Origin of the sequence: Pseudogulbenkiania ferrooxidans 2002, assembly GCF_000174355.1 — a bacterium.
GTDB classification, from domain to species: domain Bacteria; phylum Pseudomonadota; class Gammaproteobacteria; order Burkholderiales; family Chromobacteriaceae; genus Pseudogulbenkiania; species Pseudogulbenkiania ferrooxidans.
Genome location: NZ_ACIS01000012.1, coordinates 1 through 84,794 on the forward strand (window position 1 = coordinate 1; position 84,794 = coordinate 84,794).

Sequence of the window (84,794 nt, forward strand, 5' to 3'; positions counted from 1 at the left end):
GGAGGCAGCGGGAAGCAGACGTTTAGCACGTGAGGTGGCAACTTAGGAACGGCCGCATGTCGCGAAGGAAAGGCAGCGATGGACGGCCTGATGAGTAGTGAAACGCCGAGGTTGACGTGGGGTGGCTGACAATTGCGAAAGCGCCACGATCATTATGGTATGAGGCTAAGGCTAAGACCGGTTAATCGTGGCTAATTCTGGCATTGAGCAATTAGCCAGATTAGCCGTTTTAGCCTTAGCCATACGCAAGACAAAACGTAACGGTTTTCGTAATTCACCACCAACCAAAGTGGCGCATGAACGCCTCACGCTTGACCTCGATAGCCTATAGACAGTCGGCCAACTCGACGATCTCCAGGCGACGTTCCAAATTTTCAACCTTGGCGATATAAGACTGCGGCCGTGCGAGCGCATTTACCAGCACAGCCTGCGTGATGCTCCGTTGCTCACGTTCGGCAACAAGCTGCCTGATCAAGGCTTGATAGCGGTCATCATGGATGGTCTTCATACACCGATAGCAACACTTGCCATAAATAACATCCAAATGGGATAATTTGTTTGGCATGTACATCACAAAAGCGAGTGACAGGGTCTTTCTGGCAAGAGATCGGCTAATCGGGGGGCGTGTGAGGGTTGATGGTAGCCGTCACATGCACTAAGTGGCCAGCAACAGAGATGCCGGGGGCACATCCAGCGCAATAGCAATGCGTTCGATGTTGTAAATCGTCACATTCTTTTCACCTCGCTCCAGCATTCCGACATATGTCCTGTGAACGCCGGCACGTTCGGCGAGTTCTTCCTGGGAGAGGCCGAGTTCAAGTCGCCTTTTGCGGACGTTAGCCGCGAAAACGCTGACGAGCTGGCATTGGTGGGGCTTGACGGACATCTGGCGAATGTCCGTCATTGCATACTACGATTCCACATACTACGATTAGCATTTCGAGCGCAGCACGAGGAGAGCGACGATGCCCCTAAGAACCAAAATCTTTCTAGCAGTCGCTGGCGTTCTGCTCATGGGGCTGTCCTTTGCGTTTCTTACCGGCTGGCTGAAGTACGCCCTGATGTTTGTGGGTTCCGTGATGATGCAGTTTTTGTGGCAAACCTATGCAGGCACACCTGCACCTCCGCAAGATGAGCCCCAACCACACTTACGTTTTGATGAAACTGATTATGTCGATTGGTCTAGAAACTGCGACTGGCCCTCGATGGATATCGGCCTAGGGGCTGGGCGCGACGACTCTTACAACATTTGAATGGGCAATCCAGTTAAAGGGGAATGAGATGCGCACAAGAATGCACGGACAATTGCGGACAAACTATGCGTCCAGCCAATGGGAGCGATACACCTTGGCCGGTTTGAGCATGGCACTATGGTCAGTGACTGCCGTCTCTGCAACGGCGACCCTCGCCAACTCTCCGTTCAAGATCTATGAAACGGTCAGGGACATTCAACCAGCCATCAATAGAACTGTCTATGTGATAGGAGCAAAACCCGGTGACAGCCTTGCGGCTACGCGCGGGGACAGCTTGCTGGTCCTGAACTATGGCCCCAAGACCGTAATGCCGAGCATTGAGGTAGTCAGCGATCTCTCCCTGACGACTGGCGATGCCACGCTGAATCTGAAAGCAGGCGATAAGGTCATTCCTGAGGCTCGCCTGCACGATGCTTCCGGCCATACTTTTTATCTCGTACTGACAGACCCAAAAACCAGCACGTTCCTCAAGAAGTACCGCTACTTTGCTCTAGCAGAGACCGGTGAGGTACTTGATCGGGTATTCAGCTCTTCATCAGATGGCTACCTCACACGGGAAGAGGTAAAGGAGGCTAGTGGCCGCTTTACCTTAAATCTCGAGGAGAAATCGGGCCAACCGCGATGCAGCATGTCGACCGTCTTCCTCGGGCAGTCCGAAGGGACGCTCAGGTTCAAGTTGATTCGTTCCGATGCCAGTGGAGCGGTGAATGCCGAACAAGTGCGTTCGTTTGCGGCCGGAGTGAGATCAGTTTCGTTGCCTGGCGCCCAGCTGACCATTACGAAGGTAGATGCTAAGTCCATCAAGGTGCATATCGACAGCCTGCCGCCGGTTGATTGCTTGGCAGGTCTTTAAGGTCAAAAACCAGGGGTAATGTAATGGGCAGGAACATACGGTTGTTGGTCCTTGCCGGTGCCAGCCTCGCGGCGTTCGCTCAGGCAGGGGAATTGAACGAAGCTGTTGTCACGGTAGCACGCACTCATCAAACCACCCTGGCCACCATCCACGGTCGTGAGGCCCACGTGATTTACGTTGGGCAATTCAACGATTGTGAAGCCGTATCCGTGCGCACCAGCGGACATGACCAACATTTTCGCATCTGCGACAGCAAAGTAATCGATCGCAACACTGTGGCGCCGAAGTGGCCGGCAGGCCCGGATAACAAACGGGTGCTTGCTGCCGTCGTCCAGAATGCAATCCTTTATGGACAGGCCAGCCAGAGCGACAACGATGGCTATCAGATCCGGGCGCAAACTCTGGGAACAGTTGGGGCGTCATGCAAGAACCTCGATGTGCTGATCAGCTTTGATGGCGACCTCGTCGATCATGCGTTGAAGAAGGTATGCGAATAACGCAAGCAGATTTACAGGAGCGGAAGTGGTGAGCAAGAAATTCCTAGTATTATGGTTGGTATGTTTCGTAAGCTCAGCCAGCTTTGCTGCGGACTCCTTTCATACGGATCTCGGGATGGTCCAGGTATTTTCATCGGAAATCGGCACCCACCCGACAATCTTGATGAAACTGTTCAACAGCAAGATCAGTGCTATGGATGAGCAGTATCCAGAGCTAGCCAAGGTGTTTTTGGAAGAAGTGGCTGCGGCTGGCTACCCGATCACAGTACCGCAAGAGAAATCCCAGTTTTATACGATCGAGGAAGTCTACGCCGGCAAGCCAGAAGACTATGTCTTTCCCAAAGAAAGCGAAACATCGGGATTACGGTTCCCTATCTTTCATTTGCTAGGCAATGGGTTGATGTGCGCGGCCTTTAGGGCATGCGACAACCTTGCCATCGCTGCCAATGCCACATTCGACACTGTCAACAGTGCCCAAGCTGAGGCGATACACAACACAAGCCCCGAGCTGCCTGAAGGTCAGAAAAAGGCCACGTTGATGGTGATTAGCAAGCTCTGCACCATGCAGGGAAGATCCTGTGCACTGTCCGTGGCATTGGCGTATGACCCCGTTGTCAGCATGGATCAACTTCGCCTAGCGAACGCCCGGGAGGGTTTCCCTCGGAGCATGTTGCTGAAGTAACGAGTTTCCCACGGCCGGGGCCGGTCTAGAATTAATCACGCCTCGACTCCTTATTCCATTGGAGAGTAGTCATGAATAAATTTCTAGCAGAGTTTCTGCGTGCGGCACGGCAGAGCCCGCGCTTGTATTTCGCACCGCTCATCGGTGCACTACACGGTGCGCGAATGGAATTGCAGGAAGCTCTGAACGATGCCGACCCGCAATGGCGCCGGAGCAATCGAGTTCCGATATCCACAAACAAAAGGCCGTAGGGCAAAAAAGTGGAGCGCCCAATGGGTCTCCGGACTAGGTGCCTACTCGCAGCGACTGGCTTGGCAAGTGCTTTGGCAGGAGTTTACTTCGGAGGTTCTGGCCATGTCTTTTGGCCATCTGTGGTGGGTGGCCTGCTAATTTCCCCCCCTTTGGACGATGCTGGAGTCTGGTTGGGACGAATTTTCTGAGACGCATCGTACCCTCATTGATGACACCTTCTTCGGCGACGAGTCTTCTTCTTTGTGGCGCAGTGCCGACCCAAATCATATTTCTAACGGCGGGCAAAATATCACCGGATGGCCCGACCTATAACACTTATAAATAATTGATTTTAAAAAACTTTCCACGATTCAACTCCCGTTATAAAATCATTCTGCGATCCGTGAAAGGGATGGCTGCCACTCACTCTGATTGTGATGGGGCTGCCAACCCCAAATCACACTCGCCCACATCGCCTTGAACGACTGCCAATCGTTTGAGGACTGCCGCTGTAGCGTGGTGCTCGTAATGGAGCTCGCCATGCTGCGATGGTGCGCTGGGGGGTGAAATTCCCTCCTTCGACCCAATCCATGCATAACTGATGGATATGAGACTGGGCGACACGGAAACGGCGCACGGAAGGAAATGACCGTGCGACCTGTCGCAGGGTGAAAGCAGGTGATCAGTCCTGCCTATGGCCGATACCGAAAGGGTTGGACATATGCCAGACACGTAGGCTACTGAGGGCGCAGTAATGCGTCAGGCCGCAGAGGGGAAACCTGGAAGCGGCGGCACCTCGGGAAACCGAGGGTCGTTGAATAGCTCAAGCGTGTAACGGCACCCTCGGTCATTGAATGACGCGAAGGGTGCTGTCTGGAGTGTTGTAGAGCTGCTATCCATGTTCAGCATGGACAGTCAGGGCGTGATGATACGTTTTCCCAGTAACCGACCAGCTTTGGAATCTCGTGGCGGTGAAAGCCGAAAGGCGGAGGCCCTCAGGGCTACGGGCAAATAGTGGAGCGCGGCAGCGCTACGGCATGTAGTAGCCGGCGACTAACGTGGGAATCACCTACTCCTCTAGATGCGGGGTGGCACCCGAGTAGGGAGAGGTGAGGGAGACTGGCTGAGTAGGAGATGCGAACGCATGTCGACCAGCAGGGCAGACCTGACGGATGTTCTGTTTGGTGAAAGGCCGGAGCGGCAAAAGATGTAGGGCGAGTGTGATTTGAAAACTGCGGGGGGCTTGGCCGCCCTCCTCTTTTTACGGAGAAACAATTATGTGCAATGCATGAATAACGGCCGGATGGCCACCGTCGCATCATATGGATGCGCAACCACCGCCGGGCTTTGCTCGGCGGTTTTTCTTTCGGACAAGCAAAAAAAGAGGAGGCCTTTTCGGAGGCCTCCTCTTGTCAGGTTAGGTTAGGCCCACATCGGCAATTCAAACCAATAGTCGACCGGTAGTTCCCCAGGAGTATGCCAAGCGACATTGGTCGTTCCAAGCCAATTCCAGGCCCAATGCTGATCATTGTCGTCCTCCGGCCGACGACGCCAGCATTGCGACTCATACTTTTCGAATATATGTGCTTGGCCAGTCCTCACCGGGTGGGAGTAGATCACTCCGATCTGGCCAACGTCTGGCACGCAGATCATCCGCGCCATGTTGAGCGTTACCCTTTCCCCATCGATCAAAAAAATCCCAGTCCAAGAATCCAGCCGCTCGAGCAGCGTTACATCGTACCGGCACAAGCAATTACACGAGCAGCTGCTTTGATTAGTATTCACGTTCATCCCCATCTCCATGGTTTGTCATAGCAATGGGTGATGGAGCACAGGAGCGTGTAATCACATATCCTCAGTGCTGAGTCCTGGGAAGGCCGCCCTGAACAGCGACCGCCTCTCCTCCATTGTGATAGTTGGAGGCGGGGGTAGGTCCGGCCGAGTGCGGTCCGGCAGGAATCGAATATACGGCAGGAAGATACGCTCAGATAGTTTTAATCCTCTTCCGGATCGTAGTCGCTTCCACTCCCCTCGCAACTCGGTAACCAGTCGCCCGACTTGGCGGCGCAGTAGTCTGAAACCCGGTTCGGCGTACAGTTGATCCAGGAGCTGCTCCGCATGCTTATCGCGCCGAATGCCATCGATCTCAATCTCCTGCTGTCGGCTGGGTGGTAAGGAGGCGATCGTGTGGATCTTTTGTTGATAGTGCCTGTAGGCGGCACTGCTCAGCTGCCATGACCACGTTTTGCCATCGTGGACGAGCTCATATTTTCCGTCCGCTGCGGTAAGGCGGCTGTCACGATTGCGCAGATCCAGCAGCTTTTCACGTTCGTGCACACGGCCGGCGCCGTCACTGGCGATTAGTACCCAAAAGATGGGGATCTTCCCGTCCTGGTCAGGGATGGTCGAGCGTCGGACAGCAAATAGGGAGGCGCTTGCCTCGCCCGCTCGCCGGCGTTTTTGCTTTGTCTGACGGGATAGCTCCGTTTCGTACCCTGCGGCAAACTTCTTTGCCATCCGGAGATAGCGTTCGAGGTCAGTATTACCACACGTATAGTGATAGTGCCCGTGGGTGGCTGCCATTTGCAGCCGCTGCAAGAAAATCAGAGTGTTGTCGTATAACATCCTCCACCTCGCTCGAATATGCACTGCGCAGCAGTGTATTACGCACTACTCAATGTGCACTGCACATTACACACTGCACATATCGCATTGCCCAGTGTGTAGTGTGTAGTGTTGGGGGTGAGATTAAATGCTGATGTAGCATAGGGGACAACATAAAGAGACATCATTAGCAAATCAAGGGCTTTAGAGATACAAAGGAGTCGTCGCAAAGCGACGACACAATTAGAGATTCCAAAATTTTCACTTTGCGAAAGACAAGCCACATAAACCACCCTCCACGTAGATTTAAACGCACAGCAAAGACATCCACTCAGACTAAATAGCCAAGCCCCAGCCAAACACACTGGAGCAATGCAAACGACAGATACCAAAAAGCCCGCCTAGCATGGCTAGCGGGCTTCGTGGTCGCAAGTTCAACCTTTCGGTTTTTCCCAAACGTTACAGGAGATCGGGATAGGTTGGCGGCTCTCGCTGCCTTGACATGATTAAACCAGAATCCGGAGCAGGATGCTCAATAATTACCCCGGGGTAAAAAAAGTAGCGCCCAAGGAAATCCAGGGGCTATATTGAAGGTTTACACAACGCTGTTTTTCATCTCCTTCCGCTAAGCGAATTCACGCTTGGCATTGTCACGTTCCTAGGAGATGAACATGCTAACTTATGAAGACATCTTGCCCTTGATTAAACAGGGGATTGCAGACATGACGGATGCAGAGCTGGTGCTGTTTGACTATCAGCAACTAGGACTTCTGATAATAAGTGAGATCCATACTGTTACCACCTGCCCTGACGTCTACGACCCAGATTGGAACGATCCTGTGATAAAGGTGTTCCGTGAGTCGACATTTGGCCCGTTCTACACCGTAGTTGGTTTGCCAGTGCAAATGCATGTTAAACCTGTCAATCCAGACCGGGCTGATCACGAAGTTCGGGCCCTGATTCACAACCCTGCCCGGCTTGCACCAGTCGCAAACGCCATCCGTCAGACACTGATGGAAAACGCAGAAAACGCGGCCAAGCTTACAGCAGAGGAAATTGCTCAAGGGCTGCAATGATCCAATCTCACCAACCGCCTAGCTTAGCCAGGCGGTTGTTACTGACTTTCCTCCGAGAAGTGACCTCTCCCCCCTCAGCCCGCACAGAGAAGTCTGGGAGAATCACAGGCATGAATGCAAAAAAGTGAAGCCCCCGAAACCAGGGGCCTTACTTTTTCAGAGGGTAATCAGGGAAGCAGTGGCAAACCTAGCTCTTTTAAAAACGCATTATGTTTTTCAGTAGCGGCTTTGATTTGCTTATCAAGACTCAACAATTGTTCATGTACGTTACCCAGAATGATCTCTTCTTCTGTCTCTGCCGTGCTCACGTATCGTGAGATATTGAGGTTGAAATCGTTCTTCTCGATCTCCTCCATGCTAACGCGCCGCGAGTAACGAGGCTCTTCCTTGCGGTACTGATAGGTGTCGATGATCTTTTCGATATGCCCGATCCCTCCGCTAGGCATCTCGTCGGTCCGGAGCAGCTGGTTCTGCCGCTTGCCCTTCTCGAAGTGCTCAGCCGCGTTGATGAACAGCACGTCGTCAGGCTTCTTGCATTTCTTCAGCACCAGGATGCACACCGGGATGCCGGTGGAGAAAAATAGGTTGGCGGGCAGGCCGATCACCGTGTCGATATGGCCATCATTTAGCAGCTTGGTGCGGATGCGCGCCTCGGCACCGCCACGGAACAGCACACCGTGGGGCAGGATGATAGCCATCACGCCGTCTTGCTTGAGGAAGTGGAAGCCGTGTAACAGGAATGCGAAGTCAGCGGCCGACTTCGGTGCCAGGCCATAGTTCTTAAAGCGGGTATCCTCGCCCAACGCCTCGCTCGGTTCCCAGCGGTAGCTGAATGGTGGGTTGGCCACAACGGCGTCGAACTTCGGCATCTTGGCCGGGTTGGTCTCACGCAGCATGTCCCACTCATTGAGCAGGGTATCTCCATGGAAAATATCGAATTCCGAGTCCTTCACCCCGTGCAGTAGCATGTTCATGCGTGCTAGGTTGTAGGTGGTAATGTTCTTTTCCTGCCCGTGAATCTTGCCGATGCCGTGAGGCCCCATGCGGTGGCGCACGTTCAACAGCAAGGAGCCAGAGCCGCAGGCGAAGTCGAGCACGCTGTCCAAATGTGAACGCTTGCCCGTGGCGGGCTCCTGGCTGTCCAGCGTGACGATGGCGGACAAGATGTCTGAAATACGCTGCGGTGTATAGAACTCGCCGGCCTTCTTACCCGAGCCTGCCGCGAACTGGCCAATCAGGTATTCATAGGCATCGCCCAAGGTGTCGCTGTCGGTAGAGAACTGGCCCAAGCCCTTGGCGATCTCAGCAATGATCTTGCACAAGCGCGCATTGCGCTCGGCATAGGTCTTGCCCAGCTTGTCCGAAGCTAGGTTGATCTCCGAAAACAATCCTCGGAAGGTGCTAGCGAAGGACTCTTCCTCGATGTACTTGAAGCCTGACTGCAAGGTGCTGAGCAGCTCATCGTCCTGGGTTCGCGCCATTTCCGCAATATTGCCCCACAGATACTGCGGCTCAATCACGTAATGGACCTTGCGACGCATCTGTTTCTCAAACTCAGGCACATCAACAGCGTTGTCGGCATACCAAAACGACAACGGACTTAGGCGATCTTCGGGTTCCAGTTCCGGGTAATCGGCCCCCAGCTCCTTCTTGGCCGCAGCTTCATAGTTGTCCGACAGATAGCGCAGAAATAGGAAAGCCAACATGTAATCACGGAAGTCATCCGCGTTCATGGCGCCGCGCAGTTGGTCGGCAATGGTCCAGAGGGTATTACCCAGTTTTTGCTTTTCGAAATCAGTCATGGAGTGCCTGCTATTGCCGCCTCAGGAGCCTGAGGGAACAAATCTGGATTGAATGGATAGCGATTCAGGAAGTCGTTCAGAATCTTCCTAAAGTAAGCCTTGTTCTCATCGAGCATCTGCTGCGGCTCATAAAGTGAATAGTTGCCGTGGCTCAGGATGTTGATCAGGCGCGTGTGCAGAATTCCGTCTGGGTCGTCGTCATCCTGCTTGATGCAAACCGAGAAATTCTTGTGCCCGTGAAAGCTTGCTGTCTTCTCCAAGATCGTGCGCAGCATATTGAAGTGGTGGGTGAACAACCGGTCTTCCTGCATAGCCTGGTATAGCTCGGCCAAGGCCGCAACATGGTGGAAGAAGGGTGTGTCGCCATCTTCTGGCCGCAGTAAATAACCGCCACTGGATGGCTGCTTGTTGACGACGTATTTACGGGCACTCTTCATCTCGTTGCACAACACATTGAAGAACAAGGTGTGGTGTGTCGAAATCACCGTCTTGAGCTTGTTGTCCTGCCGTTTGAGCAATTGTGCTAGGTGATTGGCCACGGCAATAGCGTTGTGCTCATCCAGCGAGGAAATTGGATCGTCGATGTAGACATACTTCACCCACTGATAAGCCTCAGCACCGTCCAGTGCCAGTTGGACAATCGCCAGGAAAAAGCACCAGATGAAGATATTTTCTTCGCCACGCGATACCTTGATATTGTCAACAGTATGTCCGTCAACCGAGCGCGAAAAGCGCACCGCCCAGTTCTCACGATCTATACGAAAATCAAAGTCAGCATAGCGCTGCAACAATGGTCGAATACGGTTGTCCATTTCGAGCTCAGCGGGACCATCAAAGAAATGCGAAGATGCATTAATAGTTAACTTGCGCTCGACATGGCCATTTAAGTCATTGTCCCAGTGAAATAGATCCTCTGTAAAAGCGTTGAAGTAAAGGGTGTCGCGCCTCTCATTCGCGCCTTCACTCTGCTTGCCAATGTCCTTGAAGGCCATAGACAGCCGCGTCTTGCCGGTGCCGTTATAGGCATAGAGCAGAATAGCTTTCTTGTTTTCCAACTCTCCGCGCAAATTATTGGCGAGAGCAGGTAAATCGACAAAGGTTAGTCCCGGATTCATGCCACCCCCTCACCGACAATGGGAAAAAGTTGCTGCCTCAGACCTTTTCTATGTATGTTGAGAGCTTCAATTTTCTGAGCTTGATCCGAGATCAGGCTATCGGCGAACGATAAGAAATCAGCTATTTTTTGTTGCTCGTCTGGATTTGGAACAAAAAACTTGTACTTTTTCAGTTGATTGCCGTTGATTGAGTTGATGGTGGCTCCGAGGTCGGCAGAAACCTGCCTTTCGTATGCGTCTGTGCGGAAAAGATGTATGAGGAACCTAGCCGATTCTGACCTAAATATCGTCATAAATGCGCCGTGAGTGCATGGTGGCATTTCTTTTGGGATAAGTGCACTTTTCCCAATCAGAGACTTGGATCCATTTCGGACACAAATCAAAATATCATCTGGCCTTGACGGGTTGGCCCCTTTTATATCTGATCGCACATAAACATTATCATCCAATGTAATTCTGCCATTCTGAATATTTGATGACCTTAAAACCAGCAGTCCGTCGACCCGTAGATCCTCAGGACTATACGTCAAGCCAGAGACCAGCTCCCCGAGCTGGCCAAGTTCTTTTTCCTCCCACCCCCCTGCATCCCGAAATTCCGGAAACCGTAGTCGTGGCACTGCTTCGCCTTCGCGAGGAAAAAGCTGTTGCATCAGACCCTTTTTGTGGGTCTTTAGGGCATTTAGTTTTCGGGTTTCTGCCGTAATCAGCTCGTCAAGAGAAGACAGACAGTCGGTGATTTTTTCTTGCTCATCTCGCCCAGAAACAGGAAGTGGCAGCCCCATGAAATCATCATTTGTGATGCTAATGCGATCATGTCGAGCGCCGGTGCTGGAAGCTTGGCGCATGTGTTGGTGCCAGTGCGTCGATTTGAAGTAATGGGCGTAAAAATCGTCTTGGTCGTTATTGAATTTGAATACCGTATACAACGGTGACATTACTCCAAGACCAACTCTATTCTTGGAAATAGGGCCGACTGGAGCCATTGCAGAAATACGAGGGTTATAGACATAGCTCCCTTCCTCAACAATGTAATAGCCTTCAAGATTTCCTTGATTGGCAATATCTTTATCGAAGAAATCGCGCTGATCAATTACGCCAAATTCAGCGGAGTTAGTCAAAACGCGGGTTACTTCGCAGTCAGTATTCTTGCGCGTTGAGCGTCTCGCCAGCTTCCCTAGCGGCTGAAAACTCCATGGCTTTTCATCCTGAAATTCAGGAAACCGCAACCGAGGCACCATCGGCAGTTTTTCATTTCTACTCATGCAGCGTGCTCCTGCGGTCGTGCAGCGATGGCCTTGAACAGGTTCCCAGCTTGGTCATCAATGAGTTCAATCTGTGGCCAGGCCCGCAAAGCGCGCAGCAGGCCGCTACCTAGTCCGCAATACGGCAGGAGCTTGGCGGCAAAGGACGCCAGGATGGTATTACGCATATTCGAGTTGCCGGCCTTGATGTTTTCGATTGTCAGGTTGTTGGGCAGGTGGCCAGGGCTGATGATCCCGACGCAACCTGCAAAGACAACGTCCACGACGGATAACTCCCGCACCGAACCGCCGTCATTCAAACCGATGAAGAAGCGTCCGCCAGCTGTGCTGCTGAAAGCGACGACCTCTGCCGCCAAGGCATCGGCATTGGTCATGTCCGTCTTGAACTTCTGTCGGCTATCCTCGCCCAGGCTGAGCAGGTTGATCAGCTCTGTGGTTTCCATAGGTTGTAGACCTCTTTGCGACGGTTGAAGGCTTCCTGGCCCCCTTCCATGATGTTGATGATGGCTTCCTGCACCGGGCGCGCGTCGATGCTGCCGCTTCGCGTGGCGACCTTCTCGTCCTGATATTGGCAGGCGTGCACCTGCTCCGCGTCACCCAGCACAGGGAAGTTGGCGTTGTGGGTGGCGAAGATGAATTGGGCGTGAGGCTTCATTTCGCGTAGCAGCTTGATCACGTCGTCGTAGATGGTCTGGTTGTCCAGATCGTCTTCCGGCTGGTCGATGATGATTACGTCGTTCTGGCGTTGGCTGAGCACGTACAGCAGCAGCGCCGAGGCACGCTGCCCGAGCGAGTGGTGCTTCAACTCTTTGCCGCGATAGCGGATGACGAATCGGTTGGGCACCTGCCAGGTGACGAACTCGGTCAGGTTCTGCATGAAGGTCTTTTCGAAGACCTCGGGGGTGCTGCCGGCCTTCGCCAAGGCTCCCGGCAGGGCACGCAGAAGGCCGCCAAAATCGGCATAGTCCTCCATCACCGCGCGCAGGGTGGTTTCACGGATGTTGCTGCCCTTGTAGAGCTGCTGCATGAAGCTGATGGCGGCTTCCTTATCGCCCTTGAAGTCGGCTTCGATCTGCAAGGCGGTGTGGCCAGCGTTCACGCGGTCCAGCTCCGCCTTGATGGTGTTGAACTCGCGCAGCCAGAGCTCATTGAGCTTGTCTATCTCTGCAAACAGTGCGTCGCGGATGCTGGTCTGCTGTGATTCCTGCTTGGCCAACGCCTCCAGCATTTGCTCCGCCTTGGTCTTGCGTTGCTGCTGGGTCAGGAAGTCGTCCGGCTGAATGGCTGTCATGCCGGTTTGCTTGAGTTCCTGAGCCAATTGGCGCTCGACTTGTGCGAACTCCTCCTGAAGGTTCTTGCTTGCGCCTTCAAACTCGTCCTGCTTGGCCTGGAGGCAACCCGCAATGGCTCGCGCGTCTTGCTCGATCTGCTTGAGCTGATCGACTTTGGTAACGAGCTTGGAGAACTCGGCGTAGTAGGCCGTGAAGAAATCCGGGTTCTGCTTGGACACGTAACTCGGCGCGTTGCGCAACTCGTCCTCATGCTCGGCAATCAATTGCCCCAGGGCGAGGAGGAAGCTGTCTGCCCGCTCCTTCATGCGCGCGAGCGCATTGGCGTCCTGCTGAAAGCCGAGGCGCTTTTGGAGCTTGTCGGCGACGCCGTGCTCCGCGAACTTGGTCAGACGGAAGTTGGCATCGTTGAGTTGGGTCTCGAAGTCGCGTTTGAGTTCGGCCGTGTTGCTGAGCTTGAGCCAGCGCTGAGCAGCGTCGCGTACGCGCTGGCGTTGTGCCTCAATTTCGTCACGCAGCACACGCAGCTTCTCGCCAACCAGTTTTTCCACTAGATCGGTCTCGAAGCCTTCGCCGGTGCTGGAAAGGTCCTTCTGGCCGAAGTAGATCGGGCGGCGCAGTACGGTCTCCCGGATCGACACGCCAGGCTGCAACTTGCCGCCCAGGTAGACGTTCGGGGCTTCGCGGAAGATACGGGAGATGGTGAACTCCTGTCCGTACACGTCGCAGGCTGTCAGCGTCACCTTGCCGCCGCTGCCAAGAGTGTGGCGGATCAACTCATCCTTGTACTTGGTGTCCTGGGCTTTCTCTCCTCGTGGAATATCGAGGGCGTAGCGCACCGCCTCCAGGATGGATGACTTGCCGCTGCCCCGGATGCCGATCAGCGTATTGAGTTCGGAAGAGAAGTGCAGCGTCTGCCCATCGAGGATGCCCCCGTCGAAGTGGATGCTACGGATGTGCGACGACTGATGCTTGGGAGGCTCCGTGGCGACCCGCGCAGCGGGGTCGCTCAAGGCAAACTTGACTGCCTCAAAGGACAGCTCGCCCAATTTCAGATAGCAGGCTTTGCCCTGACCAATATCCTCTATGCATTTGGCGTCACAGCCTTCGAGTTCGGCAGGGTACCAGTCCCCTAGATGCAGCTGCGCTTTGGTCCGGCAGGGCTTGTTCTTCTCTTGCTGCTTGTTGTACGTGCGTACCTTCTGGAAGCCCAGGGTGCGGCGGCGGAAGAACTCGTTCTGGCCTAGTTCGGCAAGACGCCCCCCGTCCAGCTCGGCCCAAAGCCCGCTCGGTGCTTCGACGTGGGCAAAGACAAGGAAAAAGTCGCGATGGTAGCTTTCCAGCTTCTTGATAGTTTCCAGCAGCGACAGAGAGGAACGCCCGTTTTCCTGCTCGTACTGAGCTGGGACTTTTCCTTCAAACGCAATGCCCAGGAAGGGGTTTATATGGTCATGACCATCGGCCAACCAGTCGTCGGAAAAGACAACAAGCGTATGAATACCATTGGCACCGTCATTGACCGACAGCTCGACACCGGGCAGCAGTGCGATGCTTTTTTTCAGGGCTGTCTTGCGTAATGCCTTGAATTCCTCGAAGTCGAACTTGTTGTGATTGGTGATGATTCCCAACTGGATGCCCGCGTTCTCCAGTGCATCCACATAGTTGCTGTTGTAGAAGTTGTCATCACCCGTGAACTTGAACTCGCGGTCTGCGCGGGTGTGCAGATGGAAGTCTGCGCGAATCCACTGTGCCCCTTGTGCAAAGACGGCCCCCATCATCGTCCCTCCTCATAAGCGGCCAGACCAGCGATATCTCGGCCTTGGGCGAGCTTGTGCAGCAGTGGAGTCAGCTCTTCCATCAAGGCCAACTCCTTCACACGCCGGCTCTTCCAGTTGAGTCCGAGTGGTTCTAGGAAGTCGGTGAGCTTCTCTCCGTCGAATATGCGGCGTCGCAGGATTTCATCGACAAAGCCTTGCAGTGCTTCAGGCTCAAGCCCATGGCGGTTGGCAATATCGGTCAGTTCCCGTGCTTTCTTCTCTGCCTTGAAGCGGTCGAATCCGTTACGGATTTGCTTTTCGTCTAACGCTTCGTTGACCGGTAGATCCCGGATGTACTCGGCAATGTCTTCGCGCTCGTCGATGAACTTGGCGTCGGACTGGATCAGACCAATGAGCTGCTCCCGGTTCATGGTGAGCTTGCCGGTCTTATGTGTCAGCTTCGCAATGAGGCCCATGATGTAGTCGTAGTCGATCACCGCCGACGCAAAGAGAACAAACTCGAAATCAAGCTGCTCTACTTCGGGCGGAGCCTGATCGCGGTCCTGTTGTTCCTTCAGGCGTTTGGCAGTCTCCAGGTACACCCCTTTGAACCCTTGCAGCTGATCGGGCGGCGCAATCTGGGTGATCTGCTCCTTCTGTTCTTCGGAAAGATCGGTGTATTGATCGAGCTGGGTCTTGAGGCGCTGCACTTCCTTGAACAGGTTGACGAATTGCGCCCGAGCTGCGTCGCCCTTTAGGTTGGCCACCTCTTCCGGCGCATTGGCCACGCCTTGTGACTGCATGAAGTCAGCCAGCTTCTGGGTGGCCGTCTGCAGGTTGTCGATGACCTTTGGCGCAGGGTCTACAAGCCAAATTTCGCGCGGGTTGTCGATCTTCTCGCCGGAGAAGAGCGCAATTGCCTCTTCGACCGGCTTCTGCTGCTGGCGGAAGTCGAGGATGTTTCCATAGGGTTTACTGTCGTTCAGCACGCGGTTAGTCCGCGAGAACGCTTGGATCAAGCCATGGTGCTTGAGGTTCTTGTCCACATACAGCGTGTTGAGGTACTTGGAGTCGAAACCGGTGAGCAGCATGTCCACGACAATGGTGATGTCGATCTTTTGCTCGGCTGGCAGATCGGTGTTCGGGTACTGCTGATCCTTGATGCGCTTCTGCACATCCTGGTAGTACAGGTCGAACTCGCCAATGCGGTGGTTCGTACCGAAGCGGGCGTTGTAGTCAACGACGATACGGGTGAGCGCTGCTTTTTTGCCTTCAGGGTCCTGCTGGTTATCTTCCTTTTCTTGCGGCAGGTCTTCCTGAATCTGCTGCACGTCCTTGTTACCCTCGGCGGGCGGGGAGAACACGCAGGCAATGTTCAGCGGGTGGAATTCGGGGTCTTGCTCCGCTCGCTGCTTCTGAACGTTGGCAAATAGTTCGAAGTACTCGATAGCATCATTGATGCTGGCAGTCGCTAGCACAGCGTTGAACTTGCGCCCATTGGTAGCGGCGTCGTGCTTGGCCAGGATGGTTTCAATGACCTTCAGTTTGGCAATACCTTCGCCGGGCTTAGGTGGGTTCTTGCCCTCGGGCTTGAAGTAGTCCACGTGGAAGCGCAGGACGTTGCGGTCCTCGATGGCGTGGGTGATGGTGTACTGGTGCAGGCAGCGCTGGAACAGATCGTCGGTGGTTCGGTAGCTGGCCTGCTGCCCCTCAATTTGTTGATAGCTGGCGTTCTTCTCAAAGATGGGCGTGCCCGTGAAGCCAAAGAGCTGAGCGTTGGGGAAGAACTCTTTGATGGTTTTATGGTTCTCGCCGAACTGCGAGCGGTGGCATTCGTCGAAAATGAACGTGATGCGAGCTTCGCGCAGCGCCCCCAAACGCTCTTTGTAGTTGCGCTTATTGGTGCCGTCCAGAGCCAGTCCCAGCTTCTGAATGGTGGTGACGATGACCTTGTCGGCGTAGTCATCCGACAGCAGGCGGCGTACCAGCGCTTCTGTGTTGGTGTTCTCTTCGACGCAGCCTTCCTGGAAGCGGTTGAATTCCTCGCGGGTCTGGCGATCCAGGTCTTTGCGGTCCACCACGAACAGGCACTTGTCGATGTCCGGGTTGTCCTTGAGCAGGGTGGACGCCTTGAACGAAGTGAGCGTCTTACCTGACCCGGTGGTGTGCCAGATGTAGCCGTTGCCGCAGTTCTGGTGGATGCACTCCACGATGGCTTTGACGGCATAGATTTGGTACGGCCGCATCATCAGCAGCTTCTGCTCGCTGGCCACAAGCACCATGTAGCGGCTGATCATCTGGCCCAAGGTGCACTTGGCCAGGAACTTCTCAGCAAAGCTATCGAGTTGCGTGATCTTCTTGTTGTCCTCGCTGGCGAACTGGTAAACCGGCAAGAAGCGCTCATCGGCGTTGAAGCTGAAGTGCCGCGCATTGTTGTTGGCGAAGTACCAGGTATCGGTGCGATTGCTGACGATGAAGAGCTGCAGGAAGCACAGCAGCGTTTTGCCGTAGCCATTGCCGGGATCGGTCTTGTAATCAACGATCTGCTGCATCGCCCGGCGTGGGCTGACGGCCAGGGTCTTCAACTCGATTTGCACCACCGGCACACCGTTGATGAGCAGCATCACGTCGTAGCGATGATGGCTGTTATCGGTGTTCATACGCAACTGGTTGACGACCTCGAAGTCGTTCTTGCACCAGTCCCTGATGTTCACTAGGGTGTAGTTCAGTGGCGTTCCGTCGTCTCGCTCAAAGCTGTTGATGTTGCGCAGCGTCTGGGCTGCGTTGTAAACATCGGGCGTGACGATGCCATCGAGGAGGCGCCGGAACTCGCTGTCGGTCAGATGTACCCGGTTGAGCGCTTCGAACTTGGCGCGGAAGTTGGCTTCCAAGGCTGCGCGGTCGCGGATGTCTTGGCGATAGGTGTACTTGAGGTCGGTCAGCTTCGCGATAAGATCGTCTTCGATTTGGCTTTCTCTCGTTATCATCGGTCTGACCCTGTTGGCTCACAAAGCAGTAATGATACAACGTTCCCCTGTAGAGCTTGGATATGGCGCTTGTGGAAGCGTGATGAGCTCACATGTTGGAACGGTGAAAAACCAGTCCCCTCCTAAAGTTGGCCAGCTCCGCTGTCGATCTAAAGACACCACTAGAATTGCAATCGCTCGCTGCTTGCCTCGTCCTATGCACAAGGGAATTGCACTTGAAATCGGAACATCCCGTTTCATCGCGTACCCAAGAGTGTACCCATTGATAAAACGTGAATAGTAAAAGCCTTATCTAAAAATATTATGCGCCTCATACTCATCAATCAGATCCAACATCGAATAAGCCATCGCACCGCTTCGGCCAACGTCTCGGAAAGCCCCGCCCGTCGGGGCTTTTTTCATGCCAGCGCGGCCACGCCGCTGCCATTTCCGGCAACTATTGATCCAAATCAAGGGCGCCCGGCCCGGTTGAGTGGAACATCCTGCCTGTGAACGGCTCTGAAGACGACAGGGCCCGCCTCCTCTCCCGCCCATCTGCACTGGACAGCAGTTATTGCGACGGCGAGTCATTCCCAGGGTCTCTCCCTGTCTAGCCCCGCTGGCGATTATTTCATCAGAATTTTGTAACAGTTTGTAACAGGGCCACACCCTCGTTTCGGACACATGCGAAATTCATAGAACCCTAATATATCTGGCGCTTGCGGCAACGCATCAAAACGGGACGCGCATCATCACCATCCGAACCGGGCCAATCCGGCCTCCAGCGCCGCGCCTGCGCTATTGAACAAGCATCAAAAATGGCTTTCAATACGACCCGTCCAGTTCAGATCCTAAGGATGGAATGACCACCCCATTCCATTCGCTTTTCCTTATCTAAAGCGAAGTAATCGACAAGCATCGCCGTGTCGTCAACGGCTCGCCAGTAGCGCGGCTACCCATCTCGCAAGAGGTCTTTCCGCCCGCTTCCAGGCTCGAGCCCGTGCAAGTCGAACAGTGAATTTCTGCTGTCACGCCATCTATCTGAACGATCGCCAAATCGTTCTTATCAAGTGATCACCGGGGCCATCGCGAAGTTGGAATAGCCGTTGCCGGCTACGTCGCGGCGTGCCGTTTTGACCGGAACTGCGGCGTTTGGCCAAGTCATTCCGCCTTGGGCGGAATGCGCGTTTTCTACCCGGCCAGATCGACAAGGCAGCGCGTGCTGTCGCGTCGGCCTGGAAGGGAATGACTACAAGCCACTTTCAATTCACTAAGGTCGTAGGATGATAAACAGTAAACACCCACGCATTTTACGAGGGCTTCCGCTGGCCGCCGCCGCCCTGCTCTCCGGCTGTCAGGGAGGTATTCTTGACCCGAAAGGCCAGATCGCCGCAGACGAGAAATCGCTGATCATCACGGCCACCGTGCTGATGCTGTTGGTGGTCGTCCCGGTGATTTTGATGACGCTCGGTTTCGCCTGGAAGTATCGCGCCGGCAACAAGAGCGCCGCCTACGACCCGAAATGGTCTCACTCCGGCAAGATCGAGGCCGTGGTCTGGATCATCCCGATCATCATCGTCTCCTTCCTCGCCGTCATCACCTGGAACAGCACCCACAAGCTCGACCCGTACCGCCCGCTCGACTCGGACAAGAAGCCGATCACCATCCAGGTCGTGTCGCTCGACTGGAAATGGCTGTTCATCTACCCCGAACTGAACATTGCCAGCGTCAACCAGTTGGCCTTCCCGGCCAACACCCCGGTGAACTTCAAGATCACCTCCGATGCCGCGATGAACTCCTTCTTCATCCCCCAGCTGGGCGGCCAGATCTACTCCATGGCCGGCATGCAGACCAAGCTGCACCTGATCGCCAACGAACCGGGCAGCTACGACGGCATGTCAGCCAACTACAGCGGCGCCGGTTTCTCGGGCATGAAGTTCAAGGCCATCGCCACCGCCTCCCCGGCCGAATTCGACGCCTGGGTGAAGCAGGTCCGCAGCGGCAAACCGCTGGACCCCACCAGTTACGCACAACTGCTGAACCCGAGTGAAAACAACCCGGTGCAGCATTTCTCGTCCGTCACCCCGGGCCTGTTCTACGGCGTACTGAACAAGTACATGGCCGGCCATCAGACCGCCATGGAAGCCGGACTCAGCCCCATCCAGCTTGCCGCGCTCACCAAGAGCCTGTGCAAGACGCCGGTCGTTAAGGAGTAAATACAGAAATGTTGTTAGGTAAACTGACGCTGGACGCCATACCGTTCCACGAGCCGATCATCATGGGAGCGCTCTCGGGCGCCGGCCTGATGGGGCTCGCGGTCATTGCCGCCATCACCAAGTTCGGCAAGTGGGGCTACCTCTGGAAAGAATGGCTGACTTCGGTCGACCACAAGAAAATCGGCGTGATGTACATCATCGTCGCGCTGGTGATGTTGCTGCGCGGCTTTGCCGACGCCGCCATGATGCGGACCCAGCTCGCCATGGCCACCAACGGCCACCTCGGCATCTTTCCGCCCGAACACTACGACCAGATCTTCACTGCCCACGGCGTGATCATGATCATCTTCATGGCCATGCCGTTCATGACCGGCCTGATGAACATCGTGGTGCCGCTGCAGATCGGCGCCCGCGACGTCGCCTTCCCGTTCCTGAACTCGCTGAGCTTCTGGCTGCTGGTGGCGGCTGCGGCACTGGTGAACCTCTCGCTCGGGGTGGGTGAATTCGCCCGTACCGGCTGGGTGGCCTACCCGCCGCTGTCCGAGCTGGCCTACAGCCCGGGCGTGGGGGTGGATTACTACATCTGGGCCCTGCAGATATCCGGGATCGGAACGACACTGACAGCGATCAACTTCCTGGTGACCATCCTCAAGATGCGCACCCCGGGCATGAAGCTGATGCAGATGCCGATCTTCACCTGGACCTGCACCTGGGCCAACGTGCTGATCGTGACCTCGTTCCCGATCCTGACCGGCGCGCTCGCCATGCTGACGCTGGACCGCTACCTGGACTTCCACTTCTTCACCAGCGAAGCCGGCGGCAACCCGATGATGTACCTCAACCTGTTCTGGGCCTGGGGTCATCCGGAGGTATACATCCTGGTCCTGCCGGCCTTCGGCATCTTCTCGGAAGTGGTCTCCACCTTTGCCGGCAAGCGCCTGTTCGGCCACACCTCGATGATCATCGCCTCCGGCGTGATCTCGGTGCTGGGCTTCATGGTGTGGCTGCACCACTTCTTCACCATGGGCTCCGGCGCCAACGTCAACGCCTTCTTCGGCATCGCCACCATGGTGATTTCGGTGCCGACCGGCGTGAAGCTGTTCAACTGGCTGTTCACCATCTACCGCGGCCGCCTGCGCTTCACCTCGCCGGTACTGTGGACCCTGGGCTTCATGGTCACCTTCTCCATCGGCGGCATGACCGGCGTGCTGATGGCGGTGCCGGGTGCCGACTTCGTGCTGCATAACAGCCTGTTCCTGATTGCCCACTTCCACAACACCATCATCGGTGGCGCGGTATTCGGCTACCTGGCCGGCTTCGTGTTCTGGTTCCCGAAAGCCTTCGGCTTCAAGCTGGACGAGCGCCTGGGCAAGGCGGCGTTCTGGTTCTGGCAGACCGGCTTCTACTTCGCCTTCGTGCCGCTCTACATCCTGGGCTTCATGGGTATGACCCGTCGCCTGAACCACACCGACAACCCGCTGTGGACCCCGTGGCTGTACGCCGCCTGCATCGGTGCGGTACTGATCGCGCTGGGCATCGGCTGCCAGCTGCTGCAGATCGTGGTCAGCCTGCGCAACCGCAAGCAGCTGGCCGACGTGACCGGCGACCCGTGGAATGCCCACACCCTGGAGTGGTCCACCTCCTCGCCGCCGCCGTTCTACAACTTCGCCAAGCTGCCGCAGGTGCATGACATCGACGCCTTCACCGACATGAAGGAAAAAGGCGTGGCCTACCAGGTACCGCAGCAGTACGCACCGATCCACATGCCGAAGAACACCGCGGCCGGCGTCTACATCGGGGGCTTCACCCTGGTGTGCGGTTTCGCCCTGATCTGGCACATCTGGTGGCTCGCCATCGTTGGCCTGATCGGCATCATCGGCAGCATGCTGGCACGCGCCTACGACAACGATATCGACTACTACGTCCAGCCGGACGAGATCGAAGCGATCGAACGCGAACGCTTCGAGAAGATGGGTATCGACTTCGACCGCTATGACGAACGCGACCAAGGCACGGCCCGTCCGCGCCCGGCAAAAACTCTGGAGCAGGTGTAAACAGCCATGACTTCGCACGCAACCGCACTACACGACACGCACGCTCACGATCATGAGCATCACGACAGCGGCGCCAGCACCCAGCTGGGCTTCTGGCTCTACCTGATGACCGACTGCATCCTGTTTGCCAGCGCCTTCGCTGCCTACGCGGTGCTGTTCGGCAACGTCAACGGCGGCGTCGCCGGCAAGGAAATCTTCGAGCTCAAGTACGTGCTCGTGGAAACCTTCGCCCTGCTGTTCTCCAGCATCACCTACGGCTTTGCCATGATCAGCGGCCACAAGGGCAGCAAGGCCGGTCTCCTGGGCTGGCTGGCCGTCACCTTCCTGTTTGGTGCCGTGTTCATCGGCATGGAACTGCACGAGTTCGGCACGCTGATCGCCGAGGGCCACGGCCCTGACAAGAGCGCCTTCCTGTCCGGCTTCTTTGCCCTGGTCGGAATGCACGGCCTGCACGTGACCGCCGGCCTGATCTGGATGGCGGTGATGATGCTGGAAGTGATCAAGACCGGCCTGACCGGCCGCGCCATGACCCGCCTGAACTGCCTGAGCATGTTCTGGCACTTCCTCGACATCGTGTGGATCTGCGTCTTTACCGTCGTCTATCTGAAAGGGGCCATCTGATGAGCCAAGCTCACGATCACGCGGCCAGCCACGGCAGCGTCAAATCCTACCTGACGGGCTTCGTGCTGTCGGTCATCCTGACCGTGATCCCGTTCTGGCTGGTGATGAACGGCAACCTGAACCCGCACGACACCCTGCTGACCATCGCCGGCTTCGCCGTGGTGCAAATCCTGGTGCATCTGAAGTACTTCCTGCACCTTGATTTCACCACCGAGGGCCGCGTCAACACCCTCGCCTTCCTGTTCACCGCGCTGGTGATCGTGCTGCTGGTGGGGCTGTCGGTCTGGATCATCTTCAGCGCCGACGCGCTGATGATGCCCTGAGAGAGCCAGACGTGAAACTCAAGCGCTACCTGCAGGTCACCAAGCCGGGCATCATCTTCGGCAACCTGATCTCGACGGCGGGCGGTTTCCTGCTCGCCGCGCGAGGCCATGCCGACCTGGGGCTGCTCCTGGCCACGGTGATCGGGCTGTCGCTGGTGGTCGCCTCCGGTTGTTCCCTGAACAACTGCATCGACCGCGACATCGACTGCAAGATGGCACGCACCAAGAACCGCGTGCTGGTCACCGGCGCCATGTCGTTCAAGGCCGCCCTGATGCACGGCATGCTGCTGGGTCTCGCCGGGTTCTGGACGCTGTGGCACTGGACCAACCCGCTGGCCTTTGCCTGCGCGCTGTTCGGCTTCGTGATCTACGTCGGCGTTTATAGCCTGTACATGAAGCGCAAGTCGGTCTACGGCACGCTGGTGGGCAGCCTGTCCGGCGCGGTGCCGCCGGTGGCGGGCTACTGCGCGGTCAGCGGCCAGTTCGACATGGGCGCGGCCATCCTGCTCTTGATGTTCTGCCTGTGGCAGATGCCGCACTCGTACGCGATTGCGATCTTCCGCTTCAAGGACTACGAGGCCGCCAACATCCCGGTGCTGCCGGTGGTGAAGGGTATCTCGGCCGCCAAGCAGCAGATCGTGCTCTACATCCTGGCCTTCGCCGCCGCCACGGTGATGCTGGCCTTCGGCGGCTATGCCGGCTATGGCTACCTTGCTGTGGCCTGTGCCACCAGCCTGTGGTGGCTCAAGATGGCGCTGTCGGGCTACAAGAGCAGTACCGATGACCGGGCGTGGGCGCGTCAGGTGTTCTTCTTCTCCATCATCACGATTACCGCACTCTCGGTGATGATGGCGGTGGATTTCCAGATTCCCGAGCTGTGCTGCACCCCTGCCCCCGGCAGCGGCGTGCTGGCGGCCTTGAGCAAGCTGGTCGCCTGAGTCCCCTACGAAACAAACAGGGCCCCGCTTGGGGCCCTGTTTGTTTGTATCGAGCGTGTCGTCCGGCTCAGTTCTTTTCCCAGATCAGCCGGGCGATGGCCGAAGAATCCAGCTCGCCCTCCCCCTTCTCGACCAATTCGCCGATCAGGCCCGCCACCCGCTCCGCCTCCGGCAGTTTGATGCCCAGCTCGCGCGCGGTATCGAGTACGATGCCCATATCCTTGAGGTGCAGCTTGGCCTTGAAGCCCGGCGCATAGTTGTCGTCGATCATGCGCTGGCCATGAACATCCAGCACCCGACTCTGGGCGAAACCGCCGAGCAGCGCCTCGCGCACCGGTGCCGGATCCACGCCGCACGCCTTGGCCAACTTCATCACCTCGGCCACTGCCGCCACACCGACGCCGACGGCAATCTGGTTGCACGCCTTGGCTACCTGCCCCGCTCCTGACTCGCCGATATGGGTGATGGTCTTGCCCATCGCCTGCAGCGCCGGCCGTGCCTTCTCCAGCGCCTCGGCCTTGCCACCGACCATGATGGTCAGCGTGCCGTTGATGGCGCCGACCTCACCGCCCGACACCGGGCAATCGAGGAAGTCGATGCCCTTTTCGGCCAGGCTGGCCGCGATCTTGCGCGCACCTATTGGAGAAATCGTGCTCATGTCGGCGCACACCAGACCCGGCGTGGCCCCCAGCGCCACGCCGTTGTCACCAAGCAGCACCGCCTCCACGTCGGCAGTGTCGGACACATTGGTCACCACCAGCTCGACGCCCGCGGCCAGTTCGGCCGGGGAGTCGCACCAGCAGGCACCGGCAGCGAGCAGCGGCTCGGCCGATTCGCGCCGGCGCGCCCACACGCTGACCTGATGTCCCGCCTTGAGCAGATTGAGCACGCAAGGGCGGCCCATGATGCCCAGTCCGATATAGCCTACTTTCATCTATCCATCTCCGGCTGAAGCCCAGTTGATTGAACGGCTGACGCGTCACGACCGCGCATGACACGCCGATGGCGCCCTGCCGTCGATCACAGCGGGCTCAAGTTGCACACAAGGGGCAAGCATACGGAAAGCCGACCGTTCAAGCCAGCCGGGGGGGTATCAGTTTTCAGGCGGGGGGGGATGGGCGCTGCGCCAGCCACGCGTCGAACTCGAAATCACGGCCCGCCGCCTGGTGCTCCAGAAAATAGACAAAGGCCAGCACCTCGGCCACCGCCCGGTACAGCTCCGGAGGAATTTGCTGATCCAGATCGACCTGCATCAGCAAGGACACCAGCGCCGGCGAGTCATGCACGAATACGCCGGCCTCCTGGGCTCGTTCGATGATGCGTTCGGCCAACTCGCCGTAGCCCTTGGCCACCACCTTTGGCGCACGCGCACCGTCCTGGTAGCTCAGGGCGATGGCGGAGCGGCGCGCCGGATCAGCTGGCGGCTTCGTCATGGCTCACCGACAGTGTTGCAAGATTCAGTCCGGCAGCCCCCAGGCCCTCCTCGAGCCGCCGCGCATGGTCGCGGATCAACTGCTCCGTCGCCGCCTCCTCGGTGGCAAAAGACAGCTGCACCGTCCCGCCGACGATACGGATACGGGCAGACAGGCCACCGAGCACCGGAAGTTCCAGCGCCAGACGGGTAGACCAGGCCGCTACCGCTTCTGCACCGCCCGCCTCTCGCTCTCGCGTCTCGTCCTGCTGAATGCTCAGCTGCAACGGCTGCCCCGGCCAAGCCCACCCCTGCAGTTGAAGCTGGTGGTTCTCCAGGGTGTCGAGCTGCCGTTGCACCAGGTTACCCAGCTCCGCCAAGGCCGCTTTGCCATGGGGAGAGGGAGTCGTCTGCGCCGAATCAAGGCTTTGTCCAAGCCTGGCTTGCGGCTCGTCCTTGAGGCTCTCCAGCGACAAACGACCATCGACCCAAGCCTTGACGTGCGACTCGTAGAACAGCCCGCTCTTGTCGGCCCCCTGTTTCAGTGCTGCGGCCACATCCGCCGGATCCTGGCGCGAGGCATCCAGCTGCAGTCCCGCCTGCGTCGGCGCGCTCTTGGCACTGTGCAGCAGATCGGTCAGATAACGCGAGGCGGGGCTCAGCGAAACATCGGCCGAACCATTCGGCACCTCACTATCCGCAGCCTGCTCGACCAGCGCGAAGGTCAGTTTTGGCGACAAACTGGCCACTCGCAGCGTGAGCGCCTCGCCGTTGAGCTGCATGCCCTTGGGCAGATTCAACGTGAACAAACCATTCTTGATCAATGCGGCGAACTGCCCATTGTCCAGACGTTCAGCAACCCGGGCCGAAACTAGTTCGCCAATACTCAAGGACGGAGCCTTGGCCGGAAGGACCGAGGCTTCCAGCAGCAGCCGGCCGCCTTCGCCCAGCAGCCGGACACCGGAAACCGCCGCGGCGCCGAGTGCTTTGCCAGAAAGGGGGGAAATCATGAAGTGGAATTATTGCGGTACAGGGACACGATCAGCTCGGCCTCACTGCGGGAAATGCCACAGCGTTCGGCCACCTCCGCCGCCGACAAGCCATGTTTGACAAGCTCGATAGCCTGATTGTAAGGCGTAGAGGTCAAGTCCTCCCCCTTGCTCTGCGGCCTGGGCAGGGATTTGCTCTTGGCCAGATGCTCCATGTCACGCTGCAGCATGCTGAGTTGCTGCTGCAGGTGATCGAGGTGAAGAGCAGTCAGCCTTGCGCTGCTCTCTCCATCGCGTTTCGCGCGCCACCACAGGTACCCCAAAGCAATCAGGGTACCCACAGACACCGCCAAGGATACTATCGTCCAAATAGACACGTCAGGCCTCTACTCATAACATCTTGCTACTCTTAAGAGTACAGCAGGGTGCTCTGTGGCCCAAGCCCAACTTGCCGAGCCCTAACGATAAATTTTCTGGAGCTTCTGTTGCCGGTTAGTCAATGACAGCGAGTACTGCAACTCGGCACAGCGCTCGATCAGCAAGCTTTCTATCTCCCTGCTTTGGGTCACGACGGTATCGAGTACCTCTCGCAATTCAGGGCTGTTTGCTAGCGCAGGCGCATCGACCTCAAGGATGACTTGACGATAATGGGCATCTCGCTCGATATCGAGTTCGGTAAATCGCTCCCACTCGGCATTGCTGGCGGCTGCCAACATTGCTTCCGTGATATGGGCAAGCTTCATTACCTGAGAGCTCAATCCCACGTCCTCATCCATTCCGATTCCACTCCTTCATCAGAGTGATGCGCAGCATACGCTTGTCTTGATATCAGCCAACGGCAGAAACCGGAGCGCCCGAGTATTCCCGTTTATCCAGCTCAACCCATGCAGGCAGGAGGGTGTCAAGCAAGCTACGAACCTCCGCCAGGATGTCCTGGTCATTGCTTTTCCCTGCCAGAGCCAAGCGAGCCTTCATATAAAGATATAAATCATTCAAGTTTCGCGCAGCATCGCCCCCCTCTTCCAGATTCGTCATTTCACGCAAACCATCAAGAATATCGATGGCTTTGGAGATAAGACGGGCTTTTGAAGCATAGTCCTGCATATTGATGGCATTGCCTGCCTGAGCTATAGCGTTTGCTGCCCCTTTATACAAAAGGACAACAATACCAACAGGGCTTGCTCCATAGACTGCGGCAACCAACGCATCTTTCTCATAAGCCTGGTTAAGCTGCCTGAGCGCATGTTTGTTAAGCATCTCTATCCATACCCTCAAGATGACGATGATGACGAAAGCAAGTTTGCCAGGCTGCTAGTCGCAGACTGCATCTTGGCCAAGATCGCATTCAGATTTGTATATTGCTGGGTATACTGCGTTTTCAATCGATCGAGCTTCGATTGGAGACCTGTCTGGTAATTCGTCTCGAAGTCTATGCGACTGTTGATCGAACTCTTGCTCGACTCGATGATGCCATCGGGCCCCAACAATTGATTGATCACCGCATTGAAGCGATCGGCAAAACCGTCATTATTGCTATTGCCGAACAGATTTTTGACAGCAGCCGGATCCGCCGACAGGGCCGTATTGAACGCTGTCTTGTCCAGTTTCAGCGTGCCGTCCTTCTGGATCGAGATTCCTACCTGAGCCAGATAGGCATAAGAATTATAGGGGTTCGCCCCAGACACAGGCGTAGCGAGTATGGAGGTCATCTGCGACTCGATCGCCAGAACCGAAGCGTTTCCCTTCATGCTGTCGGTCCGCGCCGACTCTGCGGCTGAATGTACCTGATTGTAGGCATCGACGAACGCTTGCAAGGCCGTAGTGATGCCATCTGAATCTTGGACCACATTGATACTGGCCTCTCCAGTCTTGCTCAGATCGAGAGTCAGCCCAGCAATCGCATCGGTCAAGTGATTGCTGGCTGTAGACACACTGACACCATTGATAGTCAACGCGGCATTCTGAGCTGCGTGGGACTCGCTGATCGCACTAGCGGTACCCGTGCTCTGGGTCAAGCCACCCAATGACGCCGGCGAACTGGCATCAGCTGGCTCGGCCCCTCCGGCCGAAATCAAAAAGGCATTATCGCTCCCACTGTTGGTCGACGTAATAACCAACTTGTAGTTGCCGTTGTTATTGACGATATTGGCCGTCACGCCGACGCCGGCCTGGTTGATCCGGTCCCGCATGCTGTTTAACGTGACGGAATCTCCGGGATTGTCCCTCAGACTGATTGGGGTGGTGGCTTTTCCACCAACGGTAAAGGTCAGGCTGTCCGGAGCGGAAGCAATAACCGCAGTGGGGTCGGTGATGGCAGTACCATCGGCATACTTATCGAACACCAACTGCCGAGGCTGCGCCAAGCTCGTGATATTCAGGGCATAACTGCCCGCTACAGTGGCAGCAGAGGTCGCAACGCTGGCGATTGTCGAGTCACTTGAACTGGCCTTGTAAGACTGCAAAAACGAGCCCGAAGCCAAAGAGCGAATAGCTGTCTGTAAACTGGACAAGCCGGAACTGATCTTACCCACAGCACTGAGCTGCGTATTGAACTTTGAGACACGGCTCTGGCTCGCCGTCATCGGCTGCTGCTCGATCGTCATGAGTTGACTGACGATGCTCTGGACATCGAGAGCACCAACCGACGTCGTAATGGAAGCCATGATTCTTACCTTTCAAAGCCGTTAAGAACGGTAACGCACCCCCGCGCCGCCTTCATTGTCATCGCAATCGAGCAGGACAAGTACTAGGCATTATACCCAGCCCTATGCCTTATCCTTGATCAGCAAGCCTTTGAAGTCTTCAATAGCCTTTGAAATACTGATGGCCTCTTCGGAAGGAATCTGGCGAATGACTTTCTGGGTTTCCTTGTCCACCACCTTGACCACTGAAATATCGGTATCTTTGTCGACGGAAAACTCCAGTTCGCTATCGTAATGCTGGACAGCTTCATTCAGCTTGCGTAGTGCCGGCTGTAAGTCGGAGAGGGATACCGGCTTCTTGGTAGCGTCACGGCTATTCGACGTTTCCTTTTCTTTGTCTACGGCACTGACCGCCTGGCTCGAAACAGGCGAAACCGCCACCCCAGCCGTCTCGCCTGAAGAGGCCTGGGGAGGTGGCGCAACCGCCCGCGCCGAGCTCCCATCGGAGCGAGAAAGAGGACTTACCAATGGTGTGGAAATTTGCATCTCTTCACCTCCTTTCAAGGAACAAGAAATGGCCTGGTGGTGGAACCGAGGCCATCTCTTAACTCATCTGCGGCGAGTTGCCTTACTGGAGCAGCGACAGAGCGGACTGCGTCGTCGAGTTGGCCGTCTTCAGGATGGAGGTACCGGCCTGCTGCAGAATCTGGTTCTTGGTCAAGTTGGCCGTTTCCGCGGCAAAGTCGACGTCGACGATACGGCTGTTGGCACTGGACAAGTTCTCAACGTAGTTGGACAGGTTGGCGACCACTGCATCGAAACGGTTCTGTACGGCACCGAAGTCCGAACGGCTGGACGACACGGAAGAAAGGTCGGCATCCAGGCCAGAGAGGGCGGCGGAAGCCGCACCCTGGGTGGTCACGTCGATCGTAACCGTAGCACTCAGCGCCGTATTATAGCTGTGCAACGACGTCAGGTCGGAAGCGCTGATCGTCAGCTGGTTGTCAGCCGAGCCCGAGGAGCCGACCTGGAAGGTCAATGCGCTACCGCCCGACAGCAGGGAAGTGCCATTGAACTGGGTGGTCTGGGTGATGCGGGAAATTTCCTGGGTCAGCTGGTCCACTTCCTTCTGCAGCTGCGAACGGTTGGTGTCGCTGACCGAACCGTTGGAGGCCTGGACGGCGATTTCACGGATACGCTGCAGGTTGTTGGTGATCTGACCGAGAGCACCTTCCGCCGTCTGCCCCACCGACACACCGTCGTTGGCGTTACGGATGGCCTGGTTGTTACCGCGAATCGCCGAGGTCAGGGTCTGGGAGATCGCCAGACCGGCAGCATCGTCCTTGGCGCTGTTCACGCGCAGGCCGGAAGACAGGCGTTGCAGCGACTGGTTCAGCGAGCTGGTCGAGTTGTTCAGGTTGCGTTGGGCATTCAACGAGGCGATGTTGGTATTTACGGTCAGGGCCATGACAATTCTCCTTGGGTCGGTTGGCTCGGCAGTGCATCCGGCTTGTTCAAGTTATCGACCCGCCTCTCATAAACTTTAGCGTCTTTTTGCATTTTTCCTGCATATGACTAGCACAAGGCCCGTTGCCAATCGTGCAGATGCTCTTCCAGCATATAATGCTGTCGCACCCAGTCGCGCAACTGGTCCCCTGCGCGGTAGGCAGCCGGCAAATCGTGCACCCGCTGACGGATCGCCTCGACCCATCCGGAAACCTCATTGGCGACCCGGCATACCGGGGCCCCGCCAGTCTGATAGGGGTAGATATCGGTGCACACCACCGGCCAGCCCAGCACCCCATACTCTAGCAAGCGGAGGTTACTCTTGGCCTCGTTGAACGGGCTCACTTCCAGCGGAGCGATGGCCAGGTCCAGGTTCAGGCTGGCCATCTTTTCTGGATACAGGTCGAAAGCGACAAAGGGATGTACCTCTGCCACGTACGGACGCAGTTCGGCCAGACACATGCCCATGAACACCCAGTCCACTTCATCGGCAGTCTGCTTGACTACCTCGACGATCAGCTCGAGATCACCACGATGCTGGGCTGCCCCCACCCAGCCGACGCGGGGCTTCTTGCCCGTGCCACGGAGAGACGACAGTCCGTCCCAACGGCTCTTCTGCAAGCGATTGGGGATAACGACGATATCGTCGATCATGCCACGGCAGTGTTCCGCCAGCGGGTCAGTCGACACAATCAGGGTGTCACTCAAGGCCAGGGCCTTGCGCAACCGAGAGCGGGCATCCGGAAATACCTTCTTCCAATGGCGCGAAAACGAGCTTTTCTCAGGAATGGCACCGACCAGGTCGTCCATGCCGAAGACAATGCGCATCTCGGGCAGGAACTGGCGATAGTTCTTCATCGCCTCGACCAGGCCGTCGCCGATGGCGGTATGAAGCAGCAGGGTATCGGGGGCCTGGCGGGCCATTTCCACCACTGACAGCACATGCAGGCCGCTGCTGCCGCTCGGCTGCAGGATGTCGCCATCCAGACGGCCCGCCGCCTGCAACGCGTTGAGCGGCATGCAGACACGGTATTCGCCGCTGCCGCCGCTGACGGGCAGGCCGAGCACTCGCCGGCGGCCGGGGATGGCGGGGTCCCAGGATGCGGCACGGCTGGTTTCCAGCATCATCTTGCGGCTGTTCAGGGCCAAGTGACGGTTGTAGGCAGGATCGCGCGCCAGTTGCGGCAGCCAGCGCGCCATCATGGTGTTCAGTTCGTCGTACTCGCGTACCGCCGCTTCCAGCGCCACGCGAGGGTCGGACGTGCGGCGCCCGATGCTGCGGGCGTGATGGTGCACCATCACGGCAAAGGGGTTGTAGACATTGCGCAGGCCGGCGGCCTGGAGCTTGAGACAGAGGTCGACATCATTGAACAGCACGGTGAGTGCGGTATCGTCCATGCCGCCCACCGCTAGGTAGTGTTCCTTGGCCACCATCAGGCAGGCTGCCGTCACCGCCGAGTAGTTCTGGCCGGTGAGCAGCCGGTTCATGTAGCCCGGGGAGAAGATGTCTTCGCCCTCGAACACGTGATCGGCGACCGAACGCAGACCGCCGGGCAGGCCGAGCACGATGCCGGCATGCTGGATCAGGCCGACCTCCGGATAGGTCAGGCGGGCGCCGACCGCCCCCACGCCCGGTTGCTGCGCCCAGGCCAGCAAGCGCTCCAGCCAGGTGTCCAACACCACTTCGGTGTCGTTGTTGAGCAGCAGCACATAGCTGCCGCGGGCTTCCGCCACGCCCAGGTTGCACTGGGCGGAGAAGTTGAACGGCGCGTCGTAGGCCACGATGCGCACCCGATCCGGCCAACGTGAGCAAATGTCCCGATAGTACTCCCGGGTTTCCGGCTCTTCCGAACGGTTGTCGACGATGATCAGCTCGAAATTCTGGTAGCGGCTCCCCTCGAACAGGCTTTCGACGCACGGTTCCAGCACCTCGAGCTTGTCGCGGTTGGGCACGATCACGGACACCAGCGGTTCGCCCTGCACACGCAGGTTGAAGTGGAACGTTCCCTCCAGATAGCCGTCGCCCAATTCCACATCCAGTCCCAGGCGCCGGGTATGGTTCTCCAGCGCGACGCGTTGCGCCGGCAGAGTCAGGGGATGCGGCTTGACCGGAGGCAACGACAGCAGCATGTCGTCGACATGGCCGATGGACTGTGGTCCATGCTGCTCGAACAGCCACAGCAACAGGTCGAACCAGTAGGCCCCCGGGTAGGCTTCAAAACCGCCGCGCTCCAGCAATGCCGATGTCGCCACCGCCACGGCGTCGCCGATGTAATCCATCGAGCGCAGATATTCCGGCGCAAAGTCGGGACGGAAGCGGGGTTTGAAACGCTCGCCCATAGGGGAAACGATATCGCTGTCGCAGTACAAGGCCGACCATTCCGGATGCATGTGGATGGCCTCGCCGAAACGCACCAGGGCCTGCGGGACCAGGCGGAAGCCCACTGGCAACCACATCAGCCAATCGGCGGGCACTTCCGCCGCCACGCTGTTCACGGCCCGTGCCAACAGATCCGGATCGTCCAGCGTATCGAGCTGCAGCCAGCCCAGCTGCTCGTGCTCCTGGAAGGCCGGATCCGGCGCCTCCCAGTCCGCGAGCACGATCAGTCGCCAGTGGGGGTAGAGCTGCTGCTGCAAGGCGTCAACCGTGTCGGCCAAGCGGTTCTGCTCCTGCCTGCTCACGACCGTGACCAGATTGAACACCGGCCGCGACGACCAAGCCAGGACCATGCGTTCGGCCAACTGTTCGGCATGCACCTCGCGGAAATGGTGGTTTTGCAGCCATGTGCGGTACTGGCGCAATACCGTCAGATCGCCGCCGCCGACGCTGTCCAGCGGCGGCGTCGCCAACGACGGCGGCAGCACGATGCGCAACGCCTCCGGCAGCACCAGGTTCCAGGCCTGGACGAAATGGTCGATCTGCCCTTCCAGCAGGCGCCCGCGCAGCAGGTAGTCGCGTGCGCGGGTTGCCAGCGCACACCGCTTGGCGGCATTTTCCACCAAGTCCGCCAGGGCCTCGTACCAGGCATCCTCGTCATCCGGCGGCAGCACCACGCCCAGATCGAGCTCCTTGATGTGGCGGTAGGCCGGCACATCGCTCAGGACGGACACCGCCCCCACAGAGGAGTATTCCAGCCACTTGATGTCGGACTTGCCTGCGTTGAACTCGGACTCTTCCAACGCGGCAATGCCGATGTCGATCTTCAGGCTGCCCAGTTTCGGCAGATAGCCCTGGTACTCCACCCCCCCGTTCACGAAACGGACGTTGGGCACGCCTTCCATCTGCGGCGGGATGCTGCCCCAGAACACGAAGGACACCTTGCCGTCGTAATCGCGCGCCAGTCGAGCCAGGGCGCTGCCGATGCGGGCCAAATCTTGACGATGGGTGGCGGTGCCGGCAAAGCCGATGGTCACCGTGGCCGCCTGGTCGTCCAGCTGCGGCTCCACCAGACGCGCTGCGCTCAGGTAATTGGGCAAGACCGCGACGTTCGGGTTATAGGCCCTGACGATCTCGGCCAGTACCGGCGTACTCGCAGTCACCAGATGGAAGCGCGGCAGCATGTTCTTGATACGCGAGAAGCTGGGCTTGAACTCGGCGTATTGCGGGTGGCTCATAGGCAGCGACGGCAGCCAATCGTCCAGTTCGTACACCAGAGGCTTGCCGGATTGCAGCAGCCGTTGCACCAGTTCGTCGGTGGACGGATGCAGCGCCGAGCGCTGCACGATGAACATGTCCATGGCGTCGATGAAGTCCTGGTCGCTGGCGAACGGGAATTGCCCATCCACCATGACGCTGGCCGTGTACCGCCAGTAGTGGACCTCGATCGCATCGGCCAGCACGGCCAGCGGGTCGCCCAGACGCAGTCGGAAGCACGCGCTGTCGGGAGGGTCCTGGCTCAGCACGCCGATGCGCGGCTTGCGCTTCTCCACCTGGGTGGCGGACGCCATGCTCTGGCTAGGCGTGTTCCCCGCCTCCCGCACGTGCCCCTGCGTGGTCTCGATAAACGCCACCAGTTCCTCGCCGAACTGGGCCTGCGTCGCCTTGTATTGTTCCTGCACGCGATAAACGGTCGCCTTGGCTCGGGCGATCTCTTCCTCTCCTGCGCCCCATGCCACGCCGTCAGAGCCCAGGTAATTGTGCATGGGTTTTTCCAGCATGATCGGGTTGGGCAGATAGACGACCGGGCAGCCACATAGCAAGGCTTCGAAGCAGGCGGTGGAGTGCTCGTAGGTGAACAGCAATTCGGCGCCGCGATAGAGCGCGGCCAGCTCCGCCGGCGAACGGTTGGGAACACGGAACGAAATCTCGGTGGCCTCCGCCGTCAACGGCCACGGTTCGCCCCCCTTGTTCAGATAGCGGTTCAGCCAGACCAGATGGCCATGCCGCTCCCCATCATCCACTCCGTCGGCATGGTAGACGCGCGTGTCGACCAGCGGCACTTGCAGCAAGCCGGCCTGCCAACCCTCCGGCAGGACGTCGTAGCCGTGCACATAGAGCAGATCGTCGGCGGACCAGCCCAGGTCGCCCAGCGAGGTATTGGTGAGCGCGCCGGGCACGTTGAGCAGGTAGCGCACCACATGCCTGGCCCGCATCGGGTTGCCTTGAATGATTTCGGGGTAGATCACGATGGGTTCGCGGCCAGCACCGAGATGGGCCTGATAGATCTCGGGCGTCAGCTCGGGGGTAAGTAGCGTCGGCGAGGTATCGCCTTGCATGACGTAGGCTTCCTGTCCGCGCAGGTTCAGCTCATGGCACAGGTAGTGGAGCGCCCTCACCCCCCCGGAAGTCTCGCGATATGGCGGGGCATAAACGTAGTAGGGAGCGGATTGGCTCGGAGAGGAAGCGCTGGCTTGAGACATGATGGCCCGGTCAGGTAAGTTCAGTAAGGGGATGGCGATGCCGCATCAGCCGTGAAGAAGGCGCCGATTTCCTGGCACACACGGCGTACTTGTTCCACGGTCATTTCGGAGTACAGGGGCAAGCGCACCAGGCAGCGGGACACGCGCTCGGTCACCGGCAGGCCGCCCGCCGTCCTCCCGAAGCGCATGCCCGCAGGCGAATCATGCAGCGGCACGTAGTGGAACACCGCCGAAATGCCCTGGCTGCGCAGATGATCGATCAGGCCGTCGCGCTTCTCTTCGCTCCGGCAGACCAGGTAGAAGATATGGCCGTTCTCGGGATGCTCCCCCGGATTGATCGGCAACGCAAAATGCTCTTCCCGCACCAGCGGTGTCAGCAGGTCCATGTACCGGTCATACAGCGAGCGCCGATGCGCGTTGATGCGCCTGGCCTGCTCCAGCTGAGCGTAGAGGAAGGCAGCCGTCAGTTCGCTGGGCAGGAAGGAGGAGCCGATGTCGACCCAGGTGTATTTGTCGACCTCGCCACGGAAGAAGGCCTTGCGGTTGGTGCCTTTCTGCCAGATGACCTCGGCGCGGTCGATCAACTCGGGATCATTGATCAGCAGGGCCCCGCCCTCGCCGCTGATGATGTTCTTGGTTTCGTGAAAACTCAGGCACCCCAGGTCGCCGATCGTCCCCAGCGCCTGGCCGTCGGATTGGGCCAGGATGGCTTGCGCCGCATCCTCGATCAGCCGCAAACCGTGCTTGCGGCACAGCGCCTTGAGCGCCTCCATGGCGCAGGGCTGGCCGGCGTAGTGCACCGCCACGATCGCCTTGGTCTTCTCGGTGATGGCGGACTCGACCAGCCTCTCGTCGAGGTTGAGCGTGTCGAGGCGGATGTCGACGAAGACCGGAACGCCACCGCGCAGGACGAAGGCGTTGGCCGTCGACACGAAGGTGAACGAGGGCATGATCACCTCGTCACCGGGACCGATACCGGCCAGGATCGCCGCCATCTCCAGGGCGCCTGTGCACGAGTGGGTCAGCAGGACCTTGCGTGCCTTGAGGTGCTCCTCCAGCCATTGCTGGCACTTGCGGGTATAGGCGCCGTCGCCGGCGATCGAACTGCTCATCACCGCCTGGGCGATGTAGAACAACTCCTTGCCGACGATGAACGGTTTGCCGAAGGGGATGCGGGAAAGGTTCACGTCGCGACTTTCTGGAACAGGCCGAACAGTTTGTAGCCCAACATCCGGGTGTGCAATTGCTCGACTTGAAGGTCTCGGGGTTCGGCCAAGGTCTGTCCCGTCAGTTGCTCCCAGGCCGCCGCGACCTGCTCGTCCGGGTATGCCAGCACCCGGTCGAGCTCGCTGATGTAGGTTTCGAACCAGCGCATTTCGAAGCCGGCGCGCACCAGCAGGGCCGGCAAGGTTGCCGGCTCGAAATAGCTCCAGTGGCCGTGACAGATATTGTTGTTGCGCACGCCTTCGATGGTCAGCAGGAGGCTGCTGAAATTGGGCACCTGCACCACCAGCCAGCCGTCCGGCTTGAGATCCTGGCTGACGCGATCGAGGAAGGCCAGCGGATCGGCGACATGCTCCAGCACGTCCAGCAGCGCGATCGCATCGAACGGCCCCCACTCTGCCGGCAGGGCGCACGGGTATTCACCGCAAACGGCGGCCAACCCGGCCGCCTGGCAGGCCTGCACGGCGGCCGGATTGATCTCCATGCCGAAGGACTGCCACCCCGCCTCTTCCGCCGCGCGCAGCAAGGCGCCTGACGAGGAGCCGATATCCAGCAGACGACCAGGCCCCGCCAGCTCACTCAGCCGGCCGGCCACATAGGCCGCCTTGTCGCGCTCGAGCGCGGCATAGAACGGGTCGTGTTTGAGCTCGAGATTGGCCTGGCTCGCCGAACTGTCCTGATAGCGCTGCCGTTCGAAGTCGCGATCGATGACCTCCCGGCTGTACACCAGCCGGCATTCGGGGCAGCGCACCAGTTGCATGCCTTGAGCCCGCAGCAACTCAGCCGCCCGCTCGTGCGCGGTACCGCACTGCGGGCAATCGCGCCGGAAACTGGCGCCGGGGAGAAAGTCACCCCGCTCATCGAGCAGGCGGCCGAAAGTTTCAGCCTCGGCCCGTCGCAGCGCCTGGTTCGCGCCGGCGAGGGAGGCACGCACGCCAGGCCGCAATGCCGCGTCGAAGGTATTTTTATCCAGCATAAAACCATGCCTCATTCGAAAGGGGCCCGCCTCTCATGCGGAGCGATATCCCCCACTCCAGGCTCACACCAGAGCTTGTTGCGCCTCGATCCGGCGGGCGATTTCCTCGACGGTCAGTGTGCCGAGCGACTCCACCGGCAGAGAGGCAAAGCTGCTGAAGCGCTCGTCGCACGCCAGCAGAAAGCCGACCACGCTGAACGAGTCGATCTGTTCGAACAGGGGCTTGTCGGCTTCAATATCGCCGACGCCTTCGGACTGCAGGTAATCGAGAATCCAGGCTTTGATGGTTTCCATATTCCCTCGACAAAGCGCCCTCATGGCAGGCGCACAGATTTAATACCCATGCTGACGTAGCGGCCGCCATCGGGCAGCGTATCGTGCACCACGCAGCCGATGCCGACCGAGCAGTGCTTGCCGACCACGCTCCCCGGCAGGATCACGCACTGCGCACCGAAGATCGTGAAATCGCCGATCACGACGTCGCCGCAAACCTTGTCGCGCGGGCCGTCCGTCCTCTGCTGATAGTCGTCGCTCTTAGTAAAGACACTGACATGGGTGGAGAAGCCCACCCCGTCCCCCAGCCGTATCGTCCCGCCGGTGCCGCCCAGAAAGCAGAACGGCGATACGTGCACCTGCCGGCCGATTTCGATATGACCCGTCAGGATGGCGAAATCGTCGATACGCGCGCCATCCCCGATCACGCCGGAGATATCGTAAAACGTGGCGCTGCGCGAAACGCGCACCCCTTCACCGACGTGGCTGAAGCCCAGCGCCAGCAATTCTTCGCGGCTCAACGGTTCCATGGGGCTCCCGATCAGATGAACAGGTCGAAGTCCGGTACGGTGTCGACCACCTCGCCCGCCGCCATGCGCTCCAGCAGCAGGTTGGACTCGTGACGGATGCAGTGGAAGGTACAGTGCTTGGCCGGATCGACTCGGGTCATCACCTGGGCCCGGCGATCGCCCTTCCACAGCTCCTCCAGCGAGGTCTTGGCGACGTCGCCGATGCGCATGTTGAGGTTGCCGCGGTGGTACGGACACACGTAGGCGCCGCTCGGCGTGATCACCGTGCGCAGCTCGGCGGTCAGGCAGCGGTTGTAGGGCTTGATCTGGGTGCCCACGCCTTTCAGCGCCTCTTCCAGGGTGAACGGCGCGATGATCTTGAAGTTGTCGTCGGCCAGCTCGTGAATGGCCTTTAGGTTGCGGTTGACCATCTCGACCACCGACAGGTCTTGCTGCTGCAGGAAGTGCATCATGTCGAAGGCCGGCTTGACCTCGAAATAGTCGCAGCCGATGTCCTTGGCCAGGCGGGCGGCTTTTTCGATATCCACGGCGTTGCTGCGCAGCAGGCTGCCGTCGCTGTTGAACTTCGACAGCAGCAGGAAGGAATAGCCCAAGAGACCGGTCTTGCGTTCGGCCATCCGCCGCATATTGTCGATCACCAGGTTGAACTGGGACTTACCGCTGGCGTGCGGGCGGAAGTCGGCGAACACTTCTTCACTGCCTGCGTCTACCGACACCCGCAGCCAACTGGTCATGGTGATGCACTCGTCCATGTAGCGATGCATCAGCGTGCCGTTGGTGGTGACCCCGACCTTGATCCCGGACTGGTACAACGAGCTCACCAGCGCCCCGAACTTGGGGTGCGCCATCGGCTCGCCGCCGCCGATCAGCACTACAGCGCGCACCCCGCTCTCCGCAAACTCTTCGGCCAGGCGCAGCAGACGCTCGTTGTCTATCCCACCCTGGTTGAGCAGGTTGGCGCTGATGCAGTCATGGCACGCCAGGTTACAGGCGGTCGTCGGATCCAGTTCAACCACGAAAGGAGCGTTGTTGCTCTTGTTCCAGAGAAACCGGTTGATGAAATCCTGCACGGACTCCTGCTTCAGTTTTTCAACCAGAGAAAGCGGGCGGGAAATCTGGCCCATATGCACACTCCTAAGTGTTTGCCCGCACTGTCGTGGCGAGACAGGCCCGACAGGTGGAATTGCTCACGACCGAGGCCGTTCAATCAAAAAATGAGGACCGACTTGGGCAGGGAATACGTGTCCAGCGCCTTGGCCCCGCCTTCCCGCCCAACGCCCGAGGCGGCAAAACCGCCTACCGGCAGCTCCGGCAGCCAGAACTCGGGGTCCGCGTTGACCCAGATACGGCCGATCCGAACCTGCCTGATGGCGGCAAGGGCGGCCGACGTGGCGGCCGTCCACACATACACCGCCAAGCCATACTGGTTATCGGCCAGAATCGCCGGAAATTTATCGGCTTCGACGCGCGTCACGGTGACGACCGGTCCAAAAATTTCCTGCTGCCGCAGCGGAGAGTGCAAGGGTACCCGGTCCAGCACCACCGGCCCCAGAAAGTTGCCCGGCCCGTCCAGCAGCGATCCCGGCAAGGGCACGAAGCCGGCCGGCCGCGCCTGTTCGATCAAGGCCAGCAGGCGCTGCTTGTGCGCGGCGGAAATCATGGGCTGGATCGACGCGACCGTCCCCGCCTCTCCTACCGGGAAACGTTCGCGCAGCGCCTGCTCCAGGTGCGCCGCCCACTCGTCCGCGACACTGGGGTCCACCAGCACGTGCGTGCCGGCGATGCAGGCCTGTCCGCCGTTGCGAAAACCGCCGGCCACGACCGCCCGCGCCGCCCGAGGCAGATCGGCGTCGGGGTAGATCAACACGTGGTTGTTGCCGCCCAGTTCGGCCGACACCCGCTTGCCGGTGGCCGTGGCGGCCGATTCGATGGCCCGTCCCGTCGCCGTGGAGCCCACGAAGGCGATCATGTCGACGTCCGGATTGGCCACCAGCGCCCGGCCGACGGCATCGCCCTGGCCGAACAGCACCTGCACCACCCCAGTCGGGAACAAGGGGTTGTTCGCCATCGCCTCGACCAGCAACGCCAGGCTGCCGACCGCCAGTTCGCTCGGCTTGAGCACCACGCAGCAGCCGGCCGCCAAGGCGAAGGGCATACGCTCCGCAGCCGTGATCAGCGGGTAATTCCACGGCACGATCAACCCCACCACGCCCATCGGCTCGCGCAGGGTCAGGGCCAGCCCTTGGGTCGTGGCCGTGCTCAGGCACTCGCTGTGTTCGGTCCGGGCCAGCGCCGCCGCGTACTCCCACAGGCCCGCCGCACCGGCCACCTCGCCACGCGCCACATCCAGGGGCTTGCCGGTGTCGCGCGCTTCAGCGGCAGCAAACTCCTCAAGCCGGTCCCGCAGCAGTGCAGCCACGCTGAGCAGCGCCGTCGCACGCTCCGTCGACGGCACGGCCCGCCATTGATTAAAAAAGGCATCACGCGCTCGCCGGCAAATCTGGACGACCTGTTCCGGCGTAGCGCAGGGATACGATACCGCCGGTAGCCCGGTACGGGGGTCATGGGTGGTCAGCAATACGCTCACTGGGCGACCTCGTAGCTAATGAGCCGCTTGATCGGCTTGCCCGACGAGGTGCGCGGCACCTCGCTCACGGCATGAATCTGGTCCGGCCGTTGCGACTGCGGCAACGAGGCATTGAACAGGCGGCTCAGCTCGTCCTTGATCGCCTGCGCATTGCCTCCGGCCGGTGGCACAAAGAACACGTCGTAGGTTTCGCCCCAGAACAGGTCGGGCTTGCCGACCGCATAGCACTCTTCGCACAGCTGGGTGGCGTGAACCATGTCCTCGACCTCGGCGAGATTGATCATCTCGCCCCCCTTCTTGATGGAGTCCTTCTTGCGACCGGAAATATAAAGTTCGCCATCGCGGACATGGCCCAAGTCGCCCGTCCGGAACGGTTGCCGGCGGTCGAAATAGTCGATGCCACCGCCTTCCGCGAGGTAGCCCAGGGCCATATAGGGCGATTGCACCAACAACTCGCCATCAGCCTGATCGTCGATCTGCACGCCCACGTCCGCCATGACCTTCCCGACCGAGAACGGGCCACTATCGGCGTCACCGATGGTGAACGACCCGCCCAGCTCGGTGATGCCGAAGCACGGCAGGAGAGGCGCGCCCAGCACGCGCAGGAATTCTTCCTTGATGGCCGGGTACAGGATCGAACTGGTGGAAATGATGCGCGCGCGCTGGAGGGGCTCGAGATCCGCCGAGAAAAACCGGTACGTCTTGGCGAGCGTGGCCGCCATGGTCGGCGACAGGTAGAGAGAATCCGGCCGGAATCGTGCCAGGTCGGCCCAGAAATCGCCCAGGTTTTTGGCCGCAAAGCGTTTCCCCACCGCAATGACACCGCCTGAGAGCAAGGGGCAAGCAAACAGGTTGAACAAGCCCGCGTTGTAGAACATCGGCCAATTGTGCAGGGTCACCTGTCCGGGCTGCAGGCCGACCGCGCCGGCAAACGCCTTGGCGGCGGCGAAGAAATTCTCCAGCGACTGCACGATGCCTTTCGGCGCCCCGGTCGTGCCGGAGGAAAACACCACCAGGAACGGATCGGACATCCCGCCTTGGTGCACGCAGTCGGGAATGGAGGTGTCGAGCGCATAGGCGAGCTGGTCGTACGAGGTGATCGCCATGGTGGCATTGGCGACACGCTTGGCCTTGTCCAACTGGACCACGCTCACCGCCGGATCGACCGGGCAGGCCGTCATCCCGCCCAAGGCGAGGGCCAGGATCAGCTCGAGATATTCGGGGCGATTCTCCAGCCCGATGATGACCCGGTCGCCATGACGCGCGCCTTGCCGGACCAGATGGTTCAGCAGGCGGACGGCCCGCTCGAAAAACTCGCTGTAATGGATGGTTTTATCGCCATCGAGCAACAGGAACGGTGAATCCTCGCCATGCAGAAAAAGATTCGCAAAAAATTCATACCGTGTCGAAGGCATAGTGTTTTCTCCATGATGAGCCAGGGGTGGCGGGAGCCTGCACGCCATCGCGTCAGCACCTCTCCGGGCGATGGCACATCAGGGAAGGCGGGCATCCACGGCTATCGCCGCCCTCTGCCGCCGACCTCCCGATGAGGCTCATGCACCGCCCTCTCTTGAGCGGGGTACTAGCCACACCCTGTGCTTGCGCCGGCTAGCCGGTGCACCCCAGCAGCGTTTCCAACAGAACATCGATGCGGCTCTTGCACTGCTGCAGCACGCCGGGATCGAACACGATCTCATCGGCACCTGGCTGGAGCCCGGCCGCCTTGTTGACCACCATGCACACATGGGCGTAGGGAATGCCCATTTCCTTGGCCAGAGCCGCCTCTGGCATACCGGTCATGCCGACCATGGTGGCGCCGTCGCGCTCAAGGCGGCGGATCTCGGCCGGCGACTCCAAACGGGGGCCCTGGGCGACGGCGTAGACGCCACCGTCCACGATCGGCACCCCTGCCCCCTGGGCCGCGCCCAGCAGGCGGGCGCGCAAATGAGGGCAGTAGGGACGGGTGAAATCGACGTGCACCACCGGCTTGTCCGGCCCTTCGAAGAAGGTGTGCTTGCGTCCCCAGGTGTAATCGATGATGTCGTCCGGCACCACCAGCATGCCGGTTTCCAGGTTGACGGCGATGCCGCCCACCGAACCGATCGAGACGATGCCCCTGACACCCTGGTTGTGCAGGGCCCAGATATTGGCACGGGAATTGATCTCGTGGGGAGCGATGGAGTGGCCAAAACCGTGGCGCGCCAGGAAGACGACGTTTTCCTGTCCGATGCGGCCGAAGGTGAGTGCGCAAGAGGGGTCGCCAAAGGGTGTGCGCACCACTTGGCGATGGGTAATTTCGAGAATGGGCAGCGTGGCAAGCCCGCTGCCGCCGATGATGGCTAGCATGGCGGTTCCCCTTGGCAAGAGCGTGGCTGGCGAGCGCCGGCCACGCAAGGCTTATTGTGCCGCCATTATGGCTTAATAATGACGGCGGGAAAATGCGCCGGGGCTTACAGCTTGCTTATTTCAGCGCGTGGATGGCCGGCAGGTTGCGCCAGATGCCGCGCACGTCCATGCCGTAGCCGAACACGTAGCGGTCCGGGACGTCGAGGCCGACGAAATCGGCTGCGATCGGCTTTTCCTTGCTGATTAATTTGTTGGCGAATACCGCACTGTAGAAGCTCTTCGCGCCCATCTCCATCACCTTGTCGCGGATCGCCGCCATGGTCTGGCCTTCATCGAGGATGTCGTCGAGCACTAGCACCACGCGGTCGCGCACGTCTTCCTTCGGCGCCTGACGCCACACCAGTTCGCCGCCCTGGGTCTTGTCGCCGTAGCGCGAGACGTGCACGTAGTCGAAGTCGAGCGGGAAGATCAGGCGCGGCAGCAACTGGCCGGTGAACACCACGGCGCCCCCCATCACGGAGAGGATGAGCGGGTAGCTGTCGCCCAGTTTGGCGGTGATGTCGAGCGCCATGCGGTCGACGGCGGCATCGACCTCTTCGGCGGTAAACAGGATGTCCGAGCTGTTCAGGATGCCACGGGCTTCGGCGACGTTGGGCATGGTTGTCTCCATTCAAAAGAAGAAGCCCCCGAACGGGGGCTGCGCTGGTTCCGTCGGGCGGAGCGCTCAGCGCGCGTTAAAGGTAGCGAGATAGTCCGCGAATTCACGGCCGACCTCGTGGTGTTTCAGACCGTAATTGATGGTGGCCTTGAGGTAACCCAGCTTGGAGCCGCAGTCGTAGCGTACGCCGTTGAACGGCAGCGCCAGCACGGTTTCGTCCTTGAGCAGTTCGGCGATACCGTCGGTGAGCTGGATTTCGCCGCCGGCACCGGCCTGGGTCTTGGCCAGTTTGTCGAAGATGCGCGGGGTCAGGATGTAGCGTCCCACTACGGCGAGATTGGACGGCGCCACGTCCGGGTGCGGCTTCTCGACGATGCTGCTGATGCGCTGCAGGCCAGAGGCATCGCGCTGCACTTCGACGATGCCGTAGGAGCCGGTTTCTTCCGGCGCGACCGTTTCCACCCCCAGCACCGAGCACTGCTGCTCGTCGAAGGTCGCGACCATCTGCGCCATGGCGCCGGGCTCGCCGTCGATCAGGTCGTCAGCCAGGATCACCGCGAACGGCTCGTCGCCGACCACCGGTCGGGCACACAGCACCGCGTGGCCGAGGCCGAGCGCCTCGGTCTGGCGGATGTAGATGCAGGTGACCGACGGCGGCAGGATGCCCTGCACCAGATCCAGCAGCTTCTGCTTGTTCTTGTACTCCAGCTCGGTTTCGAGCTCGTAGGCCTTGTCGAAGTGGTCTTCGATGGAGCGCTTGTTACGCCCGGTGATGAAAATCAGCTCGGTGATGCCGGCAGCGATGGCCTCCTCGACCGCGTACTGGATCAGCGGCTTGTCGACCACCGGCAGCATTTCCTTGGGACTCGCCTTGGTCGCGGGCAGGAAGCGGGTGCCCATGCCGGCGACCGGGAACACGGCTTTGGTAATTTTCTTCATCTCTACTGCTCTCTGATGGAATCGGGAGGATTTTACCCCGTGGCGGCGTGCTTTGCCGAGCCGAGCGCGGCCAATTCTTGACCTGCACGCGCAATGACCTCACTCCAATCGCCAGGATGGCGCTGACGCAGGATGCGCATGGAGGGATACCAGGGGCTGGACTCGCCGCCGGCCATGAAGAAGGGCGCACTTTCGGCCCGCATCAGCACCCACACCGGCTTTCCCATGGCGCCGGCCAGGTGCACCACCGAGGTGTCGACACTGAGAACCAGGTCGAGCTGGTCGATAACCTCGGCGGTATCGGCAAAGTCGGTGATGGGCAGAGCCCGCACCCGCCCCTCCAACCCTGCGGGAAGCTCGTCCAGCTGCAGCGAGATGAAGTCGACACCCGGCATATCGAACAGACAGGAGAACTGTTCGAGCGGCACTGATTTGTTCTGCCGGCCATGGTCGGCGATGCCCACGCCCCAGCTGCCGGTTTCCCATACCACGCCAACGCGCAGAGGCTCTTGCCGAGACGCCGCACTGTGCCCCAGCCGGTCTTCTCGCCGGGCCGGCAGCGCCTGCAGGTAAGTCGCCGTGGGCAGCGTCTCCAGCTCGACGCCCAGCACGCCCGGCAGCGACATGAGCGGAATCTGCACATCGTGCGGGGGGGCGGCCGCGTCGAGGTCGATCAGCTCGACCCGGTCGAACTGCCCGAACAGCCGCAAGAAGGTGCGCGGAACCGCCAGCACCAGGCGAGCGTCGGGTTGCTGCTGACGCAGCACGGGCAGAAAGCGCGCCATCTGCAGGGTGTCCCCCAACCCTTGCTCGGCCCATAGCAGCAGCGTCCGTCCGCCCAGCGGCTCGCCTTGCCAGCGCCGTTCGCGGTAGCGCGGCACCAATACCGACGACCAGCGCGCCTCGTACAAGGGCCAGGCGTCGAGGTAGCGTCCCTGCAACAGCAGGGCGATCGACAGGTTGAAACGCAAGTCGGCGTCGTCCGGCGCCAATTCCAGCCCGGCACGGTAGGCTGCCTCCGCTTCGTCCAGTCGCAGGGCGCAGCTGAGAGCGTTGGCCAGGTTGTTGTAGCGGCCAGGCGATGGCCCGCCCAGCTCGATCGCCCGTCGCTGGCAGGCGGCTGATTCGTCGTAGCGCAAGGCGTACTGCAGCACCACGCCGAGGTTGCTCCAGGCATCGACATGATCGGGCTGTGCCGCCAGCAGCTCGCGCAGCAGGTTTTCGGCCAACGTCAGTTCGCCCAGCTCCTTGAGCAGCACCGCCAGATTGCATTTGACGCTGCCCGAGGCCGGGTTGAGCGCGGCGGCACGCAGGTAATCGTCCAGCGCCAGGTGATAGCGCTTGAGCTTCATCCTGGCGTTGCCGCGGTTGGCCAGCGCCTGCCAGTCATCGGCATTGTGAGCAAGACAGCGGTCGAAGGCGGCAATGGCCTCCTCGAACTGCCCCGCCGCCGCCAGCTGGTTCCCTCTCTCGAACGCTTCCGCCACCGTCTCCGCCATGATGTTCTCCGTTTTCGGACTCACTCCGCCTGGTCCAGCAGCGCTAGCAGGCCGGCCTCGTCGAGCACCGGCACGCCGAGCTCCTCGGCCTTGGCGAGCTTGCTGCCCGCCGCCTCACCAGCCACCACGTAGTGGGTTTTCTTCGACACGCTGCCGGCCACCTTGCCGCCGGCCGCCTCGATCAGCTCCTTGGCCTGGTCGCGCGACAGCGTGGGCAGCGTGCCGGTCAGCACCAGGGTCTTGCCCTCCAGCAACAGGTTGGCCGAAGACGGCTGCGTGGGCAGGTCGGCCAGGATAGAGTCCACCAGCGAGGCGAGTTGGCTCAGCTCGGCACGCCGGCCCGGCTCGTCGAGCCAATCGGCCAGGGCGTTGAAGACGTCGGCCGGCAGATCGAGCTGCATCAGCTCGCGCCGCTCGCTGGCCGCCAGGGCGGCGAGGCCGGCGATCTGGCCGGCCAGCTGCTGGCTGCGCAGTTCGGTCAGGCGCGGGATGCCGAGCCGCGCCAGCAACGCCGCCGGCTGCAGCCGTTCGGCCAACTTGGGCGACGGCGCGTGCTCGTCGCCAGGTTGGACATGGCGCAGCAGGGCCTCGAGCACCGTCTCGTTGTTGTCCTCTGCGAAGAAGTCGGCGATGGCCTCGGCCACCACGCCGCCGATGTCGGGCAGCGCGGCCAAGAGCGGTGCCGGGGCGCGGCGGATGAGCTCGAGACGCCCGAGCCAGTCGGCCAGGGTCTTGGCGGTGGATTCACCGACGTGGCGGATGCCGAGCGCGAACAGCAACCGCGCCAGCGTCGGACGGCGGCTGGCGGCGATGGCGGCGAGCAGGTTCTCGGCCCACTTGGTGGCGATCTGGCCCTTCTGCACCGTTTCCGGCACCACCCCGTCGCGCTCGTCGGCGCGATGCTTCATTTCCAAGAGATCGGCAAGCTGAAGGGTATAGAGGTCGGCGACGCTGTTGACGTAACCGAACTCGACCAGGTTGTCGATGTAGCGCTCGCCCAGGCCGTCGATGTCCATCATGCGGCGCCCGGCGAAATGCTGGATCGCCTGGCTGCGCTGGGCGCGGCAGATCAGGCCACCGGAGCAGCGCGCAATCGCCTCGCCCTCCTCGCGCACCACGTGGCTGCCACATACGGGGCAGGCGGTCGGCAGACGGTAGGCCGGATGTTGCGGCTCGTCGCCGCTGCTGAACAGGTCGCCGCCGGCCACCGGACGCATCGGCCGGCGCTCCAGCACCACGGCGACCACCTCGGGGATGACGTCGCCGGCTCGGCGCACGATCACGGTGTCGCCGACCCGCACGTCCTTGCGCCGCACCTCGTCCTCGTTGTGCAGGGTGGCGTTGGTGACGGTGACGCCGCCGACGAAGACGGGCTTGAGGCGCGCCACCGGCGTGATGGCGCCGGTGCGGCCGACCTGCTCCTCGATCGCCTCGACCAGGGTCAGCGCCTCCTCGGCGGGAAACTTGTGGGCGATGGCCCAGCGCGGCGCGCGCGAGACGAAGCCGAGCGCCTCCTGCTGGGCACGGTCGTTGACCTTGTACACCACGCCGTCGATGTCGTACGGCAGGCTGGCACGCTGGCGCAGGATGGCCTCGTAGTAGGCGGCGAGCCCTGCCACGCCACGCACCACCGGGCGCAGTTCGGCCGGCACCAGCGGGATGCCGAGCCGGTGCAGCCAGTCGAGTTCGGCCTGGTGCGAGACCGGCCAGTCGGCACCCTCGACCTGGGCGATGGCGTAGGCGAAGAACGACAGCCGGCGCCGCGCGGTGATGCGCGAATCGAGCTGGCGCAGGCTGCCCGCGGCAGCGTTGCGCGGGTTGGCGAAAGTCTTGTCGCCGCGCGCGGCCTGCTCGGCGTTGAGCTGCTCGAAGTCGCGCTTGAGCATCAGCACCTCGCCGCGCACTTCCAGCAGCGCCGGCGGGTGTTCAATGGTCAGACGCAGCGGGATGGCCCGCACGGTGCGCAGGTTCTCGGTGACGTTCTCGCCGGAGAAACCGTCGCCGCGGGTGGCGCCCTGCACCAGCACGCCGTCGCGGTAGAGCAGGCTGACCGCCAGCCCGTCGAACTTGGGCTGCACCGCGTACTCGACCTCCGCCCCCCCCAGCGCCTTGCGCACGCGCTCGTCGAACTGGATCAGCTCGGCGTGGCGCTGCTCGAAGTCGGCGGCATCGAGGTCGGAGAAGGCGTTGTTCAGCGACAGCATCGGCACGGCATGGGTCACGCTGGAAAACTCGGCCAGCGGCGCGCCGCCGACACGCAGGGTCGGCGAGTCGGCGCGGCGCAGCTCGGGATGAGCCGCCTCCAGCGCCTCCAGTTCGCGGTACAGGCGGTCGTACTCGACGTCCGGCACCGTCGGCTCATCCCGTTCGTAGTATTCGCGGCTGTAGCGGTTCAGCAGTGGCACCAGTTCGGCGATGCGCTGCACCGCCTGTTCGCGCTCGTTCGATTGCGACATTGTCAAACCCATAGCAAAAAGGCCGGCATCAGAGCCGGCCGGTCATTCCTGAAGATCCTGGTTCAAGCAAACAGGCGCAGTGCAGCCACGCTACCCGGCGCGATGCCACGATCGTCCATGCTGCCGTAGATATGCTGCAGTTGGTCGCGGATGCGGGTCAGCCCAACGTCGGACAGCACGCGATGGTTGTCGTCCACCAGCTGCGCGTCAAACTCGTGCGCCAGCTGCTGGGCGAACTCCAGCGCGCGGTCGAACACCTCGACACCCCCGGCCACGCGCGGCACGTCGAACAGCAGCGTCAGTGCGGCGAAGGAGTGGTCGAGCAGGTTGTGGTAGCTGAACGGCGTCTGGTCGGCGGCGGCCAGCGAGTAGAGCGAGTTGCCGGAATCGGCCAGGTAGTGGAACGCGCCGTCCGGCTCCAGCTGCAGTCCGCCGGCTTCGCTGAAGCTGCGCAGGCGTGCGCCGTCGATCGGCTGGCGCGGCACGATGTTGATGCCGATCAGCATGTCGACCTCAGAACAGAAACGGTCCAGTTCGCGTGCCGCCACCAGTTTCTGCTGGCGCTGCGGGAAGCTGACCGCGGCGTTGTGCTCGTCGGCGAAACGCGACACCTGCTGGCAGAAGCTCGCCAGCTCCTGTTCGGTCACGGCGCCGCCGCGATCGACTAGCTGCAGGCCGATATTGAGTTGCTTGTAACGGGTACCGGGCAGAATCTCGGCCGGCTTCCACAGGCCTTTTTCGGTGCGACCGATGATCTGCACACGCTTGGCGACGTTGAAGCGCGGCATCGCGGCCAGTTCATGCGACTGGTGGAACACCACTTCGGCGATGAAGTCGAGCGAGGGGTCGAGCATCGCCACCACCAGGGCCTGGTGGTCGGCCGAGTCGAAGGCGAAATCGGTCTCCTCTTCCAGGTCGATATCGTCGTCCAGCCGTGGCAGTTCGGGGATGTCGTGGGAGTCGAGCGGAGGCAGTTCCGGTTCGAAGCCCGGTGCTTCCGGCTCGTTGTCGGCGCCGGCCGCGTCGACCAGCACCGGCTCCAGCCGGGTCGCCTTGACGCCGTCGCGCACGTTGTTCTTGGGGACGTTCAACAGCACGTCGTCATGATGACGCGCAAAGGCCTGGCGCGTTTTCTTGCGAAAGCGCCACTCCTGCAACACGTTGAATCCGTAGACGAGGCCGACCACGGCCGCGCCCAACGCCAGTAAACCTATCTGCAATTCGCTCATTAGCCCGTCCGCGTTAAGGCGAATAATCCCGAAGCATTATATCGGAAGGGGATGCTTGACACAGCTATCACGTTGTCAATCGTTTCACCCGAACCTTACCACTTCACGCCTCGTCCCTTCCATAGCAAAACCGCCAAATCGATAGCGATTTGTCATCCGCCCCGGCCCTTTTCGTCTCTGGCGGTGCGTATTTGTCATGTTCATGGCGAACCATTCACGCCAACGTCGTGCCCCAGCAGCCTGCTGGCACCAGGGAAAGCGTAGCACTTGCCATTTAGTACTAATTAGAACTAAACTAATACGAACCAAAACAGGACTGCCCGTGGATACCGTTTACAAGACCGACGTTCTCCCCGTCATTCGGGAGCTGGTGCGCGCTTTCCAGGCGTTCGAACAGTATTCGGCACGTCACGTGCGCGAACTCGGCCTGACCCCGCCGCAGTTCGACGTGATCGCCACGCTCGGCAACACGCCGGGCATGAGCTGCAAGGAGCTCTCGGAAAAAACCCTGATCACCAAGGGCACCCTGACCGGCGTGATCGACCGACTCGCCGAAAAAGGCGTAGTGACGCGCCAGGAGCGGCCCGAGGATCGCCGTAGCGTGTTCATCTCACTGACCGCGGCCGGGGAGGAATTGTTCCGCCAGGTGTTTCCGGCACACTGCGACTACATGCACCAGGCCTTCAGCCAGTGCAGCCGCGACCAGCTTGAGCTCTGGTCGAACCAGCTGGCGGGGTTGAAGACGGTACTCAACCAGGCTTTGGAGAAACAAGAAAATGAATCGACCTGAACGTTACGCCACCCCGTCCATCCTGCTGCACTGGCTGGTGGCGCTGCTGATCGTGGTGGGGTTCGGCCTGGGCCTGACCCTGTCCGGCATGCCGCTGTCGCCGACCAAGTTCAAGCTGATCGGCTGGCACAAGTGGCTGGGCATCAGCGTGCTGGCGCTGCTGGCATTGCGCCTCGCAGGGCGGCTGCTGTGGCCGGCACCGGCGCTGCCCGGGACGATGTCGCCGCTGGCGCAACTGGCCGCCAAGGGCGGGCATCTGGCGCTGTACGCGCTGATGCTGGCGGTGCCGCTGACCGGCTGGTTGATGAGCTCGGCCTACGGCATCCCGGTGGTCTATCTTGGCCTGATCCCGCTGCCCGACCTGATCGCGGCCAACGAGACCCTGGCCCATCAGCTCAAGGAAGTGCACGAACTGCTCAACTGGACGCTGGCGCTGGCCGTGGCCGGCCACGTGCTGGTGGCGTTCAAGCACCATTTCATCGACCGCGACGGCCTGCTGTTCCGCATGAGCCTGAAACAGCCGCGCGCCTGACCTTCACAACTTTGCTACCGAGACCCGACATGAGAGTGCTGATTTCCGCCGCCCTGCTGCTGGCGACCCCGCTGGCCTTCGCCGCGCCGGCCGACCTGACCCAAAGCCGCATCGGCTTCGCCATGAAACAACTGGGCACGCCGGTCGACGGCGGTTTCAAGAGCTTTTCGGCCAACGTCGAGCTGAACCCGGCCAAGCCGGAGGCCGGCAAGGCCGACATCACCATCCAGACCGGCAGCATCAGCCTGCCGACGCGCGACGCGGAAGCCGAGGCCAAGAAGAAGGAGTGGTTCAACGCCGCCCAGTTCCCGACCGCGCGTTTCGTGTCGAGCAGCATCAAGAGCGCCGGCCCCAACCGCTACCAGGTGACCGGCAAACTCACGCTCAAGGGCATCACCCGCGACGTCAGCGCGCCGTTCACGCTGAAACAGCAAGGCGCCCTGAGCGTGGTGGAAGGCGTGATGCCGGTGTCCCGTCTGGCCTTCAAGATCGGCGAAGGCGACTGGACCGATACCGGCACCGTCGCCGACGAAGTGCAGATCAAGTTCCGCGTGGCTTTCCCGGCCGCGACCAAGTAGGACCTGTTCACGATCCGTCGCGAGCGGCCCTCAGCGGGGTGAAGAGCAGCACAGAAACCGGAATGGACATGGCGTCCATGAGGATTTCTGATCGCTGAGCGAATCCATAGATTCGCACGCAGTACACATGAGCCCCGATCAGGGATCGCGCAGCAGGATCGTCAGCAGGTTCCAAGCAACCCGCAGGAGAAAGTAAGACATGATGAAGCAGACCCTGATCGCCGCCGCTCTGGCCGGCCTGAGCACCGCCGCCCTCGCCGCCCCGGTGACCTACAACGTCGACCCGACCCATACCTTCGCCCAGTACGAAGTGAACCACCTGGGCTTCTCGGTCCAGTCCGGCACCTTCACCAAGACCAGCGGCAAGGTCGAGCTCGACAGCGCCGCCAAGAAAGGCGCGGTCGACATCACCATCGACGCCGACTCGCTGCAGACCTTCCTGCCGGACCGCGACAAGCACCTGAAGAGCAAGGACTTCTTCAACGTGGCGCAGTACCCGACCATCACCTTCAAGTCCAAGAACCTGGAGTTCGCCGGCGACAAGCTGACCGCGCTGAAGGGCGACCTGACCATCCTCGGCGTGACCAAGCCGGTCACGCTGAAAGTCACCCAGTTCGGCGGCAAGCCGAACCCGATGACCGGCAAGCAGACCTACGGTGCCAACGCCGAGACCGTGATCAAGCGCAGCGACTTCGGCATGAAGACCTTTCTGCCGGCCATCGCCGACGACGTGGTGCTGAAAGTGGCGATCGAAGCCGTCAAGGCCGAGTAAGCCCCTCGCTCCGTAGCAATCACGACAGCCCGCCTGATTGGCGGGCTGTTTGTTTTGGGGATGGGCATCTGACGGCCAGGATACCTATCGACATAACGGCCATTGGAGCCCGTTTCAGCAGGCGAACGAGCCAAAGCAGGTTGAGTGTCGCCGGAGCACAGGAACCGTAATGGACACGGAGTCCATGAGGGTTCCCGATCGCTGAGCGAATCAACAATTCGCACGCAGTCCGCCGGCGCTCAAGATGCGCAGGCGCAGCCGACTGATGAAATGGGCTTTCAGGCGGTCTCGCGCATCTGCAAGGCCTCGACGATGTCCACCGCCACGATGCGGCTGACGCCCTGTTCCTGCATGGTGACGCCGACCAGCTGCTCGGCCATCTCCATGGTCAGGCGGTTGTGCGAGATGTAGAGGAACTGGGTGCGCTCCGCCATGCGCTTGACCAGATCGCAGAAGCGGCTGGTATTGGCGTCGTCGAGCGGGGCGTCGACCTCGTCCAGCAGGCAGAACGGCGCCGGGTTGAGCGAAAACAGCGAGAACACCAGACTCATCGCGGTGAGCGCCTTCTCGCCGCCGGAGAGCAGGTGAATGGTGCTGTTCTTCTTGCCCGGCGGCTGGGCGATGATCTGCACCCCGGCGTCCAGGAGGTCCTCTCCGGTCAGCACCAGTTCGGCGCGGCCGCCGCCGAACAGCGTCGGGAAGAATTCGCTCATCTTGGCGTTGACCGCGTCGTAGGTGGACTGCAGCATGTCGCGCGTCTCGCCGTCGATCTTGGCGATCGCCTCCTCCAGCGTGGCCATCGCCTGCAGCAGGTCGTCGGACTGGCTGGCCAGGTAGTCGCCGCGCTCGCGCGCCTGCTGCAACTCGTCGAGCGCCGCCAGGTTGACCGCGCCGAGGTTTTCCAGCGCGCGCGCCAGGCGCGCGATCTCGGCCGCCAGCGTGTTCGGTTTGACGGCGTCGGTGAGGTCGGCCAGCAGCACCCCCTCGTCGGCCCCGGCTTCCTTCAGCTCCTCGCTGAAGCGCTCGACGCCGAGCCGTGCCTCCTGGTGTTTCAGCAGCCAGTCGGCGCGGGCGTTGCGCAACGCCGGCAGCGCGGCGCTGACGTCGTGCTGGCGCTGGCCGAGCTGGCGCAGTTGCTCGGTCAGGCCGTTGAGCCGGTCACGTACCGCGGCCAGTTGCGTGTCGCGCTCATCGCGCTGTTCCAGCGCCAGTTGCAGCGCCTCCTCCGGCACCGCCTCGTCCACCGTCAAGGCCTCTTCGGCCAACGTTTCGAGCCGTTCCGCCAGCTGGTCGTCGCGTTCTTCCAGTTCCTTGGCGCGGCGCGCCAGTTCGCCCACCTTCTGCTCGGCGGTGGTCAGCTCGAGGCGTGCCTCGTGCACCAGGCGCTCGGCGTCGCGCGTCTTGTTGCGTGCCAGTTGCAAGCCGGTCTCGGCGTTGAGCCGCGCCAGCCGCGCGTCTTCCAGCGCCTCCACCAGCTCCTCCAGCATCAGCGCCGCTTCCTCGCTGCCGATGCCGGCCTCGTCGATCTCCTCCGCGGCATGGGTGCGCTCGTCGGCGATGCGCTGGCGCTCGGCCTCGATCGCGGCGAGCCGCGCCGCCCCCTGGCGCGCCGCCTGGTCGAGCTTGACCTGCTCCAGCGTCACGGCGTTGAGCTCGGCTTCGAGGCGGGTCAGCGCTCCCTTCTGGGCGCGCACCGCTTCGGCCAACATGGCGCTCTGGCTTTGCAGCGTTTCGCGCCGGCGCTGGCCGGCATCGAGCGCCGGCTGCAGCTCGGCGGCACGTTGCAGCGCGGCGTCGAGCGCGCCCTTGCGCGCCATCACCCCGTCGTCGCTGGCGGCGGCGTGGAAACTGACGCTGGCGGCGCCGACACGATGCCCTTGCGGCGTCACCCAGCATTCACCGGCGGCCAGTTCCGCGCGCCGCGCCAGCGCCTGCTCCAGCGTCTCGGCGCGGTACACGCCGGCGAGCCAGTCGGCGAGCACGGCCGCGAACGTGTCATCGGCCTTGACGCAATCGAGCAGTGCCGGCCACGACCGGTCAGCACGTAACACTGCGTGCGTTGTGTTGTCCACCAGACAGAGCGGGGCCGGCGGCAGGGTATCCGGCAACTGGCCGGCACGTGCGGTCAGCCGTTCTGCCAGCACCGCCTCCAGCGCCACGCGCCAGGTGGGATCGACGTCGAGCGACTGCCACAGCGCCGGCGCCTCGGCCAGGCCCTGCTGCGCCAGCCAGCCGGCCAGCTGCTCGCCGGCCGCCTCGCGCGCCAGCACCGCCTGCAACGCCGCCGCCTCGGCCTCGGCCCGCGCCAGCTGGGCGCGCTGCTCAGCCAGCGTCTCGTCGAGCTTTTCGCGCTCGGCGGCCAGGTCGGCCAGCTTGGCTTCGTCGGCCACCACGCGGGCACGCACCGCGTCGAGCGCGGCACGGGCGCGCGCCACTTCGGCCTCGGCCGCCGCCAGCGCCGCCGGCTCGGGCAGGTTGAGGTCGGTCAGCTCGCGCGTCAGCGCCGCCTCGCGCGTCGCCAGCTGCTGCAGCGCCTGGTTCAAATGCTCGATGCGCTGGCGCCCCAGGTCGCGCTCGCGCGTCAGGTTGGCCTGCTGACTGGTAAGCTGGGTCAGCGCCTGGTCGGCCTGGCGGAACGCCCCGTCGGCACGCGGCAGCGCGTCGGCGCCATCCTCCAGCGCCAGCTGCGCCTCCTCCAGCTTGAGCTGCGCCTCCTCGTGGCGCGGCAACCAGTCGTCGAGCTGGGCCGCCACTTGGGCGCGGCTTTCGGCCAACGTTTGCCGCTCGCTGCTGGCGCTGGCCAGTTCGCGCGTGAGCCGGGCGCGGCTCTGCTCGCGGTGGCGCTGCGCCTCTTCCAGGCGCGCCAGCTGGGCGTTGGCCTCGAACAGCGCCTGCTGCGCCTCGTGCACCGCGTCGCTGGCGGCGAAGTGCTGCTCGCGCACCGTTTCCAGCTCGGTGTCCAGATGGGTCAGCGCCGCCTCCTGCGCCGCTTCCTCGGTTTCGATGCGCGCCAGTTCGGCGCGCGCGGCGGCCTCGGTGCGCGCCGCCTCCTCGCGGCGCGCCAGCGCCAGCAGGTTCTGCTTGTGGGTCAGCGCCCCCTTCAGATCGTGGAACTGCGCCGCCACCTCGGCCTGCTCGGTCAGTTTCTCGACCTGGCGCTCCAGCTCCTGGCGCAGATCGCCGATACGATCCAGGTTGTCGCGGGTGTCGGCCAGGCGGTTCTCGGTTTCGCGCCGCCGGTCCTTGTACTTGGACACTCCGGCCGCTTCCTCCAGGTAGGCGCGCAGCTCCTCCGGGCGCGCCTCGATGATGCGCGAAATCATGCCCTGCTCGATCACCGCGTAGCCGCGCGCACCGACTCCGGTACCGAGGAACAGGTCGGTGATGTCGCGCCGGCGCACCTGCTGGTTGTTGATGTAGTAGCTGGACTCGCCCTGGCGCGTCAGCACGCGCTTGATCGCCACCTCGGCGTACTGCCCCCACGGCCCGGTGAGCTGGCCGTCGCCGTTGTCGAACACCAGCTCGACCGAGGCGCGGCTCACCGGCTTGCGCGTGGAAGAACCGTTGAAGATCACGTCCTGCATCGATTCGCCGCGCAGCTGCTTGGCCGACGACTCGCCCAGCACCCAGCGCACCGCGTCGATCACGTTGGACTTGCCGCACCCGTTCGGGCCGATCACCGCCACCAGTTGGCCCGGCACCGGGATCGCGGTGGGATCGACAAAGGACTTGAAGCCCGACAGTTTGATATGGGTGAGACGCAAGACGTCCTCGCAGCAAAGGGAGCGGAAGCGCGCATTTTACGACAGGCGGGCGGCGGCGTCGCCCGCTGGTGCCAGTCACGAGTTGTGCCATAATGGCTTCATGGAAGCCCTCTCCCTGTCCAATCAGTTCCTGATCGCCATGCCCGGCATGACCGACCCGCTGTTTGCGCGCTCGCTGGTGTATCTTTGCGAGCACGGCGAACACGGCGCCATGGGCATCATCGTCAACAAGCCCTCCGGCATCGCCATGGCCCAGCTGTTCGACCAGATCGACCTGCCGCTGACCGAAGAAGCGCTGCAGGGCGAGCCGGTCTACTTCGGCGGACCGGTGCAGCCGGAGCGCGGCTTCGTGCTGCATATGCCGGTCGGCAACTGGCAGACCAGCCTGCTGGTCACCGACGAGCTGGCACTCACCACCTCCAAGGACGTGCTGGTGGCGGTGTCCGAGAACAAGGGCCCGGACACCATGATGGTGAGCCTGGGCTACTCCGGCTGGTCGAGCGGCCAGCTGGAAGAGGAAATCCGCAACAACGGCTGGCTGACGGTCAACGCCGATCCGCACATCATCTTCTCGCTGCCCGCCGAAGAACGCTACGACGCCGCCATGGCGCTGCTGGGATTCGACCCCACCTTGCTCTCCACCGATTGCGGCCATGCCTGACGGAACCACGCTGGCCTTCGATTTCGGCGAACGTCGCATCGGCGTCGCCATGGGGGAGACGCTGCTCGGCATCGCCCATCCACTCACCACCATCGACACCGAAATCACCGAGCAGCGCTTCGCCGCCATCGGCAAGCTGATCGAGGAATGGCGGCCGGCGCAGTTGGTGGTCGGCCTGCCGGTGCACGCCGACGGCACCGAGCACGACCTGACCCGGCTCTCGCGCCGCTTCGCCAACCGCCTCAAGGGCCGCTTCGGGCTGCCGGTGTGGCTGGTCGACGAGCGCCACACCTCGCTGATCGCGGAAAGCCTGCTCAACGAAGCCGGGGTGCGTGGCCGCAAGCAGAAGCCGGCGCTCGACCAGGTCGCGGCGCAGGCCATCCTGCAGACTTGGTTCGAACAACCGGGCGAAGCGGTGTGATGCGCCTGATCGCGCTCGCGCTGCTGCTGATCGGCGGTGCGGCTTTCGTCTACCTGTGGAAACTGGGCGAGAAGGGGCAGAGCGCCACGCACTGGCCGTCGGCCAGCGGCACCATCGTGGAGAGCCGTCTCGACATCCGCTCCCACAACGGCGGCGACGGCAATCGCGACGACTATCTGCCACAGTTGCGCTACCGCTACAGCGTCGGCGGCGGCGTCCTCGAATCCACCATCCGCCGCTACCCCAACCCCGGCGCGATGCAAAGCCGCGATCAGGCCGAAGCGGTCCTGGCGAAGTACCCGAACGGCGCGGTGGTACGCGTCTACTACAACCCGGAACGGCCGCAGGAAGCCTGCCTGGAGCCTGGGGAGCACTGGACCGCCTGGGCCGGCAAGGCGCTGACGCTGCTCATCGCGGCGGCTGGCCTGGTGCTGCTGCTGAAGGGTGAGGATTAGGCCAGAAGCCAAGCGGACCAAAACGAAACGGGTGCCTCTGGCACCCGTTGTTCATTGATTCAACAACTGCCTCCATGGAAGCTTATTCCAGGAGGCGAGCGAGCCACAGCAGGTTGAGTGTCTGCCGGAGCACAGGAACCGGAATGAACACAGAGTACATGAGGATTCCGCATCGCTGAGCGGCTCTTCAAAAAGAGTCGCACGCAGTCCGCCAGCACTCAAGATGCAAAGGCACAGCCGCCTAATGGGAGAAGCTCAGCGCGAACCCTTGGCGCGTTGTTCCCGCTCCAGCCGCTCCGCTTCGCGCAAAGCCTGGCGCTCCGCCTCGCGCTCGCGCGCCGCCTTTTCCCAGGCTTTCCATTCGTCCGGGCGCTCCAGCGTGATCGGGCCGATGCTGCCGGCGCGGAAATCGGTCAGCACGATCTCGGCGGCCTTCTGGATATTCACCCGCCCGCCGCCCAGCATGGCACCGCGGCGCCTGCCAATCTGCTCCAGCACCTCGAAATCCTGCCAGCCCTCGATATCGCCGACGTTATAGCGCTCCTGCAGCAGCGTGGTGTAGTGCTTCATCAGGTAGCGCAGCAGCTCCAGCACCACCTCTTCCTCGTCCAGCGCGTTGCGGCCGACCGCGCCGCTGGCGGCCAGGTTGTAGCCGCCCTCTTCCACCTCGATCTTGGGCCACAGCATGCCGGGGGTATCAACCAGCTCGAAGTCGTCGGCCAGCAGGATGCGCTGCTGACCCTTGGTGATACCCGGCTCGTTGCCGGTTTTGGCGATGCGCCGCCCGGCCAGGCTATTGATCAGCGTCGACTTGCCGACGTTGGGGATGCCGCAGATCAGCACGCGCAACGGCTTTTCCAGCCCACCACGGTTGGGTGCCAGCGCACGGCAGGCCGACACCAGCTTGGTGACCGGCGCCCGCTCGCCGGCATCCAGCGCGATGGCGCGGGTACCCGGCTTGGAACAGTAGTAATCCAGCCAGACCTGGGTGATGGCCGGATCGGCCAGATCCTGCTTGTTGAGAATCTTCAACGCTGGCTTGCCGCGCGTCATGCGCGCGATCATCGGGTTGGCACTGGACGCCGGCAGACGGGCGTCCAGCATTTCGATGACCACATCGATATCCTTGACGCGCTCGGCCAGATCCTTGCGCGCCTTGTTCATGTGGCCGGGAAACCATTGAATCGCCATGCTGTTACCGTTTCCGTAAGGGGTCCAAAAGGGACGACAGTCCGTTGTGATCGAGTTCGAAGGCCAGCTGCAGCAAGCGGCCGATTTCCCCTTTGGGAAAGCCTTCGCGGGCGAACCAGGCCAGGTAATGCCCGGGCAGATCGGCGATCAGCCGGCCCTGGTACTTGCCGAACGGCATCTGGCGCGTCACCAGCAGGAGAAGGTCGTCGGCATTCATGGCGGCACTCGAACTCGGGGAAGCGCATTGTGCCAAAGAGTGCAGGCACTGACCATGCGCAACATAGAAAACCTGTCTTCAGGGCCTATTCCAGTAGGCAAGTGAGCCAAAGCAGGTTGAGTGCTGCCAGCGCACAGGAACCGCAATGGACACGTAGTCCATGAGGATTCCGAGCACTGCCGGCGCTCAAGATGCGAAGGCGCAACTGCCTAATGGGATAGGCTCTTACAAGGGCATCGGCTTGCCGTCATTGAGATTGAGAAAGCCCTTCACCACACGATAGATCAGCCAGACGTAGACCGCGAACAGGATCACGAAGCCGACCAACAGGAACACCGTCAGGTAGCCCAGCACCAGCCCCAGCAATCCCCACCAGAAGGTGCGCATCTGCCACAGGAAATGGCTCTCGTACAGCGTGCCACGGGTGTCGTCACGCTTGAGGTAATTGATGATGATGGCGACGATCGCCGTCACGCCGACGAACAGGCTCAGCGCCTGCAGGATGTAGACGGCCAGCGTCAGGTTGTTGAGCTTGCGTTCAAATTCGTGGTCGATCAGTTCCATGCGTTTTCCTTGTTTTATCGGATGGCCACCGGCACGCCGGCAAAGCCGTCCCGTCCTGGCCCACGGCCACAGACAGTAGCGCAAGGTAACGCAGCGACGCCAGCCTGAGCGGTTCGGAGCTAGACGCCGACCGCGCTCCAGCGCGCCAGGACCTTGGCCGTCTCGTCGCGGCAGAAGCGGATAACCTCCTCCACCGGGCAGCGCTCAAGCCACAGCGGCAGGCTCGGCCCGGCCACCTCGGTCTGCGCCGCTCCCGTCATCACCGGCACCGCCGGGCGAGACGGCAGCCCCAGCCGTTGCGCCAGCACCGCCAAGCGGCGGTTGGCTTCGTCCAGTTGCGGCAGCGTATCGGCGCTCACCGCGACATGGCTCAAGCCCAGGAGCAGGATGCGCGCCGCCAGCCAGTCGGCCGCATCGCTGAAACGCGCCGGGGCATGGCTGCCGTCGTGTCGGCGACGGGAGGCAGCCAGCAGCATGGCGACGGTGCGGATGCCGGGCAGGCGCGATTCCGCCAGCAGCAAGGTGCCGGGCATGGGCTGGGTGGCGCGCAGTTCGGCCACGCCGTTGGCACCCTCGGACAGCAATTCCACATCCCTTAACAGGGTGATAGCACAGCCTGGCAGGCTCGGCAGGGCCGCGTCGGCGCTAAGCAAGGCATCGTGGCGGGGGTTCATGATCTCGTTCTCCAGTGAAGTCGGGTGACTGCGGTTCTGGAGATCATTTGCCGGGAGCTGAAAAGACAAATGCCGCCTGAACCGCGGCGGCATTTGTCGGGAATCTGGTGTGTTGGTTTGCTTTGTCAGAGCACACACGCCCCTTGGCGCCGCCATGAGCTGCGGTACCAATAAAAATAGACGTAAGAGGTGACAAAGGATTTAAGCATGGTGCCATCATGCCGACAGCCACCTCGCCCTGTCAAGGCGCAAGGGGATAAAAAAACCCGGCATGACGCCGGGTTTGCTGGATTACATGTTCGGGTAGTTGGGCCCGCCGCCGCCTTCCGGCGTCACCCAATTGATGTTCTGGGTCGGGTCCTTGATGTCGCAGGTCTTGCAGTGCACGCAGTTCTGCGCGTTGATCTGCAGGCGAGGTTCGCCCTCCTCGCGGCCGACGATCTCGTACACCCCGGCCGGGCAGTAGCGCGTCTCCGGCGCGTCGTACTGCGCCAGATTGATCTTGATCGGGACGCTCGGATCCTTCAGCTTGAGGTGAGCCGGCTGGTCTTCGCTGTGGTTGGTGTTGGAGATGAACACCGACGACAGGCGGTCGAAGGTCAGCACCCCGTCCGGTTTCGGGTAGGCGATCGGCGTGCACTCGTCCTTGGGCTTGAGGCACTCGTGGTCGGCGTGCTTGTGGTGCAGCGTCCACGGTGCCTTGCCGCGGAACAGGTAGGTGTCCAGCGCCGAGTAGAGCATCGCCGGCCACAGCCCCCAGCGGAACGCCGGGCGGATGTTGCGCACGCGGTAGAGTTCGTCGTAGAGCCAGCTCTGCTTGAACCTGGCGGTGTACGCGCTGGCCTCGACCGCTTGGCCTTCCTGGGCCGTGGCCAGCGCCTCGACGATCGCCTCGGCCGCGAGCATGGCGGACTTCATCGCGGTGTGGGTGCCCTTGATCTTGGGCACGTTTAGGAAGCCGGCGGTGTCGCCGATCAGCACCCCGCCCGGGAAAGTGAGCTTGGGAATGCTCTGCAGCCCGCCTTCGGAGATGGCGCGCGCGCCGTAGGACAGGCGCCGCCCGCCTTCGAACACCCCACGGATCGCCGGGTGGGTCTTGAAGCGCTGGAATTCCTCGTACGGCGACAGGTAGGGGTTCTGGTAGTCCAGCCCGACCACGAAGCCGACCACCACCTGATTGTTTTCCAGGTGGTAGAGGAAGGAGCCGCCGTAGGTAGCGGTGTCCATCGGCCAGCCGGCAGTGTGGGTGATCTTGCCCGGCTGGTGCAGCTCGGGTTTCACCTCCCACAGTTCCTTGATGCCGATGCCGTAGGTTTGCGGGTCGGCGCCGTTACGCAACTTGAAGCGCTCGAACAGGGTCTTGGTGAGCGAGCCGCGACAGCCTTCGGCGAACACGGTCTGCCGGGCCCACAGCTCGATGCCGGGCTCGCCGTCCTGGTCGCCGTTTTTGCCGGTGCCGACGTTGCCGGTAGCCACGCCCTTGACCGAGCCGTCCGGGTGGTAGAGCACTTCGGCGGCGGCGAAGCCGGGGTAGATTTCCACTCCCAGCTCTTCGGCCTGCTGGCCGAGCCAGCGGCAGAAGTTGCCGAGGCTGATGATGTAGTTGCCCTCGTTGTGCATCTGCGGCGGGGTGGGCAGCTGGATCGACTCGGTCTCGGTCAGCAGCAGGAACTGGTCCTTCTGGGCCGGGGTGTTGAGCGGCGCGCCCTTGTCTTTCCAGTCGGGGATCAGTTCGTTCAGCGTGCGCGGTTCGAGCACCGCGCCGGAGAGGATGTGGGCGCCGATTTCGGAGCCTTTCTCCAGCAGGCAGACGCTGATCTCCTGGCCCTTCTCGGCCGCCAGCTGCTTGAGGCGAATCGCCGCGGTCAGGCCGGAAGGGCCGCCGCCGACGATCACCACGTCGTATTCCATGTATTCGCGTTCCACCGCTACTCCTCGCTCATCCGCATGACGTTATTCCAACTCGCCTTAGAAGCGACAACTTTGTCGGCTACGCTCACTTGCCTTCGCCTTAGCTTCGCAGAAACTCGCCCTGACGGGCTTCGTTTTCTCGCTCCTGATGCTGTTTGGAATTCAATGGCGATCATGATGCAATGAATCCAGCCATCCGTCAAAAATCAAACAAGCGTTTAAATTATTCCTGATTGGTGCAGTTGCACAATTGCCTCACCATCATACCCCAGCGCGCCCAGCACCTCGTCGGTGTCGGCACCGAGCTTGGGAGGGGCCCGATGATACTCCACCGGCGTGCCGGACAGCTTGATCGGGCAGCCCACCAGCGGCACGTCCTGGCCGACGCTGTCTTCCAGATGGATTTCCATGCCGCGATGGCGGATCTGCGGATCGGCGAAGGCCTCGGCCACGTTGTTGATCGGCCCGCACGGCACACCGGCCTCGTCGAGCGCCTTGAGCCACTCGTCGCGGCTGCGGGCGCGGAAGGCTTCGGCCAACATCGGCACCAGTTGCTCGCGGTATTGTACCCGTGCCGGGTTGCTTGCGAAGCGTTCGTCATCGGCCAGTTGCGGCTGACCGATCAACTGGCACACCGCGCGGAACTGCTTGTCGTTGCCGCAGGCGAGGATGAAGTGGCCGTCGCCGGCGGTCTTGAACACCTGGTAGGGCACGATGTTGGGGTGGGCGTTGCCCAGGCGCGGCGGTACGGTGCGGCCGACCAGCCAGTTCATGTTGACGTTGGCCAGCATGGCAAGCGAGCAATCGAACAGCGCCATGTCGATGTACTGGCCCTGCCCGGTACGGCTCCTGGCCAGCAGCGCCGCCTGCACCGCGTTGGCGGCGTAGAGGCCGGTGAAGAGGTCGGTCACGGCGACACCGACCTTGTGCGGCTCGCCGTCGGCCGGGCCGGTGATGCTCATCAGCCCGCTCATGCCCTGCACGATGTAGTCGTAACCGGGCAGTTCGGCGTAGGGGCCGTCCTGGCCGAAGCCGGTGATCGAGCAGTACACCAGGCGCGGGTTGAGGCTCTTGAGGCTGTCGTAGTCGAGCCCGTATTTCTTCAGCCCGCCGACCTTGTAGTTCTCCAACAGCACGTCGGCCTCTTCGGCCAACCTGCGCACGATGGCCTGGCCCTCGGGACGGGTGATGTCGACGGTGACTGAGCGCTTGCCACGGTTGGCGCACAGGAAGTAGGCGGCGGTGCCGTCCGGCAGGCTGGGTGGCGCCCACTGCCGGGTGTCGTCGCCCTGGCCGGGACGCTCCACCTTGATCACCTCGGCGCCGAGGTCGGCCAGCAGCTGGCCGGTCCACGGCCCTGCCAATACGCGCGTCAGATCGAGAACCTTGAAACCGGAAAGGGCGCCAGACATTGTTATCTCCTCTGTAAGAACCAGCCCGATTAGGCGGCCGTGCCTTCGCATCTCGAGCGCCGGCGATACTCTGAGCGTGCGAATCCATCGCTGAGCAAATCGAAGATTTGCACGCAGGGATTCGCTCCGCGATCAGGAATCCTCATGTACTCCGTGTACATTCCGGTTCCTGTGCTCGGGCGACACTCAACCTGCCTTGGCTCGCCCGCCTACTGGGACAGGCTCTGCAAACTTGTCATAAAGGTTGGCCGAAACAAGCCGCAACGGACGGTCGGCCATCCGCTCAGGGCTGTCACGGCAGAAAAAAGGGCCCGGACAAGCCGGGCCTCAAGAACAGACAGGAACGACCATGGCCGCCGGGTGGAGCCTCGGCGGCCGCTCCCTATCAGGCAAACGCCTGAATCCCGGTCTGGGCCCGGCCCAGAATCAGGGCGTGCACGTCGTGCGTGCCCTCGTAAGTGTTGACCGCCTCCAGGTTCATCACGTGGCGGATGACGTGGAATTCGTCGGCGATGCCGTTGCCGCCGTGCATGTCGCGCGCGACGCGGGCGATGTCGAGCGCCTTGCCGCAGTTGTTGCGCTTGATCAGCGAGATCATCTCCGGCGCGGCACGGCCGGCATCCATCAGGCGGCCGACTTGCAACGCCGCGGCGAGACCCAGCGCGATCTCGGTCTGCATGTTGGCGAGCTTGAGCTGGATCAGCTGGTTGGCGGCGAGCGGGCGGCCGAACTGCTTGCGGTCCAGCGTGTACTGGCGCGCCGCGTGCCAGCAGAACTCGGCGGCGCCCATGGCGCCCCAGGCGATGCCGAAGCGCGCCTTGTTGAGGCAGCCGAACGGCCCCTTCAGGCCCTTCACGCCCGGCAGCAGGTTCTCTTCCGGCACGAACACGTCGTCCATCACGATCTCGCCGGTAATCGAGGCGCGCAGCGAGAACTTGCCGTGGATCTTCGGCGCCGACAGGCCCTGCATACCCTTTTCCAGCACGAAGCCGCGGATTTCGCCGTCGTCGTCCTTGGCCCAGACCACGAACACGTCGGCGATCGGGCTGTTGGTGATCCACATCTTGCTGCCCTTGAGCTGATAGCCGCCGTCGACCTTGCGCGCGCGGGTCTTCATGCCGGCCGGATCGGAACCGGCGTCCGGCTCGGTCAGGCCGAAACAGCCGACCCACTCGCCGGTCGCCAGCTTGGGCAGGTACTTGTCCTTCTGCGCTTCCGTGCCGTAGGCCCAGATCGGGTGCATCACCAGCGACGACTGCACGCTCATCGCCGAGCGGTAGCCGGAATCGACGCGCTCGACTTCACGGGCGATCAGGCCGTAGGCGACGTGGGAGAGGCCGGCGCAGCCGTGAGTGTCGATGGTGCAACCCAACAGGCCCAGCTCGCCCATCTCGCTCATGATCTCGCGGTCGAAGCGCTCCTCGCGGTTGGCGGTCAGGATGCGCGGCATCAGACGTTCCTGGCAGTAGGCGTGGGCAGTATCGCGCACAATGCGCTCTTCTTCGGTCAGCAGGGTTTCCAGCAGAAGCGGATCTTCCCAGGAAAACGGGGCACGGCTGGTCGGGGCGGCCATTGGCGACTCTCCTTTGCGGTTTCATTGTTCCGCTATGCAGAATTTGGTTTTACTATGTGAAATAGACTAGCAAGCGCCGCGCTGGCTTGTAAAGCGTTTTCTTGGCCGCAACGAGCAGGCAGGCTATGCTTGCCGCGCCAAACCCCACAGGAAGAAGAACACCATGACGGAAGAGCACGACAAGGACAGGCTGTTCGTGACCGCGCTGGCACGCGGCCTGACGGTGCTGTCCGCCTTCCGCTCCGGCGAGAGCGGGCTGTCCAACCAGGAGCTGGCGCGGCGCACCGGCCTGCCCAAATCCACGGTGTCGCGGCTGACCCACACCCTGACCCAGCTGGGCTACCTGAGCCACGAAGCGGACAGCGGCTTTTATCGACTTGGGCTGGCGGTGCTGGAACTGGGCTCGGTGGTGCTGGCGAGCTACGACGTGCGCCGTGCCGCCGCGCCGCTGATGCGCGAGTTCGCGCTGGCGCACAATGTCTCGGTCAGCCTGGCGATGCGCGACGGCAGCGACATGGTGTACCTGGAGACCTGCCGCAGTGCGGCGCGGGTGTCGGTGCAGCTGACGGTCGGTTCGCGCGTGCCGGTCGCCACCACCGCCATCGGCCGCGCTTGCTACGCCGGCCTCGGCGCCACGGAGCGGATGCGGCTGGACGAGGAACTAGCCCGCCGCTACGGCGGCAACTGGCCGCCGATCAAGAACCGCCTCGACGCCGCGCTGCAACAATGCCGCGAGCTGGGCTACACCAGCTCGTTCGGGGAATTCGTGCCGGAGGTGATGGCGATCGGCGTGCCGCTGCCGTCGCCGATTCCGGGCCAGCCGCCGATGAGCCTGAACGCCAGCGGCCCGGCGGCGCTGTTCACCGCGGAGCGCTTCGAGCGCGACATCGCGCCGGCACTGCAGCAGATGGCGCGGCGCATCGCGCCGGGGGCGGCCTGACGCCGCCGGCAGCCACAACACCAGACAAAAAAAAGCGGGCGAACGCATTGCGTTCGCCCGCTTGGTTTGTGGCGGAACGATCAGGCCGACTTGAGCGTGCCGTGCGGATCGATGACGAATTTACGCGGCGCGCCGCCGTCGAACTGGCGATAGCCGTTCGGCGCCTCGTCGAGCGAGATCACGCTGACGTTGACGATCTGGGCGATCGGCAGACGGTCCCACAGGATGGCCTGCATCAGGTTGCGGTTGTACTTCATTACCGGGGTCTGGCCGGTATGGAAGGAGTGCGACTTGGCCCAGCCGAGACCGAAACGGATCGACAGGCTGCCGCGCTTGGCGGCGGCGTCGGTCGCGCCCGGGTCGTCGGTCACGTACAGGCCCGGGATGCCGATGGCACCGGCCACGCGGGTGACTTCCATCAGCGAGTTGAGCACCGTGGCCGGCGCCTCTTCGTGGGCGTGCGTGCCGTGGCCGCGGGCTTCGAAGCCGACGCAATCCACCGCGCAATCCACCTCGGGGGTGCCGAGGATGGCCGCGATCTGCTCGCCCAGCGTGGCGTCGAGCGACAGGTCCACGGTCTCGAAGCCCACTGCACGCGCGTGCGCCAGACGTTCGGGGTTCATGTCGCCGACGATGGTCACTGCGGCGCCCAGCAGACGCGCCGAAGCGGCGGCAGCCATACCGACCGGACCGGCGCCGGCGATGTAGACGGTCGAGCCCGGTTTCACCCCGGCCGTCACCGCGCCGTGGTAGCCGGTGGGCAGGATGTCGGACAGGCAGGTCAGGTCGCGGATCTTCTCCATCGCCTTGTCCTTGTCCGGGAACTTGAGCAGGTTGAAGTCGGCGTACGGCACCATGACGTACTCGGACTGCCCGCCGATCCAGCCGCCCATGTCGACGTAGCCGTAGGCACCGCCGGCACGCGACGGGTTGACGTTCAGGCACACCCCGGTGTGCTGCTCCTTACACGTGGTGCAGCGGCCGCACGCCACGTTGAACGGCACCGACACCAGGTCGCCGATCTTCAGCGTCTCGACGTCGCGGCCGATCTCGATCACCTCCCCGGTGATCTCGTGGCCCAACACCAGCCCGACCTCGGCCGTGGTGCGGCCGCGCACCATGTGCTGGTCCGAGCCGCAGATATTGGTCGTCACCACCTTGAGGATGACGCCGTGGCCGATCGGCCGGCCGCTCGGATCGACCATTTTCGGGTAGCCGATGGATTGCACCTCGACATGCCCTTGTCCCAGATACACCACACCGCGATTGTCGCTCATTGTCTGCCTCCGAATTTTTCGATGGGTTACACGCACGGCGCGGCAAAGCGTCGGCCGGCGCGCTTCGCGACAATAGGCGCGATCGCCCCCCGGCAACGAGACAGAAAACGCCCCACAACGGCCAAAAACCGACATGCGGAAAAATCGGACACCCACGTCTTGCACCGGCCACCACACCGTCGCCGAGCCAGAACGGCGCTTCATGGCAAAACGACAGCGGCCGGCCGCCGCCGCAAACAACCAGGGGCGACAGCGCCCCGCGGGGGTGGCACGGCAGAAAAGCGTTGGGGGGATACAACAGGAAAGGAGGTCAGGCCGGCAGCAGAACGCCCAGCACGAGGCCGGGCGTCTTGTTGCCGTGCGCTTACATCCGGGGAGGGCTGGCCGGTTCACCCTGAATGTAGTGCACCAGCTGGTCGATGGTGAGCTGTTGCGCTTCGAGGGTGGCGTGCACCAGGTCGCCGATCGAGACCACACCCAGCACTTCGCAGCCCTCCATCACCGGGAGGTGGCGAATGCGCTTCTCGGTCATCAGTGCCATGCATTCGTCCACGGTCTGCTCGGGGGTCACGTACACCACGCGGCTGGTCATGATCTCGCGCACGTGGGTGCCGGCCGAAGTCCGCCCCTGCAACACCACGCGGCGGGCGTAGTCGCGCTCGGAAAAGATGCCGTGCACGTCGCAGGCGTGCATCACCAGGACCGCCCCGACGTTCTGTTCGGCCATGACCTGCAGGGCCTGGAATACCGTGGCGTCGGGACTGACGAAGATCAGTTGCCGGTTGGGCTTGCTGTCGAGCAATTGTCGTACGGTTTGCATGCGATCCCCCTTTGCAGACGTTTGGACCTGTTGTTCCAATTCGCCTTAAACACGATAACTTTGTCGGCGGCGCTACGCGGGGGCCTTGCCGTACTATCTGTACTGTCCGTGGCCCCGCTCACTTGCCTTCGCGTTCTCGCGTCTAATGCTTTTTGGAACTATGCCTCCACTATAGATGATCCGGAACGAATAGCTGCCCAGCCGCGCTTACTTGGCGCGGATCATGGTGCCGACGCCGGCGTCGGTGAGGATTTCCAGCAGCAGCGCGTGCGGGACGCGGCCGTCGATGATGTGCACCGAGTTGACGCCGTTTTTGGCGGCGTCGAGAGCGGAGCTGATCTTGGGCAGCATGCCGCCGTGGATGGTGCCGTCGGCGAACAGGGCCTCGACACTCTCGGCAGTCAGCCCGGTCAGCAGCTTGCCGTTCTTGTCCAGCACGCCCGGGGTGTTGGTCATCAGCACCAGCTTCTCGGCATTGAGGGTTTCGGCCAACTTGCCGGCCACCAGGTCGGCGTTGATGTTGTAGGCCTCGCCGTCGCTGCCGACACCGATCGGCGCGATTACCGGGATGAAGTCCTGCGAGTCGAGCAGCGACACCAGCGCCGGATCGATCACGTCGATTTCGCCGACGCGGCCGATGTCGATCTGCTCGCCCTCGCCCTCGCCCTTGAGGAACAGCTTGTGGGCGCGGATGAAGTGGCCATCCTTGCCGGTCAGGCCCACGGCCTTGCCGCCGTGCTGGTTGATCAGCGAGACGATCTCCTTGTTGACCTGGCCGCCCAGCACCATTTCCACCACGTCCATGGTTTCCTGGTCGGTAACGCGCATGCCCTGGATGAACTCGCCGTGCTTGCCGACGCGTTCCAGCATGTCGTTGATCTGCGGGCCGCCGCCATGCACCACCACCGGGTTCAGGCCAACCAGCTTCAGCAGCACCACGTCCTTGGCGAAGTCCTCCTTCAGCTTGTCGTCGGTCATCGCGTTGCCGCCGTACTTGATCACGATGGTCTTGTCGTTGAAGCGGCGGATGTAGGGCAGCGCCTCGGCGAGGATGAGCGCCTTTTCGGTGGCGGATACGGTCACGTGCGGTCTCCTGGGTAAGGGGATACGGGAAGTGTTGCATTGTAATCAATCACGTTGCTGAACTGTTATTTATTAATTGCCGGCTGCCCCCGCATCCAGTACATTTGCATTCCACTACTGAACAGCTATTCAGCAACCACCATGACCGAACCCACCCTGCCGCGCTGGCAGCGCAAGAAAGACGCCCGGCCGTCGGAAATCCTCGACGCGGCGCTGAGCCTGTTCGTCGAGAAGGGCTTTCGCGCCACCAAGATGGAAGACATCGCGCGCGCCGCCAACGTCACCAAGGGCACGCCCTACCTGTACTTCCAGAACAAGGAAGAAATCTTCAAGGCGGTGATCCAGGTCAACCTGTCATCGCGCTTCGCCGAATTCGCCGAGATCGAACGGCAGCACAGCGGCAGCGCCGCCGAGCTGTTGCAGCAACTGATGTTCAAGTGGTGGGACGAGGTTGGCTGCACCGAGCTGGCGGGCATCTGCAAGCTGGTGATCGCCGAGGCCACCAACTTCCCCGAACTCGCGCAGTTCTACGCCGCCGAGGTGATCCAGCCCAGCCTCTGCATGGTCGGCCGCATCCTGCAGCGCGGCATCGCCAACGGGGAATTCCGCGCGGTGCCGATCGAGAGCGCCACCGACGCCCTGCTGGCGCCGCTGGTGCTGGCGATGACCTGGGCGCATTCGTTCGGCAAGGTGGTGCCGGAAGGCGCCGGCTATTCCTACAAGAATTCGCGCCATCATCTGGCCGAGGCCCTCGACCTGGTCCTCAATGGCCTGTGCGCCCCCAGTCATAACAACAACTAAGCAAGGCCCAACACGATGAAGACACCTCACTCTCGCTGGCTCCTCACCGCCGTGGCGGTGCTCGGGCTCGCCGCCTGTGCCAAGGAGGCGACAGTACAGGAAGAGATCCGCCCGGTACGTTACGTCACCGCCGGCGACAACGCCTCCCAGCCTGGCGCCCGCTTTGCCGGCGACATCCGCGCCCGGCAGGAAACGCCGCTGGCCTTCCGCGTCGGCGGCAAGATCGCCCAGCGCCTGGTGAATGCCGGCGAGCGGGTGAAGAAGGGGCAGCTCCTGGCCCGGCTCGACGCCAGCGACTACGAACTCGACCTCACCGCCAAACAGGCCCAGCTCGCCGCCGCCCGCTCCGACCTCACGCAGCAGGAGGCCGACCTCAGGCGCTCCCAGGAACTGCTGGGCAAGCAGTTCATCAGCCCGGCCCAGGTCGAGCGCCAGCAGAACGCCGTCAACGCCGCGCGCGCCAAGCTGCAGCAGGCCCAGGCCCAGCTCACCGGCAGCCGCAACCAGAACGCCTACACCACGCTCGTCGCCGACGCCGACGGCGTGATCGGCAGCGTCAGCGCCGAGGCCGGCCAGGTGGTCGCCGCCGGCCAGCCGGTGCTGAGGCTGGCCATGGATGGTCCGCGCGAAGTCGCGATCCAGGTGCCGGAGAACGCGCTGGCGGCGCTGCGTGAAGCCAAGGCGCTGCAGGTGAAGCTGTGGGCCGACGGCCAGACCTTCAACGGCAGCTTGCGCGAGCTGTCGGCCGACGCCGACCCCGCCACCCGCACCTACGCCGCGCGCATCAGCCTCGACGGTGCCAACGCCGGGCTGGCGCTGGGCATGAGCGCGACCGTGACGCTGCCGGCGCCGGACAGCAACCGTAACCTGCAGCTGCCGCTCTCCGCCCTGCTCGACCAGGACGGCCGGCACTACGTCTGGGTGATCGATCCCAAGAGCCACAAGGTTGGCCGAAGAGAGGTCAGCGTGCAGGGCATCGACGACAGCGTTGCCCGCGTCAGCGGCGCGCTGAAAACCGGGGAACAGGTGGTGAGCGCCGGCGTGCACCTGCTGCGCGACGGCCAGCAAGTCCGCCTGCTCCAGCCTTGAGGTGTCCGCCATGAAACAACGACTCAACCTGTCCGAGTGGGCGCTCAAGCACCAGGCGCTGGTGCTGTACCTGATGATCACCCTGATGCTGGCCGGCGCCTGGGCCTATACCCAGCTGGGGCAGAAGGAAGACCCGTCGTTCACCTTCAAGGCGATGATGGTCAAGGTGGTGTGGCCCGGCGCCAGCGCCAGCGAGATGGAACAGCAGGTCACCGACAAGCTGGAACAGAAGCTGCAGGAGCTGGACGGGCTGGAATACGTCAAGAGCTTCACCAAACCCGGTGAGGCGCAGCTGCTGCTCAACCTGCGCGAAGGCATCGCGCCGGACAAGGTGCCGGAGCAGTGGTACCAGGTGCGCAAGAAGCTCGGCGACATCCGCCAGAACCTGCCCGCCGACCTGAAAGGCCCATTCTTCAACGACGAATTCGGCGACACCTTCGGCAACATCCTCGCCTTCACCGGCGACGGCTTCAGCGCCGAGGAGCTGCGCCGCTACGCCGACCGCACGCGCCAGGAAGTGCTGCGCCTGCCCGACGTCGGCAAGGTCGACATCGTCGGCGAACAGCCGGAGCGCCTCTACGTCGACCTCTCCACCAGCCGGCTCGCCACGCTGGGGCTCGACACCCGCACCATCTGGAACGCGCTGGCCGAGCAGAACGCGGTGACGCCGGCCGGGGTGTTTGAGACCGCCGGCGAACGCATCTGGGTGCGCCCGAGCGGCGCCTACGGCACGCTGGAGGCGGTGCGCAATACCCCGATCACGGTGAACGGCCAGAGCTTCCGCCTCGCCGACATCGCCACCGTGCACCGCGCCTTCGTCACCCCACCCGGCTTCAGCATGCGCTTCAACGGCAAACCGGCGCTGGGGCTCGCCATCAGCATGAAGGACGGCGGCGACGTGCTGCGCCTGGGACGCGACCTCGACCAGTTGCTGGCACGCGTCAAGGCGGCGCTGCCGCTCGGCGTCGAGATCGCGCCGGTGTCGGACCAGCCCAAGGTGGTGGGGCACTCGATCAGCGAGTTCATGCATTCGCTGATCGAGGCGGTGGTCATCGTGCTGGCGGTGAGCTTCTTCAGCCTGGGCTGGCGCTCGGGCGTGGTGGTGGCGCTGTCGATCCCGCTGGTGCTGGCGATGACTTTCCTCGCCATGTACTTCTTCAACATCGACCTGCAGCGCATCTCGCTGGGGTCGCTGATCATCGCGCTGGGCCTGCTGGTGGACGACGCCATCATCGCGGTGGAGATGATGGCGCTGAAGCTGGAACAGGGCTGGAACCGCTACCAGGCGGCCACCTTCGCCTACACCAGCACCGCCTTCCCGATGCTCACCGGCACGCTGATCACCGCCGCCACCTTCCTACCGGTGGGGCTGGCCAAGTCCAACGCCGGCGAATACGTGTTCAGCCTGTTCGCCGTGGTCGGGCTGGCGCTGGTGCTGTCGTGGGTGGTGGCGGTGATCTTCACCCCCTACCTCGGCTTCAAGTTGCTGCCGACGTTCAAGGCCGAGGGAGAGCACGCCGACGTCTACCACAAGCCGTTCTACCGGCGCTTTCGCAGCGTGCTGGAATGGTGTCTCGACCACCGCAAGAGCGTGATCGCCGCCACGCTGGCGCTGTTTCTGCTGTCGCTGGGGGCGTTCAGGCTGTTCGTGCCGCAGCAGTTCTTCCCCTCCTCCAACCGCGTGGAACTGCTGGTCGACCTGTGGCTGCCGCAGGGCGCCAGCTACCAGGCCACCGAGCGCGAGACGAAGAAGCTGGAGGCGATGTTCGCCCATCACCCCGGCGTCGACAGCATCACCAGCTACGTCGGCGGCGGCTCGCCGCGCTTCTACCTGCCGCTCGACCAGCAGATGCCGCACCTCAACTACGCCCAGCTGATGGTGATGACCCGGGACGAGAAGGTACGCGAAACGGTCAAGCGCGACCTGGAGCGCGCCTTCGACAGCGACTTCCCCGCACTGCGCGGACGCGTGATCCGGCTGGAAAACGGGCCGCCGGTAGGCTATCCGGTACAGTATCGGGTGATGGGCGAACGCCACGAGGAAGTGAAACGCATCGCCGCGCGGCTGGAAGCGCTGCTGCGCAGCCAGCCCGGCACGCGCCAGGTCAACAACGACTGGGGCGAGCAGATCAAGTCGCTGCGCCTGGTGATCGACCAGGACCGTGCCCGCGCCCTCGGCGTGTCGACCCAGAGCCTGGGCCGGCAACTGCAGCTGTTGATTTCCGGCGCCGCTGTGACCGAGTTGCGCGAGGGCGACCGCACCATCACCGTCGAGGCGCGCCTCAACCCGGCCGAGAAGACCGACGTCGCCGGCCTGGGCAACCTGATGGTGCAGGCCGCGAACGGGCGCTTCGTCCCGGTGTCGCAGCTGGCACGCATCGAGTACCAGCCGGAGGAGAGCATCATCTGGCGCCGCAACCGGCTGCCGACGGTGACGGTACGCGCCGACACCGCCGACGGCGTGCAGGCGGCGGACGTGGTGCAGGCGCTGGCTCCCCGTCTCAAGCAGCTGGAAGCCACGCTGCCGCTGGGCTATCACATCGAGATGGGGGGCTCGGTCGAATCCAGCGTGAAATCGCAGCAGGCCATCGCCAAGGTGGCGCCGCTGATGATCGTGGTGGTGCTGACCCTGCTGATGTTGCAGCTGCAAAGTTTCCAGCGCACGCTGATGGTAGTGCTCACCGCGCCGCTCGGCATGATCGGCGTGACGCTGACGCTGATCACCTTCCGTGCCCCGTTCGGCTTCGTGGCGATGCTGGGAGTGATCGCGCTGTCGGGCATGATCATGCGCAACTCGGTTATTCTGGTGGACCAGATCGAGCATGACATCGGCGAGGGCATCGAGCGCTGGGAGGCCGTGGTCGGTTCCACCCTGCGCCGCTTCCGCCCCATCATGCTGACCGCGCTGGCGGCGATCCTGGCGATGATTCCGCTGACGCGCAGCACCTTCTGGGGGCCGATGGCGGTGGCGATCATGGGCGGGCTGCTGGTGGCCACGGTGCTGACCCTGCTGTTTCTGCCCGCGCTGTACGCGCAGTGGTTCAAGGTGCAGCGTGCCGCGCCGCGTGCGCAGGACCACGTCGCGCGCGCCACGGCGGGGACGCCCGGCACCGCACCGCAGCCGGCAGGCGCCGAGGCATGACGAGCATGACACGCCTCGGCCGGGAAGCCGCCCGCCACGCCGTTACCGGCGCGGCGGCCCCGAACCAGAACGACATCATCCGGAACAGGCTCCGGCAACAGCCTTTGACGAGAACAGCAATGACATCACGCATCCGTACCCTGACCGCTCTGCTGATCGCCGCCGCGGCGCTGCCGGCCCAGGCCTTCGACCTGATGGAGGCCTGGCAGCAGGCGCGCGGCTACGACGCGTCCTTCGCCGCCGCCGGCTACGACCGCGACGCCGGCCACGAAAAAGCGCCGCAGGGCCGTGCCGGGCTGCTGCCGCAGGTGGCGCTGAGCGCCGACTACAGCCGCACCAACCTGATCCAGCCCTCCGTCGCCGGCGGCAATTTCACCACGCACGGCGTCGGCGTGCAGCTGACGCAGCCCGTGTTCGACGTCAGCAAGTACACCGGCTACCAGAAGGGCAAGACCAGCAGCGCCCTGGCCGACACCCGCTTCGCCGCGAGCGAGCAACAGCTGATCGTCGACGTGGCGCAGGCTTACTTCAACGTGCTGCTGGCGCAGGACACGCTGGCCTCCACCCAGGCCACCAAGAAGGCCTTCGCCAGCCAGCTGGAGCAGGCCAAGACCGCGTTCGAGGTCGGCACCGCCACCATCACCGACACCCACGAGGCGCAGGCCGGCTACGACGGCGCGGTGGCGCAGGAAATCCTCGCCGAGAGCGATCTCGAGATCAAGCGCAACGCCCTGCGCCGTCTCACCGGGCTCGATCCGCTCGCGGTGCAGGCCGTCACGCCGGCGCTGCCGCTGGATCAGCCGACCAACGTCGATCTCGACGGCTGGATCGCCCAGGCACTGGCCAATAACCTCGACATCAAGGCACAGGAGCAGAACCTGGCGCTGGCCAGCCAGGATCTGACCGAGAAGCGCGGGCAGCGCCTGCCGGTGGTGTCGCTCACCGCCGGCTACAAGGACAACACCGACAACAGCACCCTCCCCGCGCACACCCGAGCGTCCTCGGTCGGGCTGCAGCTGACGCTGCCGCTGTACGCCGGCGGCGGCATCAACTCGCGGGTGCGCGAGGCGGCGGCCAACGAGAACAGCGCCAAGGACAAGCTGGAAGCGACGCGCCGCCAGGTGCGCGAGCAGGTGCGCCAGGCCTATCTGGGCGTCACCAGCGGGGCGGCCCTGGTCAAGGCGCAGCAGCAGTTGCTGGTCTCGGCCAAGAGCAAGCTCGACTCCACCCGGCTCGGCAAGGAGGTCGGCGTGCGCACCAACCTCGATCTGCTGCAGGCCGAGCAGGAGTACTACAACGACCAGACCCAGCTGGCCAAGGCACGCTACAACTACCTGCTCGCCAAGCTGCAGCTGGCGCAGGCCGCCGGCCAGCTGGGGCCGCAGCAGCTGGCCGAGGTCAACGCCTACATCGTGCGCTGAGCCTCACCCGGCGTGCCGGCGCCGGCACAGCGCGATGCCCCGCTTTGTTTAGCACCACCAGGCATGTTGGCCTGGTCCTGCCCCTCGCCACCGCCTGCGTGCCTGCGCCGTGGCACGATCCAAGCACAGCCCGGCCGGCTTGGCTCAGATCCCGTTTTATCCCTGCCGAAACAAATGCTTACGATTCACCTCACACCCTCCGGCCGGCTCCCTCCGGCCGGTTTTCTTTGGCGGCAGCGCAACACTCGCGCCGTCCTGCCGTTTAATTTATTAAGTACAACGTAGCTTTTTAATAAACACCCGTCTAGAATTTGCTCAACCCGTGCTGCTCGCCGGGCCCAGACCGATTCAGCAGAGCGGCCCACGACGACGGCGCACGCCGCTATCGCCGCAGGGCCCCCGGCATGGACCCGTAGAGACCACCCCACTCAGCCCGACACACAGGCACAGAACACAGGAGAGACCTCATGAGCAACCAACAACTGCAGCAACGCAAAGCCGCCGCCACTCCGCGCGGTGTCGGCGTGATGTGCGGCTTCTACGCCGAACGCGCCAAGAACGCCGAGCTGTGGGACGTGGAAGGCAACCGCTACATCGATTTCGCCGGCGGCATCGGCGTCCTGAATACCGGTCACCTTCACGACAAGGTGCAGGCTGCCGTGGCTGAACAGTTGAACAAGTTCAGCCACACCTGCTACCAGGTTGTCCCCTATGAGCTCTACGTCGAGGTGGCCGAGCAGCTCAACGCCCTGACCCCGGGCGACTACGCCAAGAAGACCGCGTTCTTCTCCACCGGCGCCGAGGCCGTGGAGAACGCCATCAAGGTAGCCCGCGCCGCCACCGGGCGCTCCGGCGTGATCGCCTTCGGCGGCGGCTTCCACGGCCGCACCATGATGGGCATGGCGCTGACCGGCAAGGTCGCCCCGTACAAGATCGGCTTCGGCCCGTTCCCGGCCGACATCTACCACGGCCTCTACCCGAATGCGCTGCACGGCGTGTCGATCGCCGACTCGCTGACCAGCCTCGAGCGTCTGTTCAAGTACGACATCGAGCCGTCGCGCGTCGCCGCCATCATCTTCGAACCGGTTCAGGGCGAAGGTGGCTTCGTGCCGGCCCCGACCGAGTGGGTGAAAGCCCTGCGCGCGCTGTGCGACCAGCACGGCATCCTGCTGATCGCCGACGAGGTACAGGCCGGCTTCGCCCGTACCGGCAAGCTGTTCGCGATGGAACACTTCGGCGTGGCGCCGGACCTGATGACGCTGGCCAAGTCGCTGGCCGGCGGCTTCCCGCTGGCCGCGCTGGTGGGCAAGGCCGAACTGATGGACGCGCCGGCCCCGGGCGGGCTGGGCGGCACCTACGCCGGCAGCCCGCTGGCGCTGGCCGCGGCCAAGGCGGTGATTTCCGTGATCCAGGAAGAGAAGCTGCTGGAGCGCGCCAACCGTCTGGGCGAGGAACTGAAGGAAAAACTGCACGGTCTGAAACAGGCCGTGCCGCAGATCGCCGAAGTGCGTGGTCTGGGTGCGATGATCGCTGTCGAATTCAACAAGCCGGGCAGCCACGAGCCGGATGCCGAGTTCACCAAGAAGGTGCAGCAGAAGGCGCTGGAATCCGGCCTGATCCTGCTGACCTGCGGCACCTACGCCAACGTGGTACGTTTCCTGTTCCCGCTGACCATCGAGGACAGCGTATTCCAGGAAGCGCTGGCCAAGCTCGACGCCGCCCTGCGCGCCTGAGCCGCCCTGCCCTTCGGCCAACCTGTCCAGGTTGGCCGAAGCGTCCCGCACACGGAGAACATGATGCTGAACCTGAAAGACCCGTCGCTGCTCAAGCAGCAGTGCTATCTCAACGGTGAGTGGCTGGACGCCGACAACGGCGAGACCATCCCGGTCACCAACCCCGCCACCGGCGAGATTATCGCCCACGTGCCGAAAATGGGCCGCGCCGAAGCCGAGCGCGCCGTGGCCGGCGCTGCCGAAGCGTTCAAGAGCTGGAAGAAGAAGTCGGCCAAGGAGCGCGCCAACCTGCTGCGCAAGTGGTTCGACCTGATGATGGCCAACCAGGAAGACCTCGGCGTCATCCTGACCGCCGAACAGGGCAAGCCGCTGGCTGAGGCCAAGGGCGAAATCGCCTACGGCGCCAGCTACATCGAGTGGTACGCCGAAGAAGCCAAGCGCATCTACGGCGACACCATTCCGTCCACCGGCGCCGACAAGCGCATCCTGGTGACCAAGGAGCCGATCGGCGTCACCGCCGCGATCACGCCGTGGAACTTCCCCAACGCCATGATCACGCGCAAGGCCGCTCCGGCCATGGCCGCCGGCTGCCCGATGGTGGTGCGCCCGGCCAGCCAGACGCCGCTGTCGGCGCTGGCCATCGCCGAGCTGGCGCACCGCGCCGGCATCCCGGCAGGCGTGTTCTCGGTGATCACCGGCGGCTCCAGCGAAATCGGCGCCGTGCTGACCGGCTCCGACACGGTGAAGAAATTCTCCTTCACCGGCTCCACAGAAGTGGGCCGCAAGCTGATCGCGCAGTGTGCCGATACCGTGAAGAAAGTGTCGATGGAACTGGGCGGCAACGCGCCGTTCATCGTGTTCGACGACGCTGACCTCGACGCCGCGGTCGAAGGCGCGATGATTTCCAAGTACCGCAACGCCGGCCAGACCTGCGTCTGCGCCAACCGCATCCTGGTGCAGGACGGCGTGTACGACGCCTTCGCCGAGAAATTCGCCGCCGCCGTCGCCAAGCTGCAGGTGGGTAACGGCCTGGAAGCCGGCGTGACGCAAGGCCCGATGATCGACCTGAACGCGGTGGCCAAGGTGGAAGAGCACATCGCCGACGCGCTGGCCAAGGGCGGCAAGCTGGTCACCGGCGGCAAGCGCCACGCCCTGGGCCACAGCTTCTTCGAGCCGACCGTGATCACCGGCGTGACGCCGCAGATGAAGGTCGCCAAGGAAGAAACCTTCGGCCCGCTGGCGCCGCTGTTCCGCTTCAAGACCGAAGAAGAAGCGATCCAGATGGCCAACGACACCGAGTTCGGCCTGGCCTCGTACTTCTACGCGCGCGACATCGGCCGCATCTTCCGCGTCTCCGAAGGCTTGGAGTACGGCATGGTCGCGGTCAACAGCGGCATCCTCTCCAACGAGGCCGCGCCGTTCGGTGGCGTGAAGCAATCCGGCCTGGGCCGCGAGGGCTCCAAGTACGGCATCGAAGACTATCTGGAAATCAAGTACGTGCTGCTGGGCGGTATCGACCGCTGATGAATTTGTAAGACCCTGTCAGGTGTGAAGCGAATTAGGGCCGGCTGAGACCGGCCCCTTTTTTTTGCCGCTTGGCCGAACGACAGGCTTCGGCCAACCTTGGCGGCAACGCCCGGTCTCAGTGCAGCCGCGCCACCCGCTCCGACAGCGGAATCCCCGCTTCCTTGAGGCAGGAAGCCAGGTCGTGGAACGACAACTCGCGGTCCGGCGCCACATCCGGCACCAGCATCCACGGCGTATGGGCCAGGACCTCCTCGCTGCCTTTCAGCTTGAGCCCGACGTCGTAGCCCTGCAGCTCGGGCTGATACTCCGCCACGGCTTCCAGCTCCTGCAGACCGCCCTGGCCCGCCGCCACCAGCGCCACCGTCATGCCCAGGCGCTTGCGGTTCCAGGCCTGCACCCCGGCGGACAACGCCTCCCACCATGGCAACGGCGTGAACAGTTCGGCCTCGCCGTACTCCATCTCGCTGGCGATGGCCTGCTGCACCACCGGCATGGTCAGCTCCAGCGCCTTGCGGCCGAGCTGACGCACCCGCTCCACGGTCAGCACGCCGCGCTCGACGATGAACGGAATCCACGCCAGCACCAGCTGCGGCTGCTGGGTCTTGCGCGCCGCCTCGAAGGTGGCGCGCGCCGGCTCCGGCTCGACCGGGGCGAAATCGCAGCCGCTGTCCATCACCGGCGCCAGGTGCACCAGGTTCTGGCAGGAGCGCTCGTTGAGCATGTCGAGTGTGAAGAGGGTCGGCGACACCCACAGAATGGCCTGCGACGGCACGTCCAGCGCATCCGCCAGCACCCCCTCGATGCGCTCCAGCAGCGGGAAGTGCCACCACACCCCGCCCTGCGCGCGCGAGAACGCCAACGGCAGCGCCCACAGCTCGAACGACACGCTGCTGCCGTCCTGGCGCACCACCTCGGGGAAGGCGATGCAGTCGCGCGCGGTATCGACCAGCAGCTGGCGCGCCGGCACCTCGCCCTGCAACGCCAGCTGGGCCTCGGTGAACACCGCTTGGTCGCCGCCCGCCAACGCCATCTGCACGTCGGCGGAGAGCTGCACCCGGCGCACCGGGTCGACCACCGCGGCCTGGGCGGTTTCGGCCAGCGAACGGATCGCGCGCGCACGCTCGGCCGGCGGCAGCGGCTCGCTCGGCCCGACCCGCATCTCGCGCGCCTTCGGCCCCATGTCGCGCTCGTTGTAGACCTGCTGCAGGCGCTGATAGACCGTCATCGCCTCGTCGCAGATGGACTGCAGGCGGGCGGCGCTGGGCACCTCGTCGCGGAAGGAAAAATCGAACAGCCGGAAGCCGCTGTTGCAGACGTAATGGGTCAGCTGCTCCTCGTCGTCGAACAGCACGGCACTGGCGAACTCGGTGCTGTCGCGGCCGGCGAACGGCGTCACGTCGTTGCCGACCAGGCGGCAGACGAAGGCGGGCGATCCGGTGTGGACCACGTACTCCCACGGCTCCAGTCCGGCCTCGTCCACGGCGTCGCCGAAAATGAAACGGCTGGGCGGCTGCGGCTCACCCTTGATGCGGGCATTGCGGGGATGGGGTTTCATCGGTCTCTACATCGATCAGCGGAATAAACGTTATATTTTACTCCGAGCCGAGCCAGCGGTGAAACCTATCGACCTCTCCGCCCGCACCCTTAGCGCGCCCCTCCCGCCGCCACCAGCGCCGCCATCCGTGCCGCTCCGGCGTCGCCGCTCGCCGCCAGCCCGGCGGCCACGCCCGCCCGGTTGGCCGCGGCTTGGTTCTGGCTCGCCTTCCATTTGCCTTCCAGCAGACTAACGACGATCTCGATGCCGACCACCGCCGCCAACAGCTTGTCGATGTAGTCGGCCGGGGCATCGCTCAACTGCCAGGGCGACGCCATGCCGGCTTCGTGCTCGGCCGTCAGCAGCGTCAGCTGTTCGCGCAGCCAGTCCCGGTCATCGATCACGCGCAGCCGGCCGTAGGCGTGCACCGCCACGTAGTTCCAGGTCGGAACCGCCTTGCCGTCCGTGCGCTTGCTCGGATACCAACCCGGCGACACATAGGCGTCGGGACCGTGGAAGACCACCAGTGCCTCGCACTCCCCCGTGACGTTGCGCCACAAGGGGTTGGCGCGCGCGACATGGCCGCGCAGGCAGCCCGACGGGGCCGGGTCGGGCGACCACAGCAGCGGGATGTGGTTAGCCTCGAGCCCCGCCGCCGTCGACGCGACCAACGTGGCCAACGGCGCCAAGCGCATCAGCTCGTGCATGGCCTCCGTGCTCGGGGCCTCGAAATGTTTGGGCAGGTACATTTCACGCCTCCCGGCTATCCAGCTTGAAGCGCAGGTGCTGCCGCACCGCCGGCCACTCCTGATCGATGATCGAGAACACCACGGTGTCGCGGTAAACGCCGTCGCCCAGCAGCTGGTGATTGCGTAGGATGCCATCCTGCTTGGCCCCGAGCCGGGCGATCGCCGCACGCGACGCCTGGTTCATCCAGCTGGTGCGAAACTCCACCGCGATGCAGCCCAGCGCATCGAAGGCATGCGCGAGCAGCATCAACTTGCACTCGGTATTGATTGCCGTGCGCTGCGCGCTGTGCGCGTACCAGGTCGAACCGATCTCGACGCGCCGCCGTTCCTGTTCGACATTCATGAAGGTGGTCATGCCGCACAGCTCGCCCTTGTCGAGTCGGCGTACCGCGAACGGCAGCATGCTGCCCTGCTCCGACAGCGTCAGACGGCGCTCGATCTCGGCGCGCATGCCGTCCGGGGTCGGGATCGCGGTATACCACAAACGCCACAACTCCCCGTCGCGGACCGCTGCCGCCAGACCATCATGGTGCTCCAGCGTCAGCGGCTCCAGCCGGGCGTACCGTCCATTCAAGGTGATCGGCTCACAGAACCTCATTGCATGCTCCCTTCAACCACGTATCAAAGCGCTTCATAGCTCCACCCTCAGCATGAGCAGGCCGCCGGACCGCTCGGCCCGGCTTGCCGGGCCAGCTCGCCGGTCACGGTCGCATAGCCGTCGCGCTTCCACCAATCAACGCCGCCGATCAGTTCGCGCACCGGGAACCCCAGCTCCGCCAGCTTCAGCGCCCCCTTGGTCGACGCGTTGCAGCCGATGCCGTCGCAGAACGTCACCAGCAGGCGGTCGCGCGGCAGATCCGCGGTGCTCTCCGCCGTCATCAGACGATGCGGCCGACTGAGCGCGCCGGGCAGGGTCTCGCGGGCATAGGCATCGGCCGAGCGGGCATCGATCAGCAACAGCGGTTCGCCACGCTCCAGCATGGCGTAGACATCGGCCGAATCGATTTCGTAGGCCAGCTTGGCCGCATAAAACGCACACGGATCCATCAGCATCTCGGACTCCTCTTCCCAGAGTGGACATGGAGTCAGGCTACAGGCAAAGTCATCCCGTCAAAAGAACCACTTTGCCATCACTTAAGGAACCACCTTGAGCAGCGATTGGATCGTCGACGCCCTGCAGCAAGTCCTCCAACGCGAGGGCAGCGAAGCACTGCACCGCCAGCTCTATCATCAGCTGCGCGACTGGATCCGCCAGGGACGCCTATCCGGCGGCGGCACCCTGCCCGCCTCGCGCCAGCTGGCACGCGAGCTGCGACTGGGGCGCAACACCGTGCTCGCTGCCTACGACCAGCTGCAGGCCGAAGGCTACCTGGAGAGCCGGCACGGCTCGGGCACCTACGTCTCGGATGTCTTCACCGGGCGCGACGCACCGTCACCCGCGGCAGGAGCCCGCCTGCCCGGCCTCAGCCAGCGCGGTGAGCAACTGAGTCGCCACAGCAATCTGCCGCAAGGCGTGCTCGGCGCCTTCGCACCGGGCGTCCCGGCGCTGGATGCCTTCCCGCAGCAGCAATGGCAACGTCTGTTGTCGCGCCACAACAAGCAGCCCAGCCTCGACTGGCTCGGCTACTGCCACGATGGCGGGCTGCCGGCGCTGCGCGAGGTGCTGTGCGATTACCTGCGCCAGTCACGCTCGGTACTGTGCCGTCCGGAACAGATCGTGATCACTCAGGGCGCCCAGCAGGCATTGGAACTGTGCGCCCGCCTGCTGGCCGATCCCGGTGACACGGTTTGGCTGGAAGAACCCGGTTACGCCGGGGCGCAGGCGGCGATGACCGCCGCCGGCCTCGACATCGTGCCGGTTCCGGTCGACGCAGAAGGATTGAACCCGGCCCTGGCCCCTCCCGCGCGCGCTCCACGGCTGATCTATGCCACCCCGTCGCACCAATACCCCAGTGGCGTGGTGATGACGCTGGGACGGCGCCTGGAGTTGCTGAAGTTGGCCGAAGCCCACCGCAGCTGGATCGTCGAGGACGACTACGACAGCGAATTCCGCTACCACTCGCAGCCGCTCGCCTCACTGCAGGGGCTGGCCAACGGTGGTGCCGTAATCTATCTTGGCACCTTCAGCAAGGTCATGTATCCCGGCCTGCGCCTGGGATATCTAGTTCTGCCGGAAGCCCTGATCGATCCGTTCCGCGCCAGCTACGCCCGCTTATACCGAGAAGGACATTACGCCATACAGGCGGCACTGGCCGACTTCATCGCCGAAGGCCACTTTGCGCGCCACATCCGGCGCATGCGCGAGCTCTACCAGATCCGCCAGACACTGCTGCGCGAAACACTGCACCAGCGCCTGGGTGAACAGCTGCCGCTCTCCCCCGGCGAGGCCGGCATGCACCTGGTCGCCAGCCTGCCGGATACGGTGAACGAGCAGCAGCTGAGCGCCGTCGCCGCGCGCGAAAGACTATGGCTGCGTCCGCTCGCCCGGCATTTCTGGGGACCGGCCACACGGCGGGGACTGGTACTGGGATACGCCGGGGTGCCGGAAGCCGAGTTGTGCCGTGCAGCACGACGGATGGCGGAATTGTTCGAACAGGAAATGCAGCACCAAGGCCGGTGATCCGGCCTTTTTTCTTGCCGTCTGCGGAGAGGAGGAAGGTGGACGCGGTGGAGGATTCATTCCGCCAGCACAAAGCAAAAAGCCCAGCTCGGATGAGCTGGGCTTTTATAAGGGGAGTCTGGCGGTGTCCTACTTTCACACGGCAATGCCGCACTATCATCGGCGCTAAGGCGTTTCACGGTCCTGTTCGGGATGGGAAGGGGTGGGACCACCTCGCTAAGGCCGCCAGACATAAACTGTCAACAAACGGGAAGAAGCCTGGAAGCCTCTCAGCTTCCATTTCGAATTGGGTAATCGATCGTACGTCGCACTCTCTATTCACCGCGTGGCCCAAGCCACTCAAATGATAGGATCAAGCCTCACGAGCAATTAGTATCGGTTAGCTTCACGCCTCACAGCGCTTCCACACCCGACCTATCAACGTCCTGGTCTCGAACGACTCTTCAGGAGGGTCAAGCCCTCAGGGAAGTCTCATCTTCAGGCGAGTTTCCCGCTTAGATGCTTTCAGCGGTTATCTCTTCCGAACTTAGCTACCCGGCAATGCCACTGGCGTGACAACCGGTACACCAGAGGTTCGTCCACTCCGGTCCTCTCGTACTAGGAGCAGCCCCCGTCAAACTTCCAACGCCCACTGCAGATAGGGACCAAACTGTCTCACGACGTTTTGAACCCAGCTCACGTACCACTTTAAATGGCGAACAGCCATACCCTTGGGACCGGCTACAGCCCCAGGATGTGATGAGCCGACATCGAGGTGCCAAACTCCGCCGTCGATGTGAACTCTTGGGCGGAATCAGCCTGTTATCCCCGGAGTACCTTTTATCCGTTGAGCGATGGCCCTTCCATTCAGAACCACCGGATCACTATGTCCTGCTTCGC

72 protein-coding genes and 2 rRNA genes are annotated in these 84,794 nt (G+C 62.4%); 25 read left to right on the forward strand and 49 right to left on the reverse strand.

Going from position 1 to position 84,794, the window contains the following annotated elements:
* Positions 1-325: 325 nt before the first annotated feature.
* Together FURADRAFT_RS17785 and FURADRAFT_RS17790 are read right to left on the reverse strand one after the other, a co-directional pair.
* On the reverse strand, positions 326-508 hold the full coding sequence (locus FURADRAFT_RS17785; RefSeq protein WP_008955564.1) for a hypothetical protein: 183 nt from the start codon (positions 506-508) through the stop codon (positions 326-328).
* A 147-nt stretch (positions 509-655) separates the two neighbouring features.
* On the reverse strand, positions 656-904 hold the full coding sequence (locus FURADRAFT_RS17790) for a helix-turn-helix domain-containing protein (RefSeq protein ID WP_236261626.1): 249 nt from the start codon (positions 902-904) through the stop codon (positions 656-658).
* Between the two features lie 61 nt (positions 905-965).
* Between FURADRAFT_RS17790 and FURADRAFT_RS17795 the strand changes: the two genes are divergently transcribed.
* Genes FURADRAFT_RS17795 through FURADRAFT_RS17810 form a run of 4 tightly spaced genes read left to right on the forward strand, consistent with a single transcriptional unit; the run spans position 966 to position 3,285 of the window.
* Positions 966-1,253, forward strand: a complete 288-nt coding sequence (locus FURADRAFT_RS17795) for a hypothetical protein (RefSeq protein ID WP_008955566.1) — start codon at positions 966-968, stop codon at positions 1,251-1,253.
* A gap of 28 nt (positions 1,254-1,281) precedes the next feature.
* Positions 1,282-2,106, forward strand: a complete 825-nt coding sequence (locus FURADRAFT_RS17800) for a hypothetical protein (RefSeq protein WP_008955567.1) — start codon at positions 1,282-1,284, stop codon at positions 2,104-2,106.
* Between the two features lie 41 nt (positions 2,107-2,147).
* Complete coding sequence (locus FURADRAFT_RS17805) at positions 2,148-2,603, forward strand: hypothetical protein (RefSeq protein ID WP_201441971.1); 456 nt, start codon at positions 2,148-2,150, stop codon at positions 2,601-2,603.
* 28 nt (positions 2,604-2,631) lie between these two features.
* The gene (locus FURADRAFT_RS17810) at positions 2,632-3,285 is read left to right on the forward strand and encodes a hypothetical protein (RefSeq protein ID WP_150105103.1); all 654 of its coding nucleotides are present in this window, start codon (positions 2,632-2,634) and stop codon (positions 3,283-3,285) included.
* 2,076 nt (positions 3,286-5,361) lie between these two features.
* On the opposite strand, the gene FURADRAFT_RS17820 is transcribed toward FURADRAFT_RS17810, so the two are convergent.
* Positions 5,362-6,141, reverse strand: a complete 780-nt coding sequence (locus FURADRAFT_RS17820; RefSeq protein WP_008955570.1) for a hypothetical protein — start codon at positions 6,139-6,141, stop codon at positions 5,362-5,364.
* Between the two features lie 650 nt (positions 6,142-6,791).
* Here FURADRAFT_RS17820 and FURADRAFT_RS17825 point away from each other — a divergent pair.
* Positions 6,792-7,196, forward strand: a complete 405-nt coding sequence (locus FURADRAFT_RS17825; protein ID WP_008955571.1) for a hypothetical protein — start codon at positions 6,792-6,794, stop codon at positions 7,194-7,196.
* Positions 7,197-7,363: 167 nt separating this feature from the next.
* Here FURADRAFT_RS17825 and FURADRAFT_RS17830 read toward each other — a convergent pair whose 3' ends face one another.
* Genes FURADRAFT_RS17830 through FURADRAFT_RS17855 form a run of 6 tightly spaced genes read right to left on the reverse strand, consistent with a single transcriptional unit; the run spans position 7,364 to position 17,408 of the window.
* Complete coding sequence (locus FURADRAFT_RS17830) at positions 7,364-8,998, reverse strand: type I restriction-modification system subunit M (RefSeq protein ID WP_008955572.1); 1,635 nt, start codon at positions 8,996-8,998, stop codon at positions 7,364-7,366.
* Positions 8,995-10,113, reverse strand: a complete 1,119-nt coding sequence (locus tag FURADRAFT_RS17835; protein WP_008955573.1) for an AAA family ATPase — start codon at positions 10,111-10,113, stop codon at positions 8,995-8,997. Before FURADRAFT_RS17835 ends, FURADRAFT_RS17830 begins: the two co-directional genes overlap by 4 nt.
* Positions 10,110-11,375 carry a restriction endonuclease subunit S gene (locus FURADRAFT_RS17840; protein WP_008955574.1) on the reverse strand — a complete coding sequence of 422 codons (1,266 nt, stop codon included), beginning with the start codon at positions 11,373-11,375 and terminating at the stop codon, positions 10,110-10,112. Before FURADRAFT_RS17840 ends, FURADRAFT_RS17835 begins: the two co-directional genes overlap by 4 nt.
* Positions 11,372-11,818: an ATP-binding protein gene (locus FURADRAFT_RS17845; RefSeq protein ID WP_008955575.1), complete on the reverse strand. Its 447-nt coding sequence runs from the start codon at positions 11,816-11,818 to the stop codon at positions 11,372-11,374. The genes FURADRAFT_RS17840 and FURADRAFT_RS17845 overlap by 4 nt, the downstream gene beginning before the upstream one ends.
* The gene (locus FURADRAFT_RS17850; protein WP_008955576.1) at positions 11,800-14,442 is read right to left on the reverse strand and encodes a TrlF family AAA-like ATPase; all 2,643 of its coding nucleotides are present in this window, start codon (positions 14,440-14,442) and stop codon (positions 11,800-11,802) included. The genes FURADRAFT_RS17845 and FURADRAFT_RS17850 overlap by 19 nt, the downstream gene beginning before the upstream one ends.
* A complete protein-coding gene (locus tag FURADRAFT_RS17855; RefSeq protein ID WP_008955577.1) occupies positions 14,439-17,408 on the reverse strand; it encodes a type I restriction endonuclease subunit R in 2,970 nt (989 codons plus the stop codon). The genes FURADRAFT_RS17850 and FURADRAFT_RS17855 overlap by 4 nt, the downstream gene beginning before the upstream one ends.
* Before the next feature lie 1,262 nt (positions 17,409-18,670).
* Here FURADRAFT_RS17855 and cyoA point away from each other — a divergent pair.
* The 5 genes from cyoA to cyoE are packed head-to-tail and all read left to right on the forward strand — an operon-like array spanning position 18,671 to position 23,539.
* Positions 18,671-19,603, forward strand: a complete 933-nt coding sequence (gene cyoA, locus FURADRAFT_RS17860) for a ubiquinol oxidase subunit II (RefSeq protein ID WP_008955578.1) — start codon at positions 18,671-18,673, stop codon at positions 19,601-19,603.
* An 8-nt stretch (positions 19,604-19,611) separates the two neighbouring features.
* Positions 19,612-21,657 carry a cytochrome o ubiquinol oxidase subunit I gene (gene cyoB / locus FURADRAFT_RS17865; RefSeq protein WP_008955579.1) on the forward strand — a complete coding sequence of 682 codons (2,046 nt, stop codon included), beginning with the start codon at positions 19,612-19,614 and terminating at the stop codon, positions 21,655-21,657.
* A gap of 6 nt (positions 21,658-21,663) precedes the next feature.
* Entirely contained in the window at positions 21,664-22,278 is a 615-nt protein-coding gene (gene cyoC / locus FURADRAFT_RS17870) for a cytochrome o ubiquinol oxidase subunit III (protein WP_008955580.1), read from the forward strand.
* Positions 22,278-22,601 (forward strand): cytochrome o ubiquinol oxidase subunit IV, encoded by a 324-nt coding sequence (gene cyoD / locus FURADRAFT_RS17875; protein WP_008955581.1) that lies wholly within the window; start codon positions 22,278-22,280, stop codon positions 22,599-22,601. Before cyoC ends, cyoD begins: the two co-directional genes overlap by 1 nt.
* 11 nt (positions 22,602-22,612) lie before the next feature.
* A complete protein-coding gene (cyoE, locus tag FURADRAFT_RS17880; RefSeq protein ID WP_008955582.1) occupies positions 22,613-23,539 on the forward strand; it encodes a heme o synthase in 927 nt (308 codons plus the stop codon).
* Between the two features lie 67 nt (positions 23,540-23,606).
* Here the strand turns inward: cyoE and FURADRAFT_RS17885 are convergent, their stop codons facing one another.
* The 23 genes from FURADRAFT_RS17885 to FURADRAFT_RS17995 form a co-directional block, all read right to left on the reverse strand.
* The gene (locus tag FURADRAFT_RS17885; RefSeq protein ID WP_008955583.1) at positions 23,607-24,473 is read right to left on the reverse strand and encodes an NAD(P)-dependent oxidoreductase; all 867 of its coding nucleotides are present in this window, start codon (positions 24,471-24,473) and stop codon (positions 23,607-23,609) included.
* Positions 24,474-24,639: 166 nt separating this feature from the next.
* On the reverse strand, positions 24,640-24,972 hold the full coding sequence (locus FURADRAFT_RS17890; protein ID WP_008955584.1) for an EscU/YscU/HrcU family type III secretion system export apparatus switch protein: 333 nt from the start codon (positions 24,970-24,972) through the stop codon (positions 24,640-24,642).
* On the reverse strand, positions 24,953-25,960 hold the full coding sequence (gene fliK / locus FURADRAFT_RS17895) for a flagellar hook-length control protein FliK (protein WP_008955585.1): 1,008 nt from the start codon (positions 25,958-25,960) through the stop codon (positions 24,953-24,955). The genes FURADRAFT_RS17890 and fliK overlap by 20 nt, the downstream gene beginning before the upstream one ends.
* Positions 25,957-26,280 carry a DUF2802 domain-containing protein gene (locus FURADRAFT_RS17900; protein ID WP_148282927.1) on the reverse strand — a complete coding sequence of 108 codons (324 nt, stop codon included), beginning with the start codon at positions 26,278-26,280 and terminating at the stop codon, positions 25,957-25,959. Before FURADRAFT_RS17900 ends, fliK begins: the two co-directional genes overlap by 4 nt.
* Positions 26,281-26,397: 117 nt before the next feature.
* Complete coding sequence (locus FURADRAFT_RS17905; protein WP_008955587.1) at positions 26,398-26,715, reverse strand: flagellar protein FliT; 318 nt, start codon at positions 26,713-26,715, stop codon at positions 26,398-26,400.
* A gap of 52 nt (positions 26,716-26,767) precedes the next feature.
* Entirely contained in the window at positions 26,768-27,196 is a 429-nt protein-coding gene (fliS, locus tag FURADRAFT_RS17910; protein WP_014085848.1) for a flagellar export chaperone FliS, read from the reverse strand.
* Positions 27,197-27,210: 14 nt separating this feature from the next.
* Positions 27,211-28,602, reverse strand: a complete 1,392-nt coding sequence (gene fliD / locus FURADRAFT_RS17915; RefSeq protein WP_008955588.1) for a flagellar filament capping protein FliD — start codon at positions 28,600-28,602, stop codon at positions 27,211-27,213.
* Positions 28,603-28,704: 102 nt separating this feature from the next.
* A complete protein-coding gene (locus FURADRAFT_RS17920; RefSeq protein ID WP_008955589.1) occupies positions 28,705-29,127 on the reverse strand; it encodes a flagellar protein FlaG in 423 nt (140 codons plus the stop codon).
* 82 nt (positions 29,128-29,209) lie between these two features.
* A complete protein-coding gene (locus FURADRAFT_RS17925) occupies positions 29,210-30,049 on the reverse strand; it encodes a flagellin N-terminal helical domain-containing protein (RefSeq protein ID WP_008955590.1) in 840 nt (279 codons plus the stop codon).
* 107 nt (positions 30,050-30,156) lie between these two features.
* Positions 30,157-34,803 (reverse strand): glycosyltransferase, encoded by a 4,647-nt coding sequence (locus FURADRAFT_RS17930; RefSeq protein ID WP_236261627.1) that lies wholly within the window; start codon positions 34,801-34,803, stop codon positions 30,157-30,159.
* A gap of 164 nt (positions 34,804-34,967) precedes the next feature.
* On the reverse strand, positions 34,968-36,134 hold the full coding sequence (rffA, locus tag FURADRAFT_RS17935; protein ID WP_008955592.1) for a dTDP-4-amino-4,6-dideoxygalactose transaminase: 1,167 nt from the start codon (positions 36,132-36,134) through the stop codon (positions 34,968-34,970).
* Positions 36,131-37,147, reverse strand: coding sequence for a methyltransferase domain-containing protein (locus FURADRAFT_RS17940; protein ID WP_008955593.1), 1,017 nt, complete (start codon positions 37,145-37,147; stop codon positions 36,131-36,133). Before FURADRAFT_RS17940 ends, rffA begins: the two co-directional genes overlap by 4 nt.
* A 63-nt stretch (positions 37,148-37,210) precedes the next feature.
* Positions 37,211-37,441, reverse strand: coding sequence for a hypothetical protein (locus tag FURADRAFT_RS17945; RefSeq protein WP_008955594.1), 231 nt, complete (start codon positions 37,439-37,441; stop codon positions 37,211-37,213).
* A 20-nt stretch (positions 37,442-37,461) separates the two neighbouring features.
* Positions 37,462-37,950, reverse strand: a complete 489-nt coding sequence (locus FURADRAFT_RS17950; protein ID WP_008955595.1) for an acyltransferase — start codon at positions 37,948-37,950, stop codon at positions 37,462-37,464.
* 11 nt (positions 37,951-37,961) lie between these two features.
* Complete coding sequence (locus FURADRAFT_RS17955) at positions 37,962-39,074, reverse strand: radical SAM protein (protein WP_008955596.1); 1,113 nt, start codon at positions 39,072-39,074, stop codon at positions 37,962-37,964.
* Positions 39,075-39,157: 83 nt separating this feature from the next.
* Positions 39,158-40,537 carry an aldehyde dehydrogenase family protein gene (locus FURADRAFT_RS17960; protein ID WP_008955597.1) on the reverse strand — a complete coding sequence of 460 codons (1,380 nt, stop codon included), beginning with the start codon at positions 40,535-40,537 and terminating at the stop codon, positions 39,158-39,160.
* Complete coding sequence (locus FURADRAFT_RS17965; protein WP_008955598.1) at positions 40,534-41,952, reverse strand: class I adenylate-forming enzyme family protein; 1,419 nt, start codon at positions 41,950-41,952, stop codon at positions 40,534-40,536. Before FURADRAFT_RS17965 ends, FURADRAFT_RS17960 begins: the two co-directional genes overlap by 4 nt.
* 193 nt (positions 41,953-42,145) lie before the next feature.
* On the reverse strand, positions 42,146-42,883 hold the full coding sequence (locus FURADRAFT_RS17970; protein ID WP_008955599.1) for an S-methyl-5'-thioinosine phosphorylase: 738 nt from the start codon (positions 42,881-42,883) through the stop codon (positions 42,146-42,148).
* A 115-nt stretch (positions 42,884-42,998) separates the two neighbouring features.
* The gene (locus FURADRAFT_RS17975) at positions 42,999-43,541 is read right to left on the reverse strand and encodes a hypoxanthine-guanine phosphoribosyltransferase (RefSeq protein ID WP_008955600.1); all 543 of its coding nucleotides are present in this window, start codon (positions 43,539-43,541) and stop codon (positions 42,999-43,001) included.
* A gap of 66 nt (positions 43,542-43,607) precedes the next feature.
* Positions 43,608-44,480, reverse strand: coding sequence for a UTP--glucose-1-phosphate uridylyltransferase GalU (gene galU / locus FURADRAFT_RS17980; RefSeq protein WP_008955601.1), 873 nt, complete (start codon positions 44,478-44,480; stop codon positions 43,608-43,610).
* A gap of 32 nt (positions 44,481-44,512) precedes the next feature.
* Positions 44,513-46,003 (reverse strand): tetratricopeptide repeat protein, encoded by a 1,491-nt coding sequence (locus FURADRAFT_RS17985; RefSeq protein ID WP_236261628.1) that lies wholly within the window; start codon positions 46,001-46,003, stop codon positions 44,513-44,515.
* Complete coding sequence (gene ligA / locus FURADRAFT_RS17990) at positions 46,000-48,435, reverse strand: NAD-dependent DNA ligase LigA (protein WP_040653213.1); 2,436 nt, start codon at positions 48,433-48,435, stop codon at positions 46,000-46,002. The genes FURADRAFT_RS17985 and ligA overlap by 4 nt, the downstream gene beginning before the upstream one ends.
* 62 nt (positions 48,436-48,497) lie before the next feature.
* Positions 48,498-49,664 carry a cell division protein ZipA C-terminal FtsZ-binding domain-containing protein gene (locus FURADRAFT_RS17995; protein ID WP_008955604.1) on the reverse strand — a complete coding sequence of 389 codons (1,167 nt, stop codon included), beginning with the start codon at positions 49,662-49,664 and terminating at the stop codon, positions 48,498-48,500.
* A 322-nt stretch (positions 49,665-49,986) separates the two neighbouring features.
* Between FURADRAFT_RS17995 and FURADRAFT_RS18000 the strand changes: the two genes are divergently transcribed.
* The 4 genes from FURADRAFT_RS18000 (at position 49,987) to FURADRAFT_RS18015 (ending at position 52,336) form a co-directional block, all read left to right on the forward strand.
* Positions 49,987-50,454, forward strand: coding sequence for a MarR family winged helix-turn-helix transcriptional regulator (locus FURADRAFT_RS18000; RefSeq protein WP_008955605.1), 468 nt, complete (start codon positions 49,987-49,989; stop codon positions 50,452-50,454).
* Complete coding sequence (locus FURADRAFT_RS18005) at positions 50,441-50,986, forward strand: cytochrome b (protein WP_008955606.1); 546 nt, start codon at positions 50,441-50,443, stop codon at positions 50,984-50,986. The genes FURADRAFT_RS18000 and FURADRAFT_RS18005 overlap by 14 nt, the downstream gene beginning before the upstream one ends.
* A 29-nt stretch (positions 50,987-51,015) precedes the next feature.
* Positions 51,016-51,564 (forward strand): YceI family protein, encoded by a 549-nt coding sequence (locus FURADRAFT_RS18010; protein WP_008955607.1) that lies wholly within the window; start codon positions 51,016-51,018, stop codon positions 51,562-51,564.
* A 199-nt stretch (positions 51,565-51,763) separates the two neighbouring features.
* Positions 51,764-52,336: a YceI family protein gene (locus FURADRAFT_RS18015; protein WP_008955608.1), complete on the forward strand. Its 573-nt coding sequence runs from the start codon at positions 51,764-51,766 to the stop codon at positions 52,334-52,336.
* A gap of 278 nt (positions 52,337-52,614) precedes the next feature.
* Here FURADRAFT_RS18015 and smc read toward each other — a convergent pair whose 3' ends face one another.
* The gene (gene smc, locus FURADRAFT_RS18020) at positions 52,615-56,100 is read right to left on the reverse strand and encodes a chromosome segregation protein SMC (protein WP_008955609.1); all 3,486 of its coding nucleotides are present in this window, start codon (positions 56,098-56,100) and stop codon (positions 52,615-52,617) included.
* A 100-nt stretch (positions 56,101-56,200) separates the two neighbouring features.
* Between smc and FURADRAFT_RS18025 the strand changes: the two genes are divergently transcribed.
* From FURADRAFT_RS18025 to FURADRAFT_RS18035, 3 genes are read left to right on the forward strand one after another with little or no spacing between them, the layout of a single operon-like run.
* A complete protein-coding gene (locus tag FURADRAFT_RS18025) occupies positions 56,201-56,761 on the forward strand; it encodes a YqgE/AlgH family protein (protein WP_008955610.1) in 561 nt (186 codons plus the stop codon).
* Positions 56,754-57,182, forward strand: coding sequence for a Holliday junction resolvase RuvX (ruvX, locus tag FURADRAFT_RS18030; RefSeq protein ID WP_008955611.1), 429 nt, complete (start codon positions 56,754-56,756; stop codon positions 57,180-57,182). Before FURADRAFT_RS18025 ends, ruvX begins: the two co-directional genes overlap by 8 nt.
* On the forward strand, positions 57,182-57,637 hold the full coding sequence (locus FURADRAFT_RS18035; protein WP_008955612.1) for a DUF3592 domain-containing protein: 456 nt from the start codon (positions 57,182-57,184) through the stop codon (positions 57,635-57,637). Before ruvX ends, FURADRAFT_RS18035 begins: the two co-directional genes overlap by 1 nt.
* Before the next feature lie 255 nt (positions 57,638-57,892).
* Here FURADRAFT_RS18035 and ylqF read toward each other — a convergent pair whose 3' ends face one another.
* From ylqF to FURADRAFT_RS18070, 7 genes are all read right to left on the reverse strand, one after another.
* Entirely contained in the window at positions 57,893-58,828 is a 936-nt protein-coding gene (ylqF, locus tag FURADRAFT_RS18040; protein ID WP_008955613.1) for a ribosome biogenesis GTPase YlqF, read from the reverse strand.
* A gap of 4 nt (positions 58,829-58,832) precedes the next feature.
* Positions 58,833-59,045 (reverse strand): DUF3820 family protein, encoded by a 213-nt coding sequence (locus FURADRAFT_RS18045; RefSeq protein WP_008955614.1) that lies wholly within the window; start codon positions 59,043-59,045, stop codon positions 58,833-58,835.
* A gap of 225 nt (positions 59,046-59,270) precedes the next feature.
* A complete protein-coding gene (locus tag FURADRAFT_RS18050; protein WP_008955615.1) occupies positions 59,271-59,609 on the reverse strand; it encodes a DUF4870 family protein in 339 nt (112 codons plus the stop codon).
* Between the two features lie 119 nt (positions 59,610-59,728).
* Positions 59,729-60,283 (reverse strand): hypothetical protein, encoded by a 555-nt coding sequence (locus FURADRAFT_RS18055; RefSeq protein WP_008955616.1) that lies wholly within the window; start codon positions 60,281-60,283, stop codon positions 59,729-59,731.
* Positions 60,284-60,574: 291 nt separating this feature from the next.
* Positions 60,575-62,194, reverse strand: coding sequence for an electron transfer flavoprotein-ubiquinone oxidoreductase (locus tag FURADRAFT_RS18060; protein WP_008955617.1), 1,620 nt, complete (start codon positions 62,192-62,194; stop codon positions 60,575-60,577).
* 218 nt (positions 62,195-62,412) lie between these two features.
* On the reverse strand, positions 62,413-63,606 hold the full coding sequence (locus tag FURADRAFT_RS18065) for a CaiB/BaiF CoA transferase family protein (protein WP_008955618.1): 1,194 nt from the start codon (positions 63,604-63,606) through the stop codon (positions 62,413-62,415).
* A gap of 385 nt (positions 63,607-63,991) precedes the next feature.
* The gene (locus FURADRAFT_RS18070) at positions 63,992-65,179 is read right to left on the reverse strand and encodes an acyl-CoA dehydrogenase (protein WP_008955619.1); all 1,188 of its coding nucleotides are present in this window, start codon (positions 65,177-65,179) and stop codon (positions 63,992-63,994) included.
* 163 nt (positions 65,180-65,342) lie between these two features.
* Here FURADRAFT_RS18070 and FURADRAFT_RS18075 point away from each other — a divergent pair, with 163 nt between their 5' ends.
* Positions 65,343-66,119 (forward strand): IclR family transcriptional regulator, encoded by a 777-nt coding sequence (locus FURADRAFT_RS18075; protein ID WP_008955620.1) that lies wholly within the window; start codon positions 65,343-65,345, stop codon positions 66,117-66,119.
* Positions 66,120-66,199: 80 nt separating this feature from the next.
* Here the strand turns inward: FURADRAFT_RS18075 and fdhA are convergent, their stop codons facing one another.
* From fdhA to argB, 3 genes are all read right to left on the reverse strand, one after another.
* Positions 66,200-67,396: a formaldehyde dehydrogenase, glutathione-independent gene (gene fdhA / locus FURADRAFT_RS18080; RefSeq protein WP_008955621.1), complete on the reverse strand. Its 1,197-nt coding sequence runs from the start codon at positions 67,394-67,396 to the stop codon at positions 66,200-66,202.
* 364 nt (positions 67,397-67,760) lie between these two features.
* Positions 67,761-68,216: a CBS domain-containing protein gene (locus tag FURADRAFT_RS18085; protein ID WP_008955622.1), complete on the reverse strand. Its 456-nt coding sequence runs from the start codon at positions 68,214-68,216 to the stop codon at positions 67,761-67,763.
* A 207-nt stretch (positions 68,217-68,423) separates the two neighbouring features.
* Entirely contained in the window at positions 68,424-69,299 is an 876-nt protein-coding gene (argB, locus tag FURADRAFT_RS18090) for an acetylglutamate kinase (protein WP_008955623.1), read from the reverse strand.
* A 141-nt stretch (positions 69,300-69,440) separates the two neighbouring features.
* On the opposite strand from argB, the gene FURADRAFT_RS18095 reads away from it, so the two are divergent.
* The 6 genes from FURADRAFT_RS18095 to gabD all read left to right on the forward strand — a co-directional run bounded on the left by FURADRAFT_RS18095 (position 69,441) and on the right by gabD (position 79,009).
* A complete protein-coding gene (locus FURADRAFT_RS18095; protein WP_008955624.1) occupies positions 69,441-70,100 on the forward strand; it encodes a TetR/AcrR family transcriptional regulator in 660 nt (219 codons plus the stop codon).
* Between the two features lie 15 nt (positions 70,101-70,115).
* On the forward strand, positions 70,116-71,189 hold the full coding sequence (locus FURADRAFT_RS18100) for an efflux RND transporter periplasmic adaptor subunit (RefSeq protein WP_008955625.1): 1,074 nt from the start codon (positions 70,116-70,118) through the stop codon (positions 71,187-71,189).
* Between the two features lie 10 nt (positions 71,190-71,199).
* Positions 71,200-74,331 (forward strand): efflux RND transporter permease subunit, encoded by a 3,132-nt coding sequence (locus FURADRAFT_RS18105; protein WP_008955626.1) that lies wholly within the window; start codon positions 71,200-71,202, stop codon positions 74,329-74,331.
* A gap of 119 nt (positions 74,332-74,450) precedes the next feature.
* Complete coding sequence (locus FURADRAFT_RS18110; protein ID WP_040653207.1) at positions 74,451-75,752, forward strand: TolC family outer membrane protein; 1,302 nt, start codon at positions 74,451-74,453, stop codon at positions 75,750-75,752.
* Positions 75,753-76,219: 467 nt separating this feature from the next.
* Positions 76,220-77,485, forward strand: a complete 1,266-nt coding sequence (gene gabT / locus FURADRAFT_RS18115) for a 4-aminobutyrate--2-oxoglutarate transaminase (protein ID WP_008955628.1) — start codon at positions 76,220-76,222, stop codon at positions 77,483-77,485.
* Positions 77,486-77,548: 63 nt separating this feature from the next.
* The gene (gene gabD, locus FURADRAFT_RS18120) at positions 77,549-79,009 is read left to right on the forward strand and encodes an NADP-dependent succinate-semialdehyde dehydrogenase (RefSeq protein ID WP_008955629.1); all 1,461 of its coding nucleotides are present in this window, start codon (positions 77,549-77,551) and stop codon (positions 79,007-79,009) included.
* 118 nt (positions 79,010-79,127) lie between these two features.
* On the opposite strand, the gene FURADRAFT_RS18125 is transcribed toward gabD, so the two are convergent.
* From FURADRAFT_RS18125 to FURADRAFT_RS18140, 4 genes are all read right to left on the reverse strand, one after another.
* Positions 79,128-80,567 (reverse strand): hypothetical protein, encoded by a 1,440-nt coding sequence (locus FURADRAFT_RS18125; protein ID WP_008955630.1) that lies wholly within the window; start codon positions 80,565-80,567, stop codon positions 79,128-79,130.
* 89 nt (positions 80,568-80,656) lie between these two features.
* The gene (locus tag FURADRAFT_RS18130) at positions 80,657-81,295 is read right to left on the reverse strand and encodes an FMN-binding negative transcriptional regulator (protein ID WP_008955631.1); all 639 of its coding nucleotides are present in this window, start codon (positions 81,293-81,295) and stop codon (positions 80,657-80,659) included.
* Position 81,296: 1 nt separating this feature from the next.
* On the reverse strand, positions 81,297-81,893 hold the full coding sequence (locus tag FURADRAFT_RS18135; RefSeq protein WP_008955632.1) for a GNAT family N-acetyltransferase: 597 nt from the start codon (positions 81,891-81,893) through the stop codon (positions 81,297-81,299).
* A gap of 47 nt (positions 81,894-81,940) precedes the next feature.
* On the reverse strand, positions 81,941-82,348 hold the full coding sequence (locus tag FURADRAFT_RS18140) for a rhodanese-like domain-containing protein (protein ID WP_008955633.1): 408 nt from the start codon (positions 82,346-82,348) through the stop codon (positions 81,941-81,943).
* Between the two features lie 94 nt (positions 82,349-82,442).
* Here FURADRAFT_RS18140 and pdxR point away from each other — a divergent pair, with 94 nt between their 5' ends.
* On the forward strand, positions 82,443-83,915 hold the full coding sequence (pdxR, locus tag FURADRAFT_RS18145; protein ID WP_008955634.1) for a MocR-like pyridoxine biosynthesis transcription factor PdxR: 1,473 nt from the start codon (positions 82,443-82,445) through the stop codon (positions 83,913-83,915).
* A 116-nt stretch (positions 83,916-84,031) separates the two neighbouring features.
* Here the strand turns inward: pdxR and rrf are convergent.
* A 5S ribosomal RNA gene (gene rrf, locus FURADRAFT_RS18150) occupies positions 84,032-84,145 on the reverse strand.
* A gap of 118 nt (positions 84,146-84,263) precedes the next feature.
* Positions 84,264-84,794, reverse strand: a 23S ribosomal RNA gene (locus FURADRAFT_RS20850); the annotation flags it as partial.

Coding starts and splice junctions, on each gene's coding strand:
- FURADRAFT_RS18045 (WP_008955614.1), bottom strand. CDS start 59,045: ATGAATGCCGACGACCTTCTCCTGCTGGTGACGCGCCAGATGCCGTTC.
- FURADRAFT_RS17940 (WP_008955593.1), bottom strand. CDS start 37,147: ATGCTGGATAAAAATACCTTCGACGCGGCATTGCGGCCTGGCGTGCGT.
- FURADRAFT_RS17790 (WP_236261626.1), bottom strand. CDS start 904: ATGACGGACATTCGCCAGATGTCCGTCAAGCCCCACCAATGCCAGCTC.
- FURADRAFT_RS18130 (WP_008955631.1), bottom strand. CDS start 81,295: ATGTACCTGCCCAAACATTTCGAGGCCCCGAGCACGGAGGCCATGCAC.
- FURADRAFT_RS17945 (WP_008955594.1), bottom strand. CDS start 37,441: ATGGAAACCATCAAAGCCTGGATTCTCGATTACCTGCAGTCCGAAGGC.
- FURADRAFT_RS17835 (WP_008955573.1), bottom strand. CDS start 10,113: ATGAATCCGGGACTAACCTTTGTCGATTTACCTGCTCTCGCCAATAAT.
- FURADRAFT_RS17885 (WP_008955583.1), bottom strand. CDS start 24,473: ATGAAAGTAGGCTATATCGGACTGGGCATCATGGGCCGCCCTTGCGTG.
- FURADRAFT_RS18105 (WP_008955626.1), top strand. CDS start 71,200: ATGAAACAACGACTCAACCTGTCCGAGTGGGCGCTCAAGCACCAGGCG.
- FURADRAFT_RS18060 (WP_008955617.1), bottom strand. CDS start 62,194: ATGGAATACGACGTGGTGATCGTCGGCGGCGGCCCTTCCGGCCTGACC.
- FURADRAFT_RS17930 (WP_236261627.1), bottom strand. CDS start 34,803: ATGCAAGGCGATACCTCGCCGACGCTACTTACCCCCGAGCTGACGCCC.
- FURADRAFT_RS18035 (WP_008955612.1), top strand. CDS start 57,182: ATGCGCCTGATCGCGCTCGCGCTGCTGCTGATCGGCGGTGCGGCTTTC.
- FURADRAFT_RS18065 (WP_008955618.1), bottom strand. CDS start 63,606: ATGTCTGGCGCCCTTTCCGGTTTCAAGGTTCTCGATCTGACGCGCGTA.
- FURADRAFT_RS17975 (WP_008955600.1), bottom strand. CDS start 43,541: ATGCCCAACGTCGCCGAAGCCCGTGGCATCCTGAACAGCTCGGACATC.
- FURADRAFT_RS18095 (WP_008955624.1), top strand. CDS start 69,441: ATGACCGAACCCACCCTGCCGCGCTGGCAGCGCAAGAAAGACGCCCGG.
- FURADRAFT_RS17925 (WP_008955590.1), bottom strand. CDS start 30,049: ATGGCCCTGACCGTAAATACCAACATCGCCTCGTTGAATGCCCAACGC.
- FURADRAFT_RS18005 (WP_008955606.1), top strand. CDS start 50,441: ATGAATCGACCTGAACGTTACGCCACCCCGTCCATCCTGCTGCACTGG.
- FURADRAFT_RS18125 (WP_008955630.1), bottom strand. CDS start 80,567: ATGAAACCCCATCCCCGCAATGCCCGCATCAAGGGTGAGCCGCAGCCG.
- FURADRAFT_RS17855 (WP_008955577.1), bottom strand. CDS start 17,408: ATGATAACGAGAGAAAGCCAAATCGAAGACGATCTTATCGCGAAGCTG.
- FURADRAFT_RS17825 (WP_008955571.1), top strand. CDS start 6,792: ATGCTAACTTATGAAGACATCTTGCCCTTGATTAAACAGGGGATTGCA.
- fdhA (WP_008955621.1), bottom strand. CDS start 67,396: ATGAGCGACAATCGCGGTGTGGTGTATCTGGGACAAGGGCATGTCGAG.
- FURADRAFT_RS17850 (WP_008955576.1), bottom strand. CDS start 14,442: ATGATGGGGGCCGTCTTTGCACAAGGGGCACAGTGGATTCGCGCAGAC.
- ligA (WP_040653213.1), bottom strand. CDS start 48,435: ATGTCGCAATCGAACGAGCGCGAACAGGCGGTGCAGCGCATCGCCGAA.
- FURADRAFT_RS17845 (WP_008955575.1), bottom strand. CDS start 11,818: ATGGAAACCACAGAGCTGATCAACCTGCTCAGCCTGGGCGAGGATAGC.
- FURADRAFT_RS17995 (WP_008955604.1), bottom strand. CDS start 49,664: ATGAGCGAATTGCAGATAGGTTTACTGGCGTTGGGCGCGGCCGTGGTC.
- FURADRAFT_RS17820 (WP_008955570.1), bottom strand. CDS start 6,141: ATGTTATACGACAACACTCTGATTTTCTTGCAGCGGCTGCAAATGGCA.
- FURADRAFT_RS18135 (WP_008955632.1), bottom strand. CDS start 81,893: ATGAGGTTCTGTGAGCCGATCACCTTGAATGGACGGTACGCCCGGCTG.
- gabT (WP_008955628.1), top strand. CDS start 76,220: ATGAGCAACCAACAACTGCAGCAACGCAAAGCCGCCGCCACTCCGCGC.
- FURADRAFT_RS17955 (WP_008955596.1), bottom strand. CDS start 39,074: ATGGGCCAGATTTCCCGCCCGCTTTCTCTGGTTGAAAAACTGAAGCAG.
- FURADRAFT_RS18075 (WP_008955620.1), top strand. CDS start 65,343: ATGACGGAAGAGCACGACAAGGACAGGCTGTTCGTGACCGCGCTGGCA.
- FURADRAFT_RS18010 (WP_008955607.1), top strand. CDS start 51,016: ATGAGAGTGCTGATTTCCGCCGCCCTGCTGCTGGCGACCCCGCTGGCC.
- FURADRAFT_RS18025 (WP_008955610.1), top strand. CDS start 56,201: ATGGAAGCCCTCTCCCTGTCCAATCAGTTCCTGATCGCCATGCCCGGC.
- FURADRAFT_RS17890 (WP_008955584.1), bottom strand. CDS start 24,972: ATGACGAAGCCGCCAGCTGATCCGGCGCGCCGCTCCGCCATCGCCCTG.
- FURADRAFT_RS18140 (WP_008955633.1), bottom strand. CDS start 82,348: ATGCTGATGGATCCGTGTGCGTTTTATGCGGCCAAGCTGGCCTACGAA.
- FURADRAFT_RS17830 (WP_008955572.1), bottom strand. CDS start 8,998: ATGACTGATTTCGAAAAGCAAAAACTGGGTAATACCCTCTGGACCATT.
- ylqF (WP_008955613.1), bottom strand. CDS start 58,828: ATGGCGATTCAATGGTTTCCCGGCCACATGAACAAGGCGCGCAAGGAT.
- FURADRAFT_RS17840 (WP_008955574.1), bottom strand. CDS start 11,375: ATGAGTAGAAATGAAAAACTGCCGATGGTGCCTCGGTTGCGGTTTCCT.
- FURADRAFT_RS18050 (WP_008955615.1), bottom strand. CDS start 59,609: ATGGAACTGATCGACCACGAATTTGAACGCAAGCTCAACAACCTGACG.
- FURADRAFT_RS17970 (WP_008955599.1), bottom strand. CDS start 42,883: ATGCTAGCCATCATCGGCGGCAGCGGGCTTGCCACGCTGCCCATTCTC.
- fliS (WP_014085848.1), bottom strand. CDS start 27,196: ATGCTTAACAAACATGCGCTCAGGCAGCTTAACCAGGCTTATGAGAAA.
- FURADRAFT_RS18015 (WP_008955608.1), top strand. CDS start 51,764: ATGATGAAGCAGACCCTGATCGCCGCCGCTCTGGCCGGCCTGAGCACC.
- cyoC (WP_008955580.1), top strand. CDS start 21,664: ATGACTTCGCACGCAACCGCACTACACGACACGCACGCTCACGATCAT.
- FURADRAFT_RS17800 (WP_008955567.1), top strand. CDS start 1,282: ATGCGCACAAGAATGCACGGACAATTGCGGACAAACTATGCGTCCAGC.
- FURADRAFT_RS17920 (WP_008955589.1), bottom strand. CDS start 29,127: ATGCAAATTTCCACACCATTGGTAAGTCCTCTTTCTCGCTCCGATGGG.
- FURADRAFT_RS17795 (WP_008955566.1), top strand. CDS start 966: ATGCCCCTAAGAACCAAAATCTTTCTAGCAGTCGCTGGCGTTCTGCTC.
- cyoB (WP_008955579.1), top strand. CDS start 19,612: ATGTTGTTAGGTAAACTGACGCTGGACGCCATACCGTTCCACGAGCCG.
- FURADRAFT_RS17965 (WP_008955598.1), bottom strand. CDS start 41,952: ATGCCTTCGACACGGTATGAATTTTTTGCGAATCTTTTTCTGCATGGC.
- FURADRAFT_RS18055 (WP_008955616.1), bottom strand. CDS start 60,283: ATGAACCCCCGCCACGATGCCTTGCTTAGCGCCGACGCGGCCCTGCCG.
- galU (WP_008955601.1), bottom strand. CDS start 44,480: ATGAAGAAAATTACCAAAGCCGTGTTCCCGGTCGCCGGCATGGGCACC.
- FURADRAFT_RS17905 (WP_008955587.1), bottom strand. CDS start 26,715: ATGGATGAGGACGTGGGATTGAGCTCTCAGGTAATGAAGCTTGCCCAT.
- fliK (WP_008955585.1), bottom strand. CDS start 25,960: ATGATTTCCCCCCTTTCTGGCAAAGCACTCGGCGCCGCGGCGGTTTCC.
- FURADRAFT_RS17950 (WP_008955595.1), bottom strand. CDS start 37,950: ATGGAACCGTTGAGCCGCGAAGAATTGCTGGCGCTGGGCTTCAGCCAC.
- ruvX (WP_008955611.1), top strand. CDS start 56,754: ATGCCTGACGGAACCACGCTGGCCTTCGATTTCGGCGAACGTCGCATC.
- FURADRAFT_RS17785 (WP_008955564.1), bottom strand. CDS start 508: ATGAAGACCATCCATGATGACCGCTATCAAGCCTTGATCAGGCAGCTT.
- gabD (WP_008955629.1), top strand. CDS start 77,549: ATGCTGAACCTGAAAGACCCGTCGCTGCTCAAGCAGCAGTGCTATCTC.
- FURADRAFT_RS18070 (WP_008955619.1), bottom strand. CDS start 65,179: ATGGCCGCCCCGACCAGCCGTGCCCCGTTTTCCTGGGAAGATCCGCTT.
- cyoA (WP_008955578.1), top strand. CDS start 18,671: ATGATAAACAGTAAACACCCACGCATTTTACGAGGGCTTCCGCTGGCC.
- FURADRAFT_RS18110 (WP_040653207.1), top strand. CDS start 74,451: ATGACATCACGCATCCGTACCCTGACCGCTCTGCTGATCGCCGCCGCG.
- FURADRAFT_RS18085 (WP_008955622.1), bottom strand. CDS start 68,216: ATGCAAACCGTACGACAATTGCTCGACAGCAAGCCCAACCGGCAACTG.
- cyoD (WP_008955581.1), top strand. CDS start 22,278: ATGAGCCAAGCTCACGATCACGCGGCCAGCCACGGCAGCGTCAAATCC.
- FURADRAFT_RS18100 (WP_008955625.1), top strand. CDS start 70,116: ATGAAGACACCTCACTCTCGCTGGCTCCTCACCGCCGTGGCGGTGCTC.
- fliD (WP_008955588.1), bottom strand. CDS start 28,602: ATGGCTTCCATTACGACGTCGGTTGGTGCTCTCGATGTCCAGAGCATC.